The organism is Microcoleus sp. M2_D5, from assembly GCF_036701935.1.
GTDB lineage: Bacteria > Cyanobacteriota > Cyanobacteriia > Cyanobacteriales > Microcoleaceae > Microcoleus.
The window spans coordinates 69,601-168,024 of sequence record NZ_JAUBRP010000005.1; the positions used below are offsets into that span (position 1 = coordinate 69,601).

General features: G+C 45.5%; 111 protein-coding genes and 2 pseudogenes (1 of these 113 only partly in view). 48 read left to right on the forward strand and 65 right to left on the reverse strand.

Features of this window, described 5'->3' with window-relative positions; genetic code table 11:
- Positions 1-1,043 carry the 3' portion of a peptidoglycan-binding protein gene (locus QUA50_RS03500; protein ID WP_333260108.1) on the forward strand. Its footprint begins 631 nt before the window's first position, so 1,043 of the gene's 1,674 nt are visible here — the last part of the coding sequence; the start codon falls outside the window, past its left edge; its stop codon occupies positions 1,041-1,043.
- 149 nt (positions 1,044-1,192) lie between these two features.
- On the opposite strand, the gene QUA50_RS03505 is transcribed toward QUA50_RS03500, so the two are convergent.
- The 6 genes from QUA50_RS03505 to QUA50_RS03530 form a co-directional block, all read right to left on the reverse strand.
- Positions 1,193-2,566, reverse strand: a complete 1,374-nt coding sequence (locus QUA50_RS03505; protein ID WP_333260105.1) for a hypothetical protein — start codon at positions 2,564-2,566, stop codon at positions 1,193-1,195.
- Positions 2,567-2,619: 53 nt separating this feature from the next.
- A complete protein-coding gene (locus QUA50_RS03510) occupies positions 2,620-3,327 on the reverse strand; it encodes an alpha-ketoglutarate-dependent dioxygenase AlkB (protein WP_333260102.1) in 708 nt (235 codons plus the stop codon).
- A 230-nt stretch (positions 3,328-3,557) separates the two neighbouring features.
- A complete protein-coding gene (locus QUA50_RS03515) occupies positions 3,558-4,577 on the reverse strand; it encodes an S-layer homology domain-containing protein (protein WP_333260099.1) in 1,020 nt (339 codons plus the stop codon).
- 307 nt (positions 4,578-4,884) lie between these two features.
- Positions 4,885-5,766, reverse strand: a complete 882-nt coding sequence (locus tag QUA50_RS03520) for a hypothetical protein (RefSeq protein WP_333260260.1) — start codon at positions 5,764-5,766, stop codon at positions 4,885-4,887.
- A 227-nt stretch (positions 5,767-5,993) separates the two neighbouring features.
- Entirely contained in the window at positions 5,994-6,599 is a 606-nt protein-coding gene (locus tag QUA50_RS03525) for a DUF1517 domain-containing protein (RefSeq protein ID WP_333260097.1), read from the reverse strand.
- 453 nt (positions 6,600-7,052) lie between these two features.
- A complete protein-coding gene (locus QUA50_RS03530) occupies positions 7,053-7,595 on the reverse strand; it encodes a hypothetical protein (protein ID WP_333260095.1) in 543 nt (180 codons plus the stop codon).
- A gap of 755 nt (positions 7,596-8,350) precedes the next feature.
- Here QUA50_RS03530 and QUA50_RS03535 point away from each other — a divergent pair.
- The 3 genes from QUA50_RS03535 (at position 8,351) to QUA50_RS03545 (ending at position 10,007) form a co-directional block, all read left to right on the forward strand.
- Entirely contained in the window at positions 8,351-8,941 is a 591-nt protein-coding gene (locus tag QUA50_RS03535; RefSeq protein ID WP_333260093.1) for a tyrosine-type recombinase/integrase, read from the forward strand.
- Complete coding sequence (locus QUA50_RS03540) at positions 8,938-9,066, forward strand: hypothetical protein (protein ID WP_333299441.1); 129 nt, start codon at positions 8,938-8,940, stop codon at positions 9,064-9,066. The genes QUA50_RS03535 and QUA50_RS03540 overlap by 4 nt, the downstream gene beginning before the upstream one ends.
- A 299-nt stretch (positions 9,067-9,365) precedes the next feature.
- Complete coding sequence (locus QUA50_RS03545; RefSeq protein ID WP_333260090.1) at positions 9,366-10,007, forward strand: hypothetical protein; 642 nt, start codon at positions 9,366-9,368, stop codon at positions 10,005-10,007.
- A 20-nt stretch (positions 10,008-10,027) separates the two neighbouring features.
- Here the strand turns inward: QUA50_RS03545 and QUA50_RS03550 are convergent, their stop codons facing one another.
- The 6 genes from QUA50_RS03550 to QUA50_RS03575 all read right to left on the reverse strand — a co-directional run bounded on the left by QUA50_RS03550 (position 10,028) and on the right by QUA50_RS03575 (position 15,700).
- A complete protein-coding gene (locus QUA50_RS03550) occupies positions 10,028-10,873 on the reverse strand; it encodes a hypothetical protein (protein WP_333260087.1) in 846 nt (281 codons plus the stop codon).
- 17 nt (positions 10,874-10,890) lie between these two features.
- Entirely contained in the window at positions 10,891-11,832 is a 942-nt protein-coding gene (locus QUA50_RS03555; RefSeq protein WP_333260084.1) for a hypothetical protein, read from the reverse strand.
- A 50-nt stretch (positions 11,833-11,882) separates the two neighbouring features.
- On the reverse strand, positions 11,883-12,146 hold the full coding sequence (locus tag QUA50_RS03560; RefSeq protein ID WP_333260082.1) for a hypothetical protein: 264 nt from the start codon (positions 12,144-12,146) through the stop codon (positions 11,883-11,885).
- Positions 12,139-13,779, reverse strand: a complete 1,641-nt coding sequence (locus tag QUA50_RS03565) for a hypothetical protein (protein ID WP_333260079.1) — start codon at positions 13,777-13,779, stop codon at positions 12,139-12,141. Before QUA50_RS03565 ends, QUA50_RS03560 begins: the two co-directional genes overlap by 8 nt.
- A 305-nt stretch (positions 13,780-14,084) precedes the next feature.
- Positions 14,085-15,185, reverse strand: a complete 1,101-nt coding sequence (locus tag QUA50_RS03570; RefSeq protein ID WP_333260076.1) for a pyocin knob domain-containing protein — start codon at positions 15,183-15,185, stop codon at positions 14,085-14,087.
- 23 nt (positions 15,186-15,208) lie between these two features.
- On the reverse strand, positions 15,209-15,700 hold the full coding sequence (locus QUA50_RS03575; RefSeq protein WP_333260073.1) for a hypothetical protein: 492 nt from the start codon (positions 15,698-15,700) through the stop codon (positions 15,209-15,211).
- A gap of 183 nt (positions 15,701-15,883) precedes the next feature.
- Between QUA50_RS03575 and QUA50_RS03580 the strand changes: the two genes are divergently transcribed.
- From QUA50_RS03580 to QUA50_RS03600, 5 genes are all read left to right on the forward strand, one after another.
- Positions 15,884-16,129: a hypothetical protein gene (locus tag QUA50_RS03580; protein WP_333260070.1), complete on the forward strand. Its 246-nt coding sequence runs from the start codon at positions 15,884-15,886 to the stop codon at positions 16,127-16,129.
- 92 nt (positions 16,130-16,221) lie between these two features.
- Complete coding sequence (locus tag QUA50_RS03585; protein WP_333260067.1) at positions 16,222-16,767, forward strand: hypothetical protein; 546 nt, start codon at positions 16,222-16,224, stop codon at positions 16,765-16,767.
- Complete coding sequence (locus tag QUA50_RS03590; protein ID WP_333260064.1) at positions 16,764-17,096, forward strand: hypothetical protein; 333 nt, start codon at positions 16,764-16,766, stop codon at positions 17,094-17,096. The genes QUA50_RS03585 and QUA50_RS03590 overlap by 4 nt, the downstream gene beginning before the upstream one ends.
- Entirely contained in the window at positions 17,097-17,366 is a 270-nt protein-coding gene (locus QUA50_RS03595; RefSeq protein WP_333298488.1) for a hypothetical protein, read from the forward strand. It begins immediately after the preceding gene.
- 200 nt (positions 17,367-17,566) lie between these two features.
- On the forward strand, positions 17,567-18,073 hold the full coding sequence (locus QUA50_RS03600; RefSeq protein WP_333260063.1) for a C39 family peptidase: 507 nt from the start codon (positions 17,567-17,569) through the stop codon (positions 18,071-18,073).
- Here QUA50_RS03600 and QUA50_RS03605 read toward each other — a convergent pair.
- Both QUA50_RS03605 and QUA50_RS03610 read right to left on the reverse strand, forming a co-directional pair.
- Entirely contained in the window at positions 18,058-18,786 is a 729-nt protein-coding gene (locus QUA50_RS03605; RefSeq protein ID WP_333260061.1) for a hypothetical protein, read from the reverse strand. The genes QUA50_RS03600 and QUA50_RS03605 overlap by 16 nt on opposite strands.
- A 145-nt stretch (positions 18,787-18,931) precedes the next feature.
- Complete coding sequence (locus QUA50_RS03610; protein WP_333260058.1) at positions 18,932-19,192, reverse strand: helix-turn-helix transcriptional regulator; 261 nt, start codon at positions 19,190-19,192, stop codon at positions 18,932-18,934.
- Between the two features lie 204 nt (positions 19,193-19,396).
- Here QUA50_RS03610 and QUA50_RS03615 point away from each other — a divergent pair, with 204 nt between their 5' ends.
- The 8 genes from QUA50_RS03615 to hpsJ-A all read left to right on the forward strand — a co-directional run bounded on the left by QUA50_RS03615 (position 19,397) and on the right by hpsJ-A (position 26,862).
- On the forward strand, positions 19,397-20,272 hold the full coding sequence (locus QUA50_RS03615) for a hypothetical protein (protein ID WP_333260055.1): 876 nt from the start codon (positions 19,397-19,399) through the stop codon (positions 20,270-20,272).
- Positions 20,273-20,362: 90 nt separating this feature from the next.
- Positions 20,363-20,860, forward strand: coding sequence for a hypothetical protein (locus QUA50_RS03620; RefSeq protein ID WP_333260052.1), 498 nt, complete (start codon positions 20,363-20,365; stop codon positions 20,858-20,860).
- Between the two features lie 91 nt (positions 20,861-20,951).
- Positions 20,952-21,326: a hypothetical protein gene (locus QUA50_RS03625; protein ID WP_333298491.1), complete on the forward strand. Its 375-nt coding sequence runs from the start codon at positions 20,952-20,954 to the stop codon at positions 21,324-21,326.
- Between the two features lie 272 nt (positions 21,327-21,598).
- Entirely contained in the window at positions 21,599-22,828 is a 1,230-nt protein-coding gene (locus tag QUA50_RS03630; protein ID WP_333260045.1) for an IS110 family transposase, read from the forward strand.
- 164 nt (positions 22,829-22,992) lie between these two features.
- On the forward strand, positions 22,993-24,099 hold the full coding sequence (gene rfbB, locus QUA50_RS03635) for a dTDP-glucose 4,6-dehydratase (RefSeq protein WP_333260042.1): 1,107 nt from the start codon (positions 22,993-22,995) through the stop codon (positions 24,097-24,099).
- 387 nt (positions 24,100-24,486) lie between these two features.
- A complete protein-coding gene (crtA, locus tag QUA50_RS03640) occupies positions 24,487-25,338 on the forward strand; it encodes a cyanoexosortase A (protein ID WP_333260039.1) in 852 nt (283 codons plus the stop codon).
- Positions 25,338-26,006 (forward strand): cyanoexosortase A system-associated protein, encoded by a 669-nt coding sequence (locus tag QUA50_RS03645; RefSeq protein WP_333260036.1) that lies wholly within the window; start codon positions 25,338-25,340, stop codon positions 26,004-26,006. The genes crtA and QUA50_RS03645 overlap by 1 nt, the downstream gene beginning before the upstream one ends.
- Before the next feature lie 178 nt (positions 26,007-26,184).
- On the forward strand, positions 26,185-26,862 hold the full coding sequence (gene hpsJ-A, locus QUA50_RS03650; RefSeq protein ID WP_333260033.1) for an HpsJ-like protein, cyanoexosortase A-associated: 678 nt from the start codon (positions 26,185-26,187) through the stop codon (positions 26,860-26,862).
- Positions 26,863-27,049: 187 nt separating this feature from the next.
- Here hpsJ-A and QUA50_RS03655 read toward each other — a convergent pair whose 3' ends face one another.
- Both QUA50_RS03655 and rpaB read right to left on the reverse strand, forming a co-directional pair.
- Positions 27,050-27,700, reverse strand: coding sequence for a cofactor assembly of complex C subunit B (locus QUA50_RS03655; RefSeq protein WP_333260029.1), 651 nt, complete (start codon positions 27,698-27,700; stop codon positions 27,050-27,052).
- Between the two features lie 90 nt (positions 27,701-27,790).
- Positions 27,791-28,522 (reverse strand): response regulator transcription factor RpaB, encoded by a 732-nt coding sequence (gene rpaB / locus QUA50_RS03660; RefSeq protein WP_071587789.1) that lies wholly within the window; start codon positions 28,520-28,522, stop codon positions 27,791-27,793.
- A gap of 165 nt (positions 28,523-28,687) precedes the next feature.
- Here rpaB and radA point away from each other — a divergent pair, with 165 nt between their 5' ends.
- The 8 genes from radA (at position 28,688) to QUA50_RS03700 (ending at position 32,733) form a co-directional block, all read left to right on the forward strand.
- On the forward strand, positions 28,688-30,244 hold the full coding sequence (radA, locus tag QUA50_RS03665; protein WP_333260027.1) for a DNA repair protein RadA: 1,557 nt from the start codon (positions 28,688-28,690) through the stop codon (positions 30,242-30,244).
- 45 nt (positions 30,245-30,289) lie between these two features.
- Positions 30,290-30,520: a DUF2281 domain-containing protein gene (locus QUA50_RS03670; protein ID WP_333260024.1), complete on the forward strand. Its 231-nt coding sequence runs from the start codon at positions 30,290-30,292 to the stop codon at positions 30,518-30,520.
- Positions 30,517-30,645 (forward strand): hypothetical protein, encoded by a 129-nt coding sequence (locus QUA50_RS03675; protein WP_333260022.1) that lies wholly within the window; start codon positions 30,517-30,519, stop codon positions 30,643-30,645. Before QUA50_RS03670 ends, QUA50_RS03675 begins: the two co-directional genes overlap by 4 nt.
- A 3-nt stretch (positions 30,646-30,648) precedes the next feature.
- On the forward strand, positions 30,649-30,882 hold the full coding sequence (locus tag QUA50_RS03680; RefSeq protein WP_333260019.1) for a type II toxin-antitoxin system VapC family toxin: 234 nt from the start codon (positions 30,649-30,651) through the stop codon (positions 30,880-30,882).
- A gap of 52 nt (positions 30,883-30,934) precedes the next feature.
- Positions 30,935-31,159, forward strand: coding sequence for a type II toxin-antitoxin system HicB family antitoxin (locus QUA50_RS03685; RefSeq protein ID WP_333177424.1), 225 nt, complete (start codon positions 30,935-30,937; stop codon positions 31,157-31,159).
- Entirely contained in the window at positions 31,159-31,398 is a 240-nt protein-coding gene (locus tag QUA50_RS03690) for a type II toxin-antitoxin system HicA family toxin (protein ID WP_333260016.1), read from the forward strand. The genes QUA50_RS03685 and QUA50_RS03690 overlap by 1 nt, the downstream gene beginning before the upstream one ends.
- A gap of 79 nt (positions 31,399-31,477) precedes the next feature.
- Entirely contained in the window at positions 31,478-32,332 is an 855-nt protein-coding gene (locus tag QUA50_RS03695) for a TIGR02587 family membrane protein (protein WP_333260013.1), read from the forward strand.
- Positions 32,329-32,733, forward strand: coding sequence for a TIGR02588 family protein (locus QUA50_RS03700; RefSeq protein WP_333260010.1), 405 nt, complete (start codon positions 32,329-32,331; stop codon positions 32,731-32,733). The genes QUA50_RS03695 and QUA50_RS03700 overlap by 4 nt, the downstream gene beginning before the upstream one ends.
- A gap of 379 nt (positions 32,734-33,112) precedes the next feature.
- On the opposite strand, the gene QUA50_RS03705 is transcribed toward QUA50_RS03700, so the two are convergent.
- The 16 genes from QUA50_RS03705 to QUA50_RS03780 all read right to left on the reverse strand — a co-directional run bounded on the left by QUA50_RS03705 (position 33,113) and on the right by QUA50_RS03780 (position 45,618).
- A complete protein-coding gene (locus tag QUA50_RS03705; RefSeq protein WP_333260006.1) occupies positions 33,113-33,706 on the reverse strand; it encodes a CPBP family intramembrane glutamic endopeptidase in 594 nt (197 codons plus the stop codon).
- A 46-nt stretch (positions 33,707-33,752) separates the two neighbouring features.
- Positions 33,753-34,991, reverse strand: coding sequence for a DUF3326 domain-containing protein (locus tag QUA50_RS03710; protein WP_333260003.1), 1,239 nt, complete (start codon positions 34,989-34,991; stop codon positions 33,753-33,755).
- The gene (locus QUA50_RS03715; RefSeq protein WP_333260000.1) at positions 34,988-35,179 is read right to left on the reverse strand and encodes a hypothetical protein; all 192 of its coding nucleotides are present in this window, start codon (positions 35,177-35,179) and stop codon (positions 34,988-34,990) included. The genes QUA50_RS03710 and QUA50_RS03715 overlap by 4 nt, the downstream gene beginning before the upstream one ends.
- A gap of 57 nt (positions 35,180-35,236) precedes the next feature.
- Positions 35,237-35,554 (reverse strand): 2Fe-2S iron-sulfur cluster-binding protein, encoded by a 318-nt coding sequence (locus QUA50_RS03720; RefSeq protein WP_333054544.1) that lies wholly within the window; start codon positions 35,552-35,554, stop codon positions 35,237-35,239.
- Positions 35,555-35,798: 244 nt separating this feature from the next.
- Positions 35,799-36,344, reverse strand: a complete 546-nt coding sequence (locus QUA50_RS03725) for a Uma2 family endonuclease (RefSeq protein WP_333259997.1) — start codon at positions 36,342-36,344, stop codon at positions 35,799-35,801.
- A gap of 283 nt (positions 36,345-36,627) precedes the next feature.
- Positions 36,628-37,809: a GTPase gene (locus tag QUA50_RS03730; protein ID WP_333259994.1), complete on the reverse strand. Its 1,182-nt coding sequence runs from the start codon at positions 37,807-37,809 to the stop codon at positions 36,628-36,630.
- A 196-nt stretch (positions 37,810-38,005) separates the two neighbouring features.
- Positions 38,006-38,281, reverse strand: a complete 276-nt coding sequence (locus QUA50_RS03735; protein WP_333298501.1) for a Uma2 family endonuclease — start codon at positions 38,279-38,281, stop codon at positions 38,006-38,008.
- Positions 38,218-38,544: a Uma2 family endonuclease gene (locus QUA50_RS03740; RefSeq protein ID WP_333298494.1), complete on the reverse strand. Its 327-nt coding sequence runs from the start codon at positions 38,542-38,544 to the stop codon at positions 38,218-38,220. Before QUA50_RS03740 ends, QUA50_RS03735 begins: the two co-directional genes overlap by 64 nt.
- 55 nt (positions 38,545-38,599) lie before the next feature.
- Positions 38,600-38,983, reverse strand: coding sequence for a hypothetical protein (locus tag QUA50_RS03745; protein WP_333259988.1), 384 nt, complete (start codon positions 38,981-38,983; stop codon positions 38,600-38,602).
- 11 nt (positions 38,984-38,994) lie between these two features.
- Positions 38,995-39,432 carry a CdiA C-terminal domain-containing protein gene (locus QUA50_RS03750; protein ID WP_333259985.1) on the reverse strand — a complete coding sequence of 146 codons (438 nt, stop codon included), beginning with the start codon at positions 39,430-39,432 and terminating at the stop codon, positions 38,995-38,997.
- Positions 39,433-39,451: 19 nt separating this feature from the next.
- Positions 39,452-40,264, reverse strand: a complete 813-nt coding sequence (locus QUA50_RS03755) for a hypothetical protein (protein WP_333259983.1) — start codon at positions 40,262-40,264, stop codon at positions 39,452-39,454.
- Positions 40,218-40,457, reverse strand: coding sequence for a hypothetical protein (locus QUA50_RS03760; protein ID WP_333259980.1), 240 nt, complete (start codon positions 40,455-40,457; stop codon positions 40,218-40,220). Before QUA50_RS03760 ends, QUA50_RS03755 begins: the two co-directional genes overlap by 47 nt.
- A 32-nt stretch (positions 40,458-40,489) precedes the next feature.
- Positions 40,490-42,556, reverse strand: a complete 2,067-nt coding sequence (locus QUA50_RS03765; protein WP_333259977.1) for an FtsK/SpoIIIE domain-containing protein — start codon at positions 42,554-42,556, stop codon at positions 40,490-40,492.
- 38 nt (positions 42,557-42,594) lie between these two features.
- Positions 42,595-44,661 carry a hypothetical protein gene (locus QUA50_RS03770; protein WP_333259974.1) on the reverse strand — a complete coding sequence of 689 codons (2,067 nt, stop codon included), beginning with the start codon at positions 44,659-44,661 and terminating at the stop codon, positions 42,595-42,597.
- Positions 44,654-44,884 carry a hypothetical protein gene (locus tag QUA50_RS03775; RefSeq protein ID WP_333259971.1) on the reverse strand — a complete coding sequence of 77 codons (231 nt, stop codon included), beginning with the start codon at positions 44,882-44,884 and terminating at the stop codon, positions 44,654-44,656. Before QUA50_RS03775 ends, QUA50_RS03770 begins: the two co-directional genes overlap by 8 nt.
- Before the next feature lie 290 nt (positions 44,885-45,174).
- Entirely contained in the window at positions 45,175-45,618 is a 444-nt protein-coding gene (locus QUA50_RS03780) for a hypothetical protein (protein ID WP_333259969.1), read from the reverse strand.
- Positions 45,619-45,809: 191 nt separating this feature from the next.
- Between QUA50_RS03780 and QUA50_RS03785 the strand changes: the two genes are divergently transcribed.
- The 3 genes from QUA50_RS03785 to QUA50_RS03795 are packed head-to-tail and all read left to right on the forward strand — an operon-like array spanning position 45,810 to position 46,558.
- Positions 45,810-46,022, forward strand: a complete 213-nt coding sequence (locus tag QUA50_RS03785) for a helix-turn-helix domain-containing protein (protein ID WP_006631112.1) — start codon at positions 45,810-45,812, stop codon at positions 46,020-46,022.
- A 56-nt stretch (positions 46,023-46,078) separates the two neighbouring features.
- On the forward strand, positions 46,079-46,291 hold the full coding sequence (locus QUA50_RS03790) for a helix-turn-helix domain-containing protein (RefSeq protein WP_190735550.1): 213 nt from the start codon (positions 46,079-46,081) through the stop codon (positions 46,289-46,291).
- A 54-nt stretch (positions 46,292-46,345) separates the two neighbouring features.
- Entirely contained in the window at positions 46,346-46,558 is a 213-nt protein-coding gene (locus QUA50_RS03795; protein WP_333259966.1) for a helix-turn-helix transcriptional regulator, read from the forward strand.
- A 29-nt stretch (positions 46,559-46,587) separates the two neighbouring features.
- Here QUA50_RS03795 and QUA50_RS03800 read toward each other — a convergent pair whose 3' ends face one another.
- The 11 genes from QUA50_RS03800 to QUA50_RS03850 form a co-directional block, all read right to left on the reverse strand.
- Positions 46,588-46,962, reverse strand: coding sequence for a hypothetical protein (locus tag QUA50_RS03800; protein WP_333259963.1), 375 nt, complete (start codon positions 46,960-46,962; stop codon positions 46,588-46,590).
- Between the two features lie 16 nt (positions 46,963-46,978).
- On the reverse strand, positions 46,979-47,107 hold the full coding sequence (locus QUA50_RS03805; protein WP_333259960.1) for a hypothetical protein: 129 nt from the start codon (positions 47,105-47,107) through the stop codon (positions 46,979-46,981).
- A 149-nt stretch (positions 47,108-47,256) separates the two neighbouring features.
- Positions 47,257-47,442, reverse strand: coding sequence for a hypothetical protein (locus tag QUA50_RS03810; RefSeq protein WP_333259956.1), 186 nt, complete (start codon positions 47,440-47,442; stop codon positions 47,257-47,259).
- Between the two features lie 334 nt (positions 47,443-47,776).
- Entirely contained in the window at positions 47,777-48,730 is a 954-nt protein-coding gene (locus QUA50_RS03815; RefSeq protein WP_333259953.1) for a F0F1 ATP synthase subunit gamma, read from the reverse strand.
- A 129-nt stretch (positions 48,731-48,859) separates the two neighbouring features.
- Entirely contained in the window at positions 48,860-50,377 is a 1,518-nt protein-coding gene (atpA, locus tag QUA50_RS03820) for a F0F1 ATP synthase subunit alpha (RefSeq protein WP_333259950.1), read from the reverse strand.
- A gap of 111 nt (positions 50,378-50,488) precedes the next feature.
- The gene (atpH, locus tag QUA50_RS03825; protein WP_333259947.1) at positions 50,489-51,034 is read right to left on the reverse strand and encodes an ATP synthase F1 subunit delta; all 546 of its coding nucleotides are present in this window, start codon (positions 51,032-51,034) and stop codon (positions 50,489-50,491) included.
- Between the two features lie 3 nt (positions 51,035-51,037).
- Positions 51,038-51,565, reverse strand: coding sequence for a F0F1 ATP synthase subunit B (locus QUA50_RS03830; protein ID WP_333048365.1), 528 nt, complete (start codon positions 51,563-51,565; stop codon positions 51,038-51,040).
- An 87-nt stretch (positions 51,566-51,652) separates the two neighbouring features.
- The gene (locus QUA50_RS03835) at positions 51,653-52,138 is read right to left on the reverse strand and encodes a F0F1 ATP synthase subunit B' (RefSeq protein ID WP_006631106.1); all 486 of its coding nucleotides are present in this window, start codon (positions 52,136-52,138) and stop codon (positions 51,653-51,655) included.
- 97 nt (positions 52,139-52,235) lie between these two features.
- Positions 52,236-52,481 (reverse strand): ATP synthase F0 subunit C, encoded by a 246-nt coding sequence (atpE, locus tag QUA50_RS03840; protein ID WP_006631105.1) that lies wholly within the window; start codon positions 52,479-52,481, stop codon positions 52,236-52,238.
- Between the two features lie 125 nt (positions 52,482-52,606).
- On the reverse strand, positions 52,607-53,365 hold the full coding sequence (gene atpB, locus QUA50_RS03845) for a F0F1 ATP synthase subunit A (protein WP_006631104.1): 759 nt from the start codon (positions 53,363-53,365) through the stop codon (positions 52,607-52,609).
- Between the two features lie 55 nt (positions 53,366-53,420).
- Positions 53,421-53,882: an ATP synthase subunit I gene (locus tag QUA50_RS03850; RefSeq protein WP_333054529.1), complete on the reverse strand. Its 462-nt coding sequence runs from the start codon at positions 53,880-53,882 to the stop codon at positions 53,421-53,423.
- 162 nt (positions 53,883-54,044) lie between these two features.
- Between QUA50_RS03850 and QUA50_RS03855 the strand changes: the two genes are divergently transcribed.
- The gene (locus QUA50_RS03855; RefSeq protein WP_333210178.1) at positions 54,045-54,281 is read left to right on the forward strand and encodes a hypothetical protein; all 237 of its coding nucleotides are present in this window, start codon (positions 54,045-54,047) and stop codon (positions 54,279-54,281) included.
- Positions 54,282-54,379: 98 nt separating this feature from the next.
- Here QUA50_RS03855 and QUA50_RS03860 read toward each other — a convergent pair whose 3' ends face one another.
- On the reverse strand, positions 54,380-55,669 hold the full coding sequence (locus tag QUA50_RS03860) for a hypothetical protein (RefSeq protein ID WP_333259942.1): 1,290 nt from the start codon (positions 55,667-55,669) through the stop codon (positions 54,380-54,382).
- A gap of 135 nt (positions 55,670-55,804) precedes the next feature.
- The gene (locus QUA50_RS03865; RefSeq protein ID WP_333259940.1) at positions 55,805-56,254 is read right to left on the reverse strand and encodes a nitrate reductase associated protein; all 450 of its coding nucleotides are present in this window, start codon (positions 56,252-56,254) and stop codon (positions 55,805-55,807) included.
- 182 nt (positions 56,255-56,436) lie between these two features.
- On the opposite strand from QUA50_RS03865, the gene moaA reads away from it, so the two are divergent.
- Together moaA and QUA50_RS03875 are read left to right on the forward strand one after the other, a co-directional pair.
- Positions 56,437-57,426: a GTP 3',8-cyclase MoaA gene (gene moaA / locus QUA50_RS03870; protein ID WP_333259937.1), complete on the forward strand. Its 990-nt coding sequence runs from the start codon at positions 56,437-56,439 to the stop codon at positions 57,424-57,426.
- A gap of 527 nt (positions 57,427-57,953) precedes the next feature.
- Positions 57,954-58,796, forward strand: a complete 843-nt coding sequence (locus tag QUA50_RS03875; protein WP_333259934.1) for a hypothetical protein — start codon at positions 57,954-57,956, stop codon at positions 58,794-58,796.
- 432 nt (positions 58,797-59,228) lie between these two features.
- Here QUA50_RS03875 and QUA50_RS03880 read toward each other — a convergent pair whose 3' ends face one another.
- The 3 genes from QUA50_RS03880 to QUA50_RS03890 form a co-directional block, all read right to left on the reverse strand.
- Positions 59,229-60,614, reverse strand: a complete 1,386-nt coding sequence (locus tag QUA50_RS03880) for a hypothetical protein (RefSeq protein WP_333259931.1) — start codon at positions 60,612-60,614, stop codon at positions 59,229-59,231.
- Between the two features lie 427 nt (positions 60,615-61,041).
- The gene (locus QUA50_RS03885; protein ID WP_333259928.1) at positions 61,042-61,296 is read right to left on the reverse strand and encodes a hypothetical protein; all 255 of its coding nucleotides are present in this window, start codon (positions 61,294-61,296) and stop codon (positions 61,042-61,044) included.
- 243 nt (positions 61,297-61,539) lie between these two features.
- Positions 61,540-63,069: a YifB family Mg chelatase-like AAA ATPase gene (locus QUA50_RS03890; protein ID WP_333259926.1), complete on the reverse strand. Its 1,530-nt coding sequence runs from the start codon at positions 63,067-63,069 to the stop codon at positions 61,540-61,542.
- Between the two features lie 215 nt (positions 63,070-63,284).
- Between QUA50_RS03890 and QUA50_RS03895 the strand changes: the two genes are divergently transcribed.
- The 3 genes from QUA50_RS03895 (at position 63,285) to lnt (ending at position 67,499) form a co-directional block, all read left to right on the forward strand.
- Complete coding sequence (locus QUA50_RS03895; protein WP_333259924.1) at positions 63,285-63,632, forward strand: histidine triad nucleotide-binding protein; 348 nt, start codon at positions 63,285-63,287, stop codon at positions 63,630-63,632.
- 542 nt (positions 63,633-64,174) lie between these two features.
- Positions 64,175-65,257: a photosystem II q(b) protein gene (gene psbA / locus QUA50_RS03900; RefSeq protein WP_333259921.1), complete on the forward strand. Its 1,083-nt coding sequence runs from the start codon at positions 64,175-64,177 to the stop codon at positions 65,255-65,257.
- A 481-nt stretch (positions 65,258-65,738) separates the two neighbouring features.
- Positions 65,739-67,499, forward strand: coding sequence for an apolipoprotein N-acyltransferase (gene lnt, locus QUA50_RS03905; protein ID WP_333260254.1), 1,761 nt, complete (start codon positions 65,739-65,741; stop codon positions 67,497-67,499).
- 160 nt (positions 67,500-67,659) lie between these two features.
- Here lnt and QUA50_RS03910 read toward each other — a convergent pair whose 3' ends face one another.
- Positions 67,660-68,565: a bestrophin family ion channel gene (locus tag QUA50_RS03910; protein ID WP_333259918.1), complete on the reverse strand. Its 906-nt coding sequence runs from the start codon at positions 68,563-68,565 to the stop codon at positions 67,660-67,662.
- A 61-nt stretch (positions 68,566-68,626) separates the two neighbouring features.
- On the opposite strand from QUA50_RS03910, the gene QUA50_RS03915 reads away from it, so the two are divergent.
- Together QUA50_RS03915 and recJ are read left to right on the forward strand one after the other, a co-directional pair.
- Complete coding sequence (locus tag QUA50_RS03915; protein ID WP_333298495.1) at positions 68,627-68,875, forward strand: hypothetical protein; 249 nt, start codon at positions 68,627-68,629, stop codon at positions 68,873-68,875.
- 70 nt (positions 68,876-68,945) lie between these two features.
- Positions 68,946-71,051, forward strand: coding sequence for a single-stranded-DNA-specific exonuclease RecJ (gene recJ, locus QUA50_RS03920; RefSeq protein ID WP_333259915.1), 2,106 nt, complete (start codon positions 68,946-68,948; stop codon positions 71,049-71,051).
- Between the two features lie 121 nt (positions 71,052-71,172).
- Here recJ and psb30 read toward each other — a convergent pair whose 3' ends face one another.
- The gene (gene psb30, locus QUA50_RS03925) at positions 71,173-71,313 is read right to left on the reverse strand and encodes a photosystem II reaction center protein Ycf12/Psb30 (RefSeq protein WP_333054512.1); all 141 of its coding nucleotides are present in this window, start codon (positions 71,311-71,313) and stop codon (positions 71,173-71,175) included.
- Between the two features lie 346 nt (positions 71,314-71,659).
- Here psb30 and QUA50_RS03930 point away from each other — a divergent pair, with 346 nt between their 5' ends.
- The 4 genes from QUA50_RS03930 to QUA50_RS03945 all read left to right on the forward strand — a co-directional run bounded on the left by QUA50_RS03930 (position 71,660) and on the right by QUA50_RS03945 (position 73,747).
- Positions 71,660-72,028, forward strand: coding sequence for a YkgJ family cysteine cluster protein (locus tag QUA50_RS03930; RefSeq protein ID WP_333259912.1), 369 nt, complete (start codon positions 71,660-71,662; stop codon positions 72,026-72,028).
- 176 nt (positions 72,029-72,204) lie between these two features.
- Positions 72,205-72,714, forward strand: coding sequence for a YcxB family protein (locus QUA50_RS03935; RefSeq protein WP_333102768.1), 510 nt, complete (start codon positions 72,205-72,207; stop codon positions 72,712-72,714).
- A 191-nt stretch (positions 72,715-72,905) separates the two neighbouring features.
- Positions 72,906-73,229, forward strand: a complete 324-nt coding sequence (locus tag QUA50_RS03940; RefSeq protein WP_333259909.1) for a hypothetical protein — start codon at positions 72,906-72,908, stop codon at positions 73,227-73,229.
- Positions 73,230-73,459: 230 nt separating this feature from the next.
- The gene (locus QUA50_RS03945) at positions 73,460-73,747 is read left to right on the forward strand and encodes a YggT family protein (RefSeq protein ID WP_333054509.1); all 288 of its coding nucleotides are present in this window, start codon (positions 73,460-73,462) and stop codon (positions 73,745-73,747) included.
- Positions 73,748-73,971: 224 nt separating this feature from the next.
- Here the strand turns inward: QUA50_RS03945 and QUA50_RS03950 are convergent, their stop codons facing one another.
- From QUA50_RS03950 to QUA50_RS03965, 4 genes are all read right to left on the reverse strand, one after another.
- Positions 73,972-74,403 (reverse strand): hypothetical protein, encoded by a 432-nt coding sequence (locus QUA50_RS03950; RefSeq protein ID WP_190657424.1) that lies wholly within the window; start codon positions 74,401-74,403, stop codon positions 73,972-73,974.
- Between the two features lie 107 nt (positions 74,404-74,510).
- Positions 74,511-75,488 carry a shikimate dehydrogenase gene (locus tag QUA50_RS03955; protein ID WP_333259905.1) on the reverse strand — a complete coding sequence of 326 codons (978 nt, stop codon included), beginning with the start codon at positions 75,486-75,488 and terminating at the stop codon, positions 74,511-74,513.
- Between the two features lie 89 nt (positions 75,489-75,577).
- A complete protein-coding gene (locus tag QUA50_RS03960; RefSeq protein WP_333259903.1) occupies positions 75,578-76,942 on the reverse strand; it encodes a P-loop NTPase fold protein in 1,365 nt (454 codons plus the stop codon).
- 485 nt (positions 76,943-77,427) lie between these two features.
- Positions 77,428-78,108 carry a type 1 glutamine amidotransferase domain-containing protein gene (locus QUA50_RS03965; RefSeq protein WP_333259900.1) on the reverse strand — a complete coding sequence of 227 codons (681 nt, stop codon included), beginning with the start codon at positions 78,106-78,108 and terminating at the stop codon, positions 77,428-77,430.
- A gap of 256 nt (positions 78,109-78,364) precedes the next feature.
- Here QUA50_RS03965 and QUA50_RS29200 point away from each other — a divergent pair.
- From QUA50_RS29200 to QUA50_RS03975, 3 genes and pseudogenes are all read left to right on the forward strand, one after another.
- Positions 78,365-78,418: pseudogene (locus QUA50_RS29200) on the forward strand (hypothetical protein); the annotation flags it as partial.
- Positions 78,419-78,449: 31 nt separating this feature from the next.
- The gene (locus tag QUA50_RS03970) at positions 78,450-78,791 is read left to right on the forward strand and encodes a LysR family transcriptional regulator (RefSeq protein WP_333259898.1); all 342 of its coding nucleotides are present in this window, start codon (positions 78,450-78,452) and stop codon (positions 78,789-78,791) included.
- A 114-nt stretch (positions 78,792-78,905) separates the two neighbouring features.
- Positions 78,906-79,292 carry a LysR substrate-binding domain-containing protein gene (locus QUA50_RS03975; protein WP_333299436.1) on the forward strand — a complete coding sequence of 129 codons (387 nt, stop codon included), beginning with the start codon at positions 78,906-78,908 and terminating at the stop codon, positions 79,290-79,292.
- Here QUA50_RS03975 and arr read toward each other — a convergent pair.
- From arr to QUA50_RS03990, 3 genes are all read right to left on the reverse strand, one after another.
- Positions 79,258-79,692 (reverse strand): NAD(+)--rifampin ADP-ribosyltransferase, encoded by a 435-nt coding sequence (arr, locus tag QUA50_RS03980; protein ID WP_333259892.1) that lies wholly within the window; start codon positions 79,690-79,692, stop codon positions 79,258-79,260. The two genes, QUA50_RS03975 and arr, sit on opposite strands and share 35 nt — an antisense overlap.
- Positions 79,693-79,723: 31 nt before the next feature.
- Positions 79,724-79,918, reverse strand: a complete 195-nt coding sequence (locus QUA50_RS03985; RefSeq protein WP_333259889.1) for a hypothetical protein — start codon at positions 79,916-79,918, stop codon at positions 79,724-79,726.
- A gap of 81 nt (positions 79,919-79,999) precedes the next feature.
- The gene (locus QUA50_RS03990; RefSeq protein ID WP_333259886.1) at positions 80,000-82,774 is read right to left on the reverse strand and encodes a phycobilisome rod-core linker polypeptide; all 2,775 of its coding nucleotides are present in this window, start codon (positions 82,772-82,774) and stop codon (positions 80,000-80,002) included.
- An 836-nt stretch (positions 82,775-83,610) separates the two neighbouring features.
- Between QUA50_RS03990 and QUA50_RS03995 the strand changes: the two genes are divergently transcribed.
- On the forward strand, positions 83,611-84,861 hold the full coding sequence (locus QUA50_RS03995) for a class I SAM-dependent methyltransferase (RefSeq protein WP_333259883.1): 1,251 nt from the start codon (positions 83,611-83,613) through the stop codon (positions 84,859-84,861).
- A gap of 114 nt (positions 84,862-84,975) precedes the next feature.
- Here the strand turns inward: QUA50_RS03995 and QUA50_RS04000 are convergent, their stop codons facing one another.
- Complete coding sequence (locus QUA50_RS04000; RefSeq protein ID WP_333298497.1) at positions 84,976-85,176, reverse strand: hypothetical protein; 201 nt, start codon at positions 85,174-85,176, stop codon at positions 84,976-84,978.
- A 478-nt stretch (positions 85,177-85,654) separates the two neighbouring features.
- Positions 85,655-86,053 (reverse strand): DUF4342 domain-containing protein, encoded by a 399-nt coding sequence (locus tag QUA50_RS04005; RefSeq protein WP_333259880.1) that lies wholly within the window; start codon positions 86,051-86,053, stop codon positions 85,655-85,657.
- A gap of 1,429 nt (positions 86,054-87,482) precedes the next feature.
- On the opposite strand from QUA50_RS04005, the gene QUA50_RS04010 reads away from it, so the two are divergent.
- On the forward strand, positions 87,483-88,967 hold the full coding sequence (locus QUA50_RS04010; RefSeq protein WP_333259878.1) for an ATP-binding protein: 1,485 nt from the start codon (positions 87,483-87,485) through the stop codon (positions 88,965-88,967).
- A 189-nt stretch (positions 88,968-89,156) separates the two neighbouring features.
- Here the strand turns inward: QUA50_RS04010 and QUA50_RS04015 are convergent, their stop codons facing one another.
- Together QUA50_RS04015 and secF are read right to left on the reverse strand one after the other, a co-directional pair.
- Positions 89,157-89,537: a hypothetical protein gene (locus QUA50_RS04015; RefSeq protein ID WP_333259875.1), complete on the reverse strand. Its 381-nt coding sequence runs from the start codon at positions 89,535-89,537 to the stop codon at positions 89,157-89,159.
- Positions 89,538-89,756: 219 nt separating this feature from the next.
- Positions 89,757-90,725 carry a protein translocase subunit SecF gene (secF, locus tag QUA50_RS04020; RefSeq protein WP_333259872.1) on the reverse strand — a complete coding sequence of 323 codons (969 nt, stop codon included), beginning with the start codon at positions 90,723-90,725 and terminating at the stop codon, positions 89,757-89,759.
- Between the two features lie 21 nt (positions 90,726-90,746).
- On the opposite strand from secF, the gene QUA50_RS04025 reads away from it, so the two are divergent.
- Positions 90,747-90,884, forward strand: a complete 138-nt coding sequence (locus QUA50_RS04025) for a hypothetical protein (RefSeq protein ID WP_333259869.1) — start codon at positions 90,747-90,749, stop codon at positions 90,882-90,884.
- Here the strand turns inward: QUA50_RS04025 and secD are convergent.
- From secD to QUA50_RS04045, 4 genes are all read right to left on the reverse strand, one after another.
- Positions 90,874-92,271 (reverse strand): protein translocase subunit SecD, encoded by a 1,398-nt coding sequence (secD, locus tag QUA50_RS04030; RefSeq protein ID WP_333259866.1) that lies wholly within the window; start codon positions 92,269-92,271, stop codon positions 90,874-90,876. The two genes, QUA50_RS04025 and secD, sit on opposite strands and share 11 nt — an antisense overlap.
- A gap of 185 nt (positions 92,272-92,456) precedes the next feature.
- Positions 92,457-93,440, reverse strand: coding sequence for an alpha-ketoacid dehydrogenase subunit beta (locus QUA50_RS04035; protein ID WP_333259864.1), 984 nt, complete (start codon positions 93,438-93,440; stop codon positions 92,457-92,459).
- A 336-nt stretch (positions 93,441-93,776) separates the two neighbouring features.
- A complete protein-coding gene (locus QUA50_RS04040; RefSeq protein WP_333259861.1) occupies positions 93,777-94,049 on the reverse strand; it encodes a hypothetical protein in 273 nt (90 codons plus the stop codon).
- Positions 94,050-94,176: 127 nt separating this feature from the next.
- Positions 94,177-97,032 (reverse strand): DUF3854 domain-containing protein, encoded by a 2,856-nt coding sequence (locus QUA50_RS04045; protein ID WP_333259858.1) that lies wholly within the window; start codon positions 97,030-97,032, stop codon positions 94,177-94,179.
- A gap of 678 nt (positions 97,033-97,710) precedes the next feature.
- Between QUA50_RS04045 and QUA50_RS04050 the strand changes: the two genes are divergently transcribed.
- Both QUA50_RS04050 and QUA50_RS04055 read left to right on the forward strand, forming a co-directional pair.
- Positions 97,711-98,166, forward strand: a complete 456-nt coding sequence (locus tag QUA50_RS04050; protein ID WP_333259855.1) for a helix-turn-helix domain-containing protein — start codon at positions 97,711-97,713, stop codon at positions 98,164-98,166.
- A gap of 29 nt (positions 98,167-98,195) precedes the next feature.
- Positions 98,196-98,424 (forward strand): annotated as a pseudogene (locus tag QUA50_RS04055) (hypothetical protein); the annotation flags it as partial.

The following is a 98,424-nucleotide window of genomic DNA, read 5'->3' on the forward strand; positions in this document are numbered from 1 at the left end:
TAAAAAGTGAATCACCAACCACAAGGCTAGTAAATCCTCCCGACAACACTCAAGGAAAAATGACCTTGAAAAAAACAATTTACGGCAACATCTCGCCCAAATCAATAGTTTATTCGGGAGATGGCTTGTTTTTTGCTCAAAACATGATGTACCGTCACACAATCACAGTTTACGACAGGAACTTTAATTTAGTCAAGACTATTCCCGATACAGTAAACTTGTCGAATTTCGGCTTTTCTAAATTCAAAGGCAATTATAAAGGATCTCCCGTAGAAGCAGCTTTTTCAACCGATGGCAAATATGCCTACGTCTCCAACTACAAAATGTACGGTTCGGGGTTTAGCAATCCGGGAACCGACAGGTGCTCTCCAGCCGCAAAACACGACCAAAGTTTTCTGTACCGCATCAATACCAAAACGTTAAAAATAGAAAAGGTAATTCCTGTAGGTGCAGTGCCGAAATTCAATGCTGTTTCGCCTGACAATCGCTTCGCCCTCGCTAGCAATTGGTGCAGTTGGGATTTGAGCATAGTTGATATCAATAAAAATATCGAAATCGAGCGGGTGAAACTGGGTGCATATCCTCGCGGTATTGTTGTTACTCCCGACTCAAAAAATGCCTATGTTGCCATCATGGGTTCTTCCAATATTGCGAAAGTCAATCTGATAGACTTTTCGGTAGAATGGCTGAAAAATATTGGCAATGCGCCGCGTCATTTGACGATTGACCCCAATGGAAAGTATCTTTATGCAACTTTGAACGGTGAAGGAAATGTAGCAAAAATTGACCTACAAACTGGTAAAGTGGTGGACAAAGTTTCGACAGGAAAAGCACCTCGCAGCATGACAATTTCCGATCGGGGAAAACTGCTTTATGTGGTGAACTATTTCTCGAATACTGTTAGCAAAGTTAGGACGAGCGATATGAAAGTGCTGCAAACAGTGAAGGTTAATTCAAGCCCGATCGGGATTACTTACGATCCAGAAACTAATCAGGTTTGGGTGGCTTGCTATTCGGGCAGTATTATGGTGTTTCAAGATTAATTTAGCTTGTTTCTATGTTCACTCAAGTGTGGACTAAGAAAGAAGGACTAAAGTCCTTACTACAAACTGGTTCGGAGTGAGAACTTTAGTCCTCAGAATTAAGGCGGTAGCAAACGTAACGATGCCTTTGCAACCGAATTTCATATCAATTACGAAGCTTTTAGATTAATTTTGTGCAAACTTATAAAAAGACAATCGATATCTTTACTACGAGGTACTAACTTATCTCTTCCAGTTAAGAGATGTTGTGTGATTAGTGGTGGAATAGGAAAACAAGCTTTTATTTTAGTATCTTTAGCTTGAGGGCAATAAATTTCAAAATCATCTCGATTACTTACTTGTTCTTTCAATCGATCGATTATGGTGGTGTTTTGGTTATAGTTACATAAATCAATAATTATTATTACACCACCTACAGGTATTTCATTAAGCAAAAAATTGAGATTTGTTTGAACTGTTGATATATTATAAATTTCATTTAGACAATTTTGAAAAATGAACATTTGGCTTTTTTGAATAGTTGTTTTGATTGAGTGAAGAGAATTAGATTCGCATAAATCTAGGTAATTACTATTTAGCTTTAAATCTCCTGACCAGTATTCCGGTATCACAAATTTTTCGGTAATATTTCTGCTTAAAGTCCATTCCTCAGAAGCAATATCATATACATTAACAGTTAATTTTTTAATGTTTTGATACTTTTCTGATAAGTATTTACTTAAGCCTACGATTTCTGGACATGGCCCTGCACCAAATAAGCATACTTCTAGCGTTTCATTTGTTAGATTTTTCAATAAATTTTGAGCGTGTATCATTTCTAATATTTGAAAATTCATGTACGCATAATGGGGATAATAACGCATCAAATAAACTGCTTGAATTGACGGGTCCGAATAATTTACTTTAACCTGATTCGATCTATAAGAATACCACAATGCTTCTGCGGGTTTTTGTAATGATTGTAAATAGTTTTCAAAGGTTCCCTGGTTGTTTTTGTGATAAAAGTATGTCGAATTTTCTAATCCATCTAAAATGCAATTGTACAATATAGTCTTTGTTGTCTTTTTGATGGGTTTTGCTACTTCAGTTTTAACAGAAATTTTAGGTTTAATTTTTAGGTCTTGAATTTTATGCTTAGCAATTACATTGTGCAGAGTTTCTCGCTGTAGATTGAGAGATTGAACTTCTTCTTTAAGCCGCGCCACTTCGATCGCAATTGAGTTGTATTCTTCTTCAATCGTGGTTTTTGATTTAGTTTTGCTATCAATTGCCTGTACAAGTTTTAGTTTTTTATTTTTCAGACTTAAAATCTGATTTTCAATGCTTTTTAAATTTTCGGCATGGCTGCGGATATTTTCAAGTTCTCGGTCAGATTTTTTGCTTAAAACGAAGGCACTACTAAGGGTGCTAATTGTCGCTATACCACCTATGACAGCACTCTTAGTAACATTTTTTTCTACTGCTATACCCAAACTAAAAGCAATACTAAAGCTTAACGTTCCTAATAAAAGTAGATTTTTCATGACTCAATTAACCCTGATTTGATAGCAGCGCGGAAAATTTTATTTTCTTTGTTTTAAACTGGTTTGATAATTCTAAAAGTTAGATTGATTCTCGGTTCCACAAATTTAGAAGTTTTAGGGATTTGATGTTGCCAGCAATGCTGGGTTTCACCTTTCATCAACAGCAAACTACCATTGAGCAAATTTATATCAATTTTGTAGTCTTTTGAGATTTTATGCTTTAAGGAAAATCGGCGAGTTGCCCCAAAGCTAATTGAGGCTATAATCGGATTTTTCCCTAATTCTGGCTCGTCATCGCTATGCCAGGAAACGCTATCTTTACCATCACGATATAGATTGAGAAGCACGCTATTAAAAGTAACTTTTGATATCTCTTCAGCTTTTGATTTAATTAATTTGAGTGTGGGAGTCCAAGGATCGGGATGCTGTTCGATGCCGGAATATGTATAGGATTTGCCTTCATCTCCATACCAACCTGTAAGTCGGGGTAAAGGTATCTTTTTTCCATAAAAATGAATAATATCCTGTTTCCAGTTAATACTAGAATATAAATCTGAAAAAAGACGATCGCTTTCTTCGATGCTAAAAAAATTGGGATAGAAGATCACTTCTCCATCAGTATCAATAACTACTGTTTCTTGAATATCGCTGCTATCGAGCTGATTATCCCTAAGTCTTATCTGATGATACATAATAATTGCCTCAAATCGAATCAATGAGTGTGGAATGATGATTTGACATGATTCCTGTGATTTTAACATCGATCTCAACTGCCCGCAAACCCAAGAAACCGGGTTTTTGGCTGATTCTGTCAGCTATGAGGAAGTATTGTCGCAAAAAACCCGGTTTCTGACGGCTCGCAAGCCCAAGAAACCGGGTTTTTGGCTGATTCTGTCAGCTATGAGGAAGTATTATCGCAAAAAACCCGGTTTCTGACGGCTCGCAAGCCCAAGTCTGACTCATAGAAAAAAGAAGGGCTTCATTCCTATAATTAAAGCCGCACAACATACTCAGAAGCCTTTGCAGGTACTTTGCCTTTTTTTGCCATAGCTTGGTAAATCATGGCTGCTACTTCAGCGCGAGTTGCTGATCTATTAGGCTGCAAAAGTGCGCGCTTCGGGTGGTTGACAACAATGCCAGCTTCTGTGGCTGCTGCTACTTTGTTAACTGCCCATTTCGGCACTTTTTTCCTGTCTGTATAAACTTGTAAAGTTTTGGTTGTTTTTGTTGAGGGTTTCAGGCTCAAACCGCTGGCTAAAGCTGCGATGACTTCGACACGGGGAATATTTTTGTCGGGACGGAACTCATTGTTTGGGTATCCTTTAAGATATCCAGTTGTGACGGTGTGGTCGATCGCCGGAGCGACAGGACTTTTGTCTTTTACGTCTTTAAAATCAATCGGTTTTCGGATCTGCTTTTTGTCGTCGGACATTCGCTGAATTAAGCGCGCTAGTTCGGCTCGCGTCATCGGTTCGTCGGGACGAAATTTGCTGTCAGTCAAATCAGTAAAGATTTTCCGATCGACTAAAGCGACAATGAACGGACGCGCCCAATATTTGTCTGGAACATCGGATAATATAACGGGCCCAACTTTGGGTTTATCGGCTTTGGATTTATCGCCTTTCGGTTTGGTAATTGCTGGATCGGGAGTCGATGGCGCAATTGGCTTCGGAGGAACAACGATTACACCCACCGGAGGAGTTGCCGGTAAAATCGGCCCTAAAGGTGCAACAGGTGCGACATCCGGTTTTGAGGGAACGGGGGTTGTAGCGGGCGATCGCAAATCCGAACTTGGCGATTCTGGCGTTAGTATTCCCGGAGTCGCGGGCGTAACAGCAGGCTGAGAGAAAACGGCTGGAAATTGCCAATTTCTGGCATTCAATCGATCGGGATTTCTGCCTGTTACCCAAAATAAAATTGCTCCCATCGTGCCGAAGGCAACCAAGATAGCAATCAATTCATCCAATCCTAGAGGATTTCTTTCCCCTGACGGGGGTTGTGAAGAAGACATATTGTCACCTACATATCACTGTAGAAATTAAATCACATATTTTTTGGGTCTGGGGGAAACACAGAAGGCTAAATCAATTATTCCAAAGTTTTCATTCTCCATACCTGGGGCGACGGGGCATCGGGAGGATATAGCAATCTTAAATGAATTTTAAAAAGATTTAGGGGTAGCGCTAAGTGCCTACCCCTGCCTCATGGGGCAACCACGGGGGGTTTGCCCCTACAAAAATTACACAAATGATGCGAGGATTGCTATAGATAAAATCAACTTTTACCGATGTCAGTTGCTGCTTTTTGCAATCTTCTACTCAGCGCCTTCTACTCCCGAAAGAGCGATTCCGACTCGGTTGACGAGAATTTCTGCCGCTACCAAAACTGGGCTGCCGCTTGTTTGGATTTTGACGTGGCTGCGGCGATCGCCTCAAAGTGCTGCCACCGTAACCCGAACCGGTCGATCGATTGCCATTGGGACGTACTGAGGGTCTTACTGGCTGGTTGTATGTGGGCGATCGCAAGCGGCCGGTCGTCCTTAAAACTTGACGGTTTCTCACAGCAGGAGGCGGAGTTCGATACCGAGTTTGATACTGCTGAACAGCTTGGTTGTAAGTATTACCATACCCGCCATATCCTGTCATAATCCCCGGCTGATAGACTGGGGGCATATAATATCGCGGTCTAAATAACAAACTGCCGATCGCCTGACCGGCCACAGCTCCAGCAAACGGTGCCCAGAAGCCAGATTGCTGCCGCACTACTACGGTTTGTGGCTGACCTGTTTGAGGATTAGGAACAGTTTCGGTAACGTTGTGAACGTACTCAATTTTAAAATCTTCTGTCAAATGCAAAACCGCTTGATTGTTATCCACATTTAGATAACTTTTCTTGCCTGCCGATATTTCTTCATTTGTTAAGCGAGCCATTTGCAAATCCCTAGTGCGGTAAACTGGGGGACTGCCGGCGGGAGTATTCAGCAACATTAAACTGTATTCGCCGTCAGCATCGTTGTAGGTAACTTGCTGTACGGGATATTGACCTTGACTCAAGTTATTATTGGGTGCAGGACGCACTGTGTTAATATTCGGATTTCCAGCAGGATTTGGATAAGTTTGTGTGCGCGGTGAACCGCAGCCGGTTGCCGTCCACAAAAAAGTTAAAGCCATTAAATAAATTGTCAGTTTTCGCAGCATCATAAATAGTATTGGGAATTGGGCATTGGGCATCGGACATCGCGCATTGGTAGCAAATAAGCTGTTCGACATCTAAATTGCATTTTTTGTGCGGGCGAGACGCCCACCCCACAAGAACTTGACCAAGTTTTTACTGTGCAGTTTAAATGCACAACAGCTTAACCCTTCGACTCCGCTCTGGGCACCGCAAATAACTAATAACTAATAACTAATAACTAATTACTCCTTCCTTAAATGGGAATAAGTTCGGGAAAATTGACCAACACTTGGTCGTTGGTAAGTTCGTCTCCCAACTGTGCGGGAGAAAAGTGAACTTGCACAGCTCGGAGCCTTTCTTGGTAATGTAAATTAATCAGTGCTTTTAAACCGACTTTCAGCGCGCTGATGTCAGCGAGGTCAGTTTCTAGGGCAGGAACTTCCCCTTCATAGGCAACTGTCAGCATCACCACCACATTTCTAGTTACCGGCAAAGACAAGGGGGATTTTTTATCGTAAACAGATGTGCTGTATTGAGGCTCGCTGAGATAGCGATCGGCTGAATCAATGAAAAGTTCATCCACATAATCGCCGGCTTCCCCTTCATTCCAAAAAACATCGCCTTCATTGGCGGCTGATTGCCAGTAGTTGTCGTACTGCAACAGGTGATTGCAAATTTCTACAAGACCTTCTCCTAAAACTGCTATGTCGCCATCGGCATCAATTGCTTCTCTGGCGGTGCGGTTGAGAACTCCTAACAGCGGTGCAACTTCTTCGCCTGTTAGGTGAACGAACACGCGGCAAACTGCCAGTCGAGTTTTACCTGTAAATTGATTGAATCGATCGCGCCAAGCATTCATAACCAAATAGTTGTAATCTGTAGGGCTATATTTCCTAGCATAGCAGGGGATTTGAACTCTTGCCGTCTACCCTCAGATTGATCTGAAGAGTATTTTTAGCGATCGCCAAAGGCCGCCTAGTCTCTCGCTTTGACTCATCTAATTTTATAGCAGTTTTCAATGGATCAAATACAGTAGGAAAACCGCACAGCCTTGTCCTGACGGAGAGCGGCGATTTTTAATAATTGCTATGAGATTGATGATGGTAGCAAGAGTTTTTTTAATTGATATTAATTCAGCGCTCGTTTGCTGAGCCGGAATATGAGATTGTGTGCGATCGATTCATCTGTCTATTGTTTGCAGTGCTTCGCGATCGCCATGACAAGAAATTCTAGGGTAGATAATTTAGACTCAAAAAACCTCCAATCTTGCAAGATTGGAGGTGCGCTAAGCGAATACGTTGGTTTGAGATAACTATTTGACGATCGCGCTTTGGACTTGTTCGATCGCAATTTCAGAACTCAACTCAGCAACTGGCGAAACCGGCAAATCCAGCTCGCCGCCTGGAGCTTCTGGGTGTTCGCGAACGACTGCAACCGCATTTGCTGACTCAGCTACAGCACCCGCCGCCGCCAAATCGAGCAAGGCAGGAACTTCCACGTGTCCAGAAACACCTGCATCTGCGATCGGAGCAGACTCTTCAAAAACTTCAAAATTATCGGTCATCGCAGCGCAAGCAGCAGAAGCGCGCTTGCCGGCACGGTAGCTCATGTAAGCCGCACCGCCACCCAAAACTCCAGCCAAACCGAGGAAACCGAGAGCTGCTGTTTTGTAGGATTTCCACGGATTAATGCGCTCCGAGCCGCCGGAACCTAGGACGGTTGTCGCAGAACCAGATTTAGCCGCGCCTGATTTGCTGTAGGAACAGGGGAAAGCAGATGCGGCGTCACCTATGGCGATGCTGCTTGCGATCGCGACTACGGAAGCAATGCCAGCTAACACTTGAAACTTCTTCATGATGCTTGGGAGATTGTAAAGGATAATTAAAAAATTAATGGTAACAGCTCTTTACAAATCTATCAACTCTGCGCGCCGTCCATATCGCGGATCGATCGCAAAAGTCAGCTATAGCCTCACGCACTTCAAATTTAAAATTGCCCGCTTAAAAAACTGGAATGGTTATTATGTAAGCGTTTAGGCTAACAGATCGGTAGAAGTTAAAGTTTTGTGAACCCATACTTGGATCGCCCCCAAATTAGAAAATCTGAGGTGAGTCCCCAATGAAAAGTATCTCAACTACACGAGTTGGCCATAAAGTGAAAGGATCTAAAGTCCGGTACAATCGCAAACCCTTTAATCTGAAAATAAAATGCCTGAAAGTATCACCCGATCAGGTAGGCGACCCGGCATTGTTCTCTATCGTGTCCATTGCAGAGCAAATTGATCGAATGATTGCCGATGAGGAGCAGAGACGCTCTCATTTCCCAGCTTGCCTTAGACCGCGCTAAATGCCAGGATGGATTAGATATCTCGTTTCACTTGAGTCCGCTTAAAAGCGATCGCCTGATCGCCCCCTGGACTCTCCCCAAAAACTCCCCAGGGCTTGCCCGCTACAGCGGTTAAAACGTTAATATATCAATAGTTCCAGCACTTCCTACACTCTCGCTACACTCTCACAAGTTAGACTATTCATTATGTGTGTATTGAATAGCGAGAGCTTAAAAAACAACGCAATTACAAGCCTTTGAAGTGTAGGGATTAGTCGAGATTTTATGGTAAATTGTAGAGGAGGGCGACCGACTAATTTAGAAGTCCGGGACAGGGAATATCTATTAGAATCCGAGATAACACGCCTGTTGACGGCGACAAAGGCGAATAAAGACGCTTTTATAGCTACTCGCAATTACTTAATTATACTGCTAAGCTACCGCCACGGCCTCCGCATCAGTGAGTTAATCGGCTTAAAGTGGGAGCAAGTTGAACTTGAAGAAGCGCGCATCCATATCAAGCGGCTCAAAGGTAGCAACTCAGGAGTTCACCCGATGGCGGCCGATGAGTGCCGATATTGCTCTAAGTTGCGATCGCGCCAACCGACAAAATCGCCCTGGCTTTTTACAAGCCGTACCGGGCTGGTACTTACCCGCGACGGCGTGACAAAAGCTTTGGCGGCGGTTTGTGCGATCGCAAAGTTGGAAATACCTTTCCACCACCATATGCTCCGGCACAGTTGCGGCTATGCTTTGACGGCACAAGGTAATGACACTCGATTGATTCAGGAATATTTGGGGCACAGGTCGATCGAGCATACCGTTCGATACACCGCGTTAGACCCGGCGAGGTTTAAAACATTATGGGAAAAATGAAACCCCGACAAGTTGTTACAGAATACTTTTTCCGGCGAGTCGTATTCTGTAACAAGTCCGATCGCCTTTTTTACTTTCTGTTGCTGGCCGTCGGCATATTAATCGGTTTGTTTGCCAGAGGGTGAGGACGAATGCTTTACAAAGGACACTCGATTGTAATTTGGAAATCGGAATGGGTAGGGCGGGTTATCTGTGGCGAGTATTATATACTTCACTCATCCTACTATCACGACATGAGAGGGCGCGGGGAAGATAACAAATATATTGCGATAATTGATGAAATTAACCCGCAGCGCGGTTGTCAAATTTGGGGCGGATCTACTCCAAAGATTGCGCTAGACTTGGCAAGATTCGCCATACACTTAAAGCTTACAAATCATCGGCGCTGGGATGTCGAACAACGTTTTAGAGGAAGCGATACAAAATGTTTAAGAGAGTATTACGCCAAGCTGTCAGGAAATACCTAAACACAACTTTTCCCAGCGAGGCAAACCGCGCCAAGGTTGAAATAGAAAATCTCGTCAACACTGTTACAGAATCCGACGCGCGCGAAACTATTTCAACAGTCATTGCAGAGTTTGGGATGTTGCCAGGATGGCTGGAAAATCACTTTACCCCCGGCTCATTCTTTACCGATCGCGGTTGGGTGTTTGGCTGGCACTCTTCAACACAGCTTCAAGCCGAGCGGCTACCCGTCAAAATATCGGCGGGTTATTTTAGAGGCACTTTTAGGAAAATAGAAGTTATTGAGAGCCGCGACGGCTTTCGAGTAGCCCAGCCCTTGCCATACGTTGACGGCTACCCGGTTGAGATACCACCGGGGAAGAATCACATCTTCGCGCGGTATGGTTGGGCCGCTGCTACTCCGCTGCAATGGCATCGCACTGGCGACGGTCTGGTAGTTGATCGCACAATTCTTGGCTGCGGCTTCGCTGTCGGGTGGAAATGGTGGCCCGCAGCGTGGCGTTATTACACCGATAATCCGCCGTCACCGCTGCTGACAGATTGCCGACTTCCCGACGATCCGGATCGAGACTTCCCGGAGAGTGATTGGAAATTGCTGTAAAGTGCGATCGCCTGCAACGACTAACTCTTCTCTAAGCACTTGCGGATAACTTCCCGCACGTCTGCTGGCTTGTAGCCGAGCTGGATTTTCTGCCCGGTGTCTGTCCTGATATTTAACTCCCGGTTTTTTTGCGCGAGCCGGGAATTGAAGATTAAAAACCAGGCGGGGAATACTCGCATTTTGACTTTAGCCGATCGCGCTTCCTCACCGTGCACCAATCTCAAAATGCGCGACTTGCTCAACTCGGCCGCGCGCTCTACTAACTCGGTCGCCGCTCCCTTCGAGTTGGCGTAAGCTTTCATCTGGCCGCCTTTGCCAATTTTTGCGTCGGTAGTGCGATCGCCCATCAAAGCGACGGCATAGTGGCCGCCGTAGGTGTAACCGTTCTCGCCGCCCGCTGCTGCCAAAATATTTTCCCAAGTAATTTTTGAGCGGTGAATGTTGGGAATTGTTAAAAAAGGTCGCGGCGGTGCTTTGTCGCCAAGCTTCTTGGTTAACCTGACGGGTTCGTAGGGCCGCTTCGCTTGCAATCTCCAATGGATTTGTACGCTCACCGGGGCAACGTGCTGTTCGACGTAATCGCCGTATGGATAGCCGACAATTTGAGCTAAATCGGCGCGAGATAGCTCAGCCCGAATGAGTTGCTGAATCGCTGGAAGCAAACTCGCCTGCAGTGCGATAAATGGTTGACTTCCAGAAATTGTTATCTTAACTGGATCGTCTTCTTTGTCGAGCGTGAGCTCATAGACATCAAAGTGTGCCTGTTCTGACGGTTTATCGCTTGATTGTCCATCAATCCGAGTAAAGGTTATGTCAGACTTTGCTAGAATTCTGGCGACTTTTGACTGTGTTCGTTGGTCTGTCATGTTAAAAATTCCAGTGTTTAGGCATAGGAAACAAATCGGCGGATGACAGCTTCTTTAGTTCCTTCCCCGAACCCTTCCCCGAAGTTTTCTAAAAAGTTCCCCAGGGCCGCGTTATCTTTCTCGACAGCTTCGTAAAATTCGTTGACTTTCTCGCTGATAATTAGCGGCTTGCCAGTTCCCCAGGATGCGATAGCTTTGTCAACCCACGGGATACCAGTTTTTACATTTTGCTTGGCCCACTTCCTAAAGTTCATAAACCCGATCGAGAATAGGGCTTGCCTCGCGAGCTTGAAAATCGCCCAGCCGATCGTGCTCAGTTCTTCCAGTATTTCTTCGCCGGTGTCGGACTCGTCCTCCAAAGCCAAGAATAAAGTTCGCATTGCGTTGCGGTCTACGCGTAGCTTCGGGAGCTTGTCGGCTCCAATGATGAAATTGGCGAGCGTCCGCCCCAGCGATTCCCCGGCAACGCCTGCAAAATTGATAAATCCTTGGTTGAGTTCTTTAAGCAGTTGATCGTCTGATTTGTTGAAATCGAAGTTATAAATTACCTCTGATGCTGAGACAGCGCCTTGTACCAATCCCGGCATGATGCCGGCGAGAGTTATGCCGCCAATTGCACCGGCACCGGTGACGGCCGCAGCGATGGCGGCAACCCCCCCAGCGACAGCGCCGACAACTAGGCCACCAATCAAAACGACGGCAACAGCACCGGCCGCCGTGGCGATCGGATCTTCCTTAAGCCAGTTCTTAAAAATATTCCAGTCACCTCGGCCGATGGCAGAGAATAACTCTTTGGCTCCATTAACCATGTTACCGAGAAGGCTTTTAACGTTTAACAATCCGCGAGAAAGTATGTTTCCGATCGAGCTTCCGATACCTTGAAACCAATTACCGAGCTTCAAACCGAGAGATATTGCGAGACTGGAATTTTCGGCAGTTACGCCGGCCGGTGGGTTCATTGTTATTTGATTCCTTTACAATTGAGCGTTTTAGCTGTCAATACAGTCATTTAAAGCTTAGGGTTTCTTTTGGTCTGGGTAATGCGTTTGAACTTTTTATTTTTAACTTCGGGCGCTTTAGTTGATGTTGTCGAATTAGTAAAATCTGTTTCTACCTCGTTGAGGTAGTTTTCAAGGTTGCCGACACCTACAGTTTTTAGAATATTAATCCGATCCATCACCATTTCGCGGCGGAGTTGACGAACATCGTCTCTTACTACTCGCGCCAAATACACATTGATATCACTTTGAGTGATTGCTGAAATTTTAACCATTCTTGTTAGTTGGTAATTTTGATTCGATGTTTTCTAGTATTTCCTTAAGAGAACGACTGCGAGGGTGAATATCAACAGTTTTTATCTTGTTCGATTTAACTCTTAACAATTCTGGCAATAATTTTTCGGTGGCCTCGTCCGTGTTTAAATCAATTTGGCGCTCGTTCCCCTCGCCAAATCCTTTACCTATTTGAATCTGCAAATTGTAGGGAGTGTCAACCGTTTCGGTTACAGGGATTAATTCAACTCCTACAGAATCTAGAAGCGCATTTAATCTGTAAATTGCATCAGACAAACCTACCATTGTTTGAGTTACGGCGAACGCATTTCTGATATCCATGTTTGTAGACACGTTGCCATCGTCCTTGACTTCAAGCAATGCCTCCGCGACAAATGAAGCCCATCCCGTCGCATTAAGGTATTTAGCTTTAAACTCCTGATCGCCGGCTTTTGCCGCATCGGCATCTTTAATATTGACGCGCGGCTCAAAAATTAGCCCGTGGGCGAGCGTTCTAAATAGGCACTGTAGAATCTCATAGAAATTCTTAGCGACGGTTTGGCTCGCCGGGTCGCATTCCGGGGCCATAAAAATATTTGACACCGGGAATTTATCTTTAAGAATCCGATCTACGGCATAAGCTTCCTTGATATCTTCGAGCATATCAAGAATGTCTTGGCAACAATTTTTCATAGGTGGCTTGTTTCCTGTGGGTAAAAAAGGGCCTGATTTAACAGGCTTTAAAGGGATGAAGGCAGTAGGGATTAACTCTATTATATTGTTAGTGAATTGAGGATTTTCCATATAAGCAGCTAAGTGCTTTTGCATTTCCTCGTTGTAATCCTCTATAAACTTCTTTATAGTCCTTGCTACACCGTAAAGGCACACCCTACTCCAAGCGGTCGAACCGCTATAATAAACTAAGACCAAGTGACTAATATCTCCGGTTCCATCTCGCCTAAAAGTGCTAAGTGTACGCGCTTGCAGATAAGATCCTTTAGGAACTATTGGAGCTTCCCAGAAAGCGTTAGGGTGAGAGGATGTGTTTACCGAGGTATAAGGCAATCTAGTAGAAGGTCGAGAGGCTAAGATATCTGGATCTGTGGTTGGGTTGTCCGTATCCGTTGCCGATCTCTTTTGTACTATCACTCGACTAAGAACACCCCACGAGTATTGGTATATTTTTTCGCTAAAAGCAACCCAACCTATATCGTCAGTATCAGGTAATTCTATTTCATTCTCTACTCTAGGGTTAGGTACAGGTGCCGGCGGTGCCGGCGGTGGCGGCTCTGGTAACTTACAACCTGGATCGGGATAACTTCTTTGGGCTACAACTATTCCAAAAATTGATTTAATTTCTGTCACTATGCAATCCCTTGCCTCGACATCCACCGCAAAGCCGCCGATGCCGATGTGGATTGTGCCGCCCTCCCTGCCCCAGGTTATTTCCTGTCCCAAAAGTCCGACGGATACCGCGCCGCCGTAATCGGTTGTCGCCCCAACGGATGCAAAGCCGAGGTCTACTTCGATTGAGCCACCCTCAGTATTTAGCGTGATTTTTCCATCACTTTTTTTCCCGATGGCTCGGTTGATTTCTATTTCAGGGTTTTCTGTATTGAAGTTAATTTTGCTCATGTAGTTTACTTGTTTCTCTTGCCTTGTGTCATCACACTTTTTATAGTGTCTATTGGTGAATCTAAATTTGTTCATGTGGGCAAATTATCAACTGTTCAACAATGATGTTGTCGCTTTGTATCGATAATTGAGTGATATGTTTTCCTCGTTCGCTAGTTCTCATTGACAATAGAGTTAATTGCCTTTTGAATGTCATTAATTCGTTATACCACATTAAAAATGCGGAGTGCTTTGTTATTTTGATTGGTGTCTCGCTTGCAGTCTTACTGTCTTATTTGTTGTCTTACTGACTTGATAGAAATTATTCAAGGCACGACAACCGTAGAAATTTCACGCCAAGCACCCCAGACATTATTGTTTTCACCTCTTATAAAGTAGCGACTCCCGTTGAGAAATTCTTGAAACCTGTATCTCCCTGTTATTGGAGTTCCGTACAAGGGATCGATCTGACGAATTATCCCTGTACTTATCGGAACATTTAAGTGGGTATATCCCCCGTCAAGCCATTTGACACCCCCAAAGGCGTTTAATATAATCCAGTTATTCGCATCGAATGGAGCGTTGGCGATGCCACTTCTATCTGTCAGTTGAAAACAATTAGAAAGAGGCAAGTCGGTAGAAATCAAATTAACATTCCCCGTCTTTCCCTGAATAGAAGTTACGAGTTCAGATTGAGGGATTGCTTCGACTGTTCCCGCTACCGCCCCTTTACCTAAAAATGTATTGGCCGCTAGATTTACCAATCGCCCCTCGACTGCAAGTTGTAGAGTTGAGACTTGCTGCCTGAGTAACTCTACATCATCATTTTTTTTTAATTCGCCGCCGATCGGGTTAACGTCTACAAACACACTACCCTGAGCCGTGATGCGATCGCCCGTTTGGGGAAGTGTCGCGCCCGTGGCGAGGTCTGCAATGAATTGAATGCCGATCGCACATCCGCGACCGGGTGCGAAGTCTTCCATCTGGTTAATGTAGGGAAGCAGCTTCAATGTGTTAACTTGGTTGCCGCTATTTTGAATAACCTCGGTATTTAACCAAACCCAATCACTTGTCGGCGTAGTTTTTCCATAGATGAGCATCTGGCATTTAGGGTAGCCAGATTGTAACTTCTGCATCTCTGTCACCCGATCGCGCAGCGTTGATGTTCGCTTGACATCGGCTGCCGGAGTTTGAGTTCCCAAACTGGGGAGGTAATAAGTCAGGGCGAGGCTACGGATCAAAACCGCAACTCCGACATTCTCCCAAGTCAAATGTTGAGTTTCCGCTGATGGCAGTCCCAAGGATGCGACATAGGCCGCGAGTGCAGACTTAGCTGGTGCGGCGAGCGCATTCACATCTAGAATTGTCTGAATTGTGCTGTTATTTTTAAGCGGCTCACTTAGTGAATGAAAAGTATAATCAGCCATTTGAAAACTTCCTCATAATTGCCTTATAGCAAGTAGGGTGCGGCGTTTATTGCGATTCCCGCTGCCGTCGCCTGTTTGACGTAAGGGACTGTAAACGAACCGGTTAACAAATTTCGGTTGAGATTTACGTTCGCTGTGACGTTTTGAACCTTTTGTGGGTTCTTGCTGAAATCATTTTGCAGTGTCATTAGCCGACCGATAACTTGCATAAAGTAATCAATAGCTAAAGGTGCCGTAAAAGTTCCCCCGGTTCCGGGTGTAAACGTGCCAGACGGAAAACTCCCCGCGTCGGGGTCGCCAACTATCAGCAAGTTAACCGGGTCGCTAAGTTTCACCGGGACGCTGAAATTTCCTGAAAAAATTAATGTGTCCGAGTCATAAGTTCCAGAGAAGAAATTCGTAACATTTTGGGATGCTGCTTCTAGAGATTGGAAGTATTCAATTAATTGAATAAACAAGCCCTCGATTGTGGTTGCCAGGAGCGTCGCTCCGGTTCCGGCTGTGATGCCCGCCATCTATTAATCTAGTTTTTTCTGATAGAGATACCTTTTAAATAATACCTCATTTTGCATCCGCGACTCGACTTGTAGAACCTTAAGGTTATACAAGTTCACCCTCTAATTTATTTTAACTAAAACCCTTGCCATGTAAAGGTTTGACGCGCTAGAGTTGAAAAATACTCTTAAAGGCATAAATCTATGACAGCACTAGCTAGCGGCGATATCATTTCTACAACTGTCGAAGATGCGCTTCTTGAAATTCTTGGAAAAATTGCGGAATTGCAATCGAATACAAGCACAACTAACCCGCAAAATAGAACGGTGATTACCTCGTTCACTCAAAACGAGTTAACGGGAGCAATCGCCGTGTCGCTGACAATTCCTACAACCATTACCCATACCGCAGCGGGACGGGTTGCAAACGCGACAGAACTGTTTCTTTGATTTTGATTTTTAATTGCTGTCCGTGCGGCAATAACTACTTTAACTGTCAAGCGTTCGAGACTTGGCAGTTTGACATTAAAAAGGATTGAAAAATGGAAGCAAAACCGCAAACCACAGAGCAAACAAACAAACAAGTCGATGAGGTAACGGAAAAGAAGGGTAATCAGCGGATATTGGTACAGGCTTATCTGGAGCCGACTACTTACATAAATTTCTACGTGAGAGAGGATTTTTTTAAATACTACGGCGTAAAAGTAGTCGTTCAATCTACAGCGACTAAAGCTACGCCGAAAAGACCAGCAAAGACAGGAACACCAAAAGTAACGAACAAAGGTAACGGGGTGTCTTACTCTAACAAGGGTCAGAAATTGCCAGACAAAAAGATTAAAATTCCCACCGCCGGCGGCGATGCACCGCTTGTCTACCCAGGGGGAACCAAGCGCAAAAAGTGGATGACGTTCAGAGTTCCGACTTATATGTCGTCGGCTGCTATTGCCTTATGGATTAATACCGCGTTCGATGCAAACAGGAAACCGACTTATTTCATGTTAGAAAGCGGAACGCGCGTAAATATCGACTCGACGCTGACCGAGCCTTCTAAATTGAAACCCCTTGCTTCTTTCAAGAGCGGTGAATGATTACTCCGACTTTTTCGGGGCAATTTTATCGAGATGTCAGTTGGGAAGTCGAGCCGATTCGCTTCCCGATTGATTTGTACTTGCCGGTTGTCTTGGTGCTAATTGCTTCGCCAACTGCCAAGGCATCTTGGCGCGTCGCCGGGGAATTAGTGCAAGTTTTTGGATTACTTGGGGAATTAGATATTGAGGGTGGGGCTACTACTATGCCTCTAAATAATTGGAAATTGATAAATTTTCCCGGAGTCGAGGAACAAGAGTATTATTCTTTAAAATTCTACCCGAAGCCCTGGATAGACTTTATTGAAGTTCAAATTAAACAATCTATGTAAATGCAAACTCTTACATTGCTCTCTACTGGTTTGAGCTTGTTTGCTGCAATCCTTGCAATCTGGACGGCAAACAATTCTGGTATTAGACGGTTGGTGTTAATTCAAAAAAGGCTAGACGCTTCTATGGGGTTAATAGTAGCTTTACAATCGCGAGTTAACGATTTGGAGAAGTTCGCATCGGTAACTCATGGCTACCATATCAGGGACGGGAAATCCGAGATAGAGAAATTTTTTAGAAATAGTTACGGCGAGAGCGACACTGGATTCTAGCGAGGTTTGGTTATGTCTGATGTTTGGAGTTATCGGACGATTGTCTGTGCGCTTTGTCTGATAGCAAGCTCTGTCGCGGTTGGGGGCATCTCGCTAGCTTCCCAAGATAAGAAAATGCCTCAAGAATTAACAGCCCTGGCGAGCGGTTGCGTCGGTTCATTGATTGGCTTGTTGGTTCCAACACCGCGAAGGGATAACCCATGAAAATTTTAAGCGTCCGTCACTTTTCACAGCTCGATAACGTTTACCACCCCGAAGGGACTTGCAACCTCACATCGGCGGCAATGTGCCTCGACTACCACGGGGTGCGGCCAAAGAATTCGGCGCGCCAGCTAGAAGATGAGTTATTCGAGTTTGTTTATGACCACAAGCTAAGCCGCCATTCTGCTGAGGATATCGCTAAGGTTATCGCCGCTTTTGGCTGCACTGATGATTTCACTTGGAACGGGTCGATCGAGAAAATCAAGCAATCGATCGACAACAATAACCCCTGCATCATTCACGGGATGTTCACCAGGTCAGGTCACATCATCGTTGTTCGCGGGTACGATGCGCGAGGACTGATAGTTAATGACCCCTACGGTGAATACTTTGCCGGCGGGTATGACACCGAAGCAAGCGGCGCGGGGTTAAATTATTCCTACGAGTTGATTCGAGCTACCTGTGCCTATGATGGCGAGTTCTGGGTGCATCACGTCTCTAGGTGACGGCGGGTGCTCCAGCGCTTGATGTGCTCGCAGATTTCAAGTGCTGGAACTCCAGCGGCGGAAAGTTCCATCACTTCGGCCGCGCGAGATTGAGCCAAAATTGAGCCGGTGTTGCCGCCGGGAATGTGTACCGATTTGGTTTTGGTTCCGGCACGGTACACAAATCTAAAATACTCCCCACCTCTGGCGGAACCTTTGGGTCGGTAAGTTGATACTGACTTTGTTGCAGAATCAATTTCACCGAGGGCGGGTTCTGATTCTGCAACAATTGCGATCGGTTCAGTTGTTGCAGAATCAAGCGCGGCTCCTGATTCTGCAACAAGGGCGATCGGTTCAGTTGTTGCAGAATCAATTTCACCGACTGCGGGTTTTGATTCTGCAACATCTGGCGGCGCTGGTGATTCTGCAACATCGGGAATGGGTTCTGATTCTGCAACAAGGGCGATCGCCCTTGGCGGCACCGACTCGATCGGCGGCAAAGTTTTTGCAAAGTCGTCGGGGTGAAGATACCCCCAAGTCTGTGCGCGCTCATCCCAAAACTTAACGCTACCGTTTGTCGGGTGAACTGCTTCGATTTGCACTATCTCGCCTTTCTTCCAGTAGGCCGCACTGGGACTTTTGCGCCGCAACTTCACGTAGTCGCCGGCTTTGACCTTAGATTCGGCTGTGTCAAGCGGTTGAAGGGTGTCGAAAATTGATAGTTGTCTCTGCATAGTGTTGAGAGATTCTTGATTGTTGCGCTACACATAAATGTGTCTCCCATGAGAAAGCATTTATGTGTAGCTGTATTTTGGGAGCGTGTCAGTTTTGCCGATCGCGCATCCGTCTCAATGTTTCAAAGTCCTTAGCCTGCGATTGTCAATTTGTCGATTCGTCATTAGGCACACCCTCCACACTTAGACCAAAAGACCTAGCGAGAGTCTTAAGCGGTATCCCTAACTCTTTAGCTAGGGAGACAGCTCGATCAAATCGGGGGATAGACTCTCCCCGCTCCCAGTCGCCAATAATGCGAATTCCTACCCCCATCCGGCGGCTAAGTTCCGGCTGGGTAAGATTTACACTTTCCCTAAGAGTTTTCAAGGTTGGTACGTCCTGTTCTTCATCGTCAGCTTTTCTCATGGTAGCACTAAAGTGCTAGCAGTTTAGTGCTTGACATAAGACAAGACTAGCACTAAACTGCTAGTTGGTAGACACAACAAAGGGATTCGGCTTGGCCGCGTGAATGCTTGGTTTCGCTAAATCTCTGCGTTTAATCTGCCATAGATTGCACTGCATACCCCAAAGAGGGTTGGGCGAGCCTACTCTCGCCCTTTCTTAAAAACCATGGAACTGCATTTCTACACACCCGAACTGCTAGAACATCACTTATTGCCGGAACTCAAACAGATCGCGCAGGAATTAGGAATTACGCCCGACGGCAATAAAACCCGGCGCGAGACTTGGATCAACGCGCTAGTCGGTCAACCTTTCCCCATATTTCAGACGATTGAAGTTCAAGCCCTGGAGCCGATCGAAACTTCCCCCGCTGTCGAAATTATTCAAGCCCTGGAGCCGATCGAAACTCCCCCCGGTGTCGAAATTATTCAAGCCCTGGAGCCGATCGAAAAATCCCTCGATGTCGAAATTATTCAAGCCCTGGAGCCGATCGCACCTAGCGACATTCAACACCAGGCGTCGATCGAAAAATCCCTCGATGTCGATCGCATTGATGCGCCGGCCGAGTTCCCCGATATGGAATCTGCACTAGCAGAAATCAAGCGGCTGCGAACTGCTAATGAAGAATTGCTCAGTCGAGTGCGATCACAGTCAACAACTATTGCAAGAGCTAGAGACATATCCCCGGTTGCAAAGCCAAGTCTCAAGAGGGTTAGAGACATGGCGTCGCAAGCATTTCTTGACGTTGTAAAGGATGTCCACTACGGATTTAATTTAACTTGGGGGGCGGCAAAGAAGCATTTTAGACACCTCAAAGAAATCTGGGAGCTCTTGATTCTGGATGACTGGCCTTTAAGTGACTGGTTTAATCCACAGGCAGAACAGCAGGCAGAAGTACCGCTCCCGATATTTCCTCCAAAGCGCAGCAGATTTGGTGCTGTCCCGTTTTGCGATGACAATCTGATTGACTCCTACTCCCTCGGCTTCGCTGGTGTGGAGTCGAGCGGTCGCTCGCCCCCTTGGGGAGGTGATGCCATGCTGTAGACCCGCTCCATCCATATTTGCTGCATTATTCGCTTTGTTTTGCGATCGCCTTCGAGCTTGGCGATCGCTTCCTGCCACCTATTAACAACAATGGAACAACCAAACGTTTACACTTATCGGCATTCAGAAATGCCGCCAATGACTGATGAGATTAAATCGGAAATTGAAGGAATCGATCTCAATGCAGGGAACGCGATTCTTAGATTTGAGGGTAACTACCGCGCATTGTCTGCGTTAGCCGAAACTTTGGCGGGTCTTTTAGAGGAGTGCGAGACGAAATTGCAGTGCATCCGCATCATTCCAGACGGCGACGGTGATGAAGCTGCATCAAGGGCGATCGGTTTTACCGACTTGCCGACAGTAGAAAAGCACGTGGTTATATCCACGGCGATTACTTCCACAGTGGCAATCAAAATTCTGGCAGAAATCCTCGATTGTGAGTTTGAAGACGCTGCCTTTCAGGTAAGAACAATAGCTCAAGCCGAATTCGGATCGATGTCTCCAGAACAAATAGAACAAGCTGTTACACGGTTGTCTGAAACATTGCGTAACAAGCCTGACACAGACGGATTCTTTATAGATATCTAAAATCTAAAATCCAAAATCTAAAAGCGATCGAGGTTCGATTTTCGATCGCTTTTAAGAGTCGCCTTGCCAAAAATCAACTTGACTCAAACCAATGATACCCGAAAACTCCGACAAGTTACCAACTGGTTCTAATTCGACATCCTCCAAAAATACCCCTATGGAGTCCACCAATAAAAACAGTCGGCTGGTTTTGCGATTGCTTGCCGATGCTAAAAAGATGCTCGCAGATGCTTACAGTGATGAAGAATTCAAACAAACATTCGTAGTTATAAAATCCGCTAAATCTCGCGGGTTTTTAGGTTCGCACAAATCATCTGATTGTTGCTTGGCAGAGTGTGTGAATATCGCTAACGACATCCTGCGAGCTAAGAAGTTTGAGAATGTAGAACCAAGCGCAATCACCAAGCAACCGAAAGCACTTTATGTTTACGTGTCGCTAGTTGCGCTCGGACTAATTCCCGCCTGATGATGACTGCTTCCCTAACAGTCGAAACTCCCCTTTCTAAGGGGGGAGTCGCGGGCAAGGGTTGCGACCTCGCGCCAGTTCAAGTTCTTTAGAGGTGAGGTGGGTTTGAACAAAACCCTTACTGTTTCGTGGGGACGACAAACTGGCCGCAGACGCGCGGTGAATTCCAACCTCACCGCGCGATTAAAACTCCTAAGCCCCTGTGCGGATATGGGTGTAATGCCCCTGGGAGATTCGTGGGTTATGTAAGAGTTTATTGCGTTGGGAAAAAAGTGAAAATAATAGGAATTGATGTGTCCGCGCACCGCGTGGACGTGGTTTTGCTTGAAAAATTTCCGACAATTGCCTTGAGGGATTTTTATCTTTCACCTGAATTCAAGAAAATCCACTGTGTTTACGAAACGAATGAAATTCAAGATTTAGTCGATCGCATTGGCGATTGTGCAGCGGTGGCAATCCTTGAAGGTACCGGCACCTATTCCTACTTCTGGAAAGAGCAGCTTCAGAAAAAAGGAATTTTTGTACTGGTAGCAGACCAAGGACTTGTCAAGGCTACTCGCCGCAGTTTGGGGGGAACTGATAACAAAGATGACGAATTTGACGCGCTGGTAATGTGCGAGCTTTACCGCCGCCATTACCTTGAAATTTACGATCGCAGGTTTTGGGTGAAAGAATTAAACCCAAAAGTACAAGAAATCAGGCGTACATTGCTTGACCTCAAAACTACTACCCGCAAGCAAACCAGTTTCGTCAATACTATCAAAGGAAGACTTGCTTGGGAATATGCTGCCCGCGCCACAGTTAAAAGCGTTCGGCCGAACGGTTTCTTAAAAACAGGACAGCCACCGGCTTTCTGGGCTTGGCTTGCCGAGCGCGGCGAGTTTCTATCAAAAGCAGTTGTATCCCGGTTTGAAAATCACTACCACAAGGAGCAACAGAGCGATCGGGCGAACATCTCCGATCTGACGCGCCAGTTTGCAGCAGCGATCTGCGATTTGCACGACATTGAAGCCGCGCTCGAACTCCATCTCATAGAACTACTAGGTGACAGTTTGTTCGATCGCTATCACCAAGTTTTTGACCGGTTCGCTTTCGGACACCGCGAGCGCGGGTGGATACTTAGCAGAATTTACCCGTTTGAAGATTTCCAGTGCTTACCCAAAAAACGCGCGCTTCGGAGATTCCGGCAAGCTTGCGGTCTTGGCAAGGTTGAGAAATCTAGCGGCCAAGTCCGGGCCGGTGGCGGCGGTGGCAAGTGGACAGGCTGCGCGAACACCAGGAGCACCATGTGGACTTACATCAACTGTAGGATTGAACCGCAAAAGCTCAAAGGTCAGGCGTACACCCCTGTTCAATTAGAACTGCGAGAATATTTCCTTGGCCGCGCCCTCGATGCCGACGGAACAAAAAAGCGCGGCGGTCGGCTGGCAGACGCTCGAAATGCTAGCTGCCGGAAACTGGCGGATCTAGTGTTTCGAGAACTTTACAATGAGATAAGGTAACGAGATGATAGGCGATCGACTCCGATCGCCTTTTTGCTAAATCAAACCGTCAAAGTGTGCGGAGACAGTAGAAATTTTAATTAAAGAGCGGCAAACACTTGGTGACAAACTACTTTTAAGGCTACTTTTGTAAAGGCTTAGTTATTGGAAAAACTCTTATTTTTATGACAGACAGCGCGAATCAAGGCATTGACCGAGCTCCTCGCCGATTGTTGGTGACGGGCGGGGCTGGATTTATCGGCTCGAATTTTGTGCATCACTGGTGCAGCAGCTATCCGGGCGATCGAGTAGTCGTACTCGACGCTTTAACCTACGCCGGAAACCGACAAACCCTGGCAACTTTGGAAGGAGGCGAAAATTTTCGGTTTGTGCAGGGGGATATTTGCGATCGTACCTTAGTCGATACCTTGCTCAAAGAAGAAAACATCACCACAGTCGCCCACTTTGCCGCAGAATCCCACGTTGACAGGTCAATTATCGGGCCTGCCGCCTTTGTTCAAACCAACGTTGTCGGAACCTTCACACTTTTAGAAGCCTTCCGCAAGCATTTTGAAGCAATTGATGAGGCATCTCTCAAAGCACAAATGCGCTTCCTCCACGTTTCTACCGACGAAGTTTACGGCAGTCTCGGCCCCGACGACCCAGCCTTCACAGAAACAACGGCCTACTCGCCCAACAGTCCCTACTCAGCCTCCAAAGCTGGCAGCGACCACCTCGCCCGCGCCTATTTCCACACCTACGGCGTCCCGACAATTATCACCAACTGTTCCAACAATTACGGCCCCTATCACTTCCCAGAAAAGCTCATTCCATTAATGTGCATCAATATGTTATTGGGCAAACCGCTGCCAGTATACGGCGACGGTCAAAACGTGCGAGATTGGCTGTACGTTCTCGACCACTGCCGCGCTTTAGATGCCGTTATTCACCGCGGTCAACCTGGGGAAACCTACAATGTTGGCGGCAACAACGAGGTCAAAAATCTCGATTTAGTAAAAATGCTGTGTCAGCTAATGGACGAATTAGCTTCTGATTTGCCCGCCCGTCCTTGCGAACAATTGATCGCATTTGTCAAAGACAGAGCGGGGCACGATCGGCGTTATGCTATTGATGCCACCAAAATTAAAACAGAGTTAGGTTGGACTCCCTCAGTAACCGTTGAAGAAGGTTTGCGACAGACTGTAGAATGGTACCTAGCCCATCGGGAGTGGTGGGAACCCCTGCTTTCGGAGGAATATCAAACTTACTACCGGAAAGTCTACTCTAACTAATCTCCTCCTGGACGCACCGGCTACAAAAAAGCAGAACCAGTAAAAAACTGGTTTTCCAGCTCAATAGTGCGTCCAAGAAAGGTTTCTGTCTTGCCTTCAAGCTTTATATTTAAACTCTTGGCGCAGAAAGCGGGTTAGAGAAAGAAAAATTTTTAGTTGAGTGCGATCGATCTGAGTTAAAAAACCTGTTTTCTTTTGTCTTTGCTCCTAACTTCAGATTTAATTAGGTGAAGGTGGATATCACACATATTTGCTATTGTCAATCTTTGTGAAGATTTAGTGAAAAATCATCCCAAACGCATAAATTTAAGTGTTTGTAGCTGATAATTTTAAGAGAGTTACAAGCTTAAGCATTTTAGAAGCTTTTAGGAAAAACAAAAAGCAGCAATGACCGAAATAAACTCGCTCAAGCACATCCAAGAACCTAAATACTGGCTGTTAGGCATCGCCTCCGGTTTGATTGCCATACACCTAACTCTGACTTCCAGAACAAACGACACTGACCTGTTCGGTACAATGTTACTGTTTTGGGGAGTCGTAGCATTTCTAATTTGGGAAAGGCACGAATCCTTAACTTTTGAAAGCGGAATTTTCGCCAGCTTTTTTGGGACAGCGTTAATTGCTTTAATATTGCTCAAAAGTTCGTCGATATCGGGATACGACTTTTTTATCCGAGCAACGCCATTTTTGTCTGGAATCAGTCTCGCATTGCTGGCTTCAGGAACAAAAGGACTGAAACAATATTGGCAGGAACTTCTAATTCTTGCGTATACAGCTATTCCTCCCGGATTGATCGGAGTATTTGTTGATGTTCCAAAATTAACAGCTAAATTTTCAGCTTTCATCCTGCACTATGTAGGATTTGAAGTAGTGCGGAAAGGGGTGTTTCTAATCCTAGAAAAGGGAAGCGTGGAAGTAAATCACGGCTGTTCCGGGGTGAATGCGATGCTACAATTGTTAGGACTAGCTCTGGTTTTCTTACTGATGTTTCCTACCACTACGGGTCAGAAAATGGTATTGCCATTCGTGGCAATAATTACTGCATTTGTAGTGAATGCCGCGCGAGTTGGTCTCCTGGCCGTGCTGGTATCGCTATCTCAACCCGAAGCATTTAAATACTGGCACGAAGGAAATGGTTCGGTAATATTTTCGATGATTGCTGTATTTATTTTCGGGTTATTCTGCTGGTTTGCAATTTTGAAAGACCAACCCCCAAATCAGGAAGGACAGAATTGCTAATGGCTATTACCTCTTGGAAACCACTTAGGCTTTCCCTGTTGGCTTTTACTTTGGGAGGGGTTTTGTTGGTTGCCGGAAAGTTGGTTTTCTATCCATCGGACGGCAAGAATGTGGCAACCCCGTTTGAGTTTCCCGAGTCGGTGCCTTTAGCCGATTGGAAACTAAACAAGAGCGCGCTTCTGGAAATCAAGGAAAATTCAGAATTCAAAGCTGCCAGGAAATATGAATATCAAAAAAATAGCATGGCTCTAGAAATAGAGATGCGCTATGCAGTAGACACCATTGGGGATGTGGAAGGTATGATGAGGGGACATACTGTTCTCAAGTCGTCTCCTGGTAAACTAGCATTGGCAAACACTCAAGGCGCGGGGTTTCACGGAATTTTGCAACAGCAAAATCGACTGTATTTGAGTTCGTGTATCAATCCTAATGGCAGTGCTACAGTAACTTCCCAACAGTTTAGATATAATCGAAATACTCGCGATTGGCAGCCAAACCGTATTCTGTTTTGGTTGTTGGGTAGGGGAAATATTCAAGACCGGCGCTGTTTGTGGACTCAGATGTCTGTGCCTTTGGATAAAACAAATCCAGAAGATGCCAAAAAAATTCTAGAGAATGCTTGGGTTTCTTGGTATGAGTGGTGGCAGCCGCGATTCCCCAAACCTTGACTCGATTCAGTCGATTTTAGCTTTTAGCTTTTAGCTTTTAGATTTAATCCACAGGTGAATCTGGAAGCTTGAACAAGAGTCTAAAATGTTTGACTATCCACGACTTTGGTCGGGGGCTTGTATCCGTTCTTGGGCGGCGTCAAGAGAGATTTTTCTTAACAACAACTCTGATTATTTTATGAATGACTTACAAGGCGAACAAGGTTTTTCTATCTACAGACTGCGTTGGATTGGCTACGGTCTATTAATTTTGTCTGTATTAGATACGATTGCAGTTCTTATACCAGCCAATTTTGGCAATCGCCTCTGGGAATTGCAAACGATTGGGGCTGTAGTGGAACGGGTGCCAGTTCCTTTACTGGCAATGGCGCTGATATTTTTTGGCGAAGGATACGAACGCCGAGGTTTGGAAGACCTTTTTTTGAAGGTTTTGTCTTGGGTTTGTCTGCTGCTAGGTCTGGTTTTTCTGTTGATGCTGCCTTTGGGAATTTTTGGTACTATCTACGTCAACAATCAAAACAACCAGCAAATTACTACTCAAGCAAACCAACAATTAGCTCAGTTGCAGCAGGTGGAAGAACGGCTGAATAAGGGTAGTCCTGAAGATTTAAGGAATTTGGCGGGGGAACTTACCCGTTTGGGGGTACAAGCGGATACACAAAACCCACAGCAATTGAAAGAGCAAATTCTTTCGAGAATTACTCCGGCTAAGGAACGGTTACAGACGCAAAGCGCTGCGGTTCAGCAAAGTCAGCGCGTGGGGTTATTTAAAAATGCGATTAAGTGGCTGCTGGGCGCGCTGATTTCTAGTGTTTTGTTTTTTACGCTGTGGCGCGGTACTGACTGGGCTCGCTAGTAGTCCAGCCATTTCAATATTCGTAGGGGCGGGTTCACCAACCATATATAACAATGACGAACAATCTAAATAAACCCGTCCCCGCCCCACGGTAAATATGAATTTACATTTAGATTGTTGGTGGGGTGGGGGCGGGTTTAGGGAATTTGGGGTTTTCCATCTATATGGTTGGTGAACCCGCCCCTACTTAGGAATTTAGGTGCTGTATGAGGGTATTTTCTAGTTTGTCGGCAATGCCTTCAACCCAGTTTTCATCTTGTTTTGTGTAGCTGCGGGGCGCGTTAGCACCTAAGATTAAAACGCCTTGGCTGCCGATGGGTTGACAGATGACTCCTTGAGTATTTTCTGGCAAATAGTCAAATTCAATTTTGCCGGGATAAATATTGAGATTTACTAAATAAACTGGTTTATTTTTGTCGAGCACTCGCTGCAATATTGGCCCTGGTTGGACTTCTGGATTGATGCCTAAAATGCCGCGCCGCAATAGGACTTTTCCTTGATACACAATTACGATCGACCTTGTGGCGGTATTTGTCAACAGCAAACGCGACGCCCAAGCTAATTCTATTTTCACGGCCTCCGGCAAATCCGGCGCAAATTCAAAACCTTCTTCGCCGATAAGTTTTACGGAATCGGGCGATCGCGCTTGCACCTGCTGCCACAGCAAACCTGTTAAAATCAGCAAAGCGCTGATAATTACTCCCAAAGCGTCCGATCGAGCTTGAGAATCTGTAATTTGCTCTGTCAGCAAGCGGTTTACCATTAGCAGCGTACCTGCTAACCCTCCTGCAACTAAGGGCAATTGCCGCAAAACTTTATTGGGATCAGATTTAGTCATTGGTCATTAGTCATTAGTCAACAGTCAACAGTCATTGGTAATTGGTAGTTGGTAATTTAAGTAATGCCAACTGCCAACTGCCAACTGACTTTATCCTACTTCCCCAATTTCGACAATTCGCTGGAAGAGATAGCCGGTGCCGCGGGCGGTGAGAATTAATTCGGGATTGCTGGGGTCGTCTTCCAACTTGGCCCTGAGCCGCGAGATGTGAACGTCCACTACGCGGGTGTCTACGTGGCGTTCTGGCGTGTATCCCCAGACTTCCTGCAAAATTTCCGATCGCGAAAAAGGCTCTCCAGAACGGCTGACAAGCAGTTCTAACAGGCTGAATTCCATGCCGGTGAGCCGAATTCGTTCGTCGCCTTTGTAAACTTGGCGCTTGTTGGTGTCAATCCTGATATTGGTGACGTGGATGACTCCAGAGCTGGGAATGCCCGATGCGCCGTTTTTGTCAACCCGGCGCAGTACCGAACGGATGCGGGCTTCGAGTTCTTTCGGAGAGAAAGGTTTGACGACGTAATCGTCGGCGCCCAATTCTAAACCGGTGATGCGATCGGCTACGTCTCCCAAAGCAGTTAGCATGATGATGGGTACGTCTGACTCTTTACGCAACTCCTGACAGACGCCGTAACCGTCTAGCTTCGGCATCATCACGTCCAAAACCACTAAGTCGGGTTCGGTGTTGCGAAATGTTTCGAGAGCTTCTTCGCCGTCAGCAGCGGTGACGACATCGTAGCCAATCATGGAAAGGCGAGTCTCCAGAATGCGGCGGATACTGGCTTCGTCATCGACTACCAGAATTTTTTCTTTATGGTTTTCCAAGTTACCGAGCACTCCTTAAGTTACATTTCAGATAATGTTAATTTTTTGTACCCTATCATAGAAGACACAAATTGAATCATGGGCGGCGATCGGTCTGAAAGCTTGATAATTGCTTTAACTCAGACTTTTCTAAATGTTAGGGTAACTATTTATCTATAGTAAACAATGCCTAAGCCTCGAATACAATATATTTGTCGGGAATGCGGCTATGATTCACCACAATATTTTGGCAGATGTCCTAGCTGTCAGAAGTGGGATTCTTTTGACGAGCAGTTAGAACAACCTACTGCTGGTGTGCCGCGGGCTGGTTTAACTGGGGTGACAACTAAGACAGTGGGCGGTTCGCCCCCTGATAAGTCGAAGGGTCAACCAAGGGTATCTTTCAGATTATCGCAGATTTCCGACCAAACTCAGTCTCGCTGGCCTTCTGGTTACGGGGAGCTCGATCGAGTTTTGGGAGGCGGGATTGTTCCGGGCTCGCTGGTGTTGATTGGGGGGGAACCGGGAATCGGAAAATCGACGCTGCTGTTGCAGGTGGCGAATATGTTGTCCCGCAAGGATCGGATACTGTATGTCAGTGCGGAGGAGTCCGGCCAGCAGGTGAAGTTGCGATCGCAGCGTTTGGGCGTGGCTAATCCGGTTGATTTGTCAAGCAACGGCGGGCATAAATCTGGCAGCAACGGGGAAGCTAAAAAGGATTCCGAGGACAATTCAGCGGAGAATTTCTATTTGCTTCCAGAGACGGATTTAGAAGTTGTTTTGCGGGAGTTGGAAGCGCTGAAACCGAATGTAGCGGTAGTTGACAGCATCCAAACTATTTATTTTGCTAGTTTAACATCGGCGCCCGGTTCGGTGGCTCAGGTGCGGGAATGTACGTCTGCTTTGATGCAGGTGGCGAAAAGGGAAAATATTACTTTATTTATTGTCGGTCACGTTACGAAAGATGGAGCTTTGGCGGGGCCGAGGGTTTTGGAACATTTGGTAGATACTGTACTGTATTTTGAGGGCGATCGCTTTGCTTCTCATCGACTTTTGCGATCGATGAAAAACCGTTTTGGCGCGACTCACGAAATCGGTGTTTTTGAAATGGTAGCAAACGGTTTGCGAGAAGTAGATAATCCGTCGGAGTTGTTTTTAGGAAATAAAGATGAGTTTTCGCCCGGTACTTCCACGACTGTTGCTTGCGAAGGAACTAGACCGATTCTAGTAGAAATTCAGGCGTTAGTCAGCCCTGCGAGTTTTGGTTCGCCGCGCCGGACTACTACTGGTGTGGACAATGGTAGATTGCAGCAAATTTTAGCTGTTTTGGAGAAAAGGGTGGGGATTCCTTTATCTAAATTAGATGTAATTTTGGCGTCGGTGGGCGGGTTGAAAGTGGAGGAACCGGCGGCGGATTTGGCAGTGGCGATCGCCGTTGTGGCCAGTTTTCGCGATCGGGTGGTTGATGCACGCACAGTTTTGCTTGGGGAAGTGGGTTTGGGGGGACAGGTGCGGCCGGTTTCCCAATTAGAATTGCGGCTGAGGGAAGCGGCGAAATTGGGTTTCAAAAGGGCGATTATTCCTAAGAATCAAGCGGTGCCAGATTTGGGGATGCAGATTATTCCGGTGGCGAAGGTAATCGATGCAATTATTGCGGCGATTCCGGCTACTCCTGCTCAGTTGCAGCCTGGTGATTTAGAGTTTCAGCCTGTTGATTTGGAGGAAGAGGATTTATCGAATTGAGTTAAAATAGTGATGCTGGAGATTGACTGTAATCAGGCAAAAAATATGTATCAAGTAGACATTATTGAGGCAAAAGAAAAGCTTCTGAAATTAATGGAAGTGGCGATGATAGGCGAAGAAGTGGCGATTACTCAAGATAACCAGCCTGTTGTAAAATTGGTAGTAATTCCCAAACAAGCTAAACCCAATAGGCAAGCAGGAAGTGCCAAAGGAATGGTTTGGATGTCCGATAATTTTGATAAACCGCTAGAAGAGTTTAAGGAGTACATGGAATGAGATTGTTGTTGGACACTCATGCCTTTATTTGGTATACGACAGACAGTTCGAGACTCACCGCAACAGGGCGATCGCTAATTGACAACGGAGAGAACGATATTCTCCTCAGTACAGCTAGCGTCTGAGAAATGGCGATCGAACATAGTATAGGCCGGCTAACTTTTAGTATGCCTTTTATGGAGTTTATCAAGCAGCAGATCGCAGTTAATAGAATTGATATACTGGAAATAACTTTCGACCACATTGAGGTTGTGGCTTCACTGCCTTTGCATCACCGTGACCCATTTGACAGGCTGATAATTGCACAATCTATGGCGGAACAGATACCGATTTTGAGCGTTGATGCTATTTTTGATGCTTAGGCGATCGCGCGGGTGTGGTGAATTAAGTTAGTTTAAAAATAAAGAGGCGAAGATGAAACAATTTAGAATCATCATTGAAAAACATTCCGATGGTTATGTAGCCTATCCCCTTGGTATCAAAGGTGCCGTAGTTGGTGAAGGTGACACCTATGAAGAAGCCTTAGCTGATGTCAAGTCAGCTATTCGTTGCTACATCGAAGTATTTGGCAAAGAAACAATGGAAAACGAATCACCGGCGATCGAGACTTTTTTAGTAGAAGCAGAGGTGGCTATTTAATGTCAAAGTTTCCTGTCGATGCTTCTAAAAGACGAGTCATCAGAACATTTCAGTTGTTGGGTTTTCGGATTATTAGAGAACGCGAACATATTGTCATGGTGCGACAGAATCAGGATGGCACGGAGACTCCGTTAGTAATGCCTAACCACGATCAAATAAAATCAGGGACACTGAGAGCAATTTGTACTCAGACGGGAATTTCTAGAGAGGAATTTTTAATAGCTTATGCACAAAGTTGAGTGCAGATACTATCTACGATAATAATTGAAATATGTCAAATTAAATAGCGCCTTTTTTGAGGTGCGTTTTCACGAAAAAATGAACAAATCAAAAAGACGCAAAAATCAGTGGTCAAATGAACTAAACGACATCATTCGAGGTGCATCGGGTGGCTTTTTGTTCGGAATTCCGCTGCTTTATACGATGGAGGTTTGGTGGATCGGTTCGCATACTAAACCAGCGGAAATGTCGATCGCGATCGCAACTACTTTGATCGTGGTTTTCTTGCTGACTCGCACTGAAGGTTTTCGCAAAACTAAAGATATCCGCTGGCTAGATGCTGCAATCGATACCGTAGAAGCGATGGCCATCGGCATTGTCTGCGCGGCTTTTGTCCTGTTTTTGCTCAAGGAAATTACCCCGGAGACTCCGCTGCAAGAAACTTTGGGAAAAATCATCTTTGAAGGCCTGCCCTTTGCCTTGGGAGTAGCCCTGGCAAACGGTTTCTTGAGCGGCGATCGCTATCAAAGTTCAGACAGCGAACAGGAACCTACAATTAATGCAACTCTAGCAGATATCGGCGCTACTTTAATCGGCGCGACGATCATTGCTTTCAACATCGCTCCAACTGACGAAATTCCCATGCTAGCGGCAGGTATTTCGCCACCTAGGCAATTAGCAATTATCGCCGCCTCGCTGCTAATTTCCTACGGTATTGTATTTGTAGCAGGCTTTACTTATCAAGCGAAACGGCAGCAGCAGCAAGGGATTTTTCAACGTCCCCTCAGCGAAACTGTCATGGCTTATTTAGTGTCCCTGGCGGCTTGTGCATTTATGATGTTTTTCTTCCACAAACTCAGTTTTGACGACCCGTGGTCGATTTGGTTGAACTATACGTTAGTATTGGGATTGCCGGCGACTATTGGGGGCGCGGCGGGGAGGTTAGCGGTATGAGTGAAAGTAATAACGAACAGCAAGAAAAAAGAACTCCTGCTGAATGGGTGACATTTGCGATCGCCTGCTCGATCCTCTTTTCCCTCACCGGACTGGTAATCTACAACTGGGTGACTAAAAAAGAGGAACCTCCGGTTATTTCTGTCACTCGGAACACGCCTATTCGCGAAAATCAAGGGCAATTTTACGTGCCGTTTACAGTAACTAACACGGGCGGCGAAACGGCAGAATCAGTGCAAATTATGGCAGAACTCCGCGTCAACGGTGAAGTTGTAGAATCCGGCGACCAACAAATTGATTTTTTGTCAAGCGGTGAAACTCAAGAAGGAGCTTTTATCTTCAGCCGCAACCCCAGTCAAGGTGAGTTGATTGTGCGATCGAGCAGTTACAAACTGCCTTAACAAAGTTTTCAACTCTCGTTTCCGGTAAGTGTGACCCTCATAAAATCCTGTCGCTGGGTGGGGGCGGGTTTAAAAATACCTTAGTTATTAAGGATCGCGAATTAAACAACTTACAATTTTAATTGTTATTGTGGGATGGGCGTCCCGCCCGTCCACTCATGACGGGCGGGACGCCCATCCCACTTTCAATAGTGGAAGTTGTTTAATTCTCATTCCTAAGCAGAGATACGGGTGAACCCGCCCCTACAAAATTTACGTTTATTGACTCGGTATCACGTTAAATAGACATAATTCCCGTAGGGGCGGGTTCACCCATCTCTCCAATCCAGTGAGAGATTCATTAAACCCGCCCCAACCTCGATATTGTAGTGCGATCGAGCTAACGCTTCACGAGATTGTGTTCCCACTTCCAAACACAGCTAGAAATCAAATTCGTGCAGATATGAGCCGTAATTGGCACTAACAAATTCCCAGTAGCTAAAACACTGTAACCCAACAGCAATCCGACAGCCGTTGCCCAAACAGCATAAGGCCACTGATCCAGGGATCCCAAGTGCAGAATACCGAAACAAAAACTCGATAAAACTAAACTGGTAACATTCAATCCCAAAGCAGACAGCATCACGCCTCGAAATAGCAATTCTTCGCTAAGTCCCGGCAGCAGTCCCAGCCAGATTAAATCCGGCCAAAACAAAGGTTTGAGCACTACTTCCAAGTAAACATCCGCACTCCGGCGATAACCGGGCCAGAGTTGATAAACGATCGCACTACCGCCTGTAATTGCCAGTCCGATCGCAAATCCTTTGAGCAAGTCCATTCCTATCAATTTGACTGGCAAAAGCGATACCGATCCAAATAGCAACCACAATTTAGCTACCGCCAGCAACATAATTGCTGTCACGCCCATTGCTACTAAAACTTGGGTGCGTGTCAAGGGTTCAATTTCAGGATTTTCGGGAATTTTTTGTGCCACTTAATAACTTTTAGATTTGAGGTTTGAGATTTTAGATTTGTTTAGTTTAGTCAGACAAACAACGCAGGGAGGAGATGTCTGCACCCAAGGAAGCTGGATTGATGCCGGCTCGCAAAGCGACCAAAACTCCGATCGCCTCTAAATATGAGTTTACCTGCAAAGCTTTGATTCCGAGTTTTTCTGGAGTCGCCTGCATCTGGGTTTTGTTGTCGCCCACAGCGATGATTTGTACCGACGATCGCCCGCTCAAACTCAGAATAGCACTGCCGCCGCAGGCTGTGGCGGGTATCACCACCGCATCGACTCGATCTGCCCACAAACCCTGAGACTCGAAATCTCGCCTGTTTGCATAGAATTTCTCTCTTGTCGGGAGTAGGGGTTGGGCATCTTGCCCGCCCAATACCTGGGACAGGCCAGATGCCTGTCCCACAGTTGGAGTGACAAACTGTGACAGGCCAGATGCCTGTCCCACAGTTGGAGTGACAAACTGTGACAGGCCAGATGCCTGTCCCACAGTTGGAGTGACAAATTGGGGTGCTTTGCTCAGGCCCGCAAGCACGCAAGGTAGGAAAGTATAGCCGATTTCCTCAGCAGCCGATCGCGGGGACAGGTGCGGATCGAGGGGAAGCGCAGACAGCGCCGGGGCGTGGGCGCAGGGGATTTTAAACGTCCTGACGACGAGGTGGCTGATGAGGGCTTCCGCGCCGGCGAGGGGGTCAACTCCTTTGCCGCGGCGGTAGTTTTCGAGGGCGAGGCTGCCTTCATCGTCGGGAAATCTGGCCACAACTGCGATCGCCTCTACTCTTGCTTGTGCGATTAATTTTTCTGCCGCGCGCAATAAACTGTCGGGATTGCCGATCGTCCCCCAGGATGCCCCTGATTCAGAAATACGCAATTCTACTTGCAGGGGGCGATCGGTTAAAACCCAATCGGTTATATTCAAACCCAGTGTAGCTCTCGCTGCATCAGCCACTTGCAAGTGTCGCAACTGCAAGTCTGGTTCGATCGCGGAATCTAGAATTAAGCCGATGCGATTTTGATGTACTGGTTGCAGTCCCCAGCATCCGGCTGCAAATTTGTCAAGGGCGTAACCTTCAACGTAGAGGGCGTTAGGTATCGGCCAATAAAGTTGAGCGCCGTTGAGGACGTTGGGGTGAGCGATCAGGGTGTCTGAAATTTGGGCGATCGCCCTAGCCACGGGCAGCCCATCTCCTGCAAACCCACCAATCGAGGCTCCAACGCCTGTGGGGACTATCAAAACCACTGTCAAAGGGCGGGGGTTCACGATGCTGCGGGGGATGCTTCCACGAGCACGTAGCCTTCTACCACGGCCTTTTGCCGATCGACATCCACATCTGTGACTGCCCACCGTAGGGGTTCGCCGTGCTTTTGCAGTTCAATTTCAATAGCCGAGTGCAGTTGCTCGGCTGTCTCGTGGAGGTCAACTTCTGCGGAAATGAAATGGGTAGTCATAGGGCGATCCATAGTGGTTTTACCGCTAACGGTACTTAGGTCAATTTTAGCTTAGTGCTAGGATTTACCGAACTGGCGATCGTACACAATGTCTTCTTTTTCTGTTTCTATCTTCAAGTTCGATCGGGGATAAGCAACACACAGCAACACATAACCTTCTGCCTGAAGTTCGGGACTAACGCCCATGCCATCAACTTGATCGACTTGACCCTCAATAATTTTAGCAGCGCAAGTAGTACAAACCCCCGCATTGCATGAACTCGGCAACTCAATGCCGGCGGCGTTGGCGGCGCGGAGAATTTGTTTATCTTCCGGTACTTCTACGGTATAGGTAGAGCCTTGGTGGATCAATTCAACAGTGTAAGTCTTAGACATATATCAATTATTGGTTTTAATTCCCCAATTGGAATTTACGCTAGATTTTGAAACAAAGCAATCAGTATTTTACCGCTGTTTGTGCTTTTGTGCAATTTTACAACTTCAGTTTTTATTGATAATTTTTTTTATTAATTGGCTGGGCGAGCTAGTGGCATTTTGTCAATGACTTTTTCACAAATTATTACAAGCCTCACGGCGGAACTGTGCCGCAAAGCACTTATACCTAATTAATTTTTTGCCTTCAAGCCAACAACTCATCAACCGCAACACTAAAACCCGGCAGCACTAGCTGAGTGCTGACTGTAGAACCCAAGTTAAAAGTTAACTTTTGAGTTTGAGTCATTATCAATATCCAGCGACTTTCTGGAAAAACAATCCAAGCTTCCAGACAACCCGAATCTAAATATTCTTGTGCTTTTAGAAAAATCTCTTCCGCAATATCAGTAGGAGAAACTATTTCAGCAATTAACGGCGGACTTTGAGGCAAAGTCGGAACATCACCAAATTGAGCAACAAGTTCAGCAGTCAGATAAGCTACATCAGGGCGGCGCACTCGCCTGTCTGTACGGCAAGGAACTTCGACATAAACTTCTCCTCCCTGCCCGCTAGAATCTTTGTAATTTCCCCAAGAACGATCTAGTCTAGATTGGATTCGACTGTGTTTTGCTGTCATGCCATTTTTCTCCACAATTTGCCCGTCCACCCATTCCATATCGTCGGTGGGACTGGCTATAAAGTCTTCTAGAGAAACATTGTCTGATAAAACGGCTGTCATTACCATAGCCATTTACTCCCTTTTGCAGAATTCACTAAATTATAGCAATCTTTGGTAATTGGTAATTGGTAATTGGTAATTGGTAATTGGTAATTGGTAATGAGTTGATTGTAACTGAGATATTGCACCATTTTCAGCAACAGGCAAGATGCCTGTTCCACAAGAAAATTAATATCTTTGTGGAACAGGCATCTTGCCTGTTCATAAAAGGCTTATTGAGAATGGTGCAATATCTCAGTTGGAGTAAAAAAATAACCCATGTTCTATGCCCCATGCCCCATGCCCCATGCCCAATTTACTCAATATTAATTTGATTGGGAGGCTTAGGTTGATTCGGTTTGTCATCCTTCAAAGTTTTACGCCCAGAACTAGCATAATCCTTATAAAAATCCACAAACATCTTTGTTAACTGCTGCAAAGAAAGTTGTTCCCCATTAACTTGAGCTTTCATATAAGCTTTAAGCACTTCAATGTAAGCCAAACCGAGGGCAAGCGTGAGAGTTGCTGCCGTTGCACCGGAGATAGCACCGCCGACAACAGTACCCGCACCCGGAATCATTTTAATCAAATTAGTAACAATACTTCTGCCGACAGCAGTCACCCCGCCAGCGCCGCTAATAGCAGACAGCATCGCCGAAATAAACCCCTTATCAAAGGGCATTCCAAAAATTACCGTAATATTAGCAATCATTGCCGTTTGCATCGTCATCAAAATCGGCGCATCAGCAAACGGTACAGGAGTCGCACCGACAATTGCAGAACCTGCAACATAAGCACTTAGATACTTAAATGCCATATCGGATTTGAGCGCAATATTGGCAATTTGTTCTTTCACAAAAGCTTTTTTAGCGACTTCCGGCAGCAGTTGAAAAGTTGCATCTACTAACTTGTCTAAACCGTGAGATTTTACTGTATAATCTTCATCAATTTCTTCCGGTTCAGCCATGACGGGGATGATTTGACTGACTGGTAAATTCATGTGTTCCAGTTGCTTGAAAAATTCCCCCGGCTTTTTAGAGGTTGTCTGAGTCAGCACTAAAAGAACTGGTACATCTTTGACTTCCATTTCTTTTAACCAGCTTTCCTCGACAGATTCTATTCTATTGGCGCTGTGATTGATGCAGTACCAGATGACGTGAATGTGGTCTTTTGGGTGCAGGAGTCTTTGGTCTTCAATCAGTTTAGCAACGTTTAATTGAATAACTTTAATTTGTTCGGCGTTGAGTTCGAGTCCGGGAGTATCGTAGACTGTAATTGGGCAATTCGGTTTGGTATATTGGCGAATGCCTTGAGTGATGGGGCGGCCGACTCCGGTTTCGGCTAAGCGTTGGCGAAAAACGGAATTGATCAGGGTACTTTTGCCGACACCGGTTTTGCCGATGACTAAAACATTGCACTGTCCCACTTGGTTTTCTGCGTCTTTGAAGGCGTAGTAACTTCTATTTAAAAGCTCGTCTAAGGAAAAGTCGTCTGACATGGCGGTTTGCTCCGATAATGGTGGGATATTAATTCAATACCACCGAATAGAATTCCGATGCTCTACAAACGAAGTCCGCCTACGCGGACTGGGGGAGTCTTAAGAATATTGTAGCAATTTGATTTAAGAACTGGTGCAACGGGTAGAGGAGAGTTTTGTGTCGCGTGCTGCTAAATAAAAGGTTGTAGAATTTAGTTTAAGCTAGCAATCGATCGACTTCGATGCTAAAACCGATCAGGATTTGTTGAGTGCTGGCGGTATCGCCGGATCTAAATGTCAATATTTGATTGTGAGTCATCACGAATATTAAACGACTTTCTGGAAAAACTAACCAGACTTCCTGACAGCTAGATTCTAAATATTCCTGTGCTTTGAGAAAGACATCTTCAGCGATATCGGTGGGTGAAACTATTTCGGAATTAACGGAAAACTTTGGGGTAAAGTGGCAAGATTGCCAAACTGTGCAACTAATTCGGGTGTGAGATAGGCGACATCGGGGCGGCGAATTTGTTGGTTAGTGCGACAAGGTGGTGAAATATAAACTTCTCCTCTTTGTTTGCTGGAAATCATGTAATTTGCCCAAGCACAACCCAGGCTTGATTGAATTTTACCATGCTTGAGCGTGGCTCCATTTTTCTCCACAAGTTTGCCGTCTACCAATTCCATGTTGTCGGGCGGATGAGCCATGAACTCTTCTAGAGTAAAATGATTCTGTGCGGCAGTAGCAGTGACCATAGTCATTTCCTCGTTTTTACAAATCGGTTTCAGAACTTGCCTGTATGATATTCGATCAAACCTTCACCAATGGCGCAAACTCCTCTAACTTCACTTGTAAGTCATCCACCAGTATTAAACGATACCTTTCGGTAGTTTTCAACTTGTGGAGAACATAACTAGCAAACTCATCTCGCCACTTTTTTCTATCAAGTTCATTCGAGATGTTCAGCGCTCTGATTGATAGGTTGTAAGGGTATTCTTCAAAGTCGATCTCTTTATCATTTTCAAAATCATGCTTTCCTACTGTAAGAGTGATTGTTGAGTTACGAAACTCATACCAGTTGTCAATGCCATCAGAAACCAGCTCTAATTTAAGAGCCAATATAAACTCTAATTCTTTGATTAAATGTTCGATGTCCTGTGGAACGTCTACAAAAATATCTAGTGTGCGAGACATAAAAACCTCCTTTATTGAAACTCAGTAAAAGTGATGTCATAGATATCGCCAATAATTCGGACGCTATCAATTTTTCCGCGTGTAATATTTTTCGCCCTCTGCAAACCTCGTTCAGCCTCAGCCTCTATCAACCCAGACACCCTAGCATCTATAATTATATCCCTAGCCTGTCCGCCTCGTCTAATCGAGTTGTTGATCTGATTTTTTACTGTCGCGCTTGTAGCACCGGCATCTAGACTTTTGAATTCAGTGAATTTTCCATCTACCTCAGCATCGGGATTTCTACCTCCATCGGTTTTTTCCACCAAGGCTTTAACATTTTTTCCCTCTCTTTCTAGAAATTCAGCAATCGCTCTTTCGGTTTCACCAAAAGCTCTTTCTGATTCATCAATACTGCCACAATTAGCCGAATTTTGCTCAGGGGTTTGGTTAGTCCCGTTATTCACCATTTTTCGTTTTTTTCTCTGCTCAAGGAGTTACTTGGACTTTTAGCAAAGACTTAAGATAAGTATAAATTAATTCTTTTTTCCAAAGTATATGTTCATAATCAATGGTCATAGGATGGATGGTAACATTGACCCCGTTTTCTTGAGATTGAAGTCGATTTATTTGGTGCTGACATTTAGCATAAGTATCTCTAGGTACATAAAATTTGACTTCACCTCCTCCATTTTCCTGAAGATAGTTAACATATTTCTTGGCTGCTGCCTTAATACTATTAATGGAACTAGGTTTATAAGCTTTTGCATCACAAATTAAACGATGAGATGTTATATGAAAATCTGGTTTACAGTATTCTTTGCCATTTTCAAAATTAAGTTTAGGTTTGATTTGTAAACTTGATAGAAGATTCTCTGTATCATCAGAATCTAACAGCATTTTTAATAAGGCTAATTCCCCTTGATCGCCTTGTAGTTGCGTATTCGGTTTTTTTTGATAATAGTCACTGGCGGGATTTTGGGTTAAATCAGTGAGTCTTTCTGTCGCGTTGGGATTTTCATATAACATCCAAGAATCACCCGGAATGTTAGCGAGTTCGAGGGCTAGCCACGAGGGTACACCTGATGCAATAGCCGTTGTCAAAAAAATCTCGCTTTTGGCGATCGCATCTTGAATAGAAGTATCATTAACAGTCGTATTAGCCAATTTAATTTTTGGAGAACCGCCTTGCCATTTATCCCAGTCTGTTATGGTTTCTATCGGCAGCTTATTAACGCAATCAGGATAAGTATAGCTAAAGATATTCTCCAGATTCTTTGCTCCATTTTTTGACAATTTCATCCATTACTGTACTGGTTTTACGCATTTGACGAGATAATTCTGTAAGCTCTCGCTGGATACCTTTAAATTTCCTGCTTAGATCGCGCTTGGCAGTAATATCTATACTTTTGGTTGAAGACTCTACTTCCTCAACTTGCTCCCGTAACTTGACCAACATTTTCTGAAACTCCTCAATCGTGCTTTCAACTGACATAACTTGTACCTCCAAAGGCTATTTACAACTATTTATCTTTTATTTGTTAGCCTACCCCAAAGTGTATCAGATACAGGAAGGTTAGGTTTTGGTCTTTTGATTTCAGGAGTATTTACAAAGTTAACACCATTTTCATTCTGGATGACAGCCCTTCCCTGACCTCTGTTTCCAGATGGAATTCTAGCCGCCATAAAATTGCCTAAAAGATGCTCACTTGTTCCTTCGGAAACTCTGAAAATAACTCTCTCATCGAGTTGTTCTATTACTTGAGGGTCAATTAAGTTAATCGGTCTTTGCGTACAGTAGATTAAATGAATTCCCAGAGCTCTGCCTTGAGTAGCATATTCCTGTAAATACCTTTCAGTATCTTCTCTCAAATCGCAATCCATATTCTCTATTCTAGCAGCTTCATCGACAATCACAAGAATTCGATGCTCTTCATAACCAAACTCTCTTAATTCTTTAATATCATCCACTCCTACTTCTTCATAGATTTTAGTTTTCCTTCTCTCAAATTCTTTGTCGTATATTTCCTTGAGAAAATTAGGATAATTATCGGGTTCTGTTTCTACATGAATGTTAACTCCTGCTTTTTTTAATAAAAGGAACTGCTTTTTGGGATCGAGTACGTAAACTTGTCGTTGAGGTTCGGCGTAAAGAAATTGAAAAACTACCCAGAATAAAAAAATTGTCTTGCCAGAACCGTTCAGACCAGCAACTAAACGATGGGCAATAGAACTCCAGTCAGAATACACGATAGTCCCATCCTCAGCAAGACCGACTATATACCGATCTCCTTTGATTGTGTGACCGTATTTTCTAAATATCTCCTCAGCATTGGGTTTAATTAGCGGCGGTTGTTCTTGAGGAATACCGGGAACTGGAATATTACCAGGAATAACTATGCGGAAAAATCCGCTAATCTCTTCTAGCGTTGCATAGCGGTGTAAGGGTTTAAGGTCTTTGATCAGGGCTAAAGGACTTTTCCCAGAACTATTAAAAGATTGAGTGATAGCTGAAGGTGACGGTGGCAGAATCTCTCCTCTTGATGACGGTGGTAAAGCTGCGTTATTACAATTTGCAATAGGAGATGTAAATGGCTTAAAACAAGCATCAGTAGATCCGTCACCTAATTCGTTATTACTGATCTTAGGTTTTACAGGTTGTCTGATCGACTTATCCTCAAAGTCACCCTGCCAGCCCTTCCGTTCTACAGCCATAGAAATCTCTACCTTTTCAGTGGATTTCAAACTTTTCAAGAACTTTTGAGTATCCATATCACGACTCACAATTTCAACACAGTCTTGTTCTCCGTGGCTTTGGGCTGCTGTTGCACTTCTTACTAATTCCATTAAAACAGGGCGGATGTTACTTCTGGTTTGTGCTAGTGCTTTGATACTGTACTTAAATAAGTTGCTGTGTAGATAGGTTGTTTGATAGTGCTGATAAATGCTTAATGCTCTCTCAAAAAAGATATCTCTGCGATGACTTGTGACCTGTTGCAGTTGAGGTATCATTTGAGCCAGTGCTTTAGCTAACTCTGACCTATCTTCTGATTTTTGACAGACTTGCAGGGTGATTTCTAGTAAAAATTTTTCATTTAATCGATTCAGGATATAACACACATCTAACATATTGTTATTTTTGTTAGCATCGAAAAAATCTGGCACATAGTAGTCTTGCGAGTGGAAAGATTCCGGCTTCAGAGCTTCTCCAATATGGTTGACCCACCCCAAGTCTTGACATTGATTTAACCCAGACGATAGTTCTAAATTGTAAAAAACACTTAAATTTGAAATTTGAATAAAACTGATTATTTTTTCGTTGATTATATCTATTTCCCGACAATCATTGTGCGAGTAATTGAATATCAAGTAAATTTTTAACTGTTCATTTTTAGAGTTGTTCGGGTCATAAAAGTAACGCAGAGAAAGGGTTAAGCCATTGGTGTTGTCTAAGCTAAGGAAATGCTGCAATAATCCTCGCTGACTGTCTGCGTTCGACTGGCGAACTTGATTACCGTATCGGTCAATATATTTCTGAGAATTGAGATTAGGCAGTTCTGGAATCAAAATATAAAGAGGAAAGATGCGAGTCATATCAGCTTAATATGTTTTTCTAGTGGAGTTTGATTTTTCTATTCGCTAATTTTTCTGATAATGAATCCTAACATAAACAATATTTCTCTTAGCGTATATGTAGGAATGAAAATGAGACTCATAATTATAATTCCGCAAATAATAACACCGATTATTGCACCAATAATACCGACTATTGCATTGATAACATACTGAAAGAATACAGTTATCTCAGTTATACCAGTAGGATCTCCAACCAAAAACTTTATTACCGCCAATAAAAGACCGCAAAATAAACCAACAATACCCGCTATTAGTGTTCCCCCAAAGCATAATAAAAGATAGCCATTTATTGCTTGTATAAACAAATCTGATGAGCCACTTGTAAGTGAAACAAACCAAATTATAATACATATCACAAGCAAGACGATAGGGCCAACTATTATTGCCTGTGCAAAATAAGGTAGATTTTGAATATATGCAAAAATTGAATAAGGATTTTGAATTGCAGATGAAAATAAAGAATATACTTTTTCAATTACAGACAAAAATAGCGGGTGATAGATATACAAAACTATTATAGCGATTGCCATAACTGTGCAATCTATCACAAATCTTCCGATTTCTATTTTTTCTTCTTTTAAGATTTCAACAGCTTTCAATTCTAGCCTTGATTTATAAGCTTCTAAACTTTGAATATGCTTGGATAATAAATTACTGTATTCTGTTTGCTTCAAAGACAAAAATATTTTAACTTCGGTAGCGTCTTTATTGCAGCTCAATATAGCATTCTGAAATATTCTCTCAATCTCTTTCTGATATTGCCTAGTAGAGGCTATTTCTTCCTCAACCTGTGCAACGGTCGTAAAATTAAAATTAACCGTTGGAGAGCGAAACTGAAAATCTAGAGCTGTGAGTATATAACGGGAAGTTTGATCTAACCTCTCTAGATGCTGCTTGAGCAGTAATACAGTTGTGTCTCTCACACTTGATTCACGGTGTTGGAGAAACTCTACAAGATTGCGGATTTTTTTATCTATATTAGAAGCATAAATTGTGCCAATGCACTGAATAGCTTTAAGTTGCTCTCCTAGATTATCTCTAGTATCTAATATGAGCGAACCTCGGAGAGCTTTGAGCAAAAAGGGAACTGATGCTTCACCCAGTCGGATTACATTACCATTCCAATCCCTTGAGATAACGGCTGCTTTACCCCTAACCTCAGCTTTTAACCACGATCCAGCTTCGTTAATGGTTTTAGCGGCAAGCCGCCGGAGGTCGATATCAGTATTATCCAAGAAAGGCATCAGAGCTTTTGATAATCTTTCTCTTGTTTCATAATCCTGATAGTTTCTATCTCTGAAAAGAGAGTCTGCTGAACGTAAACTAGCTTCGACAACAAACTTTTGTAAACCATAAGCCTGCGTCACCAATTCACAACCTGTAACACCTAACCTAGTTAGAATATCGTCAACAATTTTTAGGGAATTAGCAGGAATTGATTGGAGTAACTGAAGCAAATGATTTTTCGGTGCGTACACCCAAAAATCAATAAATTCTTTATATCGGATAGGATCGTTGAATAAGTACCTCTCAGTAAGACGTTTGAGATTTTCACTTATAATTTGCCTTTGAATATCCTCAACAGACTTGAACAAGAACTTAGCTGAAACCATCTGAGGATATTTCAATTGCTGAATTGTCCAAGCTGCTGACAAACGAGTGAGTTCGCTACCTGATTGAGCCTCTTGGGACAATTTTTCAAATATTCTTTGGCTATGACACTTATAATCGTCCGGGTTAGGTAGCTGATAAATTTCATCTAAAGGTTCGTCAAGTCCGTCAATATAACCGAGATTCGCAAGTTTTGTTCTGATTGTTTGATTGCCAATATACGCAAAGCTCTGAAGCCCCATCGTTAAGCAAAATTGATCTCTGTATTTCAACAATTCTTCAAGAGCTTTTAAGGGTGCATCCTGTCTTTGAGCTGTCTTCACAAAAAGTTCGATTCTTTCCCCATCATCACGACATTGGGGAAACTGGTCAAAAAAGTCTTTTCCCTTCTGGATGGGCGGGAATTTGCCGCCGCCACTTCCTGCTGGTTGGATGCCTGAAAAATCACTCATAACTCTCTACAACATCATAGTGTTTTGCGGCCACGCCTAAGCCTTGTAGCGCTAAAGCCCGCGTGGTTAATGATGCTTGAGTTTTCCAGATGTTGACGAAGAAAGGAACAGCGCGATCGGGATTGTTTTCTGCAAAATCGAAGAATGCTTGGATTTGTTCTCCTACATTCCTATAGCGATCAGGTAAATCGCCTCCGCCTGGGATGTTTGAAAGGTTACTCATGGGCTTAACTCAGATAGAGGGGGAAGCGCATGGATAAATTATAACTGTTGCGGTCGAGCTTGTACCAATTTTTTGAATGTTTGTCGCGAGTAATTCCTGTAGGGGCAATCCCCCGTGGTTGCCCCGATCTTTCGGGCGGGCACGGGGGCACCGCCCCTACAGGGGGGGACAGGAGTTTATGGGATTTACGCATACCAAAGAAACCGGGTTTTTTACTTTAGTTAAAGACTCAAAAGCAGTATTCTCGTTAAAAAACCCGATTTCTAACCACCCCTGCGTCTAGGACTAATTTAGAAATGTTCCAGCAGAGATTTCTCTTGTGCGTAAACCTTTCGCAGCGACTCCACGGCGATCGCACTTAACATCAATTTAATCACCCCCACCATTTCCCCCCACTCCAACAATTCAGAAACAGAAACAGCTTTCTGAAATCTCGCCGCATAGAAATCCACCCAAAAATCCGGCGCGTGTCTCTGTTTCTGACTCGCCATCCGGCGCTTCCAATAACCAAAATCTAAACCAGAGGGCGATTCCACTCCCAAAACAGGCGGAAAGTCGGCATAACTCACAAACCGACTCATGCCTTTGGCGTGCACGTACAGGATATGCGCCCAGCACTCGAAGCGATATATTTGTTCTACCTTGATTTTCAGCAGCCGCGCGATCGCCTCTTTTGTCACAAACCGGCTCAATCTGTGTCTGGGGGTTGATTTTGATCGAAAGCTTGCTAACATGGTTGATACATCCCACTTGATGGGAATTTTCAATGGTTGATACATCCCACTTGATGGGAATTTCAGATGGTTAATAAATCCCAGTTGATGGGATTTGAACTTTGATAGGCGATCGTCTTTTAGTTTTCCAGACCTGGGGGCGATCGCTTTTTACGATAAAATTATCCTAAACTAAATCTAGTTTTCTGTCAATGGGTTTAATTAGATTGCGGGTTAAAGAATTTGCTGCTGAGAAAGGCTGGACGATCAAAGAGGTTTCTGAGCGATCGGGAGTCATTTACAGCACTCTCACCACCTATTCACGTTCTCCGGGAATGGCAATGGTTGATTTTACTTGTCTACTGAAGTTGGCACGTACTTTTGACGTGATGGTGGAAGATTTGGTTGAGGTCGTCAAAGAGTAGTCGATCGCTTTTTGGGATAAAACTATCCGATGATGGTACACCATCATTTGTCAAGTATGGGTTTAGTCAGGTTAAAAGTCAGAGAACTAGCTAGCGAGAAAGGCTGGACGCTGAAAGAAGTTTCAGAACGATCGGGAGTAATTTACAGCACCGTCAGACACTACGCCCGCTGTCCGGGAGTGTCAACCATTGACTTTATTTCTATACACAAATTGGCTCGCACCTTTGATGTAATGATTGAAGACTTGGTGGAAATTGTGCAGGAGTGAGCGATCGCTTTTTACGATAAAATTTTATCCCAGACTAAATCTAGTTTTTTGTCAATGGGTTTAATTAGATTGCGGGTTCGAGAGTTGGCTGCAGAGAAGGGCTGGACGATCAAAGAGGTTTCTGAGCAATCTGGAGTCATCTACAGCACGCTCAGAACCTATGCCCGATCGCCCGGATTAGCAACAGTTGACGTGACAGCCTTGCACAAGTTGGCTAGGACTTTTGATTTGTCGATCGAAGATTTGTATGAAATTGTGCAGGAATAGTCGATCGCTTTTACGAACTAATTATCCACTCAATATTGCTCGACAGTTGCTAGCATCTGATTGACAGACTCGCTTTGTTGTAGCGCTTCCCAATCAGATGTAACAGGTTGGTAAGAACAGTAACACACCACAATTCGCTCCTGGGTATCAGAAGCAGAAAACTGCTGAACGCGAGTAACTACCCAATCTCCATCTTTCCCGTGGGTGACTCCATTACCCGGGTCAGATAGATTTTCATAATCGCGGGTTTTGTCCCCTACTTGAGGAATTTCTGGGTTTTCTTCCCAAGTCCAATTTTCCCAAAGTATATTAGTTAGACCGCCCCTCGGCATAAGCTGACGTTTTTCCCAGCCCGGAGCACTAATGCTTTCGGTTTTGTAGACAATCCAGATTTTTTTTGCCATTTTTCCTCCCTTTCCTTTAATCTTGGTAATCTTGCCACATATCCTGAAACGAGGTTTGTTCCCCGTCAAACACGCAAGCCACATCAGGGGGGGTGTTACGAGTCACTCGGATTTCTTTTAACCGCCAGTGGTATTTTTCGCCCATCTTTTCACAGAGTTCGGGATCTGTAACATGGTGTACGTTTTCTGGCTTTGGATTCGGTACGCGATAGCTCCTGTCTTCAGACTTCCCTTACAGTTTAAAAACTAAATGTCTTGCCCTGTATGCGATCGCTCCACCACTGCACACAGCAGCTATGTGTGGTTTTTGTTTTGACTTGCTTCTATTTTTGGTTGCTCAGCCTTCATGACATATTGCTCCATAAATTCCAGCAAAACATCCCTCATATTTTTACCGTCCCTAGCAACAGCCGACTTAAATCGGTTCCGCAATTCCGGGGGCATTTCTACTCTAATAGCCACAGTCTTGTTTTCATCCATACAGGCTCAAGGCTTTACAACATATACATTTTGACATTTTTATGTAGTTTGCCTAAAAACCAGCTTTTTGCATACAGGTGCATTATTTTCACTATATGCCTTAGTGCATACTAATGCAAGAGTGCAATAAATGCCGTTTTCCGCGAAAAACGCTACAGAGCGTTAATTTAAGTCATTTAGGTATGATTTACGCTCATAAACCCGGTTTCTGCAAAAAATCTTGAGTTTGGCTTTGTTAGTACATTGCGGTCAATTTTAACAACTTTATAAATAAAAAAAGCGCCTGAGTTCCCTCAGACGCATACCATAAAATCAACAAATTGTCAACCCTAACTTAACCGTTCAAAGCCTCAGCACCGCCGCAAACTTCCAGGATTTCCTGAGTAATTGCCGCTTGCCGCGCCTTGTTATAAGTCAGCGTCAAACTACCGATCAAATCGCTAGCATTCTCACTAGCATTGTTCATCGCCGTCATCCGCGCAGCCAACTCGCTAGCAGCAGACTCTTGCAAAGCCCGCAGCAATTGGTTGTTCAAATACAAGGGCAAAAGAGCCTCCAGAATTTGCGCCGGATCTTGCTCGAAAATCATGTCGCGGGGCAAACTCTTCTTAGTAGGTGCAGAAACCTTTTCGCGCGATACTTGAAACTGTCCGCCTTGCGATGTCAAGCGGAAGATTTCATCATCGGGAGTTTCCAAACCTTGGGGGTCGAGGGGCAGCAAAGTTTGAATTACCGGACGCGAACTAATTAGCGACACAAACTTGGTGTAAATTAACTCAACTCTGTCCACAGTTCCCGACAGGAACAAAGAAAGCAATTCGTCAGCAATTTGTGCCGCTTCCGATGCTGTCGGAATTTGTTCCAAGTTAGCGTAACTAGCATCAATCGGCTGTTCGCGGCGCTGGAAATACTGAGTAGCTTTGCGTCCTACCAACACGTACTTGTAGTCTAAGCCTTCAGCTTTGATTTCCTTAGCGCGATTTTCGGCGTATCTGATGATGTTGCTGTTGTAGCCGCCGCACAAACCCCGATCGCCAGAAATTACCAACAGTCCCACCGATCGCACTTCGCGTTTTTTCAGCAGCGGCAAATCCAGGTTTTCAAACTGCAAGCGTTCCGCCAAACCGTACAATACCTCTGCCAGTCGATCGGCAAAAGGCCGAGTAGCAGTCACCTGTTCTTGAGCGCGGCGCACCTTTGCAGCGGCCACCAAGCGCATTGCTTCTGTAATCTTTTTAGTGTTCTTGACCGACTTAATGCGATCGCGAATAGTTTTCAGATTTGCCATAACTTTCTCCTTAGTCCCTTGCCCGCATCTTTTTAATTAAAACCGCGAATAAACGCAGATAAACGCAGATGAACTTCCGATAATCTGCGTTTATCCGCGTTCATCTGCGGTTCAAAATTCCAACTCGATTTACGCAGAAACCAAGAAACTTTGCTTGTATTCTGCGATGCCTTCTTTCAGCAGCTTCTCAGCTTCATCAGTCAAAGCTTTTCCGCCTTGAACAATTTCGCCGTACTTCGGCTTGCTAGTCCGCAAATAGTCGCGCAAACCAACAGTAAACTTGCTGACTTTTTCCACAGGAATGTCATCCATATAGCCGTTAATACCGGCATAGATTACAGCCACTTGTTCGTTCATCGGCAGAGGCGAACTTTGGGGCTGTTTCAACAGTTCCCGCAAGCGCTGACCGCGCGCCAATTGATTTTGAGTAGCTTTATCCAAGTCAGAAGCAAACTGAGAAAATGCTGCCAGTTCTTCAAACTGTGCCAATTCCAGTTTCACCTTACCGGCTACTTTTTTCATAGCCTTAGTTTGAGCTGCCGAACCTACCCGCGATACCGAAATACCGGGGTTTACTGCCGGACGCAAACCAGCGTTAAACAAGTCAGAAGAAAGGAAGATTTGACCGTCGGTAATCGAAATTACGTTCGTCGGAATGTAAGCAGAAACGTCACCAGCTTGGGTTTCGATAATCGGCAAAGCTGTCATGCTGCCTTCGCCCAACTCGTCGCTCAATTTAGCAGCGCGTTCTAGCAAGCGAGAGTGCAGGTAAAACACGTCTCCGGGATAAGCTTCGCGACCGGGAGGACGGCGCAGCAACAGAGACATTTGGCGGTAAGCTTGTGCTTGTTTGGAAAGGTCATCGTAAATGACCAAAGTGTGCTTGCCTTTGTACATGAAATACTCGGCTAAGCTAGCACCTGTGTAGGGAGCCAAATATTGCAGGGTTGCGGGGTCACTAGCGTTGGCTGCTACTACGATCGTGTAGTCCATCGCGCCCTTTTCTTGCAGGACGTTGACGATGTTAGCTACTGTAGAAGCTTTTTGACCGATCGCCACGTAAACGCAGATCACGTTTTCCGATTTTTGGTTGATGATTGTGTCGATCGCGATCGCAGTTTTACCGGTTTGTCTGTCACCGATAATCAGTTCCCGCTGTCCTCTTCCCACCGGAATCATCGCATCAATAGCGGTAATTCCTGTTTGCATCGGTTCGTAAACAGAACGGCGAGAAACAATCCCCGGTGCCGGAGATTCAATCAAGCGAGATTCAGTAGTTTTAATTTCTCCTTTGCCGTCAATCGGACGGGCCAAAGCATCAACTACCCGTCCCAACATTGCTTCACCCACGGGGACTTCAGCAATTCTGCCAGTAGCAGTAACTGCCGAACCTTCTTGAATGCCGAGGCCTTGGCCCATCAGCACTGCACCCACGTTATCTTGTTCGAGGTTCAGTGCAATGCCCACGGTGCCGTCGGCAAATTCTAGCAATTCCCCAGACATGGCTTTATCCAAGCCATAAATCCGAGCAATGCCGTCGCCTACTTGCAGAACAGTACCGACGTTAGAGACTTTTACATCTTGGTCGTACTGTTCAATTTGCTGGCGAATAATGCTGCTAATTTCGTCAGGTCTGATTGCTGCCATGTCAGTTATTATTTGTCAGTTGTTTGTTGTCAGTTGTCAGTTATCAGTTGTTCAAAACTACCAACCGTTAACTGCTAATTAAATTAGCTAATAGTCATCAGCTATTAACTCTCAGGAATTCAAGCGAAGTCCCAGACGGCGCAATTGTCCCCGCAGGCTGGCATCAATTACTTGAGAGCCTACTTTGATTACCACACCGCCGATTAAATCTGCGTCTATTTTGGTTTCAATTTCTACGCTTCTAGCGCTGGTCATCGCCTGCACTTTCTCGCGAACAGTCTGCTGTTGAGCGTCTGAAAGCGGGACTGCCGATGTAACTTCAGCCAATACTGTTTGGTTTAGTTCTCGGAGCCTTGCCAAGTATTGTTTGCCAATTCCTTCTAAAAAAACAATTCTTCCTTTGTCTACTAATAGCTTCAGAAAGCTGTGCATCAAGGGGCTCATTTCTTCACCCGCTATTTGCCCAATTACGGCTTTTTTAGCATCCGGTTTTACCAGCGGATTGCCTAAAAATTGACGCAAATCTTCCGAACCTTCTAGCAGGCTCAGCAAGGATCGAATATCTTCGCCGAACTTCTCTGAGAGATTGTTGGACTGAGCCAGTGACATCAAGGCAGATGCGTAAGGCTGTAAGACTTCTGTGCTGACTGTACTCACGTTTTAGCCTCCCAGTAACGCAATGCTGCGATCGATTAATTGATGTTGAGCGCCGTCGTCCAAGCTAGTTTTTAGCTGGCTTTCCACCTTTGCTAATGCCAGAGATACAACCGCCGATCGCAGTTGGGCGATCGCTCTTTCCCGCTCCGCTTCCAACTCTTGACCTGCTGTTGCTCTCATGCGTTCAACGTCTTGCGCCGCCTGAGCTAGAATTGCTTCTTTTGCTTTCTTGGCAGTTTCTTCAGCAGCGGCACGAATTCGTTCGGCTTCTGCTTGCGCTTGAGTCAATTTTTGCTGTTGCTCTGCTAGAGCTGCTGCTGCATCTTTTTGGCGTTTTTCTGCTTCTTGAATCGCCTCTTGGATGGCCGAACGCCTCTCTGTCAGGATTTTACCTACAAATCCGCGCCCGAAATAAAACAGCACTGCAATAATAATGACCAGGTTAATCAGGTTGGTTTCTAAAATATCGAAATTTAAACCGAAACCACCTTCGCCGCTAGCTTCTGTGGCTAGCAATAAAACAGTCCCCATGATACTCTTCCATAATTGCGCGTGCAGATTTGGTGAAGCGATTTTAGATTTGAGATTCCCTCAAAAATCTAAAACTCTTCTGTCTCGCTATTTGGCCAGCGACTGCCCTAATAGCTTTTCGAGAATTTGGCCGCTGAGCGCGTCTACTTGTTGTTCTAGTGAGCGCATTGCTTCTTGCTTTTGCTGCTCTATTTCTTGCCCCGCCTTTTCTCGCGCGACTTGAGCTTCTTGTTGAGCCTCAGCTACTTTTGCTGCCCCAATTTTTTGGGCATCAGCTTGAGCAGCAGCAATTACTGATTGAGACTGTTTGCGAGTTTCTCCCAGTTTTTGCTCGTACTGCTGCGCTAGTTGCTGAGCTTTTGCCAAGCGTTCTTGAGCGGAGACTTGAGTGTTGCGAATGTAATCGGCGCGATCGTCAATTGACTTGCTGAGCGGCTTGTAAAAAATTACATTCAAGACTGCGACTAGAATTAAAAACTGCACCGCCATCAGAGGCAGCGTAGCATCTATATCAAACAGTCCCCCTTCCTTAGCCGCTTCTTCAACTGCTAGTAATACTGTCCAGTGCATCATGATTTTTTGACGGCTTCCATCTAATTCGCTTAATCGATTTTAGATTTGAGATTTTGGATTAGAATCGCCAAAACCTCAAATCTAAAATTTCCAATTATTATGCGAAGGGGTTGGCAAACAGCAGCACTAGGGCTACGACCAAACCGTAAATTGTGAGCGCTTCCATGAACGCCAAACTCAACAGCAAGGTGCCGCGAATTTTACCTTCTGCTTCCGGCTGACGGGCGATCCCTTCTACAGCCTGACCTGCTGCATTACCTTGACCGATGCCAGGGCCGATTGCAGCTAAACCTACTGCCAAAGCGGCGGCAATTACGGAAGCGGCAGCAACTGTTGGGTTCATGATGATTTTCCTTATCTAAAGTACAAAATTGAGAACAGAAAGTCTAGAGAATTGTCCGATTTTACGGCAGAAAGTTTAAGTTCAGAATTTTTTTTCCTCCCTCATGCTTCACCGTTTATCGTTAGTTAATCGTGGTGTTCTTCGCCGTGACCGCCTTCTAGAGCTTCACCAATGTAGGCGGCGGCTAAGGTAGCAAAAATCAAAGCTTGAATTGCACTCGTAAATAGTCCCAAAACCATCACTGGCAGAGGAACAAATAAAGGCACTAGCAACACTAGCACTCCGACAACCAATTCGTCCGCAAGAATGTTGCCAAACAAACGGAAACTTAGGGACAGAGGCTTAGTGAAATCTTCTATGATTTTGAACGGCAACATGAAAGGCACCGGTTCAACATAGTGGGCGAAATACCCCAAGCCGCTTTTGCTGAGACCTGCATAAAAATATGCTAGAGAAGTCAGCAGTGCAAATGCTACCGTCGTGTTGATGTCAGCGGTAGGAGCTCCCAATTCCCCTGATGGCAGCTTAATCAGCTTCCAAGGAATTAGAGCGCCAGACCAGTTTGACACAAAGATGAACAGAAATAATGTACCAATAAACGGTACCCAAGGGCGATATTCTTTTTCCCCAATTTGGTTTTTAGCCAAGTCCCGAATAAATTCCAGCGCATACTCCATAAAATTTTGCATTCCGCTGGGAATTCGCTGGATTTTGCTGGTTCCTAAAATCGAAACTACGACTAAAACAGCAATTACAAACCACGAGGTTAGAAAAACCTGCCCGTGCACTTTCAGATTGCCGAGTTGCCAGTACAACTGCTGGCCCACTTCCAATTCGGCAAGGGGGAAACGATTAAAGGTGTTTAGAACGTCAAGCATTGCCATTCAACGGGCTTCCCCATACAAATCGATGAGTTGAGTTTTGCTCGAATTGCCTGACTTACCTGTAGTCTAGTGCTAATGCACTTCGGATCACGTAAACCATCAGCGCAGCTTTGTAAGTCAGAAATCCCAAAAATATCGGTAAAATCTGTAGCTGATTCCACTGTGTTCCTACTATCATCACCGCTAAAAACACACCGAGCCTTGTCTTGCTGATGCGTTGATTTTGGCTGCCGATTCGTTCAACGTCTCTAGCCAACATCTTTAAGTAAACCACACCTGTGCTCGCCCCAAGCAAATAATTCAGGGCAATATTGAGCGAGTAAAAAATCCAAACGGAGATAAAAATAATCGCCGTAAACGCAAGGGTGTACGCCAACAACTCTTGTTGGAGGCGATAAAAGTCTTGCATGGGATTCGTTGTCTCGGACGAGACTGTCGAGACTGTTGAGACTGTGCCAGCTTGAGGAATATCCTCGGTTGCTGGTGTGGGTTCGGTGGGTGTGTTTTGCGTGTTCACGAAGCTCAGAAACTAATGCAGGTAGCAGGCGAGTGCTTTGCAAACTCAGAAAAATAATACCACGCTGCGGTAACAATACTTAAAATAAAATTAATCATATTTTTTACTTTACTGGTTTCTAGGAAGAGCCTGGGAACCGATGTCACTCTTGCTCTGCCTCGCGTGGCGAAGGGTAAATTGGAGGCTCTTCTCGCCTATCTGCGTTACGAGGCAGAACCGACTGAACGCATCATCATTTTGAGTCGGCGACCGACGACTTTCACTATGAGACAGGGGTTTGCAACCCGCTGTCGGACTGTCGGACTGTCGGGCTGTCGGATTGTCGGATTGTCGGGCTGTCGGATTGTCCAGAAGACCGACAGGGAATTAATTCCCTGTCTCATAGCACAAGTCGGTTAAAAACCGACTGAAATCCTATAATTTTTAGTCTTCTTGCAGTCGTCTTCAGAAAACTACTTCACCGCATTCAGCTTGAGGATTGCTATAACTGATAACAGTTAAAAGTCCCCATTCAACGTGGTAAAATTGGCTGCGCTTAGAGCAGCAGGTTGGACTCCGGTAACAACCCCTAAAATTTGTCCGGTAGCAACAATCCGAATTGCTGTATTGCTACCCGAAGCATCTAAGGCAATTCCTGCAAATGCAAGTCCGTTGGTGAGGGCGATCGCATCTTGACCCGCCGTAAAATCCGCAATAATATCGGCTTCAGATACATTGGAGGCCGCTGCATTCCCCCGCAGTACAAACTGATCGTTTCCAGCTTCACCCGTCAGAATATCTCTACCTAAGTCACCTACCAATTGGTCGTTACCTTCTCCTCCATTGAGCACATCGTTGTTTTGTCCGCCACGTAGGAGGTCGTCACCCGAACCGCCAGAGAGTGTATCATTTCCGAGGTTTCCAGCGATCGTGTCATTGCCGGCGTTGCCCTCGATGCGATCGTTATCGCGACCGCCCCAGAGCGTATCGTTGCCGTCGCCTCCTAGTATAGTATCGTTGCCGGCATTGCCATTTACCCGATCTGCCGATGGCGACCCTTGGATCGAGTCGTTACCATCTAAACCTTGAACCAGTAGATTGCCGACTCGAGCTGGGTCGATGGTAAAGTTATCGGCATTGGTGGAGAGGTTGAAGAACAGGCCATTGGGATCGAAGGGGGAAGGAGAAATGGTTGCAGGTGTGAAACCATATTGAAGATGATCGACCTCCCAGTTATTTTTACCGGGCACCGACAATCGAATTGATGAGATCCCGTTTTGATTGACCACTCCTAAGAATCTATCTTCTGAGGTTGTACGCGAAATACTCTCATCACCCAGCGAAAAGGGACCGATAACCCCCAGAGATTCTCCCGATGGCCCAAACGCCTCAAATAACGTGTTATTTAGCAAGTCGCCAGACCGGGGTGTGCCGCCACCATTCCTGCCAATATCCGTCCAGACAATTCCAGCATGGGTTGGTAATTGACCCCCAAGTGCATTAGCGGAAAAGTTGAAGGTAAAGCTGCTAGTCCTCAAATTCGAGAATAAGCTGCTGCTGTTTCCCCTGGCCTGACCATCAATAACTCCGTCATCGCCGTCCACCGAGTCGCTGAAGGTTGTTGCAATATTTGTTGTGGCAAACTCAGAAACAGTAACACCCGGTGTATTTAAAGCGCCGTCTTCAAAGTCTTCTAAATGAAAGTAAGTGAACCTAACTGGGCTAAATGGGCTGATGGCACTTCCTGCTGATGGATTGTTGAAAGCCCAGTAGGGCAGTGGATCAAAAAACTGAGGATTGTTAGACATGGTGTCTTGAAAGTAAATGCTACTTAAAAGTTATATTCTCGCTGAAAATGAGGCGATATGGTAAATAAATCGTTCCCAACCAACAACCTACATTGAGCGATTGCTAGTGCTGGCTACAAACTTTTTACCATATACTTATTCAATAAGTTGAAACTCTCGAACAGCCGGGAGAAAGTTTTTATTTTCGTGGCTCGATCGACTAAGCTTAATCAAAGCAAATCGCTGTAGCGGCTGCAAACTCGCCCACTGTCCCAAAGTAATTGTCACGCCGAGCTCTTGCGCTTTTGCAGAAACCGACTCCGGTACAGTTGCAGCATCCATCCACGGGGGATTTTCATCAACCGCCAAATCTGTTCCCGGTTTGCCTGTCTGTTGAATTAATATTTGATTTAGCTTTTCTCGATAATCGATAATTTCTGCTTCTGTCAAGCAAGGTTTCTCTACAAGCATTTGACGTTCTGCTTGGTTGAAATGATTCCAATCCTGCAACTTCAATTTAATGCCGCAAGTATCTAATTTGAGACGTACTTGCATGGGGATACAGCGCAAAGCTTCCACAAAATCAGCTTCAAATTCAAAGAACATAAGTCTATCAAGTTTGTTTGTGTTGCGAACAAGATTTTTTTTACCGCAGAGGGCGCAGAGAGCGCAGAGTAAGAGAAGAGAGAGAAAGAGAAAAGAAATCCATGCAGGTGAATTGCTCTTTAGCAATAATTGCAGAAAATCGAGTCAGCATTTATAATTAAATAATATTACAAACTATTGACATGGATACCGTAGACTACCTTCGGATTAGCTTGATAGACCGCTGCAACTTCCGCTGTCTCTACTGTATGCCGGAAGGTAGTGAGTTGGACTATGTATTGCAGCAGCAGTTGTTAACTCACTCGGAATTGCTAACTCTGCTGCGGGAAGTTTTTATACCCGTGGGATTTACTAAGTTTCGCTTGACGGGTGGGGAACCGCTGCTGCGCCCTGGGGTGGTGGATTTGGTGAGGTCGATCGCCTTGATGCCCGAAACGCGAGATTTGTCAATGACAACTAATGGCTTTTTGCTGGCGTCCATGGCCCAAAATCTCTACAATGCTGGTTTGCGCCGAATTAATATTAGTTTGGATTCGCTGGAACCGGAGACTTTTGATAAGATAATTGGCAGTCGGGGACGATCGCGGTGGACGCAGGTTTGGGAGGGAATTCAAGCGGCTTATCAAGCTGGATTTGACCCGCTGAAACTGAATGTTGTGGTAATTCCCGGTGTGAATGACGGCGAAATATTGGATTTAGCGGCGTTAACTATTAACCGGAATTGGCACGTTCGTTTTATTGAGTTTATGCCAATTGGCAATGGGGATTTATTTGGCGATAAGGGTTGGGTAGCTTCGGCCCAATTGCGGCAACAAATTAGCGACAAATACGGGTTATCCGAGTCGGGTGTGCGCGGAAATGGGCCGGCGGATGTGTTTCAAATTCCGGGGGCGAAGGGCACTTTAGGATTTATCAGCCAAATGTCCGAGTGTTTTTGCGATCGCTGCAACCGGATGCGTTTGTCTGCTGACGGGTGGCTGCGGCCTTGTCTGCTGAACGAAACTGGTCAAGTTGACTTAAAAACTGCTTTGCGGAATGGGGTGTCTACAGGCGAATTGCGCGATCGAGTGCGGCACATATTAGAGATGAAACCGGAAATTAATTTCAAACAGCGGGATTCGGGAACTACTCAAGGAAATTACAGCCGCACCATGTCTCAAATCGGTGGGTAATTGTCTTTAGTGCGATCGGTCATTTATGTACTTATTCCTAGGTTGCGTTGAGCTAAGCAAAACCCAACTCTCTCTGAAAGTAACAAGTTGGGTTTCGTTCCTCAACCCAACCTACAGCTACTATAGCAATCCTTGCAGGAGTCGTAAAAAATCAAGACTCCTGCAAGGATTGCTATATGCTTGCACCGCAAGCATTATAAATAACTCATTTAGCCGATATTCTTTGTTGAAGTACGGCTAATTCTATGCCTTTGGGGACTTGGAAATCACTCTCAGGGTAGAGCCTGGTTAATACCTTAACGAGTTACATTGGATACAAATGAAGGAAAAACCAAAAGTTCTCTAAACTCCCTAAGCTAAAAGCTGTTAAGCATTTAAACTCATGAGCGAAACACCCGACGCTTATACCTGAATCTTGACAGTAAATCGAAATAAGTGATTTAAATGCTCAACAGCTTAGCTCAAGTTTTCAAACCAGGGCCTCTCCTACAGACAATATTTTTTGAATAGTTGTGGCGAAGATAATTATGAAACCTAACGAAGAAAATAGCTCTAGCCGTGAAATTCATCAAGAAGTTCACACCGATGCAACTAACGGTCACGTCAGTACAACGCGAACTACTACAAGTGTTCCGAGTACAACGGGGAAGGCTTCTAAAGAAGCAGCTCATCACCAAGGTTACGTACAGGGTCAAATGGCGGAAAATCACCGCCAACTTGGAGTCCAAGAAGCCCGCGATAACGAGAATGCTGGTCGCGGGTTACTGTTAGGGATTCTTCTTACTTCTTTGGCAGGCTTAGTTCTCGGCAGTGTATATTACTTCAATCGGAGTGAGGAGGCTCCTATTCCTGCTTCTGCTCCTGTGATTGTTGTACCGAAAGCGAATCAGCCTTCAGCAACACCAGCTCCGACTCGGACGGTAGAGAGAGAAAAAACGATCGTTGAAAAGATTGTTCCGGTTCCGGTTCAACCATCTCCAGCTCAACAGGCTACGCCTGCTCCTCAACCAAGTCCAGCTCAACAGGCAAGTCCGGCTCCTCAAGCAAGTCCGGCTCCCAATATCAATATTACAATTCCAAATTCACAGCAGCAAGATGCACCCGCTCAGGAAGCAGCGCCGTCTCCATCTTCGCCGTCAAATAATACCAATACTACGGTTCCGACTCCGCAGAATGAGCCAGATTCCACTCCAACAACTCCAGCACCTGAGAGTTCAGCTACTCCATCTCCAACTCAAAATGATGGTGCTTCTGGAGCAGGTACGAGCGGCGAAACTAATACCGAAAGCCGGAGCAATTCTAATCCGACAGATACGGCTGTACCTGATAGCAACTCCGGCGCAGAGGGTGCGACTGGTTCACCACAATAAAAGTTTGATGTCGAATTAGTCCGCCACGGGTTCAAAATCCAGACTCATAGCTAAAGTCCTTTAAAGCTGATATCTGGCACCATTCTCGCTTAACAGGCAAGATGCCTGTTCCACAAAGAGTAGATTTTCTTGTGGAACAGGCATCTTGCCTGTTCCTAAAAGGCTAATTGAAAATGGTGCAACATATTAGTTAAAGAGGACTTTTTTTTAGGGTTTAAAGTGAAATCTTGCACCATTATCAATAAGCCTGCTATGAGCGGGATATCCTGCCCAACCCCTACTCCCCACAAGAAAAGTCATTCTTTGTGGAACAGGTGCGAAAGCCTGTTAAGCGAGAATGGTGAAACATCTCAGACTAACTGCATATTGTGGCTGAGCTCAAGAAACCTGGTTTCTGCGAAGGAAAACGTTTTAAGATTTTGCCAACCTATCCTAAGAAACAGTTTGGTGAACTAATTTAACTTTGCCTAAAGCCGTCTTCCTGCTGTCAAAGAGTTTCATCACCCCGGAGGAGATGGTGTCTATTACATCGGGAGAACAGTAAGAGAGAAACTCTTCCGAGGAAATATGACCGGCAAAAAACTCTTGAGCTTTCTTCAAAAAGTTTTCAGTTTCAGCAAAACCGATAGATTTGATAATAAACGTAGCTACGGGAGAGTTTTTAATATCATAGGGAGATTCTTGATTTCGTCCTATTGCTAACAAATTTAAAACCTCTTTTTCCAACTGAGTTTCTAATGGGTAGGCAATCTGTTTGTTGGGCAAGTAATCCTCCAAAACTGAGGTCTTAAATCCGGGTGCGCGCAATTCTCCCATCATAGTAGAAAGCGGAATATCGCGCCCCAAGCGGTAGGAAAGAGCTTCTAAAATGGCGATGGTAATTAGCTTGATACCCAGATAAAGTTTAGCAACTTCGATATTTTTGCGAGTTCGGGCAATCAGGTTAGCGTAGGTTGCATCGTCCGGCTCTTGCATAAACTGCTGGAAAACCAGCTCGGGTTTGAGGAAGTTCAAAAATCCTTCCATTTTTTGCAGAGACCTGCGATATCCGGCAACAGTATAGGAATTAACATTGGTCAATTCGTGGTTGGTTTCTGGCATCAAATTCCAGGTATTGTCTAAGAAATTAGAAGAATTGGGAGAGGCAAAATTCTCGACATCTCTATTTGCTAACCTGACAGCACGCTTGACAATTTCTAAGGTTTGGGCATCGCTCCATCCCAAGTTAAAATCGCGATTTGCACTTGCCAAACGCTGGTACAAAAGTTCGATCGCGCTCAAACCGCTGGGCGAAACGGGGCGAAAAGGGATAGTAGCTTCGATGCAAGCGGCGATTTCGGCGATCGTACTAGGTGGCAAAAAAGGCTCCAAAGATTTGGCAGCAATAACGGCACTCAAAAATTCGTTTTGGCCGCCAAACGGAGAGAGAGTCTTACCGGGAATAAACCCAAATACTGAGGCCACTAGCTGATACATGGCATCGTCGGGCAGTTCGGTTTCATCTCTAATAACTAACTGCGATCGCACTTCTTTGACAAAAGGACAAAGGGCGCTGCTAATATTGAAACTAACGCCCTGATCGACTTGCACGTACACGAGGTCGTGAAACAGCGCAGCCAGCACCTCGATCGGATCGACTGACCCCCCGACCTCAAAAATGTGTTCCGACGTGTGAAAGTAGCGCCAAGGCCCTCTCATCGTTTGAATAATTAGCTCAGCTATCTGCTCCAGCTTTGGAATGTCTACTCGACCTCCCAATTGCTCGATCGAGCTTACCAAGCAATCCAAGCACCGTTTTTGTTCTGCCAAAAGCTCCATTTACACACCTCCAGTGCATTCCCTGATTGTCTTGCGCTTGATTGCATGGTATCAAAACGCGCTGCGATCGTGCCATGATTTGTCACTCAAAAATTTTAAATTTTAGGGTGAAACAGGGAGAGGGGCGAGGGAAAGAGCAAGAAGGAGCAAGAGGGAGCCAGAAGGAGCAAGAGGGAGAGCGAGAAATTAAATATTAAAAATTCTGCCATTGTGGAGATTCGGGCAACTTGGGCGATCGGTATCATAAATTACAGTAAAACAGACAAAAAGTGCGTAAAAACTTGATGAATTTTTGAGGAAATTATGAGGGATTTTTGACAAAAGCTGTGGGTGGGTGGCATTGACACCAGCTTCAAGCTGCGGTGGTATAAATACTGCGTGTGGCCTCAGAATAAGATTTGTAGACGTGCCGATAAACTTCAGTTGATTAGCTTTCGGGCAGTTGGTCTAAAGCTTCCTCGATCGCCACTTTAACTGCTGCCTTGGTTTGCTGTCGCATTCCCAATGTAACACTAACAGAACTTACGCAACTGTCAATCGATTGGGCGATTTTAGATTTTAGATTGAAGAATTGAAGCATTGACTTGCGCGAGATAAATTCGGGGGCTTGCTTATCGGATACACGTTTTTGATTTCTGGACGGATGAATCACGTGGCGGGTATCCTGGATGCTTTCGGTCACAAGTCATACTGGCACCATGCAGCACAAAATCAGACAATAAACATGGGAACATCGGGGCGTTTCAGTGGCTCAATTAAATAGTGGGACAACATCAATCGAGCTTCAATACCCCCTTAATCCCTTCGTCCCCCTCTGCTGCGACTTCGTATGTTTAGAAGCAATTTAAATCGCCGAATCAACTGTTAAATACCCAACTTTTTTAAGAAGTCGGGGATCGGGGGATTGTGTCTTTTGAGCCGCTGTTTACTGCATTCTATCGATCGTCCGATACTGCACCGCCTCCGCCACATGATTAGTTTTCAAGCTTTCATCCCCCGACAAATCAGCAATAGTTCTCGCAACCTTCAAAATGCGATCGCTAGCCCTCGCCGACAGCCCCAACTTCCGAATCGCCATCTCCAACAAATTCCGAGAAGCCTCATCCAACTGACACCATTTGTTAATGTGACTGCTTTGCATTTCCGCATTACAGCGCAAACTAGATTCCGACTGAAAACGGCGAGTTGCGAGTTCTCGCGCCCGCTGCACCCTCACCCGCACCGGTTCCGACTCCTCCCCAGTCGGCTGTCGCGTAATTTCTTCAGGTTTCAAACGATTAACCGCCACTTGTAAATCAATCCGATCCATCAAAGGCCCCGAAAGTTTTGCCCAATATTGCTCCCTCTTTTGCGGCGAACAAGTACACTGTTGGATCGAATCCCCGTAATAACCGCAAGCGCAAGGATTTGTACTCGCAACTAAAGTGAATTGAGCCGGAAACATCACGGATTGTCTAGTTCGAGAAATCGTCACATAACCATCTTCCAGCGGTTGTCGCAAAAACTCCAAAACATCTCTTTTAAACTCAGTTAATTCATCCAAAAAAAGAATGCCGCGATGTGCTAAAGAAATTTCACCCGGACGCGGAAAACTGCCGCCACCTACCAAAGAAGGCCCCGATGCTGAATGGTGAGGACTGCGAAAAGGTCGATCGCCCACCAAGCTTCCCTTATCCTTCAACAACCCAGCCACCGAATGAATCTGAGTTACATCCAAAGCCTCTTCAAAAGTCAGCGGCGGCAAAATACCAGGCAAACGCCTCGCCAACATCGTCTTACCGCTCCCTGGCGGCCCCACAAAAATTAAATTGTGCCCCCCCGCCGCCGCAATTTCCAAAGCCCGCCGCGCGTGAATTTGCCCCTTGACATCCTTTAAATCTAAACCCGAAAACCGCGTTTTTGCTAACTGTTCTCGACCGTTTACTTCTACGGGCGAATACACATTAGGATTGTTTAAAAAATCAGTAACTGCAAAAATATTCTCAAAACCATAAACAGATATTCCGTGTACCAAAGCCGCTTCTGCTGCATTAGCAGCCGGTACAATCAATCCCGAAATACCCATTTCTCGTGCAGCAGCAGCGATCGGCAAAACCCCAGCCACAGCCCGCAAACTCCCATCTAAAGAGAGTTCCCCTAAAAACAAATGATCTCCCAAAAGTTCAGCGCTGACTTGTTCCGATGCTGCTAAAATGCCAATGGCGATCGGCAAATCAAAACTCGGCCCCTCCTTTCGCAAATCCGCTGGAGTCAAATTAATCACAATACTCCGCATCGGAAAAGCATATCCCGAATTTTTTAGCGTAGCCTTAACCCTTTCTTTAGCTTCTTGCACCGCAGAATCGGGCAATCCCACAACCACAATTTTCGGTAGCCCGCCTGACACATCAGCCTCAACACCAACCTTTACCGCGTCAATTCCAACGATCGATGCACTCCAAACCCTAGCAAGCATTTTTCTTTATCCTTAATTTGCCTGTCCTTGATTCATCATCTATTATGATTAACAATGACTAATGAATATCGGGAGAGGCAAGAAAAACTTTTCCTTGCCTCTTCTTTTTCTGATCTTCCTTCTCTCCTGCTAAGTCTTCCCTCTTCCCTCTTCCCGACATCCGTTACATCCGTTACATCTTGTACAGTGCTCGTTGCCGAACTTCGTTAACACCCATGACAACTCCAGAAACGCTTTTCAGCAAAATCATCCGCAAAGAGATTCCCGCAGACATCGTTTATGAAGACGACTTGGCCCTCGCGTTTAGAGATATCCATCCGCAAGCACCCGTCCACATCCTCGTCATTCCCAAACAGCCTATTGCCAAATTAGCCGATGCCGAGTCGGAAGATCATGCTCTCATGGGGCACTTGCTGCTGACTGTCAAGCGCGTAGCAGAACAACTCGGACTTAGCAACGGCTATCGCGTCGTCATTAATAGCGGCAGCGACGGCGGTCAAACTGTATACCACCTGCACCTTCACATTCTCGGCGGTCGGCAGATGAACTGGCCTCCAGGCTAAAGCCTAATTTTTACCCAGAAATTGCGGACTCATCCTCAGAAACTCGGTTGATTTCTCTTGCCAAGCGCCTCAGAAACCGGGTTTCTTTTTTCGTCAATAAACCCGGTTGATTGGCTCTTATTGAGAATGCAGCCCGCACTAGAAACCGGGTTTTCACTATTCTCCAGATAAAATTTTCCCTCTCAGAATCCACCGATGATATGTAAATAAATATTAAAAATTATCTCTTCACGACCTAATTAACAGATATTTAAATAGAAAGAGAACCGACCTAAACAAAAAAATTGCTCGAACTGCTGAACCAAGCTACAGACAATAGATTCAGTTCTTCTGGCCGCTGTATTTAACCCGTTTGGTGTGTAATTTTACTTTGTAAAAAAATACAAATATTTACTAACAATCAAGTTTTTGTAAAAGTTTGTAAAATCTTTAAATTGTCAGCAGTAATCCCTTGGCAAACTTTAGTGAATGGTGTTACTAATATAAGCGTGGGGCATCCCCACAATGAACCTTGAAAATTCAATTAAGCCATCATAAACCAAATGACAACAACCGTACAGCGTCGCGAAAGCGGCAACGTTTGGGAACGGTTCTGCGAGTGGGTAACTAGCACCGAAAACCGCATTTATGTGGGTTGGTTCGGCGTCTTGATGATTCCCACCTTGCTGAGTGCCACCATCTGCTACATCATCGCCTTCATCGCTGCTCCTCCAGTGGACATCGACGGCATCCGCGAACCAGTTGCAGGTTCCTTGATGTACGGCAACAACATCATTACTGGTGCTGTTGTTCCTTCATCAAACGCGATCGGGCTTCACTTCTATCCCATCTGGGAAGCAGCTTCCCTCGATGAATGGTTGTACAACGGCGGCCCCTACCAATTGGTAGTATTTCACTTCCTGATCGGCATTTTCTGCTACATGGGTCGTGAATGGGAACTGTCCTACCGCTTAGGTATGCGTCCTTGGATCTGCGTCGCTTACTCTGCACCAGTTGCAGCAGCCACCGCAGTATTCTTGATTTACCCGATCGGACAAGGCAGCTTTTCTGACGGTATGCCCTTGGGTATCTCCGGCACATTCAACTTCATGATCGTGTTCCAAGCCGAGCACAACATCCTGATGCACCCCTTCCATATGTTGGGAGTTGCTGGTGTCTTCGGCGGCGCTCTGTTCTCCGCCATGCACGGAAGCTTGGTAACATCTTCTTTGGTTCGCGAAACAACCGAAACTGAATCTTTGAACTACGGTTACAAATTCGGTCAAGAAGAAGAAACCTACAACATCGTCGCAGCCCACGGCTACTTCGGTCGTTTGATTTTCCAATACGCGAGCTTTAACAACAGCCGTTCTTTGCACTTCTTGTTAGGTGCATGGCCAGTAGTCGGTATCTGGTTTACCTCTTTGGGTATTTCCACGATGGCGTTTAACTTGAACGGTTTCAACTTCAACCAATCGGTTATCGACTCGCAAGGTCGCGTGATCAACACTTGGGCTGATGTCATCAATCGCGCTAACTTGGGTATGGAAGTAATGCACGAGCGCAACGCTCACAACTTCCCTCTCGACTTGGCTGCTGGTGAAACAACTCCCGTAGCTTTGGTTGCTCCTTCCATCAACGGCTAAATTTAGCTTTTGATTTAATTTGATTTAACAAAAAGCGCTCCTAGAAATAGGGGCGCTTTTTGTTTTGGAAAGTAGAATTTGAGAGATTTTTTTCTGTTAAATCCGTTAAATTTGAGATGTTGCACCATTCTCAATTAATTGTTTAGGAACAGGCTTTCCGGCCTGTTCCACAAGAAAATTAACTCTTTGTGGAACAGGCCGGAAAGCCTGTTCTTGAGAAGGGTGCAAGATGTGAGTTAAATCCGTTAAATCTGTTAAATCCCGTACACTGCGCGTTTCCGAGCTTTCTTCTTCTCGATCTATCTGATATATTGATTAAGAATTATTATTTTTAGCAATCATCAAAGTGGCGATATTTAACAGGCACAAATTTGAAAAACTGGTGGTTCATAAATCCAAAACATTAGCCTGGGCGAGCCTCTTCGTTGGCGTAGCCCCCGTAGGGGCGGGCAACGCTTACGCACTTTTCAGCGGCATTTTGATGGCATTGACAACCGCACCAGTAAATGCTTGGCTATTGGCTTGGGTAGCATTAGCTCCCCTGTGGGTTTTGGTTGTCAGTTATGAAAGGCCAAAAATAGAAGAACAAAAACAAAAATTTCTCTTTTTTCCTTCTTTCCTCAACATCCATCCGTTACATCCGTTACAGAATCCGTTGCCGAACTTCCTTCTTCCTTTACTCTGGGGAATTGGCTATCACGGATTAGCTTTATCTTGGATTATGGGAATTCACCCGATGACTTGGTTGGGAGTTCCTTGGTGGCCGAGTTTGGCGATCGCACTTTTTTGCTGGGCATTCATCACCCTCTGGGGAGCAGCCTTAGTCACCGTTTGGGCGTGGCTATTTGCGATCGCAATTTCCCAAATTAGTGGCACAGGCATCTTGCCTGTGATTTCCCCAAAAATTAGTGGCACAGGCATCTTGCCTGTGATTTCCCCAAAAATTAGTGGCACAGGCATCTTGCCTGTGATTCGCGTTTTAATTGGCACAGCTTTGTGGTGTGCCTTAGAAAGTATTTGGAGTACAGGTTCGCTGTGGTGGACATCACTATCTTACACGCAAAGCCCGCACAATTTAGCAATATTGCACCTCGGTCAACTCTCCGGGCCCAGCGCAGTAACAGCCGCCATTGTAGCAGTAAATGGCTTAATTGCCGAAGCTTTTATTGAAGGAAGAAGGAAGAAGGAAGAAGGAAGTTCGGCAACGGATTGTGTAACGGATGTAACGGATGGATGGAAGCAGAAAGAGGGCTTTTCGGCTTCGCTCAAGGTAAAAATAAGGAAGAACGAAGCAGGAAGCAGGAAGAATTGGATTGCTTATATTTTGCCTGCGAGTTTGTGTTTATTTTTGCATATTACAGGCTGGAGTTTGTACAATCGCCCTTTGAATCAAGAGGCGGGAACTTCATTAAAAATTGGCATTATTCAAGGCAATATTCCTAACGAGATTAAGTTTGACTCAGCGGGTTGGGGGCGCGCTTTGGAAGGTTACACCACGGGATACAAACAGTTAGCAGACAGGAAAGTCGATGCTGTGCTAATTCCAGAGACAGCTTTGCCTTTTATCTGGACAAACGAGTATCAGCGTTCTACTCTTTCCTTTTACCAAGCTGTACTCGAACGCGGCGTTGTGGCTTGGGTTGGAGGATTCGGACAGCAAGAGAATAGTATCACTAACAGCTTATTGGCGATCGATCGCACTGGAGAAATTGTCGGGCGCTACGATAAACTAAAGCTAGTGCCTTTAGGCGAATATATTCCTTTCTACGAAATCTTAGGCGGGATTATTAATCGGCTTTCGCCCTTAGATGCTCATTTAGTACCCGGCAATTCTAAACAATTGTTTGAGACGCCGTTTGGCCGCGCCATTGTCGGAATTTGTTACGATTCCGCCTTTGCTGAAAATTTCCGATATCAGGCGGCGAATGGAGGCGAATTTATGATCACAGCTTCCAACAATGCCCATTACAAACCGCCCATGTTGGCTCAGCACCATGCTCTCGATGTAATGCGGGCAATTGAAACTGATAGATGGGCAGTTATCGCAACTAATACGGGTTACTCTGCTTTTGTAAATCCTCGCGGCGAGACGGTTTGGAAGTCGGGAATTAATACCTATGAAGTCCGAGATGCTACTATTTATCGGCAGAAAACTCGAACTTTGTACGTGCGTTGGGGAGATTGGCTGACACCTGTATTGTTACTATTGGCTGGGTTAATGCGGTTTATTGTTAGAAATTAACCAGAAGCTTTTAGATTTTAGATTTTATCTATAAATCTAAAATCTAAAATTGTTAGTATTGGCTGGATTAATGCGGTTAATTTAAAAAAATTAACCCCTAGGTTTTAGATTTTATCTATCAATCTAAAATCTAAAATCTAAAATCTAAAATCGAAGGGTTCTACTTATCTTTCACGTGTTCGTGAACGCTAGGAGATAAAGAAATTAAATCGTCGATATTTCGCTGCATGGTAGCACAAATGTTGTCCAAAGGCAAATCATTTTCATCGTGCCCGAAGGGATTTTCTATTTCAATGCCGATTTCTTCGATGCCGAACAAAGTAAAACTAATTAAAGCCACAACTAAGCCAGTTCCCCAACCCAAATCTTTCACCATTTGAAAGGGCAGGGCTAAACAGTAAAGCAACAATAGTTGTTTCAGGTGAATTGCGTAAGCCAAAGGGATAGGCGTTTTCAAAATCCGCTCGCAGCCACCTAATACATCAATCATAGAGTTGAGCAACTCATTCATACCAGTTAACTGATAAACATCGAGGCAATTGCGCTCGTACTGCTCGTGCAAGTAATCCTCAATCCAAAAGGCAATTTCTAGAGGCGGATTGTTCATCGACTTGAGCTTTTGGTAGTGCGCTGATGACATTAACGGCTCCAAATCTGGATTGACTGACTCTTGTCGCAAGTGCAGTTTCAGGGCCACTGCAAAGGCGGGTAACAGGCGCAGAACTGACTTTTTTAGTTCGATATCCTGCGGTTCTTTTTCCTCAATTGCTACCCAGATTTGGCGCGCCAAATTGCGGACGTTGTTGATTAACGTACCCCAAAATTTTCGACCTTCCCAAAATCTTTCGTAGGCTGTATTTGTCCGAAAAACTAACAGTAAACCCAGGACAATACTCGGTACAATACTCGACAAAATGGGCAAGGAAACCGGCAACTTAAAAAAGTGCAGCAGGGAAATAAAAACTCCAAAGCAGCCGCACAGCAAAACGCGGGGCAAAATTGAGGGAATGACAGACCCCCGAACCTGTAATGCAATTTTAAACCAAGGCGGTCGATCGCCACTCATGCAAGTCTCCTCATTAAATTCAATTAAATTAGCACTCTGCGCCCTAGGGTGGGAGGCGCAAATGCCTGGTAAACTTAGTTCTTCTGCTCCAGTCGCCAGTCGATTGGAGATTCGAGATTTTAGATTGACTCCACAGATAAATATGGAGGATTTCAACTTTGGTCTAAAATTTTTTGGTCTCCACGACTGCTGTCAGCGCTTGTATCCCTATTTGGGTGCGGTGAGAGCTTCCAAAACCAGCTTTCCTACAAACAACCTTTGGATTTTAACCAAAAAACTCATCAGCATCAATCTAAAATCTAAAATCTAAAATCTAAAATTGATGGACTGAGGCACTTAATTCGGTAAGATTAATCATGTATCTTTAAACCTCAGCTTCCGTGCAAGAGCGACCGACATCTGTGCCCCCGCATTTTCACCGATTGCCAAACCAACGGTGGCAAATTTATTCGCCTCAACCACAGCAAGCCGAACAGTTTGCCGCTGAAATCGGTTTGTCGCCCTTGCTGGCACAGGTGCTGATTAACCGCGGCATAGATTCCGTTAAAGAAGTGCAAGGGTTTATCGAACCGGAATCTCTGGTTTTGCCCGCGCCAACCGATGAGTTTCCCGATTTGGCTGCGAGTGTCAAATTGTTGCGGGAGGCGATTTCGGGAGGGCAAAAAATTGCGATTTGCGGCGACTACGATGCTGACGGGATGACGAGCACGGCTTTGTTGCTGCGATCTCTGAGGACTCTGGGGGCGAATGTGGATTATGCTATTCCCAGCCGGATGCGAGAAGGTTACGGGATTAACGATCGCATTGTAGAAGAATTTCACTCGGAAGGTGTCGCTCTCATTCTCACGGTTGACAACGGAATTGCAGCTTACGGCCCGGTTGCTAGAGCGCGAGAACTCGGTGTCAAAGTTATTATTACAGACCACCACGACTTGCCGCCAAAACTGCCGCCTGCTGATGCTATTCTCAACCCGAAATTAATCGCAGAATCTTCTCCTTATCGCGGTTTGGCTGGCGTAGGCGTTGCTTATGTTTTGGCGATTACTTTGGCGATTGATATGCAGAAAGTTGGGGGGTTGGTAAATCCCCTGCTGGAGTTATTCACGTTGGGAACTATTGCGGATTTAGCACCTTTGACTGGAGTTAACCGGCGCTGGGTGAAGCGGGGTTTGCGGCTGTTGCCTCACTCGCAATTGGCGGGTATTCAGGCTTTGATTCAGGTGGCGGGAGTGCAGCCTGGAAGTGCGGAAAGTTTACCTCTTCTGAATTCAAAAAGCCAAGCTAGCAATACGTTAAAGCCTGAAGATATTGGTTTTAGGCTGGGGCCCCGGATTAATGCTGTGGGGCGGCTGGCTGACCCTCAAATTGTGATAGAGTTGCTGACTACGGACGATCGCGAATTGGCTCTCAAAAACGCGATGCAGTGCGAACAAATCAATCAGCGCAGGCAGGAGTTGTGCCAGGAAATTGAGCAGGAAGCAATTGCTTGGTGTGAGGAAAGGGCGATAGACTTGCAGCAAGAACGAGTTTTAGTTGTGGTGCAACCGGGTTGGCACCACGGGGTGATCGGGATTGTAGCTTCTCGGTTGGTGGAACGCTACGGCGTGCCTGTGTTTATCGGTACTTTTGAGGATGAGGCTGTAGGGGCGGTGCCCCCGTGCCCGCCCTCCGGTTTGCCCGCTAAAATTGTCCGGGGTTCGGCGAGGGGAATTCCTGAGTTTAATGTATTTGACGGGCTGAATTTTTGCGCGGATTTATTAACTAAATTTGGCGGACACAAAGCGGCGGGCGGTTTTTCTATGCCGGCCCAGAATCTCGACCAATTCCGCAATCAACTGTCAATTTTTGCCAATCAATGTTTGCAGCCGGAACACTTAAAACCCCTGGTTTCAGTTGACGTGCGAGCAGATTTGGCTGAGATTAATCTTGACCTTTACCGACAAATTGATGCTCTGGAACCTTGCGGGATTGAAAATAAGGCTCCTGTATTTTGGACGCCTAATGTTTGCATAACTGAACAGAAAATTGTTGGTAAAGGAGGTCACGTTAAATTAACTGCAACTCAAGATGGAAATGTATCGGCTAGTGTGAAGGCGATTGCTTGGCGTTGGGGCGAATATTTTCCTTTGCCTCGGCGGGTCGATCTTGCTTACCGATTGCGGGAAAATAGTTTTAATGGCAAGACATCGGTTGAGTTAGAATTGTTGGGCGTTCGGCTACCGGCAAATGCTGCTACTTCCAGGCCGCCGAGGTTCGGAAAAGTTGAGTTTGATTATTGCGATCGCACTTATTCTTGCAGTCTGTCTCCCGCTGGATCGATCGAGGAATTGAGAATTCGCAACTCTCAAGGGCAAGTTTTGGCTGTTGCACCCGGACAAAACATCGGTTTGTTAGGTAACTCCCGCAAAGATGCTAGAGAAGTCGATGTATCTCTACCTTTTTTTGAGAATTTGATTCAAACTGCTAAACACGCCCTGGGTATTTGATAACTCGGTATTTGAGCGGAAAGCTCGTGCTGCTGGGAAATTTGGCGATCGAGCGTTGTGAATTTTGCATAATTTACAACTCAAAACTCCCAACTCTCGATCGCCGCCTAGCGTGCTATAATTACAGGTCGCCGCCTTTAGCTGCCAAGAGAAAAATCACGATCGGGCCAGAAAGCACGACGGCTGCGAGTAAAGCTACCTGAACAATGAGTTGGTAGTCTACACCACCCATACCACTGAAAAGATCGGTTATAAAGTCCATGTGTCCTCCTGACTGTAGTGATTAACTCTAGATTGTTGAATTAGAAAATCCGCTTCTGATTTTACCGGGCGATCGACCATATTTTTTAAGGAACTTTACAAAATTCAACAAAATGTAAACTACGATCGACCTCTCAGTCACAGGAAGGGACTTGATGCCCCTTCCCGGAAAGTCTCCCCAATCTAAAATCTCCAATCTAAAATCGAACCGCCCTTTCGGGCTCTGGGCCTCCGGCGCTGGCAATTGATATACTTGAAGGGCCCCAATCTCCTAAAGTTTGGCATTTTCCACATAATGCTCCGAATCTAAAATCTAAAATCTAAAATCTAAAATCTAAAATCAAACTATGGCTACTTGGCGTTGCGTAAAGCAGTGCGGTGCTTGTTGTTACCTCGACCCAACAGAGCGCCCAGACTTAGACGAGTATTTATCAAACGACGAATTATCGCTCTATTTGAGCTTAGTCGGAGATGACGGTTGGTGTATCAATTTTGACAGAGAGACGCGAGAATGCGGAATTTATGCCGATCGACCGCGCTTTTGTCGGGTAGACTCAGAAGTATTTCAGGATATGTACGGCGTTGAGCCGACTGAATTGAACGATTTCGCGATCGAGTGCTGCTTGGAACACATAGAAGACCTTTATGGCGATCGATCCTTGGAAATGATCCGTTTCAGGCAAGAAGTCGGCATTCTGGCTCATCCTGGCAACTGATCGAGTCATCAAACAAGCAGGCGCGAAACACAAATCTTGTAGGGGCGGATTTTACAAATTGTTTGGGGGAACTGACTAATCATCTGTAAAACAAACTTATGGCTCTGTTTCTTTCAAAGATAGGAGTATAACTTCTGGATAGACTACCAAATCCTCAATCAGGGAAAATTAAACTAATGATTACTTTACAATGTAAGTTAAAACCGGAAGACTACATTAAAGCACAGTATTTGCATATGCAACCAAGCCCCTGGTTAAAGTATCTTGGCATTACTTTGTTGAGTTTGTGCTTAGTTGTTTTGGTTGCTTCAGCGCCTTCATCAGTCTCCTTGACTACTACTTTTAGTGCTTTTGCTCCTATATTCCTTTTGGGTTTGTTGTATGCGTTTATTCTATTTGCTGTTATTCCTTGGAAGGTGCGTCGAATATTTGCACAACAGAAGACACTTCATGTTGAATATCAAACCGCGATCTCTCCCGAAATGATTGAAAGCACCTCTGAAAATGGAACTATGAGGATGCGTTTGTCTGATTTTCACAAGTACAAAGTTGGCAAAGACCTAATTCTTCTGTATCATTCTCAAGCGTTATTTCATATGTTTCCGCGTCGTTTTTTTGCATCAGAGGAAGATTTCAAAACTTTTCTTTCTTACCTTGAAGCTAATCTTGGTAGTCCCAAGCGTTAGTTGAGAGGCAATTATGCCAACAAAAGTTTGTGAAGGCTGAGTTAAAGAGTTAAATCGACTGAATCTTTTAAGATACAAGGTGCGGGTTTGGTTAAAATCTAGAATCGGAGCGGCTGTATGGTTGCAAAATCTGCCCCCTCGTCTCGTTAGAATAGAAAAATCAAGGAAATATAGCGCAGTTGAGTTGAGCCATGAGCAATCGAGAGGGTTTTACGGGGGGATTTATTGCCGGAGCCGCAGTTGGCGGCTTGGTGGGTGCAGTTTTGGGCGCGGTGCTGTCGCGGCGCGCTGCTGAAGCTTTGCTGAGTGAACCTTCAGAAGCAAAGACAAGAAAGATCCGCCAGAGGAAAGCCAGCCAACTCGAAGCCGAAGGGATGGAAGTAGCAAGGCTGAGTTTAGAAGATAAAATTGCCCAACTCAATCAGGCAATAGATGACGTGCGGCTGCAACTGGGCGACGTAAACGGCAACGCGCAGCAGCACAACAGCGAGGGTTCGATCGCCCAAGACTCCTGAATCCCTTTAAAATTTTAGATTAGTCTGGCCGATCGATGCGCGCTACTGACATCTTGCACCATTCTCGCTTTACAGGCCTTTCGGGCCTGTGAAGCCAAGAGTGAATTTTATTGTGGGCCGTTACTCTTCTAGCCCGCCCGTAAACAGCCTCATGCTCCCCCTCTCCCCCAGCTATGCTAAACTTTAAGTTAAAGTGTCTGTAAACTTTACTCAAACTTCAACGAGAATATATGAGTTATTCCCTAGGCCTTTTGGCAACCACGCTGTCCACATTTCTGCAAATCTATGTAGCCCTGATGATTATTCGGGTGCTGTTAAGCTGGTTCCCTAACATCAATTGGTACGACCCCCCGTTTTCAATTTTGAGTCAGTTAACAGATCCTTACCTCAATCTATTCCGCTCGATTATCCCCCCCTTGGGAGGGATTGACTTTTCACCACTGATTGCTTTTTTTGTACTTCAGTTCGGATCGGAATTTTTGATCGGTCTTTTGACCAGCCTGCAAACATCTTTGTAGTTGGAAAAGCTTAAGTTTTTCAGCATCGAGCGTAAATTTTTTGGCCGACATAGCTGCCGGCAACTAAATTTTAGATTTGACATTTTTAGATTAACTCCCCGGTTGAAAAGCTGGGGAGTTTATCGTAAATTAGAAATGAGAAATTGCCGGCCGCTCAACAATCGAAAATCGAAAACTGCATCGCAATTTCACCGGCAGCCAACCCAAAATCTCCAAGAGTTTCGTTAGCGGCGCACCACGCCCGTAAAACCTGTAGCTTTAAATTGCTTGAGTTTCAAAGGTGTTCGTTGATTGGCTGCAACGGAAATTCTGAGCTGAAAATCGCTAACTCCGGGAGGAACTTCTTCTATAGAACCCAAGCGAGTCCGGTTTTGCATCACCGGATTGTCGTCAGCATCATAAATGCGGCCGAAAATATCGGCATTGACCACTGGTTTGCCGGTGCTATTTTCAGCTTTCCCAGTAATCAAAAAGCAGGTAGCTTCCATAGAACTGCCGCTGGTGACTGTTCCTTCTCCCATTTCTGCCGGACATTCGCGATAAGAAAGGTCTGAAAGTTTAATCTGCGTCAGAGCCCAAGCAGGTGGAGTGAATACCAAACTAAAAATTCCGATTAGGCAAGTAGCAAAAAAAAGGCTGATAGCTCGAAATTTCATAAATGGCGGGGCAAGTATATTTTAATTCTCAGCTTAGCGCGAATTGCGCCTCAAATTCCTGCTTATAGGAATTCTGAAAACTACAGCTACTTTTTGAAGAAATGGCATTAATCTAGACCTAAATGCTGACGTAAGGCTTGGCGCATCACATCGACTGGGACGGATTCTCGATCCAGCCAAATTTTTAAGGCCGCTGCTCCTTGTTGAACTAGCATGGGGAGTCCGTCAATAGCTCGCGCTCCCCGAAGTTTCGCATCTTTGAGAAACTGGGTAGGATTAGGGGTGTAAATTAAATCATAGACGATCGCACCTGCTGAAATTCGATCGATCTCACCAGCCGCAACCGGCGACTTTTCCCCCTGCGGATACATCCCCACAGGCGTCGTGTTCACCAGCAAATCTGCCTGCGAGATTAAGCTTGACAAATTATTCCAAGTATGAACCTGCAAATTCTGCACGGGCATCGGAGAATTGACCCAACTCTGCTGAAATTCCCCTAAATTTTGTTCGCTGCGGCCGACAACGTGAATCTCTGCACATCCCAATTGAACGCATCCAGCCACAACAGCCCTCGCCGCCCCGCCATTCCCCAAAATTACCGCTACTTTCTGACTCCAATCGGAACCCCCCCTAGCCCCCCCTTGGTAAGGGGGGGGACAGGATTCAACAGCCGTATTGGCCGTTTCTAAGGGAGAGGTCGCGTCTTTAGCCCCCCCTTGGTAAGGGGGGGTTGGGGGGGTGTGCAGCGGCGCGAGAAAGCCTTCAACGTCAGTATTTGTGCCGCACCAACCTTTGTCAGTCAGGTATACGGTATTGACTGCGCCGATCGCTAGGGCGATCGGGGAAACTTCTGACAACAGCGGTAAGATTGCTTGTTTGTGGGGAATCGTGATGCTAAATCCCCGAACGCCGATCGCCGCAAATCCTGCAATAGCAGCTTTTAAATCCCCTGGTTTTACCGGAAACGGCAGGTAAACAAAATCGACTCCCAAGTGGGAAATAGCAGCATTGTGCATCGCCGGCGACAAAGAATGTTCGACGGGATGACCAATTACTCCTAACAGTTTAGTCGTGCCTTTAATCATTTTTGTTAGTTGACTGTTGACTGTTTATGATTCGGCGGAGATAACTCTCAACCATCAACTCTCAACCATCAACTGTCAACTGTCAACTCTCAACTCTCAACTGTTTCCCGAAACTCTTTGGCGTCAGCCAAAATCGGATTGACATCAAACCAATAATCTTCGCCGTAACGGTATTCAAACACCCAAAGACTACGCAGCAAGATTTGGTATTTAGTTTCCCCACTCACAGTTTTGGTAGCGGATACTTGGCGCAGCAATTGCCACTCATCAGGTTCGATCGCCAAAGTAAGCTGGTGGCGGCGCTGGACGATCACATTTTCCAAAGTTTCCCGCGACAGAGGAGGGTCTTGTTTCTGCAGACAGCCATACAGTAGTTGCAGCAAATTGCGGACATGACCGCCGCTGACTCGACACAGACGATCGAGAGTTTCCGCAGAGTCGAAAACTTTGCCCACCAAAGCATAGCGCTGTGAAGGATGCACCGTTGGAAAGGCTCGCGCCAGAACCATCTGCCGCAGCAATTCCACACCCTCAGAACACTCAGAACCGTCGCTCAACTGCACCGGCACCATCGGCAAAACCTTCGGATCTACCCCAAAGCGATTGGTCAACTGGCCCAAATCGTTAGAGAAAATCAGCACCAAAGGAATTGTATACACGACGTGGCAATTTAGTCTTGCCAACTGTTCGCCGCGATCGACAAACAGGTATTCCGGCTGCAGCCGCCCCGTCGGTTTCGCGCACAGGTGTATGCGATCGAGATTGTCGATAATTACTACAAGTCCTTGTTTCCCTTGACGTTTGAGTTCTTGGTTAGCCGGTTCCAGCAACTCCTTATTGAGCGCATCTAAAATTACGTTAGTTCGCGGCTCCAAATATTGCCTCAACTCCGATCGCAGATTCGGAGCATCTTTCGCCTTAGCAGTAATTTTGCCAATTCCCAACGCCAGAGAAAATTCTCCCTCCGTGCTGGCATTTATTTCCCCAAAACCAGGGATATTAGCTTCAGCACTCAAGTCTATTTGAGTTTGAAAAACATCAGCAACCCCTTTGAGCAAAGCTTTAAAACCCGTCGGTTGCAGCTTGATTTTCATTTTCTCGATACTTTCGCTCACCTGACGAGCAACGCTCAACAAAATATCAGTGATATCTACATCTGCCATGTCTAAGTCTTTACTCGACTCAAAATAAACAACATGAAATCCTTGTTGCTGCAATTGAGCTTGCAGCCGCAGCAATTCAGTTGATTTACCAGAGCCGATGTGACCGGTGAATAATTGACAGGTAGGTGCATCCGGGGACAGACGGCTGATGGTGCGCTCCAATTGTTCTACGATCGTGCCGCCCCGCACTGAAGAGAAATCGATATAGTATTGTCGGTCTTGTTGATTTGCTACTGCCAGGGTGTAGCTGGGATTGCACGCGCTATAAAATTTCTGTAAATTTAGTTCCATACCCTGTTCGCTCACAACTACATTATGCCCTAACAGCTTATTCGTTTAGATATGGTAATAATCAGCACACATTCTCTACCTATTCTGATGTTTTATGGCGCCTTCAATATCTCGATACCTCCCTAAACCAGCACTCCAAAATTATACTTAATTTTTGCCTGCTGGGAATAAATCCACTTCACTAAAACCCATAACTAAGTAACTTATCTTCGTACAGCGACCGCGACTTCATCGACATCGCAGACGAAAATTTAGCAGTAATGTTCTCGAATAAAAGCGGCTATTTGAGTACGGTTAACCGAACAAACAAAAACAGGTAGCAATTAGGTATCCCGAAACCAGATTTTTTAAATCATACCTTCGCTATTTTCAGAATAGGTTGGGTACGAATGCCTCAACCCAACCTACTTTTTTAGAGCATTTTGACTTACGCGCGAAGGTGTTTTTTAAGCAACTGGGTTTCTCTGTGCGATATTTTGTTGGATTTACTTATTTTCGATCAATTCTACCATTTTGTGACCTACACCTGCTGCAGAAGCGGGGTTTTGGCCTGTGACTAGCCTGTCGCTGGCAACAACATGAGCCTGAAAATTAGGAACTTTGGTAAAATTAGCCCCGCGTTCAATTAATTTCGACTCCAGCAAAAACGGCACTATTCCAGTCAGTCCCACCGCAGCTTCCTCTTCATTAGTAAAAGCAGCCACAGTCTTGTTAGCAACCAAATATTCGCCATCAGATAACTTAATATTGACTAACCCGGCCGGCCCGTGACAGACAGCACCCACAACGCCACCTGCTTCGTAAATAGCTGCAGCAATCTCAGCGAGTTCTTGGTTATCCGCAAAATCCCACATTGTCCCGTGCCCGCCAGCATAGAAAATAGCGCTGTATTCTGCGGAATCAATTTGTGCGGGATTGAGCGTATTTTCAACTCGAAAAACCTGCTCGGAATCGTCTAAAAAAGCCTTATTTAGTGGGTCTTCTAAATCAACTCCAACCATTGGAGCTTTGCCGCCTTTTGGACTGACAAAATCTACGGCTAATCCGGCCTGAGTAAATGCGTCCAAGGGATGCGTCACCTCTGCGAGATAAAAACCCGTTTCTTTACCAGTGTCGCCCAGTGTATCGTGGCTGGTTAAAACAATCAGAACTTTTTGGCTAGTCATAATCTATTCCTTTTGCGGATGTCTTTGTGCCTGTTGTTTTCATCCTAGACCGAATTTATCTAGAATACAAATTATCAAACTTTCGGGTAAATATAAATATATTTATAGCAACCGCTAAGGTTTTTACCGCGTTCTTGATTCCTGAAACCATTGCGGGGAATTGCTTTCCCTGATTCCTTGTTCCTGCTTCGTTCTGCTATATGATTAACTTTCAATGTTATCGCAGCTTTATTAAGGTTTACCGCATCGGAACCGTATCGGGGCCACCCAAGTCCTCCACCTTACGCCACCGGCTGTTAGCCAACACGTCGCAGCCCTAGAGTCAGATTTGGGCAAATCCCTTGTTTCAAAGGACTCCGAGGCGGATGGTTCCCACGGAAGCGGGACAAATACTGTATACTCAAATTGCTGGTGCGATCGAGAAACTTGCATCGCTTCCCCACAAAAACTCAACAGCCCAAACTCCGCAAACCCTTAGAATCGGTACGCCGGAAGAATTTGTTACAGAAGGAATTCTCGATCGACTACCGCAGGACGATCGCACTTTTTACACCGTACAATTTGGGTTAACAGCAGAGTTAGTCCAACAACTCAAAGCCGGAAAGCTAGACATTGTAATTGCCACTCAAAAACTTACTTTATCCGATATTGAATGTCAACTGCTATTTGAGGTAAATTTCTGAATCGTTGGACTACCAAATATTGTAATTCCTATTGCTCAAGGCGTCGGACGAGATGATGTAAATCCACTCGCTCAATGGCTTCTAACCCAACCGGGTATTGCTTGCAGCGAATAATTGCCGATCGCCCGCCGATTTGGGCGCGTGGTGTTTGGCCGAAGAATCGACGTTCATCCTAAACTAATTATTCCCGATTTTAGAGCAATTAGACAAGCGGTTGCATCGGGATTTAGCTTTAGCGTTTTTCCCGACTACTTGTGTGCAAATTCGGTAAAAGAAAATCGCTTGACACTTTTCCTCAAACCTGCCCAGGCTGTTACCAATCGCATCTGGCTGGCTTTTCGGAAATCGGAAAGACAGTTACCAAAAATCAAACCGATGTTAGAATTTGGCAAATTTCAAAAAGTCTATAAAGTTTTAATCCCCTCACGGGGAAAATTAAATTGCGGCTTTATTTTCACATATTTGCTCAATCCTCGATTGCCTCAATACCAAGTTGCTTAAGTCGCTCAAGATGCTCCTTCATAGCTTTGAGCTGTTCAGGGGTGTGTCCCTGCCACTCTGTAACCTCACCAGAGACCCGTAGCGGATTCCGAGAACGGTATGACTTTGTTGGGTTTCCAGGGAACTTCTTGTCCGTCAAATTGGGGTCATCTTCGATCGAACCAGTCGGCTCTACTATATAAATTCTGTCTGGCCCTTCGCCCAAGGCAAGTTCAGCTCCCCAAATAGCAGCATCCAAGGTGGCGGTTAGATAGACATAGGATGCCTTCTTCCTCTTACCGTAGTTTGAATTAAAGCCCGGTTCAATCAGGTCTCCCTGCTTCAGATTTGCCTTAGTGCCATGATAGAACCTTTGTGAACTTAGGTCTATTGACTTGTCCTCACTTCTGTTTGTTATCATTGTCGTTATATTTTTGTGAATGTCTTTTCTTTTAATACACCTCAGCCGGCTGTTTTTCTTGAGTCTTGAGCCACTCCGTTGCCGATTTCGATTCAGCCTGGGCTTCCTCCGACTCAGTAGCTAGCCACTCCCGATCGGCCTTTTCATCACCACCAAAGGAAGCTAGGGATGGATCAAAGCGGTGAGCCTTTTTCATCCAGACATCTTCAGGTGTTAAAGGTAACATCACCAAAAATCCCCCGCTACAGCATTACCATAGCGAGGGATTTTTGTCAACCTACAAAATCAACTTTCTTGCAGTTTGTTGTTAGCTTCTGTCGATCGCAGCTACTGGCTCAAAACTCGGAACCACAATTTCACCGTTCTGCTTAGTCAACTGGTTGTACAGTCTTTCAGTATTCGGGAAATTAGCAGCCGGTAGAGTCGGGAAGCGGCGGTAAGGAACAACATCCTCGCCAAAAGCCTCAGCATATTCAACGCTGTTCAACATCGCGTTGATAAAGCCCTTAATCCCTTTACTTGCCAAGATTTGGTTGTATGTCCGAATCTCCGCCTGATTGCGAGGAGCGCGGCCCAAGAAATGCTTTGTGCCCAACTCAATCACCTTAGTATTTGGATAAGGTGCATAGAACTGTTTGACGTACAGCGAGGAACAACCTAAACCTTCAATGAACTCCTTGAGATTGATTTCATTGTTGCCAAGTTTGCTTTCTAGCGCCGTGAATTCATTCTTCACAACGTAGGGGTTTAAATCGCGTTCAAAAATTTGACGGTAAGCAGCTTGAATTAAAGTTTTCAAAGCTACTTTGTCCGAAGTATTCGTCAGCTTGAACACCTTAGTTTGTTCGCGTCGCTTGCTGACACCTTGAGCAATCCGAGTTTGCAACTCTAAATCGCCCCGATCGCCTGCTACACCCAGTTCGATAAACCGAGGAGTTTCGGGCGTCTGAGCTTGGAGATTTTGCTCAGCGACGGAACCCGATCGCATCGTCCGCATCGACAAACCACCGGGAGTCACATAGCGCTCGTAGGGAACTGTATCTTCCCCAAAAGCTTCGTTGTACTCCATGCTGTCGATGATGCTATCGACCAGCGCGTAGAAACCCTTCTTGGCGCAAATGTCAAAGTAAGCGTTCATTTCCTGGCGGCCGTAGGTAGGGCGTCCCAGGAGTCGGCGGTGAATGTACTCGATCGCCTTACAAACGTAGAGCTTGCTCCAGTACATATTGCGGAACACATCAGACTTCGCCAACATCCGAATAAATTCGCGCATCGGAATGTCGCCGTTTTCCAGCTTAATTTCCGCCACCTTTTGGCGCTGGCCGTCGAACACATCGCGACCAAACACTTGCAGGTAAGCAGCCCGAATCACCGCTTGGGTGGAACTTTCGGTATATTTGACACTGGAAGAATTGCTGTAGCTGCTGGAGACACCGCGGGCAGTTTTCTTGGAAGCAACATAGTTGCTCGGTAACTGGTCTAATTTAAAGACCTTGGGGCCCAGAGAACCAGGAGCAGCACCGCGAGCCGCCGGATTGCTCAACTGATTGTCAATCCCCGCACCTTGACGGATCAGGATACGGCGAGTGTCTTTGCCGAAGGGAGCTGGACGGCTCTTGGGGTTGCGAGTTTCTTTCGGGAAAATCGCGCCGAACTGAATTTCTAACGGATCGTTGCCAACACCGTAAACGTGCTGGTCTGGCAGAGGCTGGTTGTAGCCAGCAAACAAGGTGATGAACTGAGGAACCTTGCGGAACGGAGCGCTGAAATTGAACAAATCAATTTGCGGGCCCCAGTTGCGACACTCCTGAGCTTCTTGGCCCAAACCGCGCAGGTAAGGCACTGTTTCTTCGCCGAAGTAATCGGAATACTCCTGGGAATAAACCATCGCGTCTACGAGGGCTGGCAGGCCGCCTTTGCTGACGATCGCAAAATACTTGCTAAATTCCTCCCGCGAGCTCAAACCGCGGCCGAGGAAGTGACGGGCGGCCAATTCTACAGCACGGCTGTTGACAAACGGCTCGTAGAATTGCTGGCGGTACAGAGGAGATTTACCAAGGCGGCGAATAAACTCTTTCATCGAGATTTCGCCATTTTTGACCTTGGATTCCAAGTCAGAAATGCTTTGGCTGTATGCGCGGCTAATGTCGCGCTCGAATACTTGGCGGTAAGCTGCTTTGATTACTTCTAGCTTTTCGGCCGAAGACAGACCGGTTTTCATGACGAATTTCGATCGCCGCTCGGCTGCGTTGAAGTAAATTTGAGGCAGTTGCAAGCCTTGCTGGTCGTTGCTTTCGCGCTGCCGCACCTTGTCTGAAGGTGTGGGAGCTTTGAATTCGGTAATTGCTACGTCGAAATACTGTCCGACGATGGCACTAGCCTCTGCATTGTTTCTGAAATAGCCCAAAGATGCTGCCTTCATTTCCTGCATTGCCACAATTGTGGCCGCCGAAGAGCAAGCATTTTCGATGATTTCCCGCAATCCGCGCACGTTCACCGAAATAATGTTCGGGTCGCCAGCGACAATTGCGTAGGTGATGTAGCGCAAAAACCAGCTCAAATCCCGCAGAGATTTGGTCATGTTGCCCGGGCCGTAGCGCGAGACATTGATCGGCCCAAATCCTGCGGGGATTGGGCCGCTGTAGCCGCCACCGTTGCCAGAAAACAGATTTCCCAGCCCCAAGAATCCGCCGCCGCCACCGCCGTTGCCACCGCCTGCGCGGCTTTCTACGTAGGTGACATTTCCCAGTTTCATGCCTTCAGAGACATTCGCCGACCCGCCGCGAGCCGCCCCTGCTACAGCCATCGCAGGTTCTTGCGGTCTTTCCAAAAATGCCAGCGGGGAACCGCCGGTAAAAATCCGGTTAGCTGCGCGGGATACTATCAGTTCCGAGTTTTGGGTCAGCGTCGCAGAGATATCGATCCGAAGAGCCCCGGAACTGAAATAACTTGCCAGTTCGCTGAGTTCGCCCCGCTGTAGAAAGCGGTCTTGCTGTTCTGCTTGCGAAATTGTTGCGACCGGTACAGTTTGATATAGTTGCGGACGCGCAACCGAGCTTCCACCACTTGCTTTTACAGTCATTAGACTCTTTCGCTCCCTATCTAAATCGTTGTAGCATTTACCCAGACTAACCCTGCCTTCTCATGCAGTTGACGCTCACCGCCCGATCGAACGTGCGGTGATTCTTGGGCTGATTCTGCCATTAGTTCCCTCTGGTCTTACGAAGCATTCTTGAGTCTTACAACTCACTCCTCAAGCTTAAATTTCCGTGCGCCCCACGGTATTTGTTTGCCAGTCTTTCCCGAAGCCGTCCTAGAAGGACGGGGCTTTCAACCCTATTTCTCGGTAAAAGGTCAAAGTAGCTATTTTTGCTTTGTTTACTTTTTGCCTTTACCTGTCACGAGGTTCGGGCGCGCTTACTTTCTTAGATTAAAATGTTTTGGTTTCATCTTTCTGCCTGCCGGGAAATCTCCGGTCAGAAGGCAGGCACGGGGTACTCCCTCCGCTGCGCTCCGCCCGTACACCCGTGGAAAAAAAGACTCGGCAGGAGAGTTGCCTTTGGGCGATTGCAGCCAGTGCCGTCAATTAAGGGAAAAGAAAATCAAAAATTTTCTTCTGCCTGTTTTTGGGCGTTCAACTTTCTGCTTAAAGACGCCTCCGCTTTACCCGAAAGGTCAGCGGTGGGTTATGGACAGTCCTTGTTTGTTAAAAAGCCTGTCGAGATTTATTGTATAGATTTAAGAGAGCGTATATGAGAAAAAATGATAAGTTTTATTACGCAGAAGCTGTCAGTCGATTTTAGATTTTAGATTTTAGATTTTAGATTGACTCCAACGAAGCAATAGGAGTGCACCGCGATCGCGCCGCTCTGTCGGAACTCGTGGCAATCTCAAAACTTACGCACTATTACCTCACCTATGGATACTACCCCTGATATCAGCGCTGCCGTGCGGCGGCTTTACGATACTTTCCCTTTCCCGCCCGATCCTTTGTCAGATGAACCGCCGCCTGGGTACAACTGGCGCTGGAGTTGGCCTGATGCTTACAATTTTTGCACCGGGCAAAAGCCGCCAAAACTGGATATTCGGATTTTAGATGCTGGCTGCGGCACTGGTTCAAGCACCGATTATCTGATTCACCTCAATCCTGAAGCAACGGTTACGGCGATCGACCTGAGTGCGGGTGCTTTGAAAGTAGCACAAGAACGCTGTCGGCGATCGGGAGCGCGCGAAGCTGATTTTCGCCACCTCAGCCTGTACGATGCCGCCGAGTTAGAGGGCGAGTTTGATTTAATCAACTGCGTGGGCGTGCTGCACCACTTACCCGATCCGATCCGGGGCATTCAAGCGCTGGCGGCGAAGTTGGCGGCGGGCGGTTTGATGCACATTTTTGTGTATGCTGAGCTCGGACGCTGGGAAATTCAACTGATCCAAAGGGCGATCGCCCTTCTCCAAGGCCCGCAAAAAGGTGACTATCCCGATGGTGTGAAAGTCGGTCGTCAAATCTTTGCTTCTTTACCAGAAAACAACCGTCTTGTCAAGTACGAAAAACAGCGTTGGGCCGGAGAAAATCAGCGGGACGAATGTTTTGCTGATATGTACGTTCACCCGCAGGAAATTGACTACAATATCGAGACTTTGTTCGAGTTAATTGACGCTTCGGGATTGGAATTTCTCGGTTTCTCAAATCCGGGATATTGGCAGTTAGAAAGACTTTTGGGCAAAGCGCCGGAATTGATAGAAAGAGCTCAGGGTTTGACGGAACGGGAGCTTTATCGATTAATTGAATTGTTGGATACGGAAATCACTCATTATGAGTTTTTCTTGGGCAAAAAGCCTGTTAATAAGATTGATTGGTCGGACGATAAGACACTTTTGGCGGCAATTCCAGAGTTGAGTGGTTGTATGCACGGTTGGCCTAGTCAACAAGTGTTTGATTGCAATTACCAATTGCTCAATTTGTCAAGTGCTGAATTTGAGTTTTTGCAAGGTTGTGCACCCCCCCCAGCCCCCCCTTATCAAGGGGGGGAGAAAGAGGGAACCTCGCCTGGGCAAGGTAAAGGAGAGAAGACTGTTGGGGAGATTTTGGGGAATGTGGAGATGGGATTGGATGAAGTGCGATCGATCTTGTCAAAACAGCTAATTTTGCTAACACCCGGTAAAATCTAAGGGCGGGCTCTCCGGCTTAACTCCTACTCCCCACAATCAAATTAGCTTTTTGTGGAACAGGCCGGAAAGCCTGTTCTTTGCTCGGAGTATAATTTCTGTTAAATTCCCAATTAATCAAGGTTTTACAGTTGGAGGATTAACAGCCGTAATTTGTGAATAACGAGCGAAATCAGCAATGTTAAAAGTTAGGATATGGGTTAAACCATGAACTAGCATAGCAGCAACTAGCCGCGCATCATGAACCTTAACACCTACAACCTTATTTGCGATCGCCAGTCGCTCCCATTCTTGATAAATTGCTTCGGTATCCAACAACAGAGGAAAAAGCTGTTTTAAGCGATTAATTTCTGCCTCTGCTTCTATTGCAGTACGCCCTAATCCATGTCTCTGAATCGGGCGCGTGCAAACGTTGCTTAACTCTCGGTTTGGACTAAGGAATGAGAATTAAATAACTTCCACAAGTTTGTGGAAGTTATTGCTCATTCCTCAGTTCCCAGGCTGGAGCCTGGGAACCAGTTAATCCTGGATGCACGTACTAGAATTTCCTGTCATTGCGAACGTAGTGAAGCAAGTCTGACGGGTGGTTGGATTTTTGCCCGTAGCAATCCCTAGTTTTTCTTGCAATTATTCAATGATTTTTTGCAGCCCCCGTACCATTTCTAAAAGTTCAGCTTGGCTCAACTGCTCTATTTCGGTTTTTTTCTGCTTTCTGGTTGCTGCGGGCTTTTTCATTGGTTTATTTTACCAACTTTTGTCACCGAAGTTTTTTTGACCTGAATCCTTACGAATTTTTTTATTCTGTTCTTTCAATGATGATAGTCAGGTGAGCTACTAATGCACCTATCGCTCCTACTGCTGCAATGACTGGAAACAACGCCGCACCGATGACTCCGCCGACTACTCCCACTGTCAAAGGAACTTCTACTAAGATCCGTCCCTCTTCATTTTTGATAATGATTCGGCGGATATTTCCTTCGTGAATCAGTTCTTTAACTTTAGCAACCAAATCGTCGCCGTTAATTTTTACCTCCTCGACGCTAACTTTTTCCTGAGTATAAGCAGGAGTTTCTAGAGGAGTCGTTTCAAAATTAACCTCAGCAACTTTTTGGGCCGAAACTTTTTCAGATACAGGTATTGATTCGAGTTCTCTTGTCCCGACAGGTTCTTGTTCGCGATCTGTAGGTGTGTCCATTTTTTGTTCTCCTTTTAGGTAAAAGTATTTTTGTATAGAATTATATTGAAATATAACACGCCACTTTTTTTCTATCAATCATTCTTTTGGGTGATATTGCTGCGGGTGCTATGGTGCTTTTCTCTATTGATCTTTGACGGTGAGAGCCTAAAATCCTTCCTCAGTGGGCGTTAGCAGCCGACTTCACTTGTGCCGTTTGGTTAACTGTCTGCTTCTGGCCCTCGCACCGCCTAATCCTTGAAAAGCGTCCAATCCAGACAACGAAAGGATGAGAGCGACTTCCACACTCTCAGAGACTCAGGCTCAACAGGTGTACAGGTTGAAATACTGACATTGTACTGAAAGTACGATCGTCCCGCCGTGTATACAATTACCACCTCTCGTTCGGGAAACCGCACATGAAAACCGTCGCTTACTTTCCTCAAATGTTATTTCAATTTAGCTCAGTGCGATCGCCACATCAAACCCGACCCCCCGAGGTTCCTCAAATCAACATCTTAGAGTTTCTAATGAGAATTGCCTAAAATCAAGGGGGAGGAGAAGTAATAATGATCGAAATATTACCGCAACTAAACCAACTTGTTCACATTGAAGTTGAATTTGGGGAAACGGAAAGGTAAAATAGAATTATTTGCTTCTGCTTCCTCTTGATTCTCCGTGTCCGATTTGCCAGCGACAAAGTTTGAATCTCAAGTTGGGAACCCGATGGTACTTTTCTGGAAAATTTTAAGGCACATCAAGCGGATGTGTCGAATGTGAGTTTTAGCTGCGATCGCACAACTTTAGCATCTGCCGGGAAAAATTTCGTTGGTGAAGCTTTGGAGTCTCGATGCGGCTAAAGTATAAGCTGCCGAACTTGACAAATTGCTCGCCATCGGCTGTCCTTGGCTCTGAGACTACCTACAATACAATCTTCGGGTTGAGTGCGATCGGCATTTGTGCAAAAAAACTGACAATTGACATTTCTTGGCAATTGCCGGAAACCTGTTTTGCCTGAATTTTCAAATCGGGCGATCGGCTGCTGATTTGTCGCTATTCTTGTCTTATTGTAATATAATTTTACGCAAGGGGCAATACGAAATGTACTGCCACAGGTCGCAGATGTCTATCCATCTGAACCAATTTAATGTCATCAAACATTAAAAATAGTTATGACTGTTATATTCGGATTAGTAAAATCTTGGATATATAAAATTCAATACATAGTCAGGTTTCAAAGGGGTGTCTGCTGTTAAATCAATCTAACCTGCAATATCATTTCTGGTGACACCAGCACGATTTAAGGAAAAAAATCCTGCTGAATTAACTGGGTTCGAGGGAGCAGAGGAAAGTTGATGACTAAGCTATAAAAAGAGTTGAAAAAGCCTTCTAAATAGTAGGCAATACTCCAGCAGCAAACCACAACTGCCAATTACCAAAGGAGGGAGCAGTGTATGAAACTGACGGGTTGAGTCCCCTAAAATCGTCGCTTGGTTTGCGATCGACTCTACAGGAATTAACCCTGTACGACTTTCTCCTAGAATCTGAGTGTCCGGGAGACGAAGTTGCTAAAATTTTTCAAGCAAACCCTTTAGTTCCGGGCATCATCATCACTCAGCAAGGAAAGTTTATAGGGATGATTTCGCGGCGGCGTTATTTTGAACACATGAGCCGCCCCTACAGCTTGGAGTTATTTTCTCAACAGCCTTTGTTCATACTCTACCGCTTTACTAAAACTGATATGTTGGTTCTCGATCGCGAAACCTCAATTATGACAGCAGTGCGGCAGTCTTTGGAGCGATCGCCCGAACTAATCCACGAACCAATTGTAGTACAAGTAGAACCGGAAACTTACAAACTTTTAGACGTACACCAACTGCTGCTTTCTCAGTTGCAAATTCACGAGTTATCAACCGTGGCGATGCGCGAGTCGCAAGCACAATTGAGACATCAAGCCCAACAGCTCGAACTGGCCCTGCTGGAACTTCAGCGCACTCAAACTCAACTAATTCAAACAGAAAAAATGTCTTCTTTGGGGCAGTTAGTAGCAGGAGTAGCTCACGAAATCAACAATCCCATCGGCTTTATCTACAGCAATTTGCACCACGCTAAAGAGTACACGCAAGCTTTAATGCAGATGCTCGATATCTACAGGCAGCAGTGTCCCGCATTCATACCGGAAATTGCAGCGGAAGCGGAAAAAATAGAACTCGATTATTTGCTAGAAGACTTGCCCAGAGTCTTAAATTCTATGCAGCAAGGTGCAGAAAGAGTGCGCGACATCGTTTTGTCGCTGCGGAATTTTTGCAGATTAGACGAAGCTGAAATGAAGCAAGTCAACATTCACGACGGTATCAACAATACGATTATGCTTTTGCAAAGCCAGCTTAAAGGAAAACCGGGGCAGGAGGCGATCGAAATTCACAAAGAATACAGCGACTTGCCACTGGTGCAGTGCTATCCCGGACAACTCAATCAGGTATTTATGAATATTTTACTTAATGCAGTTTACGCTCTGGTTGAGTCTAATACATACGAAAATGTCGATAAAAAAAACGCAAATAAGTCGCAATTAGGCGAAAAAGATCAGTCTAGTACAAAGACTCAATCATCAGTTTCTAAGTCTACCCGCCTGATTCCTACGATTCTGATTCGCACCGAGTTAATTGAGAAAAAAAAGGTAATAATTAAAATTTCTGACAACGGCCCGGGGATGACAGAAGATATTCGGAAGCGGTTGTTTGACCCTTTCTTTACTACTAAGCCAGTCGGCCAAGGAACGGGTTTGGGACTGTCGATTAGCTATGAAATTGTTGTCAACCAACATGGCGGCGCATTGAAGTGCTTTTCGGAACCGGGAAAAGGAGCCGAATTTGCGATCGAAATTCCACTTCAACAGTCTTCCCTAGCACAGATTTTGCCTCGCTTTGCGTGATACAACAGAAGGAAGTTCGGCAACGAGCAATGTACGGGATTTAACGGATTTAAAATAATTAGCATCTACTCAAAGGTGGTCAGAAACCGGGTTTTTCACCCTCATATTTGCTTGCAGCGCGCAGATTCGGTAAAAAACCCGGTTTCTTAGGTTGGAGTGCGTCTAGGACTAAAGAATAAAGCCCGTCAGCTACCGCGAACCTTTGCAAACCCACTTCCACAAAGGATGACTCGGCCCCTGTTGGCGAATGCGGCGAACTTGTTGTTCCAAACCCTGTTTTTCCCGCAGGGGCAATCCTCGCACCATATTGCGACTTTGCCAAGTTAGCACTCCCAAAGTCATCCCCAAGCACAAACCTAAACCGAGAGTGGGCCAGCGATGAAAAGATAAACCATAGCGCACTGCGACCCAAGTGAAGTGTTCTAACCACAAAGCGATTTCGCGGCGCAAACCCCAAATGCTCAAAGAACCGACGCTAATCCACAAAAATATCACTGTTAACCAGCGGCCGTAAACTGTTAGTTTGTGAAGCCTTTGGACTTCAATTTCAAAAGTTTGGTCAGTAGTCATTTGTGATTTGTTATTTGTTATATTATGTCCGGTCGATTACCCCTAATACGGTAGAGGCCCGTGAGCCAAAAATATCTGCCAACAATCTCCAATCTCCAAAACCCGCCCTTTTAATCGCTCGATTGGACATGATATTATTTGTCATTTGTCATTAGTTATTGATGATTTATTATTAGTCAGTCAACAGTTAACCGTTAACAGTTAACCGTTAACAGTCAATTAAACTTCCTCTGACTGGTTGATTCCTTCTGCAGGGACGGGGATGGAGTGGCCGGTGCGACTGCGCCACCAAGCTAGCAGCGTACTGGCAACGAAAATACTCGAATACGAACCAGCAATAAAACCGACAATCAAAGCTAAAGCAAAGTATTTGAGGGTTTCGCCGCCAAACAAAAAGATTGCGAACAATGTCAGCAGGGTGGTAAACGTTGTGTTAATTGACCTTCCCAGAGTCTGCATGACAGCATCATCGACAATTTGATCTATCGACTGTCCCGGATTTAGCTTGATTACTTCTCGCACGCGATCGTAAATTACCACAGTATCGTTAACAGAAAAACCGATAAGTGTCAAGAGCGCGACCACAAATAAACTGTCAACTTCCAGTCCTTGAACTAAACCCAAAAACGAGAAAATACCAAGCGTGACCAACACGTCGTGAAACACAGCCACAAAAGCAAAAAAGGCATAATCCAACTGAAATCGGAATGTCAGATAAGCAGTAATTCCCGCAAAAGAAACCAACAAAGCCAGCAAACCCGAAGTAAACAACTGTTTGCCGAGGGTAGGCCCAACCGTATCAATTTGAGTAGATTGAGGAGAAAAAGCGCCTATCTTTTCGCTCAAAGCTGTTTGCAAATTAGTCCGCTGTTCGACATCCAAAGTTTTTGTTCGCAGGGACAAACCGCGCTGTTCTTGGCCGATAACTTGAATGCTGCTGCCCCCTAAACCTTGGGTGTCCAGGACTTCACGGACAGCAGCAAGATCGATCGGTTTACAATTTTCCGGTTTCGTGCAGTCGAGTTCAAATTGCAGCCGAGTGCCGCCGATAAAGTCCAAACTGGGGCGCAGGGGTGCGCGGATGTCGGGACGAGTCCAAGAAATCGCCATCGACACTATACCTGCGAGGATTATAGCGGCGGAAATACTCCACCAGAGCGATCGATATTTGATTACACTGAATTTCATAATTTGAAGGAAGAGGGAAGATTGGCAACGGATTCTGTAACGGATGTAACGGATGTAACGGATGGAAGAAGGAAGAGGGAAGAAGTTAACTGTCAACTGCCAACTGCCAACTGTCAACTGTCAACTGCCAACAGTCAACAGTCAACAGTTAACTATTAGCAGTTTTCGACAAATCGGGACAGAACAACTGAGGTTTCCGCAGGGCTGGAAAGCTCAATACTACGAACAGCAGAGTGCGGCTGCAAGTTAGCGCGGTAAACATACTCACTCCCACCCCCAATGCCAGAGTTACAGCAAACCCTTTAACTAAACCAGCGCCCAACCAGAACAAAGCAGCACAAGCAATAACTGTTGTGACGTTACCGTCTAAAATGCTGGAAAAAGCGCGGTAAAAACCCGATTCTACCGATCTATAAAGCGATTTCCCCGCCCGCAACTCTTCCCGCGTGCGCTCAAAAATTAGCACGTTAGCATCCACGGCCATCCCGATGCTGAGCACAAAACCAGCAATTCCCGGCAGCGTTAATGTCACTCCCAAAAGCACGAAAGCTGCCCAAGTTAACAAAGCATAAATTAACAGCGCAATATTGGCAATTACGCCGGGGAGTCGATAGTAGGCCACCATGAAAATCAAGACTAAAATCAAGCCGCCGATACCTGCGTTAATACTGCTTTGAATGCTGTCTTTACCCAAGCTAGCGCCGACAGTGCGGTTTTCTACAATTTCGACCGGCACGGGCAAAGCGCCGCCCCGCAATTGCACTGCCAAATCGTTGGCTTCTTGGGTTGTAAAGTTGCCTTGAATCACGGCACTTCCACCAGTAATTCCTGTTTGGGCAAATTCAACGCCGACGACTGGAGAACTGATCATTCTATCGTCTAGGAAAATACCGATACTGCGTCCGGTGCCGGCTAAATTTTTAGTGAGTTGGGCAAAAAGTTCGCCTCCTTTGGTATCGAAAACAAGAGCAACGTTCCAGTTGTTCCCAGAAGCCAAGGGCTGAGGTTGAGCGTCTTTGAGGTTTTCGCCGCCGAGGCCGCTGCTTTTGAAGAGTTTGGCGATCGCCTCATTGCTTCTTTTCAAAGCAGCCTGATTTTCTTTAATTGCTGCCTCATTCGGGCTAATTTTCAATTCTGCTTGTTTGACCAGCAATTCCTGCTGCAACTGCCTTTCAATGCCCAATTGTGCTTCTGTTCCGGGCAGTTGTTCCAGAAATTCTAGCTTTGCCGTACCGCCCAAAACTCGTTCTGCTTGCTGCGGGTCATTTACTCCGGGCAACTGCACGAGAATTTGGTCTTCTCCTACTGTTTGGACTAATGCTTCGGAAACACCCAAACCGTTGACGCGGTTTTCGACAATCCGCCGCACTGCTTCTAACATTCCCTGGTCAATTTTGGGAATTGTGGGGGTAGTTTTTACTTGAATTGTGAGTTGCGACCCTCCTTGCAAGTCTAATCCCAGCCGCGTCGGAATTGTTACTATTACAGTAATGGCGGCGATGATTAGAACAAAAATTAGGGCTAATAGGGAACGTTGTTTTTGCATATTTAATTATTAGTCATTAGTCATTAGTCATTAGTCATCAGTCATTAGTCATTAGTTAGGTGGAAGGAATAATCAATTTGTGCATCCGTGTTTTAGCATCAATGTCCTGCTGGCAGATATCGTTAGTTTTAGCGAACAACCAAAGAGTGATAACTAATGACTAATGATTAATGACTGATGACTATTTATACTCGCAAAGCTACCATTTTTTGGACGGCTTCGACAATTTGATTGGGCTGGACAATGGTCAGTCTTTCCAAATTGCCGTTGTAAGGTGTGGGAATATCTTGTGAAGACAGGCGCAAAACCGGTGCGTCGAGTTCGTCAAAAAATCGATCGCTAATCGAAGCAATTAGTTCGGCACCGATGCCTCCTGTTTTCATGCACTCCTCTACAATAATTACTTTGTGAGTTTTGCGAATGGATGCGCCGATGGTCTCCATGTCCAGGGGTTTGAGAGAAATTAGGTCGATTACTTCTGGATCGTAACCTTCTTTTAGCAGGGCGGGCACTGCTTGCAAGACGTGGTGCCGCATCCGAGAATAAGTCAGGATGGTGACATCTTTGCCCGATCGCACAATTTCTGCCTTGTCCAGCGGCACTAAATATTCTGTTTCTGGCAAATTTTCTTTGAGGTTGTAAAGAAGAACGTGCTCGAAAAACAGAACCGGGTTATCGTCGCGGATGGCTGATTTTAAGAGTCCTTTGGCGTTGTAGGGAGTCGAACAGGCGACTATTTTCAAACCCGGTACTGCTTGGAAATATGCTTCTAACCGCTGAGAGTGTTCCGCGCCGAGTTGCCGGCCGACACCGCCGGGCCCGCGAATTACCATTGGCATTTTGAAGTTGCCGCCGGAGGTGTAGCGCAGCATTCCGGCGTTGTTGGAAATTTGGTTGAAGGCCAGCAGCAAAAAGCCCATGTTCATGCCTTCGATGACCGGCCGGAGTCCCGTCATTGCTGCGCCTACTGCCAGGCCTGTAAAGCTATTTTCGGCGATCGGGGTGTCGAGCACTCTAAGTTCGCCGTATTTGTTGTAGAGGTCTTTGGTGACTTTGTAGGAACCGCCGTATTGACCTACGTCTTCGCCGAGTACGAATACGGAGGAGTCGCGGGCCATTTCTTCGTCTAACGCCTCGCGGAGGGCGTTGAACAGTAAGGTTTCTTTCATGCTACAGTTTTCCAATACTTTTAGCCTTTACTTGTGTAATTTCTATCAACACTCTAGCAAAACAGCCATTTTAGGAGCTTTTTGGGCCTTGCTATTGCCTGTTTACCTACCCCAGTGTCTCTTACCTGATAGTCACTTACAAGCAAGCTCATCTAGCAAATTTCTAGCCACACCACATTGGCACTACCTTGCTTTCTAGTGTATTTCCAGAAGTTGCCGCCTACAGTTGGCGGCTACTTTTAGAAATAGAGGCAAAAAAACCTAGAGTCACAACATACACATAGCGTGAATGATGCGATCGCACTTCCGTGCCGAAGTGAGAAGCCCGCCTTCGTACTAGAAGTCACTCAATATATCCAGAATTGCTTCTACGTCCGCTAGGCTTAACTTGGACTTTTTGCGCTTGGCTTTCAAGCGGTTGAGCAAGGTAGCAGCATCGGGTATTTCACTTGTGTCAGGTGACTCGCTACTATCAAGCTGTCGGGCTAGAGCCAGCACTCGATCGGCTAGGGCGATTGGTACTCGGATGGTGCGAGTTTGCCCGTGCTTCCATTTACCCTCATAGTGCTTGAGGTTGGCCAAGCTAGCGTCGTTGATGTTTTTACTCATTTCACTTGTGTCAGGTGATTTACTGTTAACAGCTTGGCACGGTTGCTTTAGTTCTGTCAAGGGTATAATCACATGACACAAGTGAATAAAGGTAAAATAGACAATCGAGAGAGTTGAGCCAGAGATACTACTTTTCGGGGAGATACATCAAGTCCCAGGCGATGAACTCATCTTGCTGGCAGAACGAAACGGGTTTATCAAATTTCACCAGTAGACCCGTGCGATAGGGGTACGAACGAATTTCTACAATAACCCCCCTCACGCCTTGATAAATGCCACCAACATCCTTGACCACAACCCGATCGCCGACCTCAAAAATGCGGGAATGTTTTACTTCGGGCTGATGCGCGGGGGATGTCTCATTAAGACATCGCTTGAAAAATCCCCTCAAGTGAAGTCCATCGGTACTCTCAATAAATTTCCTTATCTCTTCCATTTTTTCGGTATCGCTGCTTGCTTTGGCCTCGCGGTATTCGTCGGCCATCCTTTTAGCCCGCTGTCTGTTGGCGACAGTTTGCATATCTGCTTTAGAACTTGCAGGACTTGATGCAGGACTCTGCACCACCTTTGCAGGACTTGATGCAGGACTTAAACCTATGTCCTGTATAGGGTTTGCAGGACTTGCAGGACTTTGAGGGGAAACATTCTTTATTCCTGTTTCGTTTCGACTTCCTTCCACAGCCTCTTCTGTTTGTTGGTTGATTTCACTTTTTCCCAAAATGTTTGGGCGGAAGTCCTGCAAGTCCTGCAAAGCTATATCCTGTATGGGCGGAAGTCCTGCATCAAGTCCTGCAGAAGTCCTGCAAGTGCTGTCGGAAGTCCTGCAAAGGGCCGCTAATTGCTGCGAGTAGGTGGGGTGACAGTCGTTCTTGCCCCGCAACCTTAAACCGACAAAAGTGACGTGACGGCCAGTCCGATCGCGAACGACTGGCAAGTGTAGTTCGGTGCAAAGTTTCTCCAGCCCCGGTGAAAAAGTTGTCAGGCTCATCGCAGGTTTTTTAATTTCCTCACAAAAATCTTTATAACTGTCAAACAGATCGCCCGCACAAATCCGTGCGCCGTCCTCGACAATTAGCTCCATCTCAAAGAACGCCGCGAGGCTGTCCATCCGTACCTTCATATCCCACTCAGCGGCCTTGAAGTCTGCAATCTCAGCGTCGCCGATACCTTTAATTGATTGCGCTACTTCAGGGCTAGGCAATGAAAGGGTGATCGCAATCAGCGACGCTATTTCACCGTCAAAGCTGTTTTCCATTTCGGAGTTGCGTAAAGCTTTGGGAATGGGGTTATTGAACTCAACCAGGCACAAACGGCGCTCTAGCCCGGTGGTATTACCCATAAATATTGGGTCATTGCTACAGATGAGTAGCAGCCCGTAAAAGTAAGCGTTAGCAGCGGGGCGGTACACTTCCCGATAGTTCACGCTATCGCCACCTGTCAACCGGAGGATAGAATCAACGCCTACGGGCTTCCGTTCGTCGCCAAACACCACCAATTGCTTGTCGATGATACTGGCTAGTGTTGAGCCGTCTTTCAAGCTTTCGAGACTGCAAGGTTGATTGTTTTCCTTTCCAACAACTTTTTGCATCAGTCGGGCAAAAGTACCCTTGCCGGAACCAGGCACACCAATAAGGTGAACAAACTGTTGCCAACCGTGGAAGCTGAAACGTAAACAGCCGTTGATGATTGCTAGCAGCTTAAATATTTTCTTGGCATCGCCCCTCATCGCCGTCCGCATCCATGTGTTGATATTCGGACAATTTGCCTCTAACGCTTGCAGGACATCGCTTGTGTCGCCTGCTAGCGGTTTGTGTTCAAAAGGGAGGTAAGAGGTAAAGCGGTCTCCCGGTTGGTGTTCGCGTGTTTTGCCGTCGCTACCGTCGAGAACGCAGTTGCTGAAATTGATAAATCGACGGCGGTCAGCCCCTCCCCAGTGTTTTTCTCTCAACAGCTTGGTTAAAAGGTTGAGTACGTCTGTCAGGTAAGCCTCACCGCTGTAAGCGATATTTTTGGCGTCAACCACTGTCATCAATAGAGTTTCAAAGTTGCCTATCTCTACTTTTTCCCAGTGCTTGCCAGAGTAGACCCGCCATTCTTTTTGCTCGTTGTCGTACTTCCACTGATGCCCATATTGTTCGGCCAGTTGTGCTGCGGTTTCGCGTGGTGTAGGTGGCTTTTTAGCCCTTTTATCACCTGTGTCACGCGATTCGACGTTGGCAGGCGAGGCTTTCATCAGGATTGCCCGAAAAGCTTCAATCCCCTTATTGTTGATGAAATCATCCATCCCTTTACCGTCCTCCGACTTCCATTTACCCGTGACTGATAGTACGTCACAGCCATAGCTTTTAAGGACTTTAGTCAGTTTTGCTTCGTGGTAGCGGACGTTCTTTACTGTTTCCGGCTTCGTGTCGGAATCGAACGCAAAAATAAACCCAAAACCCGCTTCAGCTAAGCGTTTTAGCACGGGTACTAAATCGGGTTCACCTTTTGCTTTCGGCGTTAGCCCCATTGTCACCCCTACCAGCCCTACGGTAGGAATGCCGTCCTGACAACCTGTAATGCTCTTTATGCAGCCTTCGGTAATTAGCAGATAAGGTTTGCCGTTAATGGTGAAGCATCGGGTTTTAAGAGCCTCTAAATCAGTCCAAAACGCCTCAATCTCTGGATGCCTAGCAAGGAAAGCGTCATATTCTCCTTTCGGAGTACGGTATTTGGGAAGCTTTCCGTCCTTTGATGGCCACGGCGTGTGGGGCCGTAGTTGCAGTTGCTCAAGATCATCAGAGTAAAAAACTATACAGGGTGATTTAGCCTCATATCCCAGTAGTATCGAGGCTTTCGGGATATCGGCACTGCCACAATTTGCGTATAGCCAGTCGAATTCAAGCTTGCGCTCCTTCCATAAATAATCGCGATCGGCGGCATTGAGTAAAGATTTGTTGCGAGTAGCGGATGCCGATGTATCGAAATATGATATACTATACATAACGTTCTCCAAAGTATTTATACAAGGAGAGTCGCTATCTAGTGTAGAGGGACAGTGTTTTTACCTCAGTTGAGGTAAGTCTCAAAGTTTGCCGCACATTTTTTGCCGCTGGCGACACGATCGAGTTAGAGTAAATCTAGAAATATGTTTTTTGTTTGTCGTGTCCCTCTACCAAAGGTGCGCGACTCTTTTTTTGCCTGCGGGTGCAGGCGGGTTAATCTCTGCTTGACACATTAATCAACCCTGATTGTGATTATAGCCTGTTGGCGGACGCCGGGGAAGGTAAAATGTGATAGCAAAACAGCGGGGATGCGCTTGTTGAACCCCTACAGGCTTCCACAATCTTTTTAGCGCTAAACTGTATATGATTGTATTGAACTAGACCCTACAGGTTTCGCCAAAAGAGTATAAAAGAGTATGTAGATTTATGACTCCTTAGCCGCCGACCTGTAAAAGTGAGTTTTACAAAACAATTGAAACAGTTTTTTTGAATTTTCTTCTGAGGGGTATTGTTGGCAGTGGCAAGTAAATTCGGTCACTACTTCAGTCAGTAAGGCAGTTAGTTCATTCTTGTCACCTTCGGAGAGAAGGTTCTGTCTAAGTAGGTCGGTGCGAAAAAACCGAACTATGTTAAAATAAGTAAAGATAGGAAATACGTCTACCAAGGTAACTCAATATATGGGCGCTAGATTAAGGATATTTCTGACACAAGAGCAAGATCAAACTCTATTAAAATTGAGAACTGCGAATGTTCCCCAAAAAGTCAAAGACCGGGCTCTTGTAGTTAGGTTAAATGCACAGGGCTGGTACGTTGAAAAAATAGCCGCTCATTTTAACTGGGCCAGACAAACAGTGAGAGAGGTTTTACATAAATGGCAAAAACTAGGAATAGAAGGTTTTTGGGAGTTACCAGGCCGAGGAGGAAAACCGAAGTGGAAAGAAGCAGACATAGAGTTTGTAACAGAATGCCTCAAAAATGAACCACGTACATACAATAGTGTTCAATTAGCTCACAAATTAGAACAAGAGCGTTCTATTAAACTAAGCCCCGATCGATTAAGACGAATCCTAAAAAAAAAGGGTTTATTTGGAAACGAGCGAGAAAGAGCCACAAAGGAAAACAAGAAATCATAACACGGCAAATCAAACAAGCCGACCTAGATATGCTGGAATGGTCTGCTGCTGCGGGAGATATTGATTTAAAATATTTAGATGAATCAGGATTTTGTGCCTGGAGCGAGGCCGGTTACAGTTATTACAAACGAGGCGAGCAAAAACGACTCGAACAAACATTACGGCGTGGTCGGAGATTAAGTATTGTAGGACTTCTCCAACCTGAGATCAGCTTTGTTTACGGTTTAGTAATTGGGGGTGTCGATCGAAAAGCTTATA

Bases quoted from the DNA above. Each gene is read 5' to 3' on its own strand.
- QUA50_RS03505 (WP_333260105.1), bottom strand. From the start codon at position 2,566: ATGAAAAATCTACTTTTATTAGGAACGTTAAGCTTTAGTATTGCTTTT.
- QUA50_RS03510 (WP_333260102.1), bottom strand. From the start codon at position 3,327: ATGTTAAAATCACAGGAATCATGTCAAATCATCATTCCACACTCATTG.
- QUA50_RS03515 (WP_333260099.1), bottom strand. From the start codon at position 4,577: ATGTCTTCTTCACAACCCCCGTCAGGGGAAAGAAATCCTCTAGGATTG.
- QUA50_RS03520 (WP_333260260.1), bottom strand. From the start codon at position 5,766: ATGATGCTGCGAAAACTGACAATTTATTTAATGGCTTTAACTTTTTTG.
- QUA50_RS03525 (WP_333260097.1), bottom strand. From the start codon at position 6,599: ATGAATGCTTGGCGCGATCGATTCAATCAATTTACAGGTAAAACTCGA.
- QUA50_RS03530 (WP_333260095.1), bottom strand. From the start codon at position 7,595: ATGAAGAAGTTTCAAGTGTTAGCTGGCATTGCTTCCGTAGTCGCGATC.
- QUA50_RS03535 (WP_333260093.1), top strand. From the start codon at position 8,351: ATGGTAAATTGTAGAGGAGGGCGACCGACTAATTTAGAAGTCCGGGAC.
- QUA50_RS03540 (WP_333299441.1), top strand. From the start codon at position 8,938: ATGAAACCCCGACAAGTTGTTACAGAATACTTTTTCCGGCGAGTCGTA.
- QUA50_RS03545 (WP_333260090.1), top strand. From the start codon at position 9,366: ATGTTTAAGAGAGTATTACGCCAAGCTGTCAGGAAATACCTAAACACA.
- QUA50_RS03550 (WP_333260087.1), bottom strand. From the start codon at position 10,873: ATGACAGACCAACGAACACAGTCAAAAGTCGCCAGAATTCTAGCAAAG.
- QUA50_RS03555 (WP_333260084.1), bottom strand. From the start codon at position 11,832: ATGAACCCACCGGCCGGCGTAACTGCCGAAAATTCCAGTCTCGCAATA.
- QUA50_RS03560 (WP_333260082.1), bottom strand. From the start codon at position 12,146: ATGGTTAAAATTTCAGCAATCACTCAAAGTGATATCAATGTGTATTTG.
- QUA50_RS03565 (WP_333260079.1), bottom strand. From the start codon at position 13,779: ATGAGCAAAATTAACTTCAATACAGAAAACCCTGAAATAGAAATCAAC.
- QUA50_RS03570 (WP_333260076.1), bottom strand. From the start codon at position 15,185: ATGGCTGATTATACTTTTCATTCACTAAGTGAGCCGCTTAAAAATAAC.
- QUA50_RS03575 (WP_333260073.1), bottom strand. From the start codon at position 15,700: ATGGCGGGCATCACAGCCGGAACCGGAGCGACGCTCCTGGCAACCACA.
- QUA50_RS03580 (WP_333260070.1), top strand. From the start codon at position 15,884: ATGACAGCACTAGCTAGCGGCGATATCATTTCTACAACTGTCGAAGAT.
- QUA50_RS03585 (WP_333260067.1), top strand. From the start codon at position 16,222: ATGGAAGCAAAACCGCAAACCACAGAGCAAACAAACAAACAAGTCGAT.
- QUA50_RS03590 (WP_333260064.1), top strand. From the start codon at position 16,764: ATGATTACTCCGACTTTTTCGGGGCAATTTTATCGAGATGTCAGTTGG.
- QUA50_RS03595 (WP_333298488.1), top strand. From the start codon at position 17,097: ATGCAAACTCTTACATTGCTCTCTACTGGTTTGAGCTTGTTTGCTGCA.
- QUA50_RS03600 (WP_333260063.1), top strand. From the start codon at position 17,567: ATGAAAATTTTAAGCGTCCGTCACTTTTCACAGCTCGATAACGTTTAC.
- QUA50_RS03605 (WP_333260061.1), bottom strand. From the start codon at position 18,786: ATGCAGAGACAACTATCAATTTTCGACACCCTTCAACCGCTTGACACA.
- QUA50_RS03610 (WP_333260058.1), bottom strand. From the start codon at position 19,192: ATGAGAAAAGCTGACGATGAAGAACAGGACGTACCAACCTTGAAAACT.
- QUA50_RS03615 (WP_333260055.1), top strand. From the start codon at position 19,397: ATGGAACTGCATTTCTACACACCCGAACTGCTAGAACATCACTTATTG.
- QUA50_RS03620 (WP_333260052.1), top strand. From the start codon at position 20,363: ATGGAACAACCAAACGTTTACACTTATCGGCATTCAGAAATGCCGCCA.
- QUA50_RS03625 (WP_333298491.1), top strand. From the start codon at position 20,952: ATGATACCCGAAAACTCCGACAAGTTACCAACTGGTTCTAATTCGACA.
- rfbB (WP_333260042.1), top strand. From the start codon at position 22,993: ATGACAGACAGCGCGAATCAAGGCATTGACCGAGCTCCTCGCCGATTG.
- crtA (WP_333260039.1), top strand. From the start codon at position 24,487: ATGACCGAAATAAACTCGCTCAAGCACATCCAAGAACCTAAATACTGG.
- QUA50_RS03645 (WP_333260036.1), top strand. From the start codon at position 25,338: ATGGCTATTACCTCTTGGAAACCACTTAGGCTTTCCCTGTTGGCTTTT.
- hpsJ-A (WP_333260033.1), top strand. From the start codon at position 26,185: ATGAATGACTTACAAGGCGAACAAGGTTTTTCTATCTACAGACTGCGT.
- QUA50_RS03655 (WP_333260029.1), bottom strand. From the start codon at position 27,700: ATGACTAAATCTGATCCCAATAAAGTTTTGCGGCAATTGCCCTTAGTT.
- radA (WP_333260027.1), top strand. From the start codon at position 28,688: ATGCCTAAGCCTCGAATACAATATATTTGTCGGGAATGCGGCTATGAT.
- QUA50_RS03670 (WP_333260024.1), top strand. From the start codon at position 30,290: ATGTATCAAGTAGACATTATTGAGGCAAAAGAAAAGCTTCTGAAATTA.
- QUA50_RS03675 (WP_333260022.1), top strand. From the start codon at position 30,517: ATGAGATTGTTGTTGGACACTCATGCCTTTATTTGGTATACGACAGAC.
- QUA50_RS03680 (WP_333260019.1), top strand. From the start codon at position 30,649: ATGGCGATCGAACATAGTATAGGCCGGCTAACTTTTAGTATGCCTTTT.
- QUA50_RS03685 (WP_333177424.1), top strand. From the start codon at position 30,935: ATGAAACAATTTAGAATCATCATTGAAAAACATTCCGATGGTTATGTA.
- QUA50_RS03690 (WP_333260016.1), top strand. From the start codon at position 31,159: ATGTCAAAGTTTCCTGTCGATGCTTCTAAAAGACGAGTCATCAGAACA.
- QUA50_RS03695 (WP_333260013.1), top strand. From the start codon at position 31,478: ATGAACAAATCAAAAAGACGCAAAAATCAGTGGTCAAATGAACTAAAC.
- QUA50_RS03700 (WP_333260010.1), top strand. From the start codon at position 32,329: ATGAGTGAAAGTAATAACGAACAGCAAGAAAAAAGAACTCCTGCTGAA.
- QUA50_RS03715 (WP_333260000.1), bottom strand. From the start codon at position 35,179: ATGACTACCCATTTCATTTCCGCAGAAGTTGACCTCCACGAGACAGCC.
- QUA50_RS03720 (WP_333054544.1), bottom strand. From the start codon at position 35,554: ATGTCTAAGACTTACACTGTTGAATTGATCCACCAAGGCTCTACCTAT.
- QUA50_RS03725 (WP_333259997.1), bottom strand. From the start codon at position 36,344: ATGGCTATGGTAATGACAGCCGTTTTATCAGACAATGTTTCTCTAGAA.
- QUA50_RS03730 (WP_333259994.1), bottom strand. From the start codon at position 37,809: ATGTCAGACGACTTTTCCTTAGACGAGCTTTTAAATAGAAGTTACTAC.
- QUA50_RS03740 (WP_333298494.1), bottom strand. From the start codon at position 38,544: ATGGTCACTGCTACTGCCGCACAGAATCATTTTACTCTAGAAGAGTTC.
- QUA50_RS03745 (WP_333259988.1), bottom strand. From the start codon at position 38,983: ATGTCTCGCACACTAGATATTTTTGTAGACGTTCCACAGGACATCGAA.
- QUA50_RS03750 (WP_333259985.1), bottom strand. From the start codon at position 39,432: ATGGTGAATAACGGGACTAACCAAACCCCTGAGCAAAATTCGGCTAAT.
- QUA50_RS03755 (WP_333259983.1), bottom strand. From the start codon at position 40,264: ATGAAATTGTCAAAAAATGGAGCAAAGAATCTGGAGAATATCTTTAGC.
- QUA50_RS03760 (WP_333259980.1), bottom strand. From the start codon at position 40,457: ATGTCAGTTGAAAGCACGATTGAGGAGTTTCAGAAAATGTTGGTCAAG.
- QUA50_RS03765 (WP_333259977.1), bottom strand. From the start codon at position 42,556: ATGACTCGCATCTTTCCTCTTTATATTTTGATTCCAGAACTGCCTAAT.
- QUA50_RS03770 (WP_333259974.1), bottom strand. From the start codon at position 44,661: ATGAGTGATTTTTCAGGCATCCAACCAGCAGGAAGTGGCGGCGGCAAA.
- QUA50_RS03775 (WP_333259971.1), bottom strand. From the start codon at position 44,884: ATGAGTAACCTTTCAAACATCCCAGGCGGAGGCGATTTACCTGATCGC.
- QUA50_RS03780 (WP_333259969.1), bottom strand. From the start codon at position 45,618: ATGTTAGCAAGCTTTCGATCAAAATCAACCCCCAGACACAGATTGAGC.
- QUA50_RS03785 (WP_006631112.1), top strand. From the start codon at position 45,810: ATGGGTTTAATTAGATTGCGGGTTAAAGAATTTGCTGCTGAGAAAGGC.
- QUA50_RS03790 (WP_190735550.1), top strand. From the start codon at position 46,079: ATGGGTTTAGTCAGGTTAAAAGTCAGAGAACTAGCTAGCGAGAAAGGC.
- QUA50_RS03795 (WP_333259966.1), top strand. From the start codon at position 46,346: ATGGGTTTAATTAGATTGCGGGTTCGAGAGTTGGCTGCAGAGAAGGGC.
- QUA50_RS03800 (WP_333259963.1), bottom strand. From the start codon at position 46,962: ATGGCAAAAAAAATCTGGATTGTCTACAAAACCGAAAGCATTAGTGCT.
- QUA50_RS03805 (WP_333259960.1), bottom strand. From the start codon at position 47,107: ATGGGCGAAAAATACCACTGGCGGTTAAAAGAAATCCGAGTGACTCGT.
- QUA50_RS03810 (WP_333259956.1), bottom strand. From the start codon at position 47,442: ATGGATGAAAACAAGACTGTGGCTATTAGAGTAGAAATGCCCCCGGAA.
- QUA50_RS03815 (WP_333259953.1), bottom strand. From the start codon at position 48,730: ATGGCAAATCTGAAAACTATTCGCGATCGCATTAAGTCGGTCAAGAAC.
- atpA (WP_333259950.1), bottom strand. From the start codon at position 50,377: ATGGCAGCAATCAGACCTGACGAAATTAGCAGCATTATTCGCCAGCAA.
- QUA50_RS03830 (WP_333048365.1), bottom strand. From the start codon at position 51,565: ATGGGGACTGTTTTATTGCTAGCCACAGAAGCTAGCGGCGAAGGTGGT.
- QUA50_RS03835 (WP_006631106.1), bottom strand. From the start codon at position 52,138: ATGATGCACTGGACAGTATTACTAGCAGTTGAAGAAGCGGCTAAGGAA.
- atpE (WP_006631105.1), bottom strand. From the start codon at position 52,481: ATGAACCCAACAGTTGCTGCCGCTTCCGTAATTGCCGCCGCTTTGGCA.
- atpB (WP_006631104.1), bottom strand. From the start codon at position 53,365: ATGGCAATGCTTGACGTTCTAAACACCTTTAATCGTTTCCCCCTTGCC.
- QUA50_RS03860 (WP_333259942.1), bottom strand. From the start codon at position 55,669: ATGTCTAACAATCCTCAGTTTTTTGATCCACTGCCCTACTGGGCTTTC.
- QUA50_RS03865 (WP_333259940.1), bottom strand. From the start codon at position 56,254: ATGTTCTTTGAATTTGAAGCTGATTTTGTGGAAGCTTTGCGCTGTATC.
- moaA (WP_333259937.1), top strand. From the start codon at position 56,437: ATGGATACCGTAGACTACCTTCGGATTAGCTTGATAGACCGCTGCAAC.
- QUA50_RS03875 (WP_333259934.1), top strand. From the start codon at position 57,954: ATGAAACCTAACGAAGAAAATAGCTCTAGCCGTGAAATTCATCAAGAA.
- QUA50_RS03880 (WP_333259931.1), bottom strand. From the start codon at position 60,614: ATGGAGCTTTTGGCAGAACAAAAACGGTGCTTGGATTGCTTGGTAAGC.
- QUA50_RS03890 (WP_333259926.1), bottom strand. From the start codon at position 63,069: ATGCTTGCTAGGGTTTGGAGTGCATCGATCGTTGGAATTGACGCGGTA.
- QUA50_RS03895 (WP_333259924.1), top strand. From the start codon at position 63,285: ATGACAACTCCAGAAACGCTTTTCAGCAAAATCATCCGCAAAGAGATT.
- psbA (WP_333259921.1), top strand. From the start codon at position 64,175: ATGACAACAACCGTACAGCGTCGCGAAAGCGGCAACGTTTGGGAACGG.
- lnt (WP_333260254.1), top strand. From the start codon at position 65,739: ATGGCATTGACAACCGCACCAGTAAATGCTTGGCTATTGGCTTGGGTA.
- QUA50_RS03910 (WP_333259918.1), bottom strand. From the start codon at position 68,565: ATGAGTGGCGATCGACCGCCTTGGTTTAAAATTGCATTACAGGTTCGG.
- QUA50_RS03915 (WP_333298495.1), top strand. From the start codon at position 68,627: ATGCCTGGTAAACTTAGTTCTTCTGCTCCAGTCGCCAGTCGATTGGAG.
- psb30 (WP_333054512.1), bottom strand. From the start codon at position 71,313: ATGGACTTTATAACCGATCTTTTCAGTGGTATGGGTGGTGTAGACTAC.
- QUA50_RS03930 (WP_333259912.1), top strand. From the start codon at position 71,660: ATGGCTACTTGGCGTTGCGTAAAGCAGTGCGGTGCTTGTTGTTACCTC.
- QUA50_RS03935 (WP_333102768.1), top strand. From the start codon at position 72,205: ATGATTACTTTACAATGTAAGTTAAAACCGGAAGACTACATTAAAGCA.
- QUA50_RS03940 (WP_333259909.1), top strand. From the start codon at position 72,906: ATGAGCAATCGAGAGGGTTTTACGGGGGGATTTATTGCCGGAGCCGCA.
- QUA50_RS03945 (WP_333054509.1), top strand. From the start codon at position 73,460: ATGAGTTATTCCCTAGGCCTTTTGGCAACCACGCTGTCCACATTTCTG.
- QUA50_RS03950 (WP_190657424.1), bottom strand. From the start codon at position 74,403: ATGAAATTTCGAGCTATCAGCCTTTTTTTTGCTACTTGCCTAATCGGA.
- QUA50_RS03955 (WP_333259905.1), bottom strand. From the start codon at position 75,488: ATGATTAAAGGCACGACTAAACTGTTAGGAGTAATTGGTCATCCCGTC.
- QUA50_RS03960 (WP_333259903.1), bottom strand. From the start codon at position 76,942: ATGGAACTAAATTTACAGAAATTTTATAGCGCGTGCAATCCCAGCTAC.
- QUA50_RS03965 (WP_333259900.1), bottom strand. From the start codon at position 78,108: ATGACTAGCCAAAAAGTTCTGATTGTTTTAACCAGCCACGATACACTG.
- arr (WP_333259892.1), bottom strand. From the start codon at position 79,692: ATGATAACAAACAGAAGTGAGGACAAGTCAATAGACCTAAGTTCACAA.
- QUA50_RS03985 (WP_333259889.1), bottom strand. From the start codon at position 79,918: ATGTTACCTTTAACACCTGAAGATGTCTGGATGAAAAAGGCTCACCGC.
- QUA50_RS03990 (WP_333259886.1), bottom strand. From the start codon at position 82,774: ATGACTGTAAAAGCAAGTGGTGGAAGCTCGGTTGCGCGTCCGCAACTA.
- QUA50_RS03995 (WP_333259883.1), top strand. From the start codon at position 83,611: ATGGATACTACCCCTGATATCAGCGCTGCCGTGCGGCGGCTTTACGAT.
- QUA50_RS04005 (WP_333259880.1), bottom strand. From the start codon at position 86,053: ATGGACACACCTACAGATCGCGAACAAGAACCTGTCGGGACAAGAGAA.
- QUA50_RS04015 (WP_333259875.1), bottom strand. From the start codon at position 89,537: ATGACTACTGACCAAACTTTTGAAATTGAAGTCCAAAGGCTTCACAAA.
- secF (WP_333259872.1), bottom strand. From the start codon at position 90,725: ATGAAATTCAGTGTAATCAAATATCGATCGCTCTGGTGGAGTATTTCC.
- secD (WP_333259866.1), bottom strand. From the start codon at position 92,271: ATGCAAAAACAACGTTCCCTATTAGCCCTAATTTTTGTTCTAATCATC.
- QUA50_RS04035 (WP_333259864.1), bottom strand. From the start codon at position 93,440: ATGAAAGAAACCTTACTGTTCAACGCCCTCCGCGAGGCGTTAGACGAA.
- QUA50_RS04040 (WP_333259861.1), bottom strand. From the start codon at position 94,049: ATGAGTAAAAACATCAACGACGCTAGCTTGGCCAACCTCAAGCACTAT.
- QUA50_RS04045 (WP_333259858.1), bottom strand. From the start codon at position 97,032: ATGTATAGTATATCATATTTCGATACATCGGCATCCGCTACTCGCAAC.
- QUA50_RS04050 (WP_333259855.1), top strand. From the start codon at position 97,711: ATGGGCGCTAGATTAAGGATATTTCTGACACAAGAGCAAGATCAAACT.